The organism is Arthrobacter sp. PL16, assembly GCF_035985055.1.
Classification (GTDB): Bacteria; Actinomycetota; Actinomycetes; order Actinomycetales; family Micrococcaceae; genus Arthrobacter_D; species Arthrobacter_D cheniae.
This window is the reverse complement of record NZ_JAXCIC010000002.1, coordinates 395,896-508,215: the sequence shown is the minus strand read 5'-3', so window position 1 is coordinate 508,215 and position 112,320 is coordinate 395,896. Positions and strand designations below refer to the sequence as shown.

The following is a 112,320-nucleotide window of genomic DNA, read 5'->3' as shown; positions in this document are numbered from 1 at the left end:
GAGGACTCGATGTGCTCCAAGGTCTTCACCTCGGGAGCCATCACGGCCCTCGCGGACGCCTCCCAAGATCCGCGCTTCGCCGAGAATCCCTTCGTCAACGGTGGCATCGCCGAGGTCCGGTCCTATGCCTCGGTCCCCCTTGTGACGACGGCCGGCTACGCCCTGGGCGCCCTCTGCGTATTCTCCCTTCGGGTGCACCCGTTCACTCCGGACCAGCGTGAGGGCCTCGAGATCCTCGCCCGGCAGGTCGTGGAGGTGCTCGAACTGCAATTCAAGACCCGCCAGCTCGTGGAGGCGCTCGAGGTGGTGCGTCGCAGCAACGAGGACCTCGCCGGTTTCGCCGCCCGGGTCAGCCATGACCTCAAGAATCCGTTGACTGCGATCCTCGGCTATGCCGAATTGAGCGAACAGGACGACGAGGTCGAGCCTTCCGGGCCGGCAGCACGATACTTCAGCATCATCCGTGGCAGCGCCAGCCGCATGCTGACGACGGTGGAGGAAGTCCTCGCGTTCTCGCGTATCGGCGGCGCGATCACTCGCCGCCCCGTGCGCCTGAGCACGATGATGAACTCGGTCCTGCAGGACGTCCTCCCGCTGACCACTTCCTACGACGCCGTCGTCACCGTCCAGGATGCGCAGCTGGACGTGGACCAGGCGCAGGTGACCGCACTCCTCCAGAACCTCGTGTCCAACGCCATCAAGTACTCGACGCCCGACACTCCCCCGCGCATCGAGGTCATCGGACACGTCGGGGAGACGCAGGTCCTGCGGATCATCGACCACGGAAAGGGGATCGATCCCGAAGACCGCCAGCGGGTCCTCGAACCCCTCGTGCGGCTCCAGCGCGACGGCGACCCGGCAGGCAGCGGCATCGGGCTGGCCACGTGCGCCAGGATTGCGACGGCACATGACGGTCTGATCAGCATCACGGGCACTCCCGGCGGCGGCACCACGGTGACCGTGGACCTGGGTCCGGCAAGCTGACACGTTCGCCCGATCATGCGTCCGCGGTCACCGTGGTACCGCCGGGGCGCTAACTCTCCTGGGTCTGGAGATCCTGGTCGGCGTGCGCGAGCGGGAGCCGGAAGGTGAACGTGGAGCCCTGACCTTCCACGCTCCGGCAGGTGATCGTTCCACCATGGCGTTCGACGATGGCCTTGGAGATCGCCAGGCCTAGGCCGACGCCGGGAATCGCCGCGTTCCGCGCCGCGGACGTCCGGAAGAACTTCGAGAAGACCCCCCGGAGTTCCTCCGCCGACATGCCGCTGCCCTGGTCGGTCACGCTGCACTCCACCTCGCCGTCGACCTCTGCGGCGCTGACCGTCACGCGGCCTCCGCCGGGAGAGTACTTGATGGCGTTCGAGAGCAGGTTGTCCAGGACCTGGCCGATCCTGGGGGCATCACACAGCGCCACGAGGTCGGGCGCTGTGTGATTCTCGAAGTGCACCAGCGGATTGTTGTTCCGTTCCTCGGCCGTCGCGAAGCGCCGCCCGACGAGATCGGAGAAGTTGGTGGGGGCCGGGGTGATCTCCGGTGGTCCCTCCGCCGTGGCCAGCAGGTCCACCACGAGCTTGTGCAGGCGCTCGGAGTTGCGCGACACCACTTCCAGGCCGGAGGCGACCTCGGGCTCGAGGTCGGGCATGCTGGTGAGCAGTTCCAGGTAGCCCCGGATGGCGGTCAGGGGTGTCCGTAGCTCATGGGACACCGTCGCCACGAACTCGTCCTTCGCGTTCAGGGCCCGGACGAGTTCTGTCACATCGTTGAAGGTCACCACCGAGCCCTCACGGGTCCCGGCCTGGTTCGTCATCAGACGGGACGATGTCGAGAGCACGCGCTGGTTCGGCAGGTCGCCCCACCACAGCAGGTAGTCGGAGAACACCTGCCCGTCGGCCGCGCGCCGGGTCGGTCGCCTCGCCGCCGGCGTGACGGACGAGCCGTCCTGCTGGAAGATGCGCAGGTCGGCTTCGGAGGTGTCGGCGGACCCACCGGCGAGCGCCCGGAACTGCTCGAGCTTCCGGTTCGTCAGGACGGGGCGACCGGCTTCGTCCAGGGCGATCAGGCCGATATCGACGCTGTTGACCACCGTCTCCAGGAGCCGTTCCCGGCGGGCACTCTCCTCGAGGAGCTTCTGCAGGGTGCGGTCCTTCTCCTCGACGACCGCCTGCTGGGCCATCATGCTGGCCGTCATCACGCGGATCGTGATCCCGATGGCGAGCATGATGAAGGGCAGGAGGAAGGACTGCGTCAGGGACTGCGAGTTCACCGCGGCGTCCGCAACGAAGAGCGGCACCCAGACGATCCCGAGCGATGCGAGGAACCCCGTGGCAAGGGCGGCTCGGGGATACAGGCCCGATGCCGCCAACCAGATCACGGGGAAGACCGTGAGGAGGCCGACGCCCGTGATGACGGTTCCCGCGCCGTGGCGCATGAGCCCGATGGGGATGAAGTCGAGCAGCGGAATGATGAGGAAGCTGGCATACGGCAAGCGGTCCCACGGCACGATGAAGCACAGCGCCAGCAGGACGGCGTGCAGGCCGACGCCGATCATGAACGGCTGGCTCTCGAAGAGGTCAGGATGGAACCACCCGCCCACGAGGACGAGGACGACGGTCAGCGAGAGGGGCAGCTGACTGAGGACCACGCGGGCACGCATGGTCAGCTCGTGGAACTGCCGGGTGTTGAGCGTCAGGTGTGAGAGCACCTTGTCCACTGGCCGTTCCCCTCGTCCCTCGTCCGGCTATCTCCGTCGCTACAGCGGCACCGGCGGCCCGGGCACGCCGACCCCAAAAGACTAGCGCGGCTGTCCCTTGATTGCGGCCGTCGGACGGCTCCGCGGACCTCAAGATCACATCAAGTTCCGCGCATCAAAGCGGTGATCGGGGCGAAGGTCCGTGGCACGTCCCGGCGATCACGCGCCGTAGCGTTTAATGGGGATCATGACTGCCGCCCCCGAGACCCGCCGTGCACTGGTCGTTGAGGACGACGTCGACATCCGGGGTCTGCTCGTGCAGATCCTGAAGCGTGAGGGCTTCGAGGTGACCGAGGCCGCAACGGCCCGCGAGGGGTTGCAGAAGGCCCGGGCCGGGGCCGATCTCATTACCCTCGACCTCAACCTGCCCGACGGCGACGGCGTGGAGGTGTGCCGCGAGGTCCGCACCTTCTCCGACGCCTACATCCTGATGATCACGGCCCGCACCGATGAGATCGAACGCCTGACCGGCCTCGAGACCGGCGCCGACGATTACATCAGCAAACCCTTCAGCCCGCGTGAACTGGTTGCGCGCATCAACTCCCTCTTCCGGCGCCAGAACCGCCAGGCTGCTGCCGATGTCGCGAATGCAGACGAGCGCCAGCGCGCGGCCGAGGTACAGCAGAACCTCCTCCCCCGGGACCAGCTCGCCCTGCAGGACTACGAGCTGTGCGGCCGCTTCAGGCCCTCGCGGAGCGTTGGAGGCGACTTCTACGACTGGTACGGAACGGCCGACGGGCTGCATCTGACCGTCGCCGATGCCATGGGGAAAGGCATGGGCGCAGCCCTCATTGCGGCGACCGTGCGGGCGATCATGCGCTCCGTCGCCACACAGCCGAGCATCGAGACCGCCTTCGCCACGGCGGCGCGTGCCACCGAGGCGGACCTCGAACAGACCAGCTCCTTCGTCACCCTGTTCCACGGCCGCCTCGATGCCGCCACCGGCGTCGTCGGTTATGTGGATGCCGGACACGGCCTTGCCCTGCACGTCGCAGCGGACGGAAGTGTCGTGCGGCTTCCCTCGGCCGGTCCTCCCGTCGGTGCCTGGCCCGATCAGGCCTGGTCCGCGGGCACCGTCCACCTCGAGCCGGGTGATTCGCTCGCCGTCGTGAGCGATGGCCTGCTGGATATCTACGAGACGGTGGAGCAGTTCACCGAGGCCGTCGCCGGTGTCGTCACGGCGGCAGCGGGAGCCGAGGACGCGTGCAGCAGGCTGCTCGATATGGCTGACGTCCCCGAGGTGGCCGACGACGTCACCGTCGTCATCCTCCGGCGCTCGCCTGCCTGAGGCAGCTCGGGTACGAAGCGCGTCGACGGCACGACCTAGAATCACGGACAGGCATCGCCAGAAGGAAGTACTCATGGAATTCACCACGCAGGACAAGGGCCGCTACACCGAGGTGTCGGCAACCGGGCGCCTCAACATGGTCGCGGCGCCGAAGCTGCGCGAGGTCATCAACGGGGTCGTGAGCGCGGGCGGAAAGCGGATCGTCGTGAATCTCGCCGGCACCAGCTTCATGGATTCCTCCGGACTCGGCGCGCTCATCGGCTGCCTCAAGCTGGCACGGCAGTCCGGCGGCGACCTGCGGATCGCTGCCGTGCAGCCGCAGGTCAACATGGTGCTGGAACTCACCAGCATGCATCGCGTCCTCACCCCGCACGCGACGCCCGAGGAAGCCTTCCTCAATGACTGACATCCTCGCCCGGCGTGCCCTCGAACAACCCGCGACCGAGCAGGCGATCGAGGATCTGCACGGAGTGCTGGACCAGCTGTGGATCGATGCCGCCTTCGTACCGCAGCTCGACCAGATGGCCTTCACCACGGCCGTGATCGAATCGGCCAGCAACGTGGTTCAGCACGGTGTTCCGGCTGAAGGCGCGGAACTGCTCCTCGGCGTCGAGCTGACCGTCGCAACCGGGCGTCTCCGCGCCGTCATCAGTGAGATCGGGGCAGCAGCGCATGACCCGGTGCCGGATATCGACGGAGCCGCTGCATCAGCGCCGCTCGACGAGGACTCGCTGCTGGAGGACTATGACGAATCCGGGCGTGGTCTGTCGATGATCCGGGCCCTCGTCACGACGGTCACCGTCGAACGGCAGGGTGACACCAACGTGTGGGTCCTGTCCCGCGACTCGGGCCAGAACTGAGGCTTCTCCCAGACCGCGTCCCGGCGTGACACGTCGCCGTCCCGTACTCCATTCTTCGCCGTCAGCCGGAACGGGCCGCCCTCAGGGAAGCGGCGGCCGCCCGAGGAACGCGGCGACGTCCGCATAGACCTCCCTGGACTCGGGGAGACGTGGGAACGCCGGGAAGACGTGGAACCCGCCAGGATAGACCTTCATGGTGACGTCCGCCCCTGCAGCGACGGCCCGGTCGCGGAACACTGTCGCATCAGCCATGCAGACGTCGCGGGAACCCTGGTAGATGCGCGTGGGCGGGACCGTGGCCAGCATGTCGTCCGGAGCGCAGGCAGGACTGATCAGCGGTGTCCTCGGATCGTCGCCACCGGCCCACCAGAGACCGGCCTGCACGCCGCCGGCCACGGAGAGCATGGGGTCGACGGCGTCGTACTTCGGGATCTCGGGATTGGTTGCCGTGACATCGAGCCAGGGTGAGAAGGCGACGATGCGGCCCGGTCGCGGCAGGCCGGCGTCGGAGAATGCCCAGGGTTGCGCGATGGCGAGCCCGCCGCCGGCCGAGTCCCCCATGAGCGTCACGTCGTCGGGCGCGGCCGTGCGGAGGACGTCCCGGTACACCGAGACGAGGTAGGGATACGCCTCGTGATAGGTGCTCTCAGGCGCCAACCGGTATAGCGGCACGGTGACGGCGGCACCGGTTCGCTTCGTCAGTTCGGCAATGATCCACCAATGCGGGCGCCCCAGTTCGTTGATGTAGATTCCACCGTGCGTATAGATGATGTGGGATTTCGTGGCACCGAGCAGGGGCCGGACGGTGATGGTGCGCACGCCGTCGACCTTCTTCTCCTGGATGGTGTGCGTCTGCTTGAAGGTCCAGGGGATGGCGGCGATGGACGGGTAGGTGCGGCCGGGGTACTTGGCGTTGACCCAGTCGGTGCCGTTGAGGTTCCGCTTGGTCGGCAGGTAGCCGATCAGGCGGGACGCGATACGCATGGCCCTCGAGCCGTCCTTCGTGCTCGGTCCGACTGTTCCGGCGCCTGCTGCGTATCCGCTCGTCATGGGCCCAGCCTAGTGCGGCCCCCCTTGCCCGTGCCGCCTCTGTCATGCTGGTCAGGGCCCTCGTGCCGCCGGTTGACGAACGGCCGCACTCTAGCCCGGAGCCGCTTCTGCCCGCCGAAGGAAAAGATGGATACCGCCTCGCACGTTGCCCTCGCCGCCGATCTCCTCGGGGTCTTCTTCTTCGCCGTGTCCGGCTCCCTGCTCGCGGCGCGCAAGGGCTTCGACCTCGTCGGCTCGCTCCTCCTCGCGTCTCTCGCTTCCCTCGGCGGCGGCGTCGCCCGGGACCTCATCATCGACGTCCCGCCCGCGGCCTTCACCAACCCTGCGTACCTGCTTCCTCCGTTGCTGGCCACGATCGTGGTCTACTTCGTCTTCTCGGGCGTCGAACGCGTCAAGCGCGTACTGGTGATCTTCGACGCGGCCGGGCTTGCCCTGTTCTGCATCACGGGGACCGTCAAGGCACTGGACGTCGGCCTCAATCCCGTGTCCGCCGTCCTGCTGGGCGTGACCACCGCCGTGGGCGGAGGTCTGCTGCGTGACGTCGTCGCGAATGAGATCCCACAGCTGTTCGATCCGCGGGACATCTACGCCTTGCCCGCGATGCTGGGCGCCGTCATCGTCACCGTGCTCTACCTGACCGGTACCTTCACCCTCGTCACGGGCACCCTGGCTGCCTCGCTGGTCTTCTCCTTCCGCGTTCTGGCATGGCGCTACGGCTGGCACGCCCCCCTCGCAGCACGGACGTGGAGCGCGCGGAGGTGACCCGCGCACAGGACGCGGCGGCTAGGATGGGAGCATCCCCCACCACCACTCCTGGAGTACCTGTGACTGAGCTGTTTTCCGAGAAATTCCGAGCCCTGGTGCCGCAGTACTTCGAGGACGAGTGGGCCGAGGAAGATGGACTGACCGAGGACGAGCTGTCCGAGATGCTCGCGGACAAGGACTTCGAACTGCCCCTGGCCCTGCGGGAGTTCTACCGTGCGGTGGGAGCCACCGAGGACATCATGGAGGCGTTCCACTTCTTCTGGGATCCCGACGAGCTGGAGGTCGAGGACGGCTTCCTCTTGTTCCTCGAGGACGAGGACGAGGAGTACACGTGGGGCATGAAGGCTGACCAGCTTGACGTCCCCGACCCGATCGTCTGGCGGCGCAACAACGTCCGCGGCGAGTGGCAGAGCGAGGAGGGCACCTTCAGCGAGTACGTGCTCGACCTCTTCGAGTGGGTCTTCGAGGAGAACGCGGAGGACTGATGGAGTTCGCCCACCACGCACCCGAGGGCTACCAGTGCCCGTTCTGCGACCTGGCTCGAGCGGATTTCAGCAACCCGAGGAACCTCTGCCGCCCGGGTGACATCATCCACTCGGATGACCTGGTGCTTGCGTTCATCGCCTCGCACGGCTTCGAGCCGAACCCCGGCCATGTGCTGGTCACCCCGCGCGCCCACGTCGAGTTGCTGTACGAACTGCCTGATGACGCAGCCGCGCGCATCATGACGCTGACCCGCGACATCGCGATCGCCATCAAACTCGCCTGGGCGCCCGACGGCGTCTCGACGCGGCAGCACAACGAACCGGCGGGCAGCCAGCACGTCTGGCACTACCACCAGCACGTCCTGCCCCGCTGGCACGACGACGGCTTCTACTTCACCCCGAAGCGCCCCATCGTCGACCCCGTGATCAGGGCGCGGAAGGCGGACGAGCTGAGGGCACTCCTGCCGTCGAGGTAGCACACGCTCCGAGGTGTGCCCCTTCCGGGGGCGTCACGCAACGCGAGCACTCCTCGCCGTACACGCGTGATGCGCTCCCCCTCAACCCCTGTTGCGAGCAGCCCTACCCGTCACGCCGCCGTCGTTCCCTGCAGCAAGTAGCCCTACCCGTCACGCCGCCGTCGTTCCCCTGTTGCGAGCAGCCCTACCCGTCACGCCGCCGTCGTTCCCTGCAGCAAGTAGCCCTACCCGTCACGCCGCCGTCGTTCCCTGCAGCAAGTAGCCCTACCCGTCACGCCGCCGTCGTTCCCCTGTTGCGAGCAGCCCGACCCGTCACGCCGCCGTCGTTCGTGGTTTTCGGACCCGCAACTGCGTGTCGGCCACGACACGCCGCGTACCGGCAACGACGCGAGCAGGACGCAGGAACGATGGCGGCTCCTCACCTGACCGGCCGGCGTCCGAGAACCTGCAGCACCTGCGCCAGAAGTTCCTCCGGGTGGAATATGACGTCCTCGTACGTGAAGCGGAGGAGGGCGTAGCCCCCGATGATCGTCGTGTTGTTCCTTCGAAGATCCCGTTGGAGTGCCTGACGGTCGGAATGATATGCCGCGCCGTCCACCTCGACCACCAAGAAGTTCTCGACGAGGAAATCCACCCGTCCCACACCGGGTATCGGGACCTGGGACCGAACATCCAGACCAGCACCGGTGAGGATCAGGCGAGCCACCACTTCGATGGCGGAGTCCGCGGTGCAACCGACCTTGGCCAGGACGAAACGAGCTTTCCCATTGCGCCGCCCGGGTAGCCGCGTCTCGAGAAAGGAGGGCACGGTGTGGCCACGCCGGAGTGCGCACTCCACGATGGGAGCGGACTCCTCTTCAGGTTGGCACTGCAATACGTGCACCAGCACATCGGCGAGACCGACCAACGGCAGTCGGGGATGCACCGGAACCGACCGTGTGCGGTGATTCACGCACGCGCTATCAACGCCATCCGTCCGGCTGAGGTGGACCTCCTGCGGCTCACGGATCCGCCACAGATCGTAGTAGGAGGCGGCGGACACACAACTCAATCGCGCATGCTCACATACTGCCGTCACAAGCTCCGGCGCGGCGTCATGCAACGCGAGTACTCCTCGCCGTACACGCGTGATGCGCTCACCATCGACTCCCTGGTCGATCTCCCAACGACTGACGCCCCTTGATCGGAGAACATGGGTAGGGGCCACGCCACCGAGGGACCCCAGCACTTCCTCAAGACTCACGAACACCAGTAGACGCCGCTTGCGCGACCCTCGTGGCCGTGTAGACGGTATGTGCACAACCTCCTGCATTGTCGTGTCCTGGCCGAACGATTGCTGCCCGACGACTAAACCTGCTGTCGTTCCCGGTTTTCGGCTCCGAAGCGCGTGTCCCGACGGAACACGCCGGTCATCGAGGCAACCCCGCCACACAAGGCAGGAACGACGACGGCTAGCCTGCCGGCGACCGAACCTGCTGTCGTTCCCGGCTTTCGGCCCCGAAATGCGTGTCCCGACGGAACACGCCGGTCGTCGAGGCAGCCACTCACAGAAGGCAGGAACGACGGCGGCTAGCCTGCCCGGCGACTAAACCTGCTGTCGTTCCCGGCTTTCGGCTCCGAAGCGCGTGTCCCGACGGAACACGCCGGTCGTCGAGGTAACCAATCACAGAAGGCAGGGACGACGGCGGCCAGCGTGCCCGACGCAAGGTACGGAAGGGGCCGGCCGGAGCTAGACGTCCCTGCTGACCACTGCCTGCGCGAAGCTCGCCAGGGCATGCTTGACGACGCTCTCGGGCAGCGGATCGAGGGCGGCCACGGCGTCGTCCGCCCACTGCTGCGCCACGGCCCAGGCCTCCTGTGTCTGCGGGTGGGAGCGGACGGCTGCCACCGCTCGGGCGAGGGCCTCGTCGGAGGAGAGGTCACTGTCGACGAGTGCGACGACGTCGGCGGCGGATTGGTCCCCGGCGGCCGCGGCTCGGCGCAGGAGGATGACCGGAAGCGTGGGAACACCCTCGCGCAGATCCGTCCCCGGTGCCTTGCCGGACTTCACCTTGAGTCCGGTCACGTCGATGACGTCGTCGGCCAGCTGGAATGCGACACCGACCTTCTCGCCGTAGGAGACCATGATGTCGACGACCTCACGCGGAGTGTCCGCAAAGATCGCACCGAGCTGCCCGGAGGCCGCGACCAGCGAACCGGTCTTGTCGGCGATGACGGAGAGGTAGTGCTCGAGGTCGTCCTGGCCGTCCCGCGGTCCCACTGTCTCGTGCAGCTGTCCGAGGCAGAGGCGCTCGAAGGTGCGGGCCTGGATGCCGAGGGCTTCACCGCCGAGTTCCGAGACGAGGATGGATGCCCGGGCGAAGATGAGGTCGCCGGTGAGGATGGCCACGGAATTGCCCCACACCTCGTGCGCGGTGGGAGCACCGCGGCGGTAGGGCGCGGAGTCCATGACGTCGTCGTGGTAAAGGGTGGCGAGGTGCGTCAGCTCGACGACGACGGCCGCCTGGACGACCTTCGTACGCGCCGGATTGCCGAGGTGCGAGGCGAGGATCGTCAGGAGGGGACGGATGCGCTTGCCGCCGGCCTCGACGAGGTGGCGGCTCGTGGCGTCGGCGAGGGGATCGGAATTGGCGATGGCACCGCGAAGCTGCCTCTCGACCTCCGCCAGGCACGACGAGACGGACGGCCCCAGTTCCGGGTCCTCGGCGATGAGGGCGAAACCTGGAGGCAGGCGGAGGGAGTCAGCATCGTCCGGGATGTCTGCCGTGTCCAGCGCGCTGTTGAGACCCACGCTGGCCCATCCGGAGTTGAAGGATTGTGTCACGGTCTAAGACTAACCACGTGGGACGGCGCTGTGCGCACGCCGGTGACCCATGACGGTCGGCTGGTTGGTCGTGGGCGGAACGAGCGACTCGAGCAGGTGGATCACGCGGTCCTCGAAGCCGCGCCCTCCGGCGTCGGTCAGGTTGGCGAGCATCCGCACCACGAAACGCATGAGGAGCGGGATCGGCATGCCGGTGCGTAGCGCCAGCGACAGGATCGCGGGCTTGCCGATCAGCTGGGCGAAGATGCGGCCCAGCGTGAAGTGGCTACCCCACTGTGCACGCACGTACGGCGCGTACCCCGACATCACCTGGTCGCGTCCGAGCAGCGAGGACACCGACTGTGCCCGCTCGATGAACTCGGCTGCGTGCCGGGCGGACTCCATCGCGTAGGAGATTCCCTCACCGTTGAACGGAGAGACCATGCCGCCGGCATCGCCGAGCAGCAGCAGGCCGGGGCTGTAGTGCGGCGTGCGGTTGAAACCCATGGGCAGGGCCGCGCCGCGGATCTCGCCCACCTGGTTCTCCGGGGAGAAACCCCACTCGGACGGCATCCCGGCGGTCCAGTCGCGCAGCACCTGCTTGTAGTCCAGCTTGCCGAACTCGGCGGACGAGTTGAGGATGCCGAGGCCCACGTTCGAGGTGCCGTCACCGACGCCGAACACCCAGCCGTACCCGGGCAGCGGCTTCCCGCTGGCATCCGGCAGTTCGAGCCAGCCCTCCATCCAGTCGTCGTTGGTGCGTGGGCTCGTGAAATAGGTGCGGACGGCGACGCCGAGGGGCCGGTCGTCACGCTTCTGCATGCCGAGGCTGACGGCGGTGCGGGTCGAGTTGCCGTCAGCGGCAAGGACGACGTCGGCCGTGAAATCACGTCTCTCACCCGTCTTGCGGCCGTCGGCGTCGAGCAGGTTGACCGTCACTCCCGTGACACGGCCGCTGTCGTCGCGCAGGGCGGTCGACACCGAATGACCCTCGAGGATGGTGGCACCGGCGGAACGGGCGTGCTCGGCGAGGGCCTCGTCGAAACCGAGGCGCGTCCGGACCAGCCCGTAGTCGGGGAAGTCGCTGAGCTCCGGCCAGGGCACCTCGACGGTGCGCTTGCCCGCGATCAGGCGGAGACCTTTGTTGCGACGCCATCCCTCGCTCTCGTCGTGCGGGAGGCCGAGGAGTTGCAGCTCACGGGTGGCACGGGGCGTCAGGCCGTCCCCGCACACCTTCTCGCGCGGGAACCAGGTCTTCTCGAGCACCGTGACCTCGATGCCGGCGCTCGCCAGGTAATACGCCGCAGTGGAACCGGCGGGGCCGGCTCCGACGATCAGGACCGACACCTAGTCCGCCGCCGATGTGCGACGCCGTAGACGGACCTGCCCGGGCAGGAGCGGCTCCTCGCCGGGTGCCGCGGGCGCCTTCGAGGCGCGGTGCACGGCGACGATCCCGCCGTTGAGGTTCCGGTACTCGACATCGTTCCACCCGCTGTCGCTGATCCAGGCCGCCAGCTCATCCTGGTTGGGCCAGGCGCGGATGGACTCGGCGAGGTAGACGTAGGCGTCGGGATTGGAGCTGACCTTGCGCGCGATCGTCGGCAGCGCGCGCATCAGATACTCGGTGTAGGTGGTGCGCCAGAGGGCGACGGTGGGCTGCGAGAACTCCGCGATGACCAGCCGGCCGCCAGGTCGGGTGACCCGCAGCATCTCGGCGAGCGCCTTCCTCGGCTCGTTCACGTTGCGGAGCCCGAAGGAGATGGTCGACGCATCGAAGGAGTTGTCCGCGAAGGGGAGATTGGTGGCGTCACCGGCGACGAAGTCGATGTCCGGCCGCCGGCGCTTGCCGACCTTCAGCATGCCGAGCGAGAAGTCGCAGGCGACGACGTCGACCCCCGCGTCCGCGTAGGGCTCACTCGAGGTGCCGGTGCCGGCTGCGAGGTCCAGTACCCGCTGGCCCGGCTCCGCTCCGACGGCGTCCACGACGATGCGCCGCCAACGGCGCGTCTGTCCCAGGGACAGGACGTCGTTGACGACGTCGTACTTGGGCGCCACCTCGTCGAACATTGCTGCTACTTCGTCAGGGCGCTTCTCCAGCGATGCACGATTCACCTCCTTAGTGTCTCAAACAATGCCGCTCCGCCTAACCGCTGCAGGAGCGTTGCCGCACGGCCGTGAACCCGGACCGCGGCCGTGCGCGGAGGGCGATGCCACGACGTGCCGAACCTCACGGTAAGGCCCCCGTCGAGCACGGATCCGGCTGCAGGCCGCGGAGTACGCTTGAGGCATCATGAGCACTCCGTCCCTCACCGCGCTGACGCCTGCGCCCGGACAGTCCCGCGGGCTCCGCAGCATCACGGTGGCACGCGGCGACATGGATCCGCAGTCGGGCCTTCTCGGATACGTGGTGCGCAACGACGCCCGCACCTGGATACGCCGCGGCGAAGGGCTTGTCGCCTACGGTGAGACGGCGCGTTTCACGGTCACCGGGCCGGACCGCTTCACCCAGGCCCAGGAATGGTGGCGACGCGAGCTCGCCGGAGCCGCGGTGCAGGACGATCTCGGTGTTCCCGGATCCGGACTGATCGCCTTCGGTTCCTTCGCCTTCTCGAAGACGTCCCTGCACGAGTCCCGCCTGATCGTCCCCGAGGTGGTTCTCGGCTGCAGCGAGGGCAGGGCCTGGCTGACCTACATCACGGATGACGCCGAGGCGGAACTGAGCGCCGAAGCAGCGGAAGCCGCGCTGGCGGCCTACCTCGTGGAACCCGATCCCGACCGCTCCCCCAGGCCCGACGACAGGCTCGGCCCGGGCGTCCTCAGCGAGGACCAGTACAAGCTCGCCGTGGCACGTGGCGTCAAGCACGTGCAGGCCGGAGAGCTGAGCAAGCTCGTGCTGGCACGGGACGTCGTCGCGCACCTCGAGACGCCGGTCGCCACGGCGCAGGTGCTGCGCGAACTCGCCGTGCGCTACGAGGACTGCTGGACCTACGCCGTCGACGGACTGATCGGCTCGACGCCGGAGATGCTCATCAAGGTGGAGAACAACACCGCGCAGGCACGTGTCCTCGCCGGCACCCTGGACCGCGCCAATGCCCCGGCCGACGATCCGGACTATCCGAACCGCGTGCTCGCCGGTTCGGAGAAACAGCTGCATGAGCACCAGATCGCCATCGACTCGCTCACCGAGACGCTGCAGCCGTTCACCAGCTCCATGACCTCCCACAGCGAGCCCTTCGTCCTGCAGCTCCCGAATGTCTGGCACCTCGCATCGGACGTCACCGCCCAGCTGGCCGTGGACGACGACGGACAGGTGCCGACGTCGTTGGCTCTGGTCCAGGCGCTCCATCCCACCGCCGCTGTGTGCGGCACGCCCACCACCGTCGCCGGCGCCCTGATCCGCGAACTCGAGCATCTCCAGCGCGGCCCCTACGCCGGTCCCGTGGGCTGGATCGACGCCGGAGGCAACGGCGAGTGGGGCATCGCCCTGCGCGGCGCCGTCGTCGAGACGCCGACGCGCGTGCGGCTCTATGCGGGCTGCGGGATCGTCGAGGGTTCCCTGCCCGACGCCGAGCTCGCGGAGACCTGGAGCAAGTTCCGGCCCATGATCGAGGCCCTGGGACTGTCCGCCCCCTCCTGAATCTTGGTTACCAATAAGCAATGCCTGTAGCCTGTGACGCACATCTCGCTTTCGTAGCTAGAATCAGCAGGACCTTTTTCCGCTCCCCCTTCCCGCACACGTGAGGTACCCATGCTTTCCAAGAAATCCGCAATGCTGGCCGCCATGGCCGCCGGCGCCCTCGCCCTCAGCGCGTGTGGCGGAGGCTCCGACGACGCCGGCTCCGGCGAGGACAGTGGTTTGAACCTCGTGGCCGAGGGCTCGCTGACCGTCTGCTCGGACATCCCCTACCCGCCCTTCGAGTTCGAGGAGAACGGTGAATACACCGGCTTCGACATGGACCTCATGAGGGAGATCGCCACCGGGATGGACCTCGAGCTCGCCGTTCAGGACGTCGAGTTCAACGGCCTCCAGAGTGGCGCGGTCCTCGCGGCCCGCCAGTGCGATATCGGGGCCAGCGCCGTCACCATCACGGAGGAGCGCCAGGCGAACCTCGCGTTCTCGGACCCGTACTACGACTCGCTGCAGTCCCTCCTGGTCCCCACGGATTCGGACATCGCCTCGATCGACGACCTCGCCGGCAAGAAGGTCGGCGTCCAGCAGGGCACCACCGGTGAGACCTACGCATCGGAGAATGCTCCTGAGGCCGAGTTGATCCAGTTCCCCTCGGATGCCGAGATGTACGCCGCCGTCCAGGCCGGCAACGTCGACGCCCTCCTGCAGGACCTGCCCGTGAACATCGGCCACACCGAGGACGGCGCCTTCACCATCGCAGAGGAATACCAGACGGATGAGCAGTACGGCTTCATCATGGCCAAGGAGGGCAGCGAGGCACTGGTCACCGCAGTGAACGAGCAGCTGGCCGCGCTGCGGGACAACGGCACCTACCAGGACATCTACGACTCCTACTTCGCGGAGTAGCCCGACCCGACCCGCGCGGCACCGGCAGTCCGAGACTCCCGGTGCCGCGCGGGTGCCACTTCCGAAGGAAGGTAGTTCCCCCGCGTGAAACGATCGACACGCAGACGCCTCACCCAGGGCGTCCTCTACGCGGCCTTCGCCGCCGTCGTCCTGTTCGTCATCCTCGCCGCGGACTGGGGCAAGATCCAGTCCAACTTCTTCGACCTCGACGTCGCCGTGGCCACGTTCCCGGAGATCGTCTCGATCGCGGCGAAGAACACCGTGGTGTACACGGCGATCGCCTTCGTCGGCGGCCTGCTGATCGGGCTCCTCATGGCGCTCATGAAGCTCTCGCCGGTCCTGCCGTACCGCTGGCTGGCGACCGCCTACATCGAACTGTTCCGCGGGCTGCCCGCCCTGCTCGTGATCTTCGGCTTCGCCTACGCGGTTCCCATCGCGTTCCAGTGGCGTCCGCCGGGCGGCAACGCCGGTGCGGGCCTGATCGCCCTCATCATCGTCTCCTCGGCCTATATCGCAGAGACCATCCGCGCCGGCATCGAGGCGGTGCCGAAGGGCCAGGTCGAGGCGGCACGGTCCCTGGGCATGAACCCTGCCTGGACCATGATCACCGTCGTCCTCCCCCAGGCGTTCCGCATCATCACCCCTCCCCTGACCAACGAGCTCGTGATCCTCATCAAGGACACGTCCCTCCTGTTCATCGCGGGTATGGCCATCGGCGACCGAGAACTGACCACCTTCGCCCGTGATGCCCTCACCAGCCAGGCCAATGCGACGCCGCTCGTCGTGGCGGCACTGCTGTACCTGGTCATCACGCTGCCGCTGACCCAGCTGGTCGCGAAGCTCGAACGACACAACAAGAGAGGCCGGTGATTCCGGTGGCCCAGCCAGCATCGGGTACCGCGGCCGTGCCCGCCATCGAGGTACGCGCCCTGTGCAAGACCTTCGGCAGCAACGAGGTACTCAAGGGCATCGACTTCCACGTCGACCAGGGCGAGGTGGTGTGCGTGATCGGCCCGTCGGGTTCAGGCAAGTCGACACTGCTCCGTTGCGTCAACCGGCTCGAGGAGCCCACGAGCGGGACCGTCATGGTCGAGGGTGTCGACATCACCGACGAGGAGACCGACCTCGACGGCATCCGCACCCGGATCGGGATGGTCTTCCAGCAGTTCAACCTCTTCCCGCACCTCAGCGTCCTGAAGAACCTGACGCTCGCGCAGCAGCGTGCGAAGAAACGGGGCAAGGCCGAGGCCACACAGATCGCCCTGAGGAACCTCGAGAAGGTGGGCCTGTCGGAGAAGGCCGAGGCCTTCCCCGCGCAGCTCTCCGGTGGCCAGCAGCAGCGCGTGGCCATCGCCCGCGCGCTGTCGATGGATCCGGACATGATGCTGTTCGATGAGCCCACGAGTGCCTTGGACCCCGAACTGGTCGGTGACGTACTCGAGGTCATGAAACAGCTGGCCAGGGAGGGCATGACCATGATGGTGGTCACCCACGAGATGGGCTTCGCACGTGAGGTCGGCGACCGCGTGGTCTTCATGGACGGCGGCGTCGTCGTCGAGCAGGGAAAGCCCGAGGACGTCCTCGGGAACCCGCAGCACGAGCGGACGAAGCTGTTCCTGTCGAAGGTGCTCTGACGGAGAAGCCCTAGAGGACGATGACGTCCGCCACAGCCCGGCGGATGCGTGCGTGCAGGTCCCGGAGCGTACTGCGGTCCGCCCGGACCTCGAGGATGGAGCGGCCCACGATGGGCCGCTCCATCGCCGTATCCAGCTCGGTGAGGGTGATGGCACGCTCGTATCGGAGTCCGTAGGCCGCGGCGAGCGCCGCGATGTCCACGGTGTGCGGAGTCCCGAACAGACGCTCGACAGCGGCCCCGTAGCGGGCGGTCGTCGACTCCGCGCCGTGCTCGAGCAGACCGAAGATCCCGCCGCCACCGTCATTGAGGACCACGATGTGCAGGTCGGGCTGCGGTTCCCCGCTTCCCAGGAGAAGGCCGCCGACGTCGTGCAGGAACGTCAGGTCCCCCAGGAGCACGCGTGTCGGTATGCCTGCGGCGAGCGCCACGCCAGTGGCTGTCGAGATGGTGCCGTCGATCCCGGCGAGCCCGCGATTGGCGAAGACCTCCAGCGGATGCCAGTCGGTTGCGGCGACGAGGTCCACGTCGCGGATGGGATTGGAGGATCCAAGCACCAGGTTCCCGTCGGTGTGCTCCCATACGGCGTCGGCGACGTGCAGCCCCGTGATGCGGTCCTCGTCGGCGAGGAGCACCTGGATGGCCGCCTCCGCCGTAGCCCCGGCTTCCCGCCAGGATCGCAACCAGCCGTGCTCCCCGGGTCCGGCGAAATCGATCAGCTCAGGCAGGTTGTCGATGATGCGCTCGGGGCGTCGGCCCTCGTCGAACCAGGACACGGGCTCGGGAAGGTACAGCGCGTGCTCGACGTCGGATCTCGCCAGAAGTGCGGTGACCGGCCGGGAGAGCGTCGGCCTGCCGAACGTCACCACCCGGGTGATGGCCGGGCCGATGTGCTCGAGGAGCAGTCGGTACGGGGCGATGGCGCTGCTTCCGAAGCGCGCGTTCGACGACGGTTCGGCCAGCAATGGGAGGCCGAGATGGGCTGCGAACACCGCGGCGAGCTCACCGGCACCGTGGCCGGCGACCACGACGGTGGCGTTGCCGACGGACCGGGGCGCGTCCGCGGTCGAGCGCCGATCCACCGTCGGGCGGGCGTCGATGATAGAGGAGGCCACCGACCCGGCGGGGATCGAGGGCACCGAGCCGGCGGGGATCGAGGGCACCGACCCGTCCGCGGATGCGCCGTCGGGCACCAGCGGGTCACGGAAACCGAGGTTGAGGTGCACGGGCCCGGGTGGCTGTGTGGCCAGGCCGTCCACGGGACGTCCGAGTGCAGTACGGAGGGCCTCGCCGATCAGGCTGCCCGGTTCCTCCCCCGCTTCGAGGTCGAGGCCCGCGCGCACATGGACGCCGAAGAGGTTCGGCTGCACGGTGGTCTGGTTCGCGCCGGTCCCCCGCAGCTCGCCGGGCCGGTCTGCCGTCACCACGATAAGGGGCACAGCCGCGTGGTTGGCCTCCATCACGGCCGGCAGCAGTTCGCCCGCGGCCGTGCCCGACGTCGTCACGATCGCCGCTGCCCGCTGCCCGCCGAGGGCCAGACCGAGCGCCGTGAAGGCACCGGACCGTTCGTCGATGCGGACGTGCAGGCGGACCAGACCCGCCGCCTCCGCCTCCGCGAGGGCGTAGGCGAGCGGTGCGCTGCGGGACCCCGGAGCGATGACGACGTCGGTGACGCCTCCCGCCACGAGGGCCCGAACGGCACGTGCTGCCGACACGGCGGAGTCGAGGGGGGCCGGAGGGAACGCAGCAGTTTCGGTCACGCCTCCATCCTCACACCCCCGACACGGACGCACCCCCTCCCGAAGGAGGGGGTGCGTCGGTTGCAGCGCGTCCTATGCCCGGTACACCTGGACCACCGAGGGCCGCGGGAGTGCGGCTTCACCCGGCGCGGGTACGGCGCCCGTGAGCACATAGTCCGGGAAGTAGGAGAGCTGGGCCGCCCAGCTACCGTCCTCGCCCGGGTGCTGCACCGCGACGAAGACGGTTCCGTCCTGGTCGTGGATCACGGGACCGCAGGTCTCTGCGTCGCGGGGCACCGCGAGGAACTGCTGCACCCGTCCGCGCTCAGCGCCTTCGAGGCCCACCTTGAACAGCCCGTCGTTGAATCCCACCGTGCTCGGCTGGCCGTCCGTCGAGATCCAGAGGTTGCCCTGCGAATCGAAGGCCACGTTGTCCGGGCAGGAGATCGGCGAGACCTTGTCCTTGGGGTAGCCGGCGAAGTAGGTGGCCTGGTTGCGGGCGGGATCGCCGCAGACGAGGAGCAGATTCCACGTGAATCGTGTGCCGGTCGCGTCGCCGCCCGCCTCGGTCAGCTCCACGACGTGACCGTCCCGGTTCAGGGAGCGGGGGTTGGCCTCGTCGGCGGCGGCGTTCGAACCGACGCCACGGTTGGTGTTGTTGGTGCAGGCGACGTAGACCTTGCCCGTGGCAGGGTTCGGCTCGACGTCCTCGCAGCGGTCCATCTTGGTCGGCGCCACCGTGTCGGCAGCGAGGCGCGTGAAGACGGTGACCTCGGCGGCGGACATGCCCGCGACGACCGACCTGTTGTCGATCAGCAGGGGAAGCCACTCACCGACGCCGTCGAAGGCACCGTCCGAAGGCAGCGTGCCGGTACCGTCGATCTCGGCCACGGAGTTGCCCTGGAAGCGGGCGACGTACAGCGAGCCCTCGCTCAGCAGCGTCATGTTGGCCTTGCGCGCGGCAGGATCGGTGCCCGGTCGCACCTTGTTCGTCGACACGAACTTGTAGAGGTAGTCGAAGCGTTCGTCGTCGCCCATGTAGGCCACCACGCGGCCGTCAGCGGCGACGGTCACGTTCGCGCCCTCGTGCTTGAAACGGCCGAGGGCGGAATGCTTCTTCGGGGTGGAGGTCGGGTCGAGCGGATCGACCTCGACGATGTAGCCGAAGCGGTTCTTCTCGTTCTCGTAGCCGGCGTTCCGGGTGTCCCAGCGTGGCTCGTCGATCTCCCAGCCACGCGCCGTCGGGCGATTGGTGATGCCGTAGCGGCGATCACCGGCACTGGTGCCGGTCGCCACGAAGTAGCCGTTGAAGTTCTCCTCGCCGGAGAGGATGGTGCCCCACGGTGTCGTGCCGCCGGCGCAGTTGCCGAGCGTCCCCAGGATGGTGCGACCCGCGGGATCGTCCTTGGTCTTCAGCAGGTCGGACCCCGCGGCCGGGCCCGTCACCTCGTACGGGGTGGTGGTCAGGTAACGGCGGTTCAGGGGCGCTCCCTGGACGTAGGTCCACGGCTTGTTCTTGTTCTTCCGCTCGAGCTCGACGACGGACAGCCCGTGGGCGGCCTTGCCGATCCCGCGCACCTCGGCGGCGGCGAGGGTCGGCGGCACCATGATGGTCTCGTTCGTGTACTCGTGATTGGCGAAGAGCACCGCGCGGCGGCCCTTGCTGCCCTCGATCTCGATGACGTCGGTGTAGTCGCAGTTGTAGCCGAACTGCAGCGCCTGCGCGGCGGCCGTCTGGTTGTTCGCATCGAAGGCAGGCGAGGTGCGGAACAGCGGATCGCCCCAGCGGATCACCGGGTTCCAGTCGTAGCCCTCGGGGACGGTCATCGCGTCGACCATCGCATCGACGGGCGCGATGGGCTCGAAGGGGAGGTTGCTCTTGAGGTAGCCCTTGCCGGGAGGCGGCGCTGCCTGGGCAGAACCCGCACCCAGCTGGCTGCTGACCAGGAGCGTCAGTGCTCCGGCGGCGCCCGCGCCGAGGGCGCTGCGCCGGGAGAATTCGTTCGAGACGATGTCGCGGAAGTAGGTGTTCCTGGATGTATTGCAGACAGCGTCGGAGCACGCACTGTCGCACTTCAGCGCGCAGGTGACGGCACTGCGCTTGCCCTTGGTGTGGCCGAGCATGGGCAACAGGCGACGCGTGGTTTCAGTCATGGGGGATGGAACCTCTCAAAAAGATGAACGGCGTTCGACCCCACCCTGCCGAGGTTCCCTGACCGCCCCGGTCCCTGCCGGTGAACGCAGGGTGAACGGCGGTCGAACACGCTCCTCCGACGCCGGAGGCCGATCCTTCAGCTCGCCGGGAGGCTCACATCCCGGAGAGCAGCGTCGACCTGGATCGGAAGGGAACGGCCCAGTTGCCGTTCCCTGGCCGCCTGGACGAAGGCGTCGAACAGGGCCGTCTCGGTGGGGCTCTGCTCGGGGTGCCACTGGACGCCGATGCAGAAACGGTTCTGCCCGAGTTCGATCGCCTCGACGACGCCGTGGGCACTCCACGCCGACGCCTGCAGGCCGGACCCCAGCCGGTCGACGGCCTGGTGGTGGGAGACGGGCACGGCCTCGACGTGCGTGCACCCCAGCACCTGTGCGACGTGGGAGCCGGGGCGGAGGTCGACGGGGATGGGATTGAAGCGGTGGTCACCGGGCTGGTAGGTGCCCTCGCCCACGAGGTCGGGCAGGTGCTGGTGCAGCGATCCGCCGAGAACCACGTTGAGTATCTGCTCGCCGCGGCAGATGCCGAGGAGCGGCAGGTCGGTCCGGACGGCTTCCTGCACCACTGCGGAGTCCCAGGCGTCACGCAGCCGGTGCGGCCTGTCGGTCTCGGCATGCGGCTCGGCCCCGTAGCGGGCGGGATCGACGTCCCAGCCACCGACGACGATCACGCCGTCGAGCCTGGGCAGCAACTGCTCGAGTACTCCGCCGTCGGTCCCTTGCGGCGGCAGCAGAACCGGGATGGCTCCCGCGGCAAGCACGGGCGCGAGGTAGTTCTGGGGCAGGAATGCCGCCTCGATCGTTCCGCAGCCCTCTGTCACGGCGGGATCGAGGTAGGTTGTCAGGCCGACCACGGGACGCGGCAGCGAGTCCGAGATTGTCAAGGTTCTGTTCCTTTCACAAGACCATTGACGATCTAACCTAGCGCTCCCCTGTTGACCCCGTATTTCCGCTGTGTGATTTTCCCGTGTCGTTTTCCCGGCCGAACGAATCCCGCTCCACCCCGGCCAGGACGGCATGGGCCCGGCCCAGGCGGTCCAGCCACCGCTGCCTCCTTGCAGGAGCGGCGGCGAAGCGCTGCAGCTTCTCCTCCGACACCGCGACGTCGCGCACGGGAAGGTGCCCGTCCTGCGCCACGAGTGGGGCGTCCGCGACGTCACCGGCCATCAGGGAGACCGTGGCGAGCCCGCACGCGTAGGGCAGGTCCGGGAGGGCGGCCGCGAGCGCCACGCCCGCCCGGATACCGACGGAGGTATCGAGGGCCGAACTGACCACGGCGGGAAGCCCTGCGCGATCGATAATGTCGAGCGACCTCCGCACGCCTCCGAGTGGTGGCGCCTTGATGACGAGGAGATCTGCCGCATCCTCCCGGGCGACGAGCAGCGGATCCTCCTGCCTCCGGACACTCTCGTCGGCAGCCACCAGGACGCTCTCCCCCCGACGTCGAAGCTCCAGCCGCACGGCGCGCAGACCCGGGATGTCCGCCACCGGCTGCTCCACGTACTGCAGGTCGAAGCGGCTGAGTGCATCGAGTGCCACGAGCGCCTCCCCCACCTCCCAGCCGCCGTTCGCATCCACCTTGATGTCGGCGTCGGGCAGGAGGCGGCGCACCTCGCCGACCCGGGCGACGTCGTCCGCGAGCGACTGGCCTTTCTCCGCCACCTTGACCTTGACCGCGCCGACCGCGCCGAAACGGGACAGCACGCCCTCCACCGCATCCGGTCCGACGGCCGGGACCGTCGCGTTGACGGGCACCCTCGTCCGGACAGCCGACGGAAATCCGAACCAGGCCGCCTCGATCGCGGACGCGAGCCAGGGTGCGGACTCGGCGTCGTCGTACTCGAGGAAGGGGCAGAACTCGCCCCATCCCGCTGGACCGCGGACCAGGAGGGATTCGCGCTCGAGGACACCGCGGAATTTCACGCGCATGGGGATCGACACGACCCGCGCCGAGATTGCCAGCTCCTCGAGTGAAGGTATGGGCGGTGCGGGGTGGGGTGGCGTCACGCCCTCAGGCTACGTCAGCGACCGCGCCGCTCCGAGGTCCCTCGGCGGTGACGGAACTCCAAGGTTGGTGTGGAACGATTGATCCGATGGAATCGCAGCACAGCTCCACGACCACGGCACGGGCGGCACGGGCGCCGCTGGTGTTCGTGCTGGCCGCGGCGGTATGCGCTGCCGCACTCGGCTGGACCTACTGGGCCTTCGTTCGAACCACCACGGGCCAGTTCGCCGACGAGTCCGCCTGGCAGGAGGCCGGGGTCGCAGCACCGGACACGCAACTGCCCTTCCTTCGCTTCCTCGATACCCTGCCCACCATCTCGGTGGTCATCGCGGCGGCAGCCATACTGTTCGTCATCGTCCGGCGGCACCGGTACGGAGCCGCCGCCATCGCGGTCGCCGTCATCGTGGCGTCCAACCTGACCACGCAACTGCTGAAGAACGTGGTCTTCGACCGTCCCGATCGCGGCGTGGCGACGCTCGATTTCAATTCATTACCGTCAGGGCATACGACGCTCGCTGCTTCCGCGGCCGCCGCGGTCTTCATCATCATGACGCCGCGCTGGCGACCTTTCGCCGCCGCAGTGGGCGGCGCCTACTCCGTCCTGGCGGGCGTGGCGACCTACATCAACCTGTGGCACCGTCCGGCGGACGTGGTTGCCGCCCTCCTCGTCGTCGGCATCTGGACGCTCATCGGTGGGCTGATCATCATGCGGACCGGCAACCGCTGGAACGACTGGCAGGGGTTCGGCAGGGGCTGGGCGTCCTCCCGCGGCTGGCTGGGACTCTGCTGGGTGCTGGGCCCCGGGAGCCTGGTGCTGTCCGCTGTGCTCTATTTCTCCGTCCAGGCCATCGGCCCGGCGCCGGTACCGGGCACGGCCACCCTTCCGCTCTTTTTCTGGTGGGGACTGGCGTGGATCGTCGGCGTCGGTTTCACGCTCTCCGCCGCAGCGGGCTGGCTCTTCGCGGACCAGGCCCGCCGGACCTCTGCCCGGGCGGTCGTGCCGTAACACCCGCGGAACCGGTCCGCACGCCCTTTCCGTGCTCCATCCCGTCGTTGTAGGGCCGCCCGGGCAGTGCCACGCTGGCCCTACCAGCGACGAAAGAGGCGATTGATGAAAGCCATGGTCTACCGCGGGCCCTACAAGATCCGGGTCGAGGAAAAACCGATGCCGAGGATCGAGCACCCCAACGACGCCATCATCCGGGTGACCACGGCCGCCATCTGCGGCTCGGACCTGCACCTGTATCACGGCCTCATGCCGGACACCCGTGTGGGCACCACTTTCGGCCACGAGTTCATCGGGGTCGTCGAGGAGGTGGGCCCGTCCGTCCAGAACCTCAAGCGGGGCGACCGCGTCATGGTGCCCTTCAACGTCTACTGCGGGTCCTGCTACTTCTGCGCCCGCGGCCTGTACTCGAACTGCCACAACGTCAATCCCAACGCGACGGCGGTGGGCGGCATCTACGGCTACTCCCACACCACCGGCGGGTACGACGGCGGCCAGGCGGAGTTCGTGCGCGTGCCCTTCGCCGATGTAGGACCGACCATCATCCCCGACTGGATGGACAGCGAGGACGCGGTCCTGCTCACCGATGCGCTCGCCACGGGCTACTTCGGCGCGCAACTCGGTGGCATCGTCGAGGGTGACACCGTGGTGGTCTTCGGCGCCGGCCCAGTGGGGCTCTACGCGGCGAAATCGGCCTGGCTCATGGGAGCCGGACGCGTGCTCGTCATCGACCACCTCGAGTACCGGCTCGAGAAGGCCCGCACCTTCGCCCATGCGGAGACCTTCAACTTCGGGGAGTACGACGACATCGTCGTCGAGATGAAGAGGACGACCGACTTCCTCGGGGCCGACGTCGTCATAGACGCCGTCGGCGCGGAAGCGGACGGCAACTTCCTGCAGCACGTGACCGGCACCAAGCTGAAGCTCCAGGGCGGCTCACCCATCGCGCTCAACTGGGCCATCGATGCGGTGCGCAAGGGCGGGACGGTGTCCGTCGTCGGCGCCTATGGGCCCATCTTCAGCGCCGTGAAGTTCGGGGACGCACTCAACAAGGGCCTGACGCTGCGCATGAACCAGACCCCGGTGAAGCGGCAGTGGCCCCGCCTGTTCGACCACATCAGGAACGGATACCTCAAGCCGAACGACATCGTCACGCACCGGATCCCACTCGAGGACATCGCCGAGGGTTACCACATGTTCTCGGCGAAGCTCGACAACTGCATCAAGCCGCTCATCATCGCGAACCCGAGCTAGGAGACACCATGCCGTCGACGCCCTACGTCGCCAACAAGCCCAAGGACATCCCCACGGCCGAGGCACTCCGCGCCCGGATCCCCGGATGGGGCGTGGACCTCGATCCCAAGGACCGGCCCTCCTACCCCCAGGAGGTGTTCGACCCCGCAGGAACCGGCGCGCACTGGGACTACCCCGAGGAGCAGCAGGGCGGGGAGAACCGGGAGCGCTCAATCGAGCATGGGCAGCTGACGCCGGTGTTCGGCACGAGCGTGCCCCTCAAGGGAGTCTCGGGCAGCATCCGCCGTTACGCCTACCGGTACAGCGAGGCCCGCGCAGCCCACTGGCTCCTGCTGCTGGCCGGAGATCGGGTGGACGCCTGGAGTTCCCACCTCGTCTCGATCGCGAAGCTTCGGCCGGACAACCCGATCACCGAGACGGGCGTGTTGTCCGAGGGGCGCAGGCACGGTATCGCTTCGCGGTTCGGGCAGCGGCGCGTGGACGTGAACCACCAATGGCTGGATCCGATCGTCGTCGGCGGACCGTGGGTCGCGGCGACGGCCGGCGCTGTCCTGGTGGCCCGGGCGATCCGGCGTCGCGGGCGCGGCTGAGCCAGGAGGACACCCGCACCTGGCGGGGTCGCGTGGACTGCGGTGATCGGCCATGGGTGACCACGGCTGATCAGTTGTGAGTGACCACGGCGATCAGCCGCGCGCGACGGCGGGTTCCGCAGAACCGGGAGCGGCGCGCGGGATCCAGTACCAGAGGACAGCGGCTCCGAGGAAGCCGAGGACCGCCGTCGCCCAGATACCCGCAGAGAGTGTGGCCAGAGCTGTCACGAGGGCGAGCAGTGCCGGACCACCCATGGTGCCGAAGTCCGTGAGCAGGCGCCAGATCCCGAGGAACTGCGGGCGGCCGGGCGACGGCGACAGATCCGCGCCGAGCGTCATGACGATGCCCGAGCCGATCCCGTTGCCGAAGCCGATGAGCAGTGCGACCAGGAGCAGTCCCACCGCGTCGACTGTCAGGGGCAGCAGGGTCAGCGCCGTACCCATGATGAGCATGCACGGCACGGCGATCCAGCGGCGGCCCTTGACGTCCATGATCTTGCCGGAGGGGTAGAAGATCAGCATGTCGATGGCACCGGACAGCCCGTAGATCAGCGCTGTCGACGAGGCGTCCAGCCCGATGCTCTCCGCCCACAGCGGCAGCACTGCCTGCCGTGTGGCCCGCACGGCAGCGATCAGCAGCACGCCGATCCCGATCGTGACGAAGACGCGGGAGTGGCTGCGCATGACCGAGCGGACCGTGGGCGCCGGCGGGGGCGCCAGCGCGGCCCCGATCGGGGTCCGGGCCGCGAGCGCACCCCGCCCCGGCGCCTCGAGCTCGGGCACGCGCCAGCTCAGCGCGGCGGCTGCGAGGCTCGCACCACCTCCCACCCAGTAGGCGCCGTCGAGCCCCAGCGCGCTCATGGCGAGGGCGGCCGCGAACGGCCCTATGAACACACCGATGCGGGTGACGCCGCCGAGCGTGGACAGTGCCCGCGCCCGGAAATGCGGAGGGACGGCCTCGGTGAGGTAGCTCTGCCGCGCGAGGCCGAACACCGCACCCGCCATGCCGACCATGAATACTGCGGCGGCGAAGACAGGCAGGGTCGGTGCCGCGAGCGCGAGGAACATCGCGGCCGAGCACCAGAGCGCCGCACCCACGAGCGCCTTCCGCTCGCCGAAGCGCGTGGCGATCAGGGTGGCCGGCACATTTGTGACGAGGGATCCGATCCCGGACAGCGTGATGACGAGGGCGGCCGTGGCGACATCCGCGCCGAGGTTGCGTGCGGTCAGGGCGACGACGGGCAGGATGGCACCTGTCGCGACCCCGTACAGCAGCGACGGGCCGTACGCTCCCACGGCGATCGCTCGCAGATCGAAGGTTTCCTTGGGCACCGTTCCACCCTAGTCCGCGACCGGGATGACGCCCGCCAGGGTGTCGTCAGCGCCGACGATCCTGCCCGTCGTGTCGATGCACCAGAGGCCTACTCGCCGCCGTCGTACCCACCGGAGTCGCCGGGTCCGAAGGAATCGGGCACGTCCGCCTGCTGACCGGCGTCGCCCGTGCCGACGTAGGACTGGGCGGAATCACCGGCGCGAAGAATTCCGGCGTCCGCGTAGTCCGGAGCGTCGTCGTCCTGGATCACGGTGGAGACCTGCCCGGGATCGAGCGGCACTCCCGGCACGTGCGGTCCGGGGATGTGTGCCGCAGACATGCCGAATTCGTCCTTCCCCGCGATCGAGACCTGCAGGGCTATCTCGGGATACTCGCTCGGTGCCATGGGATCCTCCTTCGTGCGGACCGCCGGTTCGGCCCGAGGCCTTGATCGTCCCGCTTCCCCGCCCGGATGACTAGGCCACGTGGAGTCCGATCGACAGGCCCAGTGCGGCGGCGGCGAGCGTCACCACCGCCGTCCCGAAACCCGAGAGCAGCGCAGCCCCGGTGTGACCCGCCCGGATCAGGCGCACGGTCTCGTTGCTCGCCGTACTGAAGGTCGTGTACCCGCCGAGGAATCCCGTGCCGCCGATGATCGTCCACGCGGACGGCACCGCGGCAGCGAGCACGAACCCTGTCAACAGCCCGAGCAGCAAGGAACCGCTGATATTGACGGTCATGGTGCCGACCGGGACGGGACCACGGGTGCGGGAACGGATCACACCGTCAAGCAGGAAACGCGCGGCGGCACCGAGCCCGCCCGCGACACCCACCGCCAGCACGACGACGAAGCTCACGGAGCCGGTTCCGCTGCGGGCCCACGACGGACCCGGCTGCCGGCCGCAATGCCTGCCGCCGTCGCCGCGAGCCCCGCAAGGACGGACGACACGAGGTAAGCGAGGGCCTCGGGTGCGCGTCCGGCGTCGATCAGGAGAGCGGAGTCGACGGCGAGCGCACTGTAGGTGGTGAAGCCGCCCAGGAACCCCGTTCCGAGGAGAAGGCGGAGGGTGCGATACCGCCCCTCGTCGGGACCCCGCCGCGCCAGCGCTTCGAGGAGCAGACCGAGGGCGAACGCGCCGATGATGTTGACCAGGAAGATGCCGAGCGGAAGACCCTCGGGCGTCGGAAGTACCTCCGCGAGCCCGAAGCGGGCGAGCGTGCCACCGGTGCCGCCGATGAACACCAAGCCGAGGTCGGCGGCCCGGAGGTACGCCGGCCGGTCTCCGGCGGCTTGGAGGTGCACCGGCCGGTCCCCGGCGGAGCGTCGACCGGGCTGGCGATCAGGCAACATGCAGCGCGAGGAAGTCCAGCGTGCGGGTCCAGGCGTCCTCGGCGGATGCCTGCCGGTAGGCGAACCGGTTCGAATCGTTGAAGAAGGCATGGCCCGCGTCGGGATAGACGACGGCGGTGAACTCGACGCCGGCGTCCCCCATTGCAGCCTCGAGCGCAGGCAGCGCCGCCATGAGTCGTTCGTCGTCCTGGCCGTAGAAGGCGAGAACAGGAGCCTGGATGCGCCCGAGTTCCTCGTCGGAGAAGGCTGCGTGCCCGTAGAAAGGAACGCAGGCCAGAAGGCGCGGCTCGTGGACGGCCAGCGAGAAGCTGTAGGTGCCACCGAAGCAGAATCCCGTGACGCCCACACGGCCCGCCACGTCCTCGTCGTCGTGCAGGAAGGAGAAGCAGCCCTGCACCCGCCCTGCGGTGATGGCACCGAATTCAGGACTCTGCAGGGGCGCCAGGAGCTCCCGGAGCTTCGGCTGGGCGAGGTTCCGCGCCTCGTCATCGGGCCCGGCGATGGCTTCGCCCAGCCCCAGCGTCTTCTCCTCGGTAATTCCCTGGTCCGCGAGAAGGTCCGGTGCGACGACGACATAGCCCTCGCGCGCGAACCGGTCCGCGACGTCGCGCGTGTGCCCGACGAGCCCCCACACCTCGTGGATCAGCACGAGGCCGCCCCTGACGGCCCCGTCGGGGCGTGCCACGTAGGCGGAGACGGTGCCGGAAGGGGTCTCGATGCCCTGGACGGTGCTCATTCGCCTAGGCTTGCATGCTTCGTGATGCGGCGCCAACACCGGCACGATCGTCAGGAAACGACAGCACGGAGGAGCCCACGTGTACCGGCACCTCCTGTCCTGATGGGCCGGCCGCGACGCGCCCTGTGCTGTCCGAGTCGGACGAGAGGCTTGCCACGGGGAGTACGATCGGTGCCATCAACATCAGTCAACGACGACGGACGTGCGATGACCACCAGGTTCCTCTCTCCACTAGGTTTCCTCAGTGCCACACTCGGGATGCTCGCGCTCCTCGCGGGCGCCCGCGGCTACCCCTTCCTCCTGATCGCGGCGGGCGGCATCCTCCTCGCGCTGTTGTGCATCCGCCCCGGCGCCTGCTCGGCCGGCGTGCACACCTCCGATGACCACACCGCTTTCTCCATGCCCTCGGTGGGGACGTGCCCGCCCGAGCGCCTGCGGGAGGCTCGCGTCCTCGCTGCGCGCGTCGTCGAGGATTCCCGCGCCCGGGAGGACGCCCACCACCGCGAGCACTGAGGGATGTTCCGCGGTCGGCCCCGCTTGCGCCACTTCGCCTCCACCGGAGGTCCCGGAGGGCGCTTCCCCTGCGCGCCGCGCTCCTGTTCAGTGATCCCATGAGACGCATCCTGATCCTCGGTGGCACGGCGTGGCTCGGCCGGGAACTCGCGGCACAACTCGTGGCCGCGGGCGATGACGTCACGTGCCTCGCCCGCGGGACGGCCGGCGAACCTCCGCCAGGCGCTCGGCTGGTCGTCGCCGATCGCGACCTGGCAGGGGCGTACGACGACGTCGTGGGCGCGGACTGGGACGACGTCATCGAGATCTCGTGGAACGTCTCCCACGTCAGGGGCGCCCTCGAAGCCCTCGCCGATCGCGCGGCGCACTGGACCCTGGTGTCCTCATGTTCCGTCTATGCATCCGATACCGACCCAGGAGCGGACGAATCGGCTGCGCTGGTCGAACCCGGTGATGAGGGCGAGGAGGACTACGCGAAGGCAAAGGCGCGGTGCGAGCGGGATTCTGCTGCGGTACTCGGCAGCCGCCTGCTGATCGTTCGGGCCGGCCTGATCGCAGGTCCGGGAGACGGCAGTGACCGGTTCGGGTACTGGGTCTCGCGGTGCGCACTCGCGGGAAAAGAGGATGTCCTGGTGCCGACCCTCGCGGACAGGTTCGTGCAGGTCATCGACGTGAGGGACCTCGCGGCGTGGACCATCTCGGCGGGCCGCGCGGGCACTGTGGGAACCTTCAACGCGGTCGGCGACATCCACACCTTCGGTGACGTCCTTTCGCAGGCACGCTCCGTGGCCGGTCATACGGGCGACCTCGTGGAGGCCGCGCCGGAGTGGCTGGTCGACCAGGGTGTGGCCTACTGGGCCGGCCCGCGATCTCTGCCACTGTGGCTCCCCGAGGACTCCAGCGGCTTCTCGCAGCGCAGCAACACCACGTTCCGCGAGACGGGCGGCGCCCTACGGAGCCAGCGGGCCACGCTGCTGGACACGCTCGACGACGAACGGGAGCGGGGGCTCGAGCGTGAGCGACGCGCCGGGTTGACGAGGCAGGAGGAGCGCGGGCTCCTCGCACTCCTGCAGGAACGGCCTGTGGTGCTCGGCAGATGCTCGGCAGGTGATCGGCAGGTGATCGGGCGACGTGGTGCGGGAGCAGGGGAGCTCGGCTCACCGCCGGAAGGGCGTCCGCACCTGTGAGCTGCCCGGAAACGGGAACAGTCGCGGCTGGGCTCCCGTTGGAAGGGGTACACCCTCTTCCCGAAAGGCGCACCCCTGCGTATCCTGCTGACCGGCATCGACGGCTCCGGCAAAAGCACGGCAGCCCGCGACCTGACGAGTGCCGTCCTCGCGAGGGGAGGCAGCGCCGTCATGCTGAAGACCCCGGCCGGCCGCAGGACCATGAACGGTTGGTGGGACGCTCTCGGCTGGACTCCCGGCCCTCGGCTGCAGGACTTCGCCGAGACCATCGTGCGGGTGGCCAATGCCCTCCTGAACGAGGTGCGCCTGCGCGGGTTCGACGGCGTCGTGGTGCTCGACCGCGGTATCCCCTGCCAGCTGGCGCTGAGGGAAGCCCGCGGGATTCGGCGGGGCGTGTTCCTGCCGTGGCTCCAGCGCGTCCTTCCCGCTCCCGACGTCGTCGCGCACTTCGATGTGCCCATCGACGTCGCCCTCGCGCGGGTGGCGGCACGCGCCACTGATTCGGAGACGGCCTCGGGGCTCGCGGCCCTGGACGCGGGCTACCGGAGGTTGCCGGAGTTCGCGGACTTCACCCTCATCGATGCCGACCGGCCCACGGAGGTCATTGTGGCGGACCTGCTGGCACTGGCGGGGACGAGCCTGGTCCAGCGACCAGCCGGCGGACGCCCCACCGACGGCACCCGCGCGCAGTACTGAGCGCTGCTCGGCATCGACCCGCCCGAACGTCTCGCAGCCGAGGTCCCTACAGTGCGCTGATGGTCCAGCCGGTGCGGTGCGTCTGTCCGGGCTCGAGCACCACGAGGTCCTCCCCGCTGTTGAAGGCCTCCGGCGGGCAGGTCATGGGCTCGACGGCGAGTCCTAGCCGCGTGTTCTCGGGCTTCTTGGGGAGATCCGCGGTGTGGATCTGCACCCACGCGCAGGTCTCGTCCCAGGTCATCGCGGTTCCCGTCCCATGGTCGGGATCGGTGACGCGGACCGTCGCCCGGCCGGATTCGTCGCGCGTGAGGCCGGTGAAGGCGTGGTCGATCTGCACGTCGCCGAGCGCGTGGGCCGTCCGGAAGTCGAACGGCGTCCCGTCGACGGACTCCTTGGCCACGGGCAACAGGCGATCGGGAGTGACGGTCAGGACGGTGGCGGCGGGGAGTTCGAGCACCCACTCGTCGAGTGGTGAGGTACCGGCGACGAGGTACGGATGCGGGCAGACCCCGTAGGGCGCTCGACGCGACCCCGTGTTCAGGGCGGTCACGTCGGTCCGGAAGCCCTCCGTGCCGACACTGAAGCGTGCGTGCAGAGCAACCGTGAAGGGGTACGCCTCCGTCGGCTCGATGGTGCACCCCAGCGTCACGGCGGAGCCGGTGTGCTCCACGAGGGTCCAGGGAATGTCGAAGACGAGTCCGTGCAGGGCCGCACCGCGTTCGGGTTCGTTGACGGCCAGCTCGTACTCCTCGCCGTCGAACGAGTAGCGGCCGTCCGCTATCCGGTTGGGCCACGGGGCTACGAAGGCACCGCGGAAGTTGGGCATCTCCTCGTCGGCACCGAAGCCGACCACGAGCGGACGTCCCTCGAAGGTGAGTTCACGGACGGCGGCACCGAGACCGAGGACGACGGCCGTGTAGCCGCCGCCCTCGATCCTGTATTCCGGGTGGTTCATGCGAGGGATACGGCCGTCCAGGACACCGGGGGCAGCGTGACGGTGACGGCGCCGCCGTCGATCGACGCCGTGGTGTTGGGCTTCATGGTCACGCGCTCGGGCTCCTCAAGGGTGTTCTTCGCATACACGTCCGTATCGTACAGCGACTGGGCATCCACACTGCTGAACCCGTTGAGCGCCGCGATGTCGATGGTCACCGTGACCTCCTCGGTCTGGGACCGGTTGACGAGGAAGACGGCGGTGGAACCGGTGGCGTCGTCGTGGGTTGCCACGGCGTCCACGAGCGGCACGACGCCGTAGGTCCCGGTCTCGTAGGTCCCGGCGTCGAGCTTGAGCTCGAGGACGGAACCCTGCGCGAGCTTCGAGGTGATGGCGAACGGGAAGAACGTGGTCTGGCGCCAGGCCGGTCCGCCGGGCTCGGTCATGATCGGGGCGATCACGTTGACGAGCTGCGCCAGCGACGCCGAGGTGACGCGGTCCGCGTGCTTGAGCAGGGAGATCATCAGGTTGCCGAACACGACGGCGTCGGCCACGGAGTAGCAGTCCTCGAGCAGGCGGGGAGCCACGGGCCAGTTGTCGAGGCCCTCGATCTTGTCGACGTTCTCGAAGCGGCTGATGTACCAGACGTTCCACTCGTCGAAGGAGATGTTGATGGTCTTCGAGCTGCCGCGGACCGCCTTCACATGGTCGGCGGTGGCGACGACGGACTCGATGAAATGGTCCATGTCGACGGCTGAGGCGAGGAAGGACCCGAGGTCGCCGTTCTTCTCCTCGTAGTAGGCATGGCAGGAGATGTAGTCGACGACGTCGTAGGTGTGCGACAGGACGACGCGCTCCCATTCCCCGAAGGTCGGCATGTGGGCGCTCGAGGAGCCGCAGGCCACGAGTTCGATGGACGGGTCGAGCTGGCGCATCGCCCGAGCCGTGATGGCGGCCAGCTTGCCGTAGTCCTCGGCAGAGCGGTGGCCGAGCTGCCAGGGCCCGTCCATCTCGTTGCCGAGGCACCAGATCTTGACGTCGAACGGGTCGGGGCGCCCGTTGGCCATGCGCTGGTCGGCGAGGGCCGTGCCCTTGGGCAGGTTCGAGTACTCGAGGAGATCGAGTGCCTCCGAGGTGCCACGCGTTCCGAGGTTCACGGCCAGCATGAGGTCGCTATCGACCTTCTGTAGCCACGAGGCGAACTCGTGCATGCCCACCTGGTTCGTCTCGGTGGAGTGCCAGGCGAGGTCCAGCCGGGTGGGGCGCTCCTCGCGCGGTCCGACGCTGTCCTCCCAGCGGAACCCGGAGACGAAGTTGCCACCGGGGTAGCGGATCGTCGAGACGCCCATCTCCTTCACGAGGTCGATGACGTCCTGGCGGAAGCCCTCGTCGTCGGCGGTCGCATGGCCGGGCTCGTAGATGCCGTCGTAGACGTGGCGGCCGAGGTGTTCGACGAAGCCGCCGAAGATGTTGCGGTTGATGCGCCCGACCGTGAAGGAGGGGTCGAGGGTGAGGCGTGCGTGCTGCATCAAACTACTTTCTCTGCGTGGTGGCGTGATGGAGGAACGGAAGGCGGGCTATTTGAGCGAGCCCAGCGACAGTCCGCCCTGCCAGTACTTCTGGAGGGAGAGGAACGCGATGATCAGCGGGATGATCGAGATGAAGGCACCCGTGGTGATCAGGTTCCACAGGGCTTCACCGCCGCTGCCGGCGTTGGAGAGTGCCTGCCAGCCGTTGAGGCCCACCGTGACGGGGAGCAGCAGCGGGTCACTGAGGACGGCGAGCGGGAGGAAGAAGTTGTTCCAGGTCCCGACGACGGACAGCAGGAGCACTGTCACGATGGCCGGGCGCAGGAGCGGCAGGGCGATCTGGAAGAACGTGCGGATCTCTCCCGCGCCGTCGATCCGTGCGGCGTCGAGGAGTTCGTCGGGCACTGCCTCCTGGGCGAAGACCCTCATGAGGTAGACGCCGAACGGGCTCAGCAGTGAGGGCAGGATGACGGCCCAGATGGTGTTGACGAGCCCGACCGAGCTCAGGAGGACGAAGGTCGGGATGACGAGCGCCGTCAGGGGCACCATGACCGCCCCGAGCAGGATGCCGAAGAAGGCGGCCCGTCCGCGGAAGTTGTACTTCGCGAAGCCGTAGCCGGCGAGGACAGCCAGGATGGTGGCGCCGACGCCCCCGGAAATGGCGTAGAGGAACGAGTTGCCGAGCCAGCGCCAGTAGATGCCGTCCTGGCGCTCGAACAGGCCCTGGAGGTTGCTGAAGAAGTGGAATTCGTTGTCGAACCACAGGGGCCCGCCGGAGCCGCCGAAGAGTCCCGCGGTGTCCTTGGTGCTCGCGACCGTCAGCCACCAGAGAGGGGTGATGAAGTAGATGACGAGGATCAGCAGGAAGATGTGCGAGCCGATGCGGGGGCCGCCGTTGCGAGCCCGGTTCCGTGCTGCGGAGCCGCGGGCCTTCCGGCCGTCCTGCCGCTGTGGGGTGTCTGTGACGAGTGCCATGGCTTATTTCAGTCCGCTCTGCTTGCGGGTCAGGAAGAGGAAGATGAAGGAGAAGACGAACACGACGATGCCGAGCGCGAAGGAGATGGCGGAGGCGTAGTTGAACTGGCTGTAGGAGAAAGCCAGCGAGAAGGCGTACATGTTCGGTGTGTACGACGTAGAGATGGCTCCCTGCGCCACTCCCCTCAGGACCTGCGGTTCGGTGAAGAACTGGAGAGTGCCGATCAGGGCGAAGATCACCACCATGACCAGGGAGGACGAGATCATCGGGACCTTGATGCGCAGGGCGATCTGCCGGTCGGAGGCGCCGTCGAGCACGGCCGCCTCGTAGATCCCGGGGTCGATGCCCCTCAGGGCGGCGTAGATGATGATCATGTAGTAGCCGGCCCACTGCCAGGTGACGATGTTCACCAGGCTGCCGAAGATGTTGTCCTGTGCCAAGAATTCCGGTGCAGCCAGTCCGAAGATGCCGAAGATGGAACTGGCCGGACCGAACCGTGGGCTGTAGAGGAAGCCCCACATCAGGGCGCCGATGACGACGGGGATCGCGTAGGGGATGAAGATCATGAGACGCGAGAACTTGGACGCCCAGGTGGCCAGGTTGTCGAGGACGAGGGCCGCCACGAGAGCCACGAGCATCTGGGCCGGGATCATGATCAGGGCGAACTTCGCCACCGTGCCGAGGCCCTGAAGGAAGATCGGATCCGAGAACGCCTTGATGTAGTTGTCTCCGCCGACGAATTTGTTGCCGGTCGCGAGAGTGCTGGTGAACAGACTCATCCGGAAGGCGAAGACCAGCGGAAGAATGAGGAAGGTCAGGAAGATGAGGGCGAAGGGCGCCACGAACAGCCACCCCCAGCGCTGCTTGCGCCGGTAGTTCCTGTCCGGACGGTGCTTGACCTCGTTGGGTGCCTCGGCGGGGTGTGACGACGTCGGCGCGGTGGTCGTGGCCATGGTGGTCTTTCCTCGAGCTATGGGAAGGATGTGCGGTGGACGGACTCCATCGGGAGCGGAGGGAAGGTGCCCGCCACGCAAGCGGGCACCTTCCGACGGCGGTCTACTTCAGAGTGAAGCCCTGCTCGGTCGCGTACTGCTCCAGCGATACCTGGAGGTCGTCGAGCGCCTTGCCGGCGTCCTTCTCGCCCTGCACCATCGCGTAGAGCTGCTCGGTGAGCTGGTCGTAGGCGTAGTTCTGGAACGGGCTGAACGTCGCGCCCTCGTAGCCCGCAGCAGCGTCGAGGAACACATCCTTGTTGATCTGCTGTCCGCCGAAGAACTCGTACTCCTTGTCAGCGAACTCCGGGGAGTCGAGGACCGGGGCGTAGGACGGGAAGAGTGCTCCCTTGTCCACACCGAGGTTCATGCCCTCCTCGTTACCGAAGATGCCCATGGCGACCTTCGCGGCGAGTTCCTTGTCCTTCGCCTGCTCCGTGACGGCGAAGGTGGAGCCGCCCCAGTTCACCTGGACGGGGTTGGCTGCATCCCACTGCGGCAGCGGTGCCGCACGCCAGACGGCGGTCGGATCGGCGTCGGACAGGCCCTGCAGGTATCCGGGGCCCCAGGCCGCCGCAAGGTAGACGGCGTAGGAGCCGTCGACGAGCTTGGTGTTGTAGTCGGCCGTGAAGGCGTCATCGGTAGCGACGAGGCCGTCCTTCACGAGGCCGTCCCAGTACTCGAGGACCTGCTTGGCGCCCTCGTCGTTCACCTTGATGCCGATCTCCTGCGGGTTCGCGGAGTCGTACTCGAACGGAACGGAACCTGCCTGGGCGAAAAGAGCCTGGTTGAAGGCGCGTCCGTTGGTCGGGAAGTCGCCGATGACAGCGCCACCGCCGGACTCCTTCAGCTTCCGGGCCGCGGCCTCGAACTCTTCCCAGGTGGTCGGCACCTGGATGCCGGCCGCGTCGAAGAGGTCCTGGCGGTAGAGCATGCCCATAGGCCCGCCGTCGACCGGGATCGCGTAGACGGCGTCGCCGCTGCTCGCATCCTCCCAAGCGCCCTCGGCGTAGTCCGCCTTGACGTCATTGGCACCGAACTCCGTGAGGTCCACGAGGGCATCACGGATGGTGAAGCTGGAGAGGACCTCGGATTCGAGCTGGATGACGTCGGGGGCGCCGGAGCCGGACTCGATGGAGGTGGAGAACTTCGTGTACTCGTCGTTGCCCTGGCCCGCGTTGGTCCAGCAGATCTGGACGTCGTCGTTGGCGTTGTTGAACTGGTCGACGACCTCGTTGAACGCGGGATACCAGGCCCAGACCGTGACCTGGGGTGCTTCGGCGTTCACGATGGTGTTGGTGCAGGACGCCTCTTCCGAGCCGCCTCCCCCGCCGCTTCCGCTGCCTCCAGAGCAGCCGGTCAGTGCTACGGCAGTGGCGGCGACGATGCCGGCTGTTGCCAGGAACTTGGCTTTCATATCTCTTGCTTCCTCTCGCGGTGGGCTTCCACCGTGGTCCGCCGGGGCGGTCTGTCCAGGTGCTGCAGGGAGGAGGATCGCCAGGGCACAAGGTATTGTGTCCGCTCGAATCTTCCTTGATCCGGGGCCGTCCTCCTGCAGGTCCGCCTTGCCAGGCAAGGCTCTCCACAAGTGCCGGTTCCGTCGTTTACATCGTTGTAGGTAAACGATGTAGAAGAAGCATGCAGAGTGAGGCGGGTCACTGTCAAGCAGCCCCGGCAGAATCCGGCGCGCAAGACGGTCCGTTACCCGGTCAGGCGGAGGACTCCCGTTCGATGACCTGGAAATGTGCCTCGAACTCCCGCGGCGGCACATCGCTGTCCGGTCCGGAGATCCGCTCCTGAAGGACGCGGACAGCGGTGTCGGCGATCTCGTCCCTGCCCGGGGCGATCGTGGACAGTGTGGGTAGGGAGTACCGCCCTTCGTCGAGGTCGTCGAAGCCGATGACGGCGACGTCGTCCGGGATGCGGCGCCCGGCTTCCTGCAGCACGCGCATGGCGCCGAGGGCCAACGTGTCGTTCATCCCGAACATGGCGTCGAACTCCACACCGGACTCGAGCAGCGCCTTCATGGTCGTGGCCCCGTTGGCCCGGTGCCAGAAGGTCGTATACCCCACGAGCGAGGGGTCGAACGGAATGCCGGCCTCCTCGAGCGCCTGCTGGTAGCCGCGCAGACGGAGCCCGGCGGAACCGATCACTTCGCCCTCGTGCCCTCCGACGACGGCGATGCGGCGCCGCCCCTTTGAGATCAGGTGCGCCGTAGCAGCCCTGGCGGACTCCACGTTGCTCATGGTCACGTGGTCCGTGGGGCCGCCGAAGATCCTCTCCCCGAGCAGGACCAGCGGGAAGTTGACGTTCAGGTGGTGCGCGTCCTCGTTGGACATCCCGAGCGGACTGAACAGCAGTCCGTCGGTCATCTGGAGCCGCGGACTGGACAGGATCTCCAGCTCATGGGCGCGGTCGCCCCCGGTCTGCTCGATGAGCACCTTGAGCCCGCGCCGCTCGGCTGCCTTGATGATCGAGTCCGCCAGTTCGGCGAAGTAGCTCAGGGAGAGTTCCGGGACAGCGAGACCGATCACGCCGGTCTTGCCCGAGCGCAGGCTGCGTGCAGAGAGGTTGGGGCTGTACCCGAGTTCCGAGATGGCTTCCATGACCCGCTGCTTGGTTTCCGCGCGGATGTGCTGGTAGTCGTTGATGACGTTGGAAACTGTCTTGATCGAGACGCCGGCTGCCAGCGCAACGTCCTTCAGTGTGGCCGCCATACCGCTCCCTCGATCCAAACGGTGATGCCCTGTACGTCACGCGTGAAGCGAGTCTACAACGTTGTAGGATGAGCGGGACTTCATCGCACGGGTACCGCAGCTTTCATTCTCGCCGTCGCGATACCAGCCAGACAAGGACTGCCATGATCGAGGAACAGGTACGGGACAGGCTCAACTGGGCAGGCAACTACGAGTACTCCGCCCGGACGATCGAGCACCCCACCACGCTCGCCGAACTCCAGCGCGCGGTCGCCGGGGCCACCCGCGTCAGTGCGCTCGGCTCCCGCCATTCGTTCAACGACATCGCGGACACGCCGGGGACCCTCGTGTCCCTGGATGTACTCGACCCCGCAGTGGAGATCGACGAGGCCGCACTCACCGTGACGGTGAGTGCCGGCGTCCGTTACGGTGTCCTCGCCGAACACCTGCAGCGCCGCGGTTTCGCCCTGCACAACCTCGCATCCCTCCCCCACATCTCGATCGGCGGAGCCGTCGCCACGGCGACGCACGGCTCGGGTGACGGGAACGGCAACCTCGCTACCGCCGTCGTCGCGCTCGAGCTCGTCACGGCGTCCGGTGATGTCCTGACCGTCTCGAAGGGCGACGAGGATTTCGACGGCATGGTGGTCGGTCTCGGCGCGCTCGGCATCGTCCACCGCGCGACCCTCCGCATCGAGCCGTCCTTCGACGTCCGCCAGGACGTCTTCACCGACGTCCCGTGGGATGCGGTGCTGGCGGACTACGACGCCGCCACCTCCTCCGCCTACAGCGTCAGCCTCTTCACGGACTGGTCCGGGGACACCATCGGCCAGGCCTGGCTCAAGAGCAGGATGGACAGCGGCTCGGCCGCCCCGGATCAGTTCTACGGCGGATCGGCGGCGGACCGCGCGTACCACCCCGTGCCCGGAGTGGCAGCGGACCACTGCACGCAACAGTTCGGCGTCCCCGGACCGTGGTCGGACCGTCTGGCGCACTTCCGTCTCGCCTTCACCCCCAGTAACGGGGAGGAACTGCAGACCGAGTACCTCGTGGGACGCGAGCACGCCGTCGGGGCCATCGCTGCGATGCGAGCCCTGGCGCCACGGATCACGCCGCTCCTGCAGGTCTCCGAGGTGCGCTCGATGGCCGCCGACGAACTGTGGCTCAGCAACAACTACCAGCGCGCCGGAATCGGCCTCCACTTCACCTGGAAGCCTGCGCAGCCGCAGGTCGAGGAGTTGCTGCCGGAGATCGAGGCAGCCCTCGCACCGTTCGCCATGCGACCGCACTGGGGCAAGCTCTTCACGATGGATGCTGCCCAGCTGGCGCCGCTCTACCCCCGCTTCGGAGACTTCCAGGCCCTTGCGCGCAGGACGGACCCCGAGGGTAAGTTCCGCAACGCCTTCCTCGACCGCACGATGTTCGGGGAGCCGGCCTAGTCCGTCGGCCCACCGCTCCTGGCCGCCCGGCTCCGAGGAGCTCCAGCAGCTCGGCTCAGGACGGGATAAGCCCGACGACGCAGGCTAGTGCTTGCGCGTCAGCCAGTTCCAGTGAGCGAGGGTGCGGAGCCTGATCAGCAGGGCACGCGATTGCTCAGGGCCGTACGGCAGGATCGGGATCGCCTTCGTCACGTCGAGCGAGGCCTCGTCCATGGCGAGACGCGTCACCCGGACGGCGCTGCGCATCTTGTTCATCTGGGTGATGACCTCGGCCACGGACACGGGCTCGCCGTGACCGGGCACGAAGACGTCGTAGAGGTCCTCGAGCGCCACCATCTTGCCGAGCGTGCGGATCCAGTCCGCGGGGAACGAGTCATCGAACGCCGGGTCGGCACCCTCCTCCACGAGGTCACCCGTGAAGAGGACGCTGCCCGCTCCTACCAGCAGGTCGTGGTCGGTATGGCCGCGGCCGAGGTGGAACAGCGTCACGGACATGTCGCCGAGGTCGATGTCCACGGGTGTGCCCTCCACGAGGCGGTTCGCCGGGACGACGTCGGTATGCCTGCCGCCGCCCGCGCCCATGGCGGGTTCGACGGCGGCGACCAGCGTGCGCTGCTCCTCACCCGTCTCACCCTGCACCGTGCCGCAGCGCGACGTGGCCCAGAACTCCTCGACGCCCTGGGCTGCGAAGTACCCGTTCCCGAAGAAGTGATGGGCATGGGCGTGCGTGTTCACGACGAGCAGGGGCAGACCGGTGACGTCCCGGACGTGCGAATAGATCTCCGCCGCTCCGATGGGCCCGGCTCCGGTATCGACGACCAGCGCTCGCTCCGTCCCGACGACGAGCCCGACGTTCATCCGGAAGCCGGCTGTGCGCAGCAGGTAGATGCCCGGCGCGAGCTCACGCCAGGGGTTGCGGGTCGCGGCGCTGGGGGCGTCGTCGGTCATGGGGTCCTTTCGGTAACGGCAGGACTCCCAGTGTAGGTGGGCACGCGGTCGGGCAGGATGTGCTGCCTAGCCCCCGGACGCCACCTAGGCGGGCTGGTTCTGGGGCGGGAGGACCGCGATGATCGGGTGGTCGAAGCCCGTGTTGCCGACCTTCGCCGCTCCGCCGGGTGATCCGAGGGCCGGGCCGGTGGGGGCGGGCACGTCGAAGAACTCCACGTTGGCCTTGTAGTACTCGGCCCACTGCTCGGGGGTGTCGTCCTCGTAGTAGATCGCCTCGACGGGGCACACGGGCTCGCACGCCCCGCAGTCCACGCACTCATCGGGGTGGATGTAGAGCGACCGTTCGCCCTCGTAGATGCAGTCGACAGGGCACTCCTCGATACAGGCCTTGTCCTTGACATCCACGCACGGCTGCGCAATCACGTAGGTCACTTCCGATGCCCTTCCTCGAGCGTTGCGGGCCGGGCATCGACGTTCGCCAGCCGGTACTGAACACCAGCGTACGCATGACCGGTGAGGGTTCATCGAGGGAGGCTTCCCGTGGCGTCCCATGACGTGGTGCGTCGGCGTGTTACGTCGTGCGGCCCCCGGTGAAGGGCCGGGACACCCAACTCCTGACCAGGGTCAGCGTCCCCGTACTGTCCCTGTATGACGAGTTCAACAGCAGCCGCTACGAACACACAGGGCCGGTCCGGTGCAACCAGACCGGGCAGACCCCACGGTCAGTGGAGGGTCGACGGAACCGCCCCCCTGAACGCGAATGAGGCGTGGAAACAGGAGGACGGCGGCCTGAATGTGCGGGAACGCATCGAGCAGGTGTACTCGAAACGGGGCTTCGACTCGATCGAGAAGACCGACCTCCACGGGCGCTTCCGCTGGTGGGGGCTCTACACCCAGCGGAGACCGGGCATCGACGGCGGAAAGACCGCAACCCTTGAACCTCACGAGCTCGAGGACAAGTACTTCATGTTGCGGGTGCGTATCGACGGCGGCTCCCTCACGACTCATCAGTTACGCGTCATCGGCGAGATCTCCACGGACTTCGGACGGGGAACAGCTGACCTGACCGATCGCCAGAACATCCAGCTGCACTGGATCCGCGTCGAGGATGTGCCGGAGATCTGGCGCCGCCTGGAGGACGCCGGTCTCTCGACCACCGAGGCCTGCGGTGACGTACCCCGGGTCATCCTCGGTTCGCCCGTCGCCGGTATCGCCGCCGATGAGATCATCGATCCCACCCCCGCTATCGAAGAACTGGCGAAGCGCTTCATCGGGGACCCGGAACTGGCCAACCTCCCCCGGAAGTTCAAGACGGCGATCACGGGCCATCCCAGCCAGGACGTGGTGCACGAGATCAACGACGTCGCCTTCGTGGGGATGGTCCATCCAGAACTCGGACCGGGCTACGACCTCTGGGTCGGAGGCGCCCTCTCCGTCACGCCCCGGCTGGCGGAGCGCCTCGGCGCGTTCGTCCAGCCCCATCAGGTTGCCGACGTCTGGGTAGGCATCACCAAGATCTTCCGTGACTACGGCTACCGCAGGCTGAGGACCAAGGCGAGACTCAAGTTCCTGCTAGCTGACTGGGGTACGGACAGGTTCCGCGACGTCCTCGAGGAGGAGTACCTCGGGTATCGGCTGACCGACGGACCACCGGCCGCGAAGCCCTCGACGCCCGGTGACCACGTCGGAATTCATCGGCAGAAGGACGGACGGTACTTCATCGGGGTATCGCCGGTCGTCGGACGGGTCTCCGGCGCCACCCTCACCTCACTCGCGGCGTTGCTCGAGGACCATGGGTCGGGGCGGCTCCGCACCACCCCCCACCAGAAGCTGGTCCTCCTCGATGTCCCCGAGCATCAACTCGACTCCCTGGTTGATGGCCTGGAAGCCCTGGGCCTCACCCCGAAGCCGTCGGTGTTCCGGCGTTCCTCCATCGCCTGCACGGGGATCGAGTTCTGCAAGCTGGCCATCGTGGAAACCAAGATCACAGCAGCGACAGCGGTGGCCGAGCTCGAGACGCGGCTCGCGGATCTCGCCGAATCCGGGGTGCTGCCGGAGCGGCTCTCCCTCCACGTGAACGGGTGCCCCAATTCCTGTGCCCGCATCCAGACGGCGGACATCGGGCTGAAGGGTCAACTACTACCCGACGGCGACGGCGGCCAGTCTCCTGGTTTCCAGGTCCACCTCGGCGGCGGTCTGGCCTCCCTGGATCGTGAGGAAGCCGGTCTGGGACGCACTGTCCGCGGCCTCAAAGTCACCGCCGATGATCTTCCCGAGTACGTGGAACGGCTGGTACGCCGTTTCGTCGCCGACCGGCACCTGTCCGAGACATTTGCGGAGTGGACGCACCGCGCCGACGAAGGAGCACTGCTATGACAGGGAGACTGCGCACCAGCGAGGCGCTGCAGGCGCTCGCCGGACGGGGCAATGAGGAGCTCGGCTGGGACTCATCGTCCGCCGACGTCGTGGCCTGGGTGGCGCGGGAATTTCCCGTGCGGACCGTGGCAGTGGCCAGTTCCATGGCCGACGCCGTACTGCCCCATCTCGTCTCCCAGCAGCTTCCCGGCGTCGACGTCCTGTTTCTCGAGACGGGCTACCACTTCCCCGAAACCATTGCCACGCGCAACGAAGTGGCGGCAACCTTCGACATCAACCTCGTGGATGTCCTGCCGGCACTGACCGTGGAGGAGCAGGACCGTACGTCAGGCAAAGATCTGTTCGCGACCGATCCGGCGCAGTGCTGTGCACTGCGGAAAATGGGTCCCCTGAAGAGCGCGCTGGCGGGCTACGAGGTCTGGTTCACCGGGGTACGCCGCGATGAGGCTCCCACGCGCACCAATACTCCCCTGGTGACGTGGGATCCGCTCCATGACCTCGTGAAGGTGAACCCGTTGGCTGCCTGGACCTTCGATGCGCTCCTCGACTACGCCCAGCTGCATCGGGTCCCCGTCAACCTGCTGCTGTCCAACGGCTACCCCTCGATCGGCTGCCATCCCTGCACGCGACCCGTCGCCCCGGGAGAAGACCCGCGAGCCGGCCGCTGGGCCGGCCTCGCCAAGACAGAATGCGGGATACACCAGTGAGCACCTATACCGGGAACCGCGTCCTTTCCAGCCTCGATACCCTCGAATCCGAAGCGATCCACATCCTGCGCGAGGTATTCGCCGAATTCGAGCGACCCGCGCTGCTGTTCAGCGGGGGGAAGGATTCGGTGGTGATGCTGCACCTCGCGGCGAAGGCATTCTGGCCCGGGCGGGTCCCCTTCCCCGTGCTCCACATCGACACCGGGCACAACTTCCCCGAGGTCCTCGACTTCCGCGACGACACCGTGGAGCGGTTGGGGCTCCGCCTCGTCGTGGGATCGGTGCAGGACTATATCGACGACGGGCGGCTCGCCGAGCGGGCGGACGGCACGCGGAATCCGCTGCAGACCCAGCCGCTGCTCGATGCCATCAGGACCAACCGCTTTGACGCGGTCTTCGGTGGAGGCCGCCGCGACGAGGACAAGGCAAGGGCCAAGGAGCGCATCCTCTCGCTGCGTGACGAGTTCGGCCAATGGGATCCCCGGAACCAGCGCCCGGAACTCTGGAAGCTCTACAACGGGCGGCACACCGTCGGCCAGCATGTGAGGGCCTTTCCCATCTCCAACTGGACCGAGCTCGACATCTGGCGGTATATCGAACGCGAGGACATCATCCTGCCTCCCCTGTACTACGCGCATCCCCGCGAAGTCTTCCAGCGCGACGGGATGTGGCGCGCCGTGGGAGAAGTATCCCAGCCTGCGCCTGGCGAGCAGGTGCAGGTCCGGACCGTCCGTTACCGCACCGTCGGCGACATGTCCTGCACCGGTGCCGTCGAATCCGAGGCGGCCTCCGCTGCCGCAGTGGTCCGTGAAGTGGCGCTCAGCACCATCACCGAACGCGGCGCCACCCGTGCCGACGACCGCATCTCCGAAGCCGCCATGGAGGACCGAAAGAAAGACGGGTACTTCTGATGACCACCCTGACCGACAACGGCACGGCACTTTCCACCGCATCCCTTTTCCGCTTCGCTACGGCAGGCTCGGTCGACGACGGGAAGTCGACGCTGGTCGGACGGCTGCTGCATGACAGCAAATCGGTCCTGGCCGACCAGCTCGACGCCATCGAGCGTACTTCCGCCGAACGTGGTTTCGGTGGCGCCCCGGTCGGCGGGGTGCAGCAGCTCGACCTCGCCCTGCTCACGGACGGACTGCGCGCCGAGCGCGAGCAGGGCATCACTATCGATGTCGCCTACAGGTACTTCGCGACGGCGAACCGCTCCTTCATCCTCGCGGACTGCCCCGGGCACGTGCAGTACACCAGGAACACGGTGACCGGTGCCTCCACCGCGGACGCCGTCGTCGTGCTCATCGATGTACGCAAGGGCGTCCTCGAACAAACCCGCCGGCATCTCGCCGTGGCGCGGCTCCTGCGCGTGCCCAACCTCATCGCCGCCGTCAACAAGATCGACCTCGTGGACTACAGCGAGGCCCGGTTCCGCAGCGTGGAGGCGGAGTTGCAGCTCGCGGCCGCCGACCTGGGAGAGACGAATCTGACGGTGGTGCCCGTCTCTGCCCTGGTGGGGGACAACATCGTCGGTCGCTCGGAGCGCACACCCTGGTACGGCGGCCCGTCCCTCCTCGAGATCCTGGAGGAGCTGCCCGCACTGGCCGACCTCGAGACGGGCAGCGAGTCCTTCCGCTTCCCCGTGCAGACCGTCCTCCGCCCCCAGGGCGCCCTCGCACCGGGACTCGACCCCGCGACGTACCGCGATTACCGCGGCTATGCCGGACAGATCGTCGCAGGCACCGTCCGCGTGGGCGACACCCTTACAGTGCTTCCGGGACAGCGGAGCACCGTGGTGTCAGGGATCGACATGGCCGGTGAGCACCTCGACGAAGCCTTCGCACCCCAGTCCGTGGTCCTCCGGCTCAGGGAGGATCTCGACATCTCGCGCGGGGATCTGCTGGCCGCTCCCGGTACGAGCGGGAAGAGCAGCCAGGACATCCAGGGTTCGCTGTGCTGGCTCTCGCCCGGAACCCTCCACCCCGGCGCCGGGGTGCTCATCAAACACGGCAGCTCGACGGTGCGGGGAATCGTGCAGGACATCCTCGGGCGGCTGGATCTCACCACATTCACCGAGCAACCGGCCTCCCGACTCGACCTCAACGACATCGGTACCGTGCGCCTTCGGGTCGCCTCACCGCTGCCGGTCGACTCCTACGCCGAATCGCGTCATACCGGCTCATTCCTCGTGATCGACCCGGCGAACGGAAACACCCTGGCCGCAGGACTGGTCACCGGGCCAGGGTCCGCGACCACGGGCGATACCGGTTCCTCGAAGGAACCCGATGCCTCCTGAGATTCCCGTACCGGTCAATGAGAACCTGCCCCCACGACCGTCAGGGCGGGGCCGCGTCCTGCGGAACCGGGTCGTGGAGACGGTGCTTTCGGCATGCCTCGTCATCACGGTGGCCGCCGGTGCAGCCGTCGCCGCCTACGCCTCCTCCCAGCGGGCGGCCTCCAGCGTTCCCGCAGCCCAGCCGGTCTCGGAGGCGGAGGAGCTCCGGCTCGGTTACTTCGGCAACCTCACCCATGCCCCGGCCCTCGTGGGGCTCGAGGCGGGCATCTTCGACGATGAGCTGGGCAGCACGAGCCTGAGCACCCATGCCTTCAACGCGGGCCCGGCGGCTATCGAGGCACTGAACGCGGGGGCCATCGACGCGACCTTCATCGGCCCGAACCCGGCCATCAACTCCTTCATCCAGAGCGAGGGCGAATCCCTACGGGTCGTGGCAGGAGCCACGTCCGGGGGTGCGCAACTCGTGGTGCGCGCCGGTATCGACGAGCCGGAGGACCTGCGCGGTGCAACCCTCGCGACACCCCAGCTCGGTAATACGCAGGACGTGGCGCTGCGTACCTGGCTGTCGGACAACGGTCTGACAACCGGTACCGGCGACCCCGGTGACGTTCTCATCACCCCCACCGAGAATGCCCTGTCCCTGCAGCTCTTCTCGAGCGGCGACCTCGACGGAGCATGGGTTCCTGAACCATGGGCAGCCCGTCTCGTCCTGGAGGCGGGTGGCACGGTCCTCGTGGACGAAAAGGACCTCTGGCCGGGTGGACGGTTTCCCACCACCCTGCTGGTCGTGGCCGCGGACTATCTGACCAGGCACCCCGAGCAGGTCAAAGCCCTCCTCCGGGGTGAGTTGCGCGCCGTGGAATGGCTGGCCGCGAAGACCGGGGAAGCCGGGAACGCCGCAGAGGCCGCGCAGGTGCTGAACCGGGGCCTCGAGTTGGCGCAGGCCAAACCACTACCCGACGCCGTGATGGGCAGGGCTCTCAGCCACCTCGAATTCACGCAGGACCCCCTGAGCAACTCACTGGAACAGCTTCTCGCTGACGGCATTGCTGCAGGTACCGCCACGGAGTACGACATCGATGGCCTCGTGGACCTGACACTCCTCAACGAGGTACGCGCGGAATCGGCACTCGATCCGATTCCGGCGACCGCGCAGCGGGAGGGTGACGGATCCTCATGAGTGAAGCGCCCTGCATCGCCATCAAAGAACTGTCCAAACGCTTCTCGCCGCTGGGTCCCTTGGTCCTCGACTCCGTGGATCTCGACGTGGCACCGGGTGAATTCGTCACACTCCTCGGCGCATCGGGCTGTGGGAAGTCGACGATGCTCAACCTCATCGCCGGTCTCGAGCGGCCGACTTCGGGCTCCATCTCCGCACCCAAGGTCGCGTTCATGTTCCAGGACGCGTCCCTGTTCCCCTGGCTCTCCGCCCAGGGCAACGTGGAATTGGCGCTCGAACTGCGGGGGGTTCCACGGCTCCGACGAAGCATCGAGGCGGCACGCCTCCTCGACGTGGTGCACCTCACCGACGCCGCCCACAAGAAACCCCACGAGCTGTCCGGCGGCATGCGCCAGCGGGTCGCGCTGGCCCGGTCACTCGCACAGGACCGGGAAGCCCTGCTCATGGACGAACCCTTCGCGGCGCTCGACGCGATTACGCGCGACCTGCTGCACGAGGAGTTGCTGCGCGTGTGGCGGGAGACGGGCCGCACCATCATCTTCATCACCCACAACGTCCGCGAGGCCGTTCTCCTTGGTCAGCGGGTGCTGCTGATGTCGTCACGGCCGGGCAGGGTGGTCGGCGAATGGTCCACCACCGGCCAGGACGCGGCAGCCCTGACGACGCACATCACCGCCGAACTTCGGAAGGAGATCCGCCGCCATGCAAGCTGAGACGCGCACTACCGTGTCCTCCGCCTCCGGAGCCCCCGTCGCGGACCTGCGGGCGCAACCCCCCACCCCGATTCCGGATCCTGATCCGGAAGCACATGCGGGCCGGGAACTCGACGCCGGCCTCGATGCCCTCCAGCAGCAGACTGTTCCTCCCATCGGGTGGTCCTCCCGGGTGGCCAGGACCCTGTTGCCCCTCGCCGCGGTCGGAGCGGTGATCTACGTCTGGCAGATGTACGTCTGGCTGGTGAGGCCGCGACCCGACGTGCTCCCCGGTCCCGCCGAAGTCCTCGGAACGCTCCGCGACCTTCTCGCTGACGGGCAGGCGCAAGCGGTCATCCTGACCAGCCTGGAGCGCGGGTTCGCGGGCTTCGCCATCGCTGTCCTGATCGCCACTCCGATCGGCCTGCTGCTCGTCCAGAGCAGGTTCCTACGGGGCGCCTTCGGCCCCATCATTTCCGGCCTGCAGGTCTTGCCCTCGGTGGCCTGGGTGCCGGCCGCCATCATCTGGTTCGGCCTGAGTGATGCCACCGTGTACTTCGTGGTCCTGATGGGTGCCGTGCCCTCCATCGTCAACGGACTGATTTCCGGCGTCGACCAGGTGCCCGACCAGTACCGCCGGGTAGGCCACGTCCTGGGAGCCGGACGGTGGGTCCTCGTGCTGAAGATCGTCCTGCCGGCGGCGCTTCCCGGGTATGTTGCCGGGCTGAAGCAGGGTTGGGCCTTCTCCTGGCGCTCGCTGATGGCCGCGGAGATCATCGCCACCGGCGGAGCCCTCGGCTTCGGTCTCGGTGGCCTGCTGGAGCAGGGCCGCGTGCTGTCCGACATGGCGGTGGTGATGGCGGCTGTCCTGATCATCCTGTCGATCGGGGTGGTGGTGGAACTGCTCCTTTTCGGGCCGCTGGAACGCCGCCTGCTCAGGCGTCGCGGGCTCCTCGTGGCAGGTACCTCATGACCTATCCCCTCGGTCTCCAGCTGAAGGGCAGGAAGGTCCTCGTGGTGGGCGGCGGACCGGTGGCCGCACGCCGCATACCCGCGCTGGTCGCGGACGGAGCCCTCATCACGGTCATCGCGCCTGACGCGTGCGAGGACGTCCGGGAACTCGCAGCGGCGGGGGCCCTGGAATGGGAAGCCCGGAGCTATTCACCCGGCGACCTCGACGGCGCATGGCTGGTGCTGGCCCATTGCGGCAGCAGCCATGTCCAGGACGCCATTGCCGCGGATGCCGACGCCGCGCGCATCTGGTGCGTCAAGGGTGGGGATTCCGCGAACTCCACTGCGTGGGTCCCCGCCGTGGCATCGCTCGACGGCGTCACGGTAGCGGTCAACACCGACGGGGATCCCCAGCGGGCCATGGCCCTGCGCGACGGCGTGGCCGCGGCTCTCGAGACCGGTGTCCTGCCGCTGCGGCGTCGTCGGAAGAACCTCGGCGAAGCCGGGAGGGTCGCACTCGTAGGCGGCGGACCGGGGGTTGCAGGCCTGATCACGTCCCGCGGCCGGCAGTTGCTGGCGCAGGCGGACGTGGTCGTCGCCGACCGGCTCGGGCCCCGCTCCGTGCTCGCCGACCTCGCACCGGAGGTCCAGCTCATCGACGTGGGCAAGATGCCCGGGCACCACCCCGTACCGCAATCGGAGATCAACGCCATCCTGGTGGAACAGGCGCTCCTCGGCCACCTCGTGGTCCGGCTGAAGGGCGGTGACCCCTATGTGCTGGGCCGGGGCGGAGAAGAGGAACAGTACTGCCGGGAGCACGGAGTATCCGTGGAAGTAGTGCCCGGTGTCACGTCGGCGATCTCGGTTCCTGCCGCCGCCGGAATTCCCGTCACCCACCGCGGCGTCGCGAAGGGGTTCAGTGTCCTGACCGGCCACGAGGGCCTGACCCAGCAGATCGGGCTCATCCCGCGGGGCAGCGACCACACGCTGATCCTCCTCATGGGGGTCTCCCTCCTCCGACGATCCGCCCGGACCCTGATCGACGGCGGACGCGCTGCTGGAACCCCCGTGGCTGTCATCGAGGACGGTTGGCTGCCCACCCAGCGCGTCACCACCGGAACGCTCGACACCATCGCGGACCGCGCCGAAGCCATCGGCGTCCGTGCTCCTGCCGTCATCGTGGTGGGCGACGTCGTCGCACTCTCCCCACACTTTCTGCCCTGACCCATTCCGCGCCCTGCCCGGCACTCCATCGACGATCGAAGGAACCCTCCCATGTCCACCAGCGCGCCCATTCCCACGCCTTCCGGAAGCCCCGCCCGCCTGCTGCGGGTCGCGATCATCGGGGCCGGACCGGCAGGCGTCTACGCCGCCGATCTCCTGACCAAGTCGAAGCCCGTCGAGACCGGCCTGCTCGAGGTCAGGATCGACCTGTTCGACCGCTACCCGGCACCCTACGGGCTCATCCGGTACGGCGTTGCTCCGGACCATCCGCGGATCAAGGGGATCGTCGACGCACTCCACAAAGTGCTCGACCGCGGCGGTATCCGGTTCTTCGGGAACGTGGACTACGGCACCGATATCACCCTCAAGGACCTCCGGGCACACTACGACGCGGTCATCTTCGCCACCGGGGCAATACTGGACGCGGACCTGAACATCCCCGGCATCGAACTCGAAGGATCATTCGGCGGAGCCGACTTCGTCTCCTGGTACGACGGCCACCCTGACGTCGATCGAACCTGGCCACTGGAGGCCAGGGAGGTCGCCGTCATCGGTAACGGCAACGTCGCCCTAGACATAGCCCGGATGCTGACCAAGCAGGCCGACGACCTCCTCACCACCGAGATCCCGGACAACGTGTACGAGGGACTCAGGGCTTCGCCCGTCACGGACGTCCATGTCTTCGGGCGGCGCGGACCTGCCCAGGTGAAGTTCACACCGCTCGAACTCCGCGAACTGTCGCACTCCCGCGACGTGGACATCGTGCTCTACCCCGAGGACTTCGAATTCGACGCCGCCTCCGAGCAGCAGATCGCCGACAACAACCAGACCAGAACGATGGTCAAGACCTTCACGAACTGGCTCGTGGAGGACGAACCCACCGGTGCCACCCGTCGGCTCCACCTCCACTTCCTCCACACCCCCGTCGAGGTCCTGGGACAGGACGGCCGGGTTACCGGAATCCGTTTCGAGCGCAACGAACTCGACGGCTCGGGTCATGCGAAGGGCACCGAAGAGTTCGCCGATTACCCGGTGCAGGCCGTCTACCGGGCAGTGGGGTACTTCGGATCACCGCTGCAGGGCCTCGCCTTCGATCATTCACGGGGGGTGCTCCCGAACGAGGGAGGCCGCGTGCTGGGCGCGGACGGGCAACGGGTACCAGGGCTCTACACGACGGGCTGGATCAAGCGCGGACCCGTCGGTCTGATAGGCCATACGAAGAGTGACGCATCGGAAACGATCGAATGCCTCCTCGCCGACTCCTCGTCCCTCCTCCACGATTCACCGTCGCGCGGGGAGGATATGGAACGTCTACTGAAGGCCCGCTCGCTGGAGTACACCACGTGGGAGGGGTGGCTGAGACTGGATGCCCACGAAAAACTCCTTGGCGAGAACAACGTATCGACTGTGGACGGGCGCCCCGTGCTACGTGAGCGGATCAAAGTAGGTTCTCGCGAAGAGATGGTTTACGTCAGCGGACGGCTGGGTCTCCCCCACGCCATGTGATGCCGCTGTCTTATGCGTGAAACTCGCCACGGACCCGTGAGGGGCCCGTGGTTCGGGCCCCTCGTAGAGCCAGGAGGTGATTACGGAGCAAGCGCCGCCGCATCGCTGTCGCTATTGCCTATCCATGGGTTGATGGCCGGCACCGCCAAGGCCCGGTACAACTCGGCATTCCCGGATACGATGGCAAGGCTTTTCTGCAGGGCAGTAGCGGCAATGAGCGAATCGATCGCCGGGACACCGGCATTGCCGGACATCGGGCCCCAAAGAGCAGCAACCTCGGCATCAACGGGCAATATATGCGCACCGTACCGCTCCGTGAACTCGTGAAGCCAATTCCCCACTCCACGAAAGTGCTCATCCCGGATCAGCGAATGCAGCTCTCCGATAGTCAGGACCGACACGAATATCCGCAGGTGTCGCCGTCTTTCGAGGAATTCGATGACGGCCGGGTCGGGGTCCGAGCTCCGCAGATGCACGATGACGTCGGTGTCCAGGAGGAGTCCGCTGGTGCGCTTCACGCCTCGGACGTCGACGGGGCCGAACCGGCGACACCCGTGCGGCCAACGGCTGGATGAGGGCCGAGAAGAAAATCCACGAATGCCTCCCGCGGCGCGATCAGTACCTCGTAGTCGTGGATGCTGACTGCGGAAGGTTGGGCCTGGTGAGGCGAAGGGTCATCAGTGGGAGTAGCCATGGGCGGGCGACGCTGGGCCGCATCCTTTCGCGAGCTCTTGCCCGCACCAGATACTCCTGGGAGTGAATGCGGGCCGCTTCCTCATCCGAACCACCCAACGAGCGCAGGGTTGGTATGTGGCCAAGTCGGAGCTTGACGGCCACAATTCATGAAGCTGCTGCGAGTATAACCACGTATCGCTCGGCAAAGAAAATACCGGAGGTCATGGCGAGCAACAGACGGCTGTTCCGAGGAGAGAGGCGATAACAGCACGATCCCCTATTCCGAGGACGAATTGCTGGGGAACATTACGCAATTGATTTTTCATGCGCCCTGATCGTCGTCCATGATGGTGGGCAGCCCCTCCGATTGGTGCTCGGCCTCTGGCCGTGGAGGGGGCGTGCCTTACGTCACCGGTGGATTTAGAGCCCTAAGCCACACCATCCAGAGCAGCTGAGAGACCTGCCTCCATGACGCTGCAGCTTCCCCCGGACCCCCTGTCCGAAAGGGTGCTAATGGCAGGACCGATGGAAGGGAACAGCATCATGACACTCGATCGCATCCACACCAGCCACGCGGGTTCCTTGCCCCGTACGCCGGAACTCATTGCAGCGAACGCCGCCAGGACATTCTCCGAGGACGGCTTCACCCTGGAACGCGGACCCGAATTCGAAGGGTTGCTCACCGCAGCGGTGGTGGACCTCGTTCAGCGCCAGAAGGACCTGGGAATCACCATCCCGGGTGACGGTGAGTACGGCAAGGCGATGTCGAACGCCGTGGATTACGGGGCGTGGTGGACCTACAGTTTCCAGCGCACGGCGGGTCTGGAATTGACGGACTTCAACCCGATCCTCGCCGAACCCGTCCGGAGTGAACCCGGCGCTATCAGATTGACCTCGTTCGCCGACCGGCGTGACTGGACCCGCTTCGCCTCCGCCTACCAGGATCCCGAGAGCGGAATCCAGATCGGCAGGAACGCCACGGCGTTCCCCTCTGCGACGGGTCCGATCTCCTATACCGGGCAGGCCGCGCTGGCCAGTGACATCGCGAACCTCAAAGCGGGTCTGGAGACTGCGGACATACCGACCGGGTTCATCACGGCCCTCTCGCCCGGGTCCGCAAGCAGGATCGGCAATGATTACTACGCCGGCGAGGAGGAATTCATCTACGCGTGGGCCGACGTGTTGCGGGAGGAATACCGTGCCATCGTCGACGCAGGACTGATCGTCCAGATCGACGACCCGTCCATCGCCGAGAACTGGGACCAGATCAATCCGGAACCCAGCATCGAGGACTACCAGCGATTCACGCAGATCCGGGTCGACGCCCTGAACTACGCCCTCGAAGGGCTGCCCGAGGACCAGATTCGGTTCCATGTCTGCTGGGGGTCCTGGCATGGTCCCCACACCACGGACATCGAGTTCCGCCACATCGTGGACCTCGTGCTGGGTATCAACGCCGGTTCGTATTCCTTCGAGGCCGCGAACGCCCGCCATGAACACGAATGGGCACTGTGGCAGGACATCAGCCTTCCCGCCGGGAAGGTACTGGTTCCCGGTGTCGTCTCACACGCGACCAACGTCGTCGAGCATCCGGAACTGGTGTCCCAGCGCATCGAGCGCTTCGCACGCCTGGTGGGCCGTGAGAACGTCGTCGCGGGCACGGACTGCGGGTTGGGCGGAAGAATCCACCCGCAAATCGCTGCCGCGAAGCTCGAGACCTTGGGCCGCGGCGCGAGGATCGCGTCGGACCGGCTCTTCGCCCGCTCCGCCACGGTGGTCTGACCGGCAGGGTCCAAGACCGGCGGGTTCAGGGCTCGGTGATGAACCCGTTGTCGATCATGAACTCGAAGGCGACGTCTGCTGGTTCTTCGCCGTCGACGTCGACGCGCAGGTTCATACTCCTCAGGGCCTCGTCGGTCAGTGTGGGCGCGATCCGGGCGAAGACGTCCTCGAGTTCCGGGTACCGCTCCAGCGTCTCCTCGTAGAACACCGGGGCGGCATTGTAGGCGGGGAAGAAGTTCAGGTCGTCCTCGAGGAGGGTCAGATCGAGCGCGTCGATACGTCCGTCGGTGGCGAAGACCTCCCCGAAGTTGCAGGCACCGTTGTCGGTCGCGGTATACACGGCGCCGGTGTCGTAGATGCCGATGTTCTCGTCCGGGACACCGGTAGCCACGCCGCGCTCAAGCCCGTAGTGCTCGAGCATCGGTGTCACTCCGTCGGCCCGCGAATTGAACTCCGCTTCGACGCAGAACGTGCGCTCCTCCGGAGGCAGCTCCGCGAGCCCGGACATGGTGGTGATACCACCGAGCTCCTCGATCGCCTCGGTGCGCACAGCCATGGCATAGGTGTTGTTCAGTGGTGCAGGCGCACCCCAGACGAGTCCGTTCGCGAGGTCGGCATCCCGGACGCCAGTCCATTGCTCCTCCTGGTCCGCGATGCCGGCTTCCTCACCCAGGAACGCCAACCAGGCCGTACCAGTGTACTCCCAGGTGAAATCCGCCTCACCGGTGAGTACGAGGTCGCGTACGGGCTGCGAACCGGGAGCATTGGTCAGGTCCGTCACGTCGAAGCCTGCGGCCTGTGCGGCCAGCACCGAAATCTTGCCGAGAATCAGCTGCTCCGTGAAGTTCTTCGAGGTCACGGTCAGCGGTGCACCATCGACACCCTCGATCGGCTCGATGCTCCCCGCGCCTGCGTCAGGCACGTAGGACGTGGCGGGTTGGAGCCCGCAGCCGGTGAGGACCACACCACCGACCACGACTCCGAGCGTCGCCGCGGCATATCGGACCCGACCGCGCCTGGCGGCCGAGGACAATCGGGAGTACCTGGTCTTCGTCGTGCTCATGAGAGTCCTTTCGGGCGCGCGAGGTGTTCGACGACACGTCCCACCCAGTCGATCAGCAGGGCCAGCAGCGCGACGATCACTGCACCGGCCACGAGCACGCGGGGCAGGTTGAGGTTGACGCCGGTGGTGATGAGGATGCCGAGGCCACCTCCGTTGATGAAGGTGGCAAGCGCTGCTGTGCCGACCAGCAGGACGAGTGCCGTGCGGATTCCTGCGAGCATGATCGGGACGGCGAGCGGCAACTCGACCCGGAACAGGACGGACAACGCACTCATCCCCATCCCACGGCCGGCCTCGACCAGCCTGGAGTCGACCTGATTGATGCCCACCATCGTGTTCCTGAGTACGGGGAGCAGCGCATAGAGCACGAGCGCCGTCACTGCGGCCCGGAAGCCGAAACCGAGCCAGGCCGCCAGCAGCACCACGAGACCGATCGCCGGCGCGGCCTGCCCGATATTCACCACGGCCAGCACCGGTCCGGTGAGTCTTCGGAACGGTCCGCGAGTGAGGATGATGCCGAGCGGGACGGCGATCACCAGCACGATCAGTGCTGACAGCAATGTCAGAGCGAGATGTTCCCGGGTATAGACGACAAGGGAGGCGGGACTCAGTGTCGTTCGTTCCGTCGGGGTCAGATCCGCGGCGACCAGCCACACAGCGAGGAGGATACCCGCGAGGAGAATTCCACCCAGCTGAAGGAGCAACGGCCGCCAGGACAGCCCGGCCGCGTCAGCTGCAAGAGCCACTGTCTGCGCGCCCATCGCCGGACCCTGGGGCGCCCCAGCCGGGGGCGGCGCCCCGGTTCCGGTACGGGACCCTGGTGGTGTCTGTTCACTCACCGTCGCGGCTCCCGTCTTCAGGAGGAAGGGGCTCCGGTCCAGCGGGTCGAGGAGCAGTGATGGCGTCCATGGAGTTGGTGTTGATGCCTACCGGCTTGCCGTGCGCGTGCGAAGTCCGCGCACGCTCGTGGGCCTTGCTGATTGCGTCCATGATGGTTTCGACGTCGATCACACCGCGGAAGCTGTCCCTGCCACCAGTGACGAGGGCTGCGCCCACGCTGGAGACCAGCATGATGTCCAGGGCGTCATTGAGAGATGCGCGCTCCCCGACGAGGGGAAGCCGAGCGTCCCGATCCGCACCGATGCGCTCCAGGCGACTGAGCTGACGCCGTGAGAGCCACTGGAGCGGCCGGTTCCTGCTATCGAGAATGACGGCGTGATCATGACCGCGCTCATCGAGGCGCGACAGCACATCACTCGCGAGCGTCCCGGGTTCAGCGGTTACCGCTGACTGGAGGTCCACCTCGTTTACGCGGGTGAGGGTCAGCTGCTTCAGGCCGGCACCCGATCCGATGAAGTTCTCCACGAATTCATTGGCGGGTTCGGCCAGAATGCGCTCCGGGGTGTCGTACTGCACGAGTTGTGCGCCCTCCGTGAAGATCGCGATCCAGTCGCCGAGCTTCACGGCTTCGTCGAAATCGTGCGTCACGCACACGATGGTCTTCTGGAGCTCGTGTTGGATGCTGATCAGCTCATCCTGCAGGCGGACCCGTGTGATGGGATCCACAGCGCCGAAGGGCTCGTCCATGAGGAGCACCGGCGGATCAGCTGCGAGGGCACGGGCCACACCGACCCTCTGCTGCTGGCCCCCGGAGAGTTCCCTCGGGTACCGGTCCCGGTACTGCACCGGATCGAGGGAAACCAGTTCGAGGAGCTCATCGACACGTGCCGCTATCCGGTCCCTGCTCCAGCCCAGCATCTTCGGGACGATCGCGATGTTCGCCGCGACACTCATGTGGGGGAAGAGGCCACCGGCCTGGATGACGTATCCGATTCGACGACGCAGCGAATCACCGTTGATCCCTGTGACATCGTCCCCGTCAAGGACGATCCTGCCCTCGGTGGGTTCGATGAGGCGGTTGATCATCTTCAGTGTGGTGGTTTTCCCACACCCGGACGGCCCGACCAGCATGACGATCTTCCCTGCAGGAATTTCCATCGTCAGACCGTCGACGGCCGCTCTGCTCTGGCCCGGGTAGCGCTTGGTGACCTTGTCCAGCAGGATGCTCGCCCCGGTGATGGACCTGCCGCCGTCGGCTGAACTGCCGGAACCGGCATCGGGAAGCTGTGTAGAAGGTGCTTTGTCAGACACGGATACCTCGCGAGATTGTGAGTCGGCCCAGACCGACCAGGAGAAAATCAAGGATGAGGGCCAGGATGATGACCGCAACGATGCCGGTCACCACGGATTCCAGGGAGTTCGCTCCCCCAAGTCGGGACAGACCGGTGAAGATGAACCCGCCAAGACCCGGGCCCAGGACATAAGCGGTGATTGCTGCAATTCCCATCACCATCTGCGCGGACACACGGATACCCGCGAGGATCACCGGCCACGCCATAGGGAGCTCGATACGTCTCAATACCTGGAAGCGGGTCATTCCAATGCCTCGTGCCGACTCGATGACGGAACGGTCGATACTCGTCAGTCCCACCACGGCGTTGCGCAGGATCGGTAGGACGGCGAAGAACACGACCACGATGACCGCGGGAACGACGCCGAACCCGAACGGTGCGATCAATAACCCCACCAGGGCGAAGGCAGGAATGGTCAGACCGATGGCGGATACGCTGTTCGCTGCCGACCGCAACGCCGGGCTCCGGTACACCAGCCCTGCGGTGACTACCGCCAGCACCGTCGCAATTATCAGACACTGCGCCACCAGCGAGAAGTGCTGCCAGCTCGCGAACAGGATCTGGTCGAACCGGCTCTCCACGAACTCGAACACCTCGGTACCCCTTCGTCGTTCCTTGCTTGTCCTACCACCGTGCCTCTTGAGCACTCTAGAGGAGAGATGACGGAGTTGCTGGTTGCGAAGGTAGTTGCAGCACGTCGACGACAGGAATTCCTCGCAGCCATTCCTGTGCGCTACCGACAGTTGTGAAGTGCCTGGTGGGGTAGGGAGGGTGATGCCGTTGTTTGTAGTAGGCCGTGATGAGCGGGTCTCCTGGTTCGGCTCCCACTATCGCCAGAGCTGCGATATCGAGCCCGGTCGCCAGCGTGTGCTGCGCTTCCTCCGTCAGCGATATCAGGTGATTGAGGCGGATGAGCATCGGCGGACGGACGGACGGGCTGAGGTGGTTCACCCGGCTGACCACGGCTGCTGCGACAGTGTTGTCGACATCCGTGTCAGCTTCGCATTCAAGCCACAGCACCTCTCCCCGCATCTCCGCAGTGAAAGGGTCCGCTGTGGCGGAAACGCTCCCTGCATCTCTTTCCTCTTTGAGCCAGGCGACGGCGTCGGCTTCCTTCGTGAAGTACCGGCTGGGAGTGACAGACCTGTAATTGAATGCAGTGAGTACCCTGCCTACGTCGTCCACCCCCACGACGGCGGTGCGGGTGGAACAGGTGTCATTCATGAGGAGCTGCTTGGCTTCGAGCGAGATCCGCTCCACCAGACCGATGTGCACCAACAAGGGCCGCTTACCTCGGGGAGATGCAGCAGTGACAGCAGCAATTGTCGAGCGGATGTCTTCAGCCTGCATGGTGACGCCGGGAGCCCACCGCAAGCGCAGGAAATCTCCGTCATCACTCAAGGTGAAGCGCTGCACAGAATGTGGTCCCGAACCCATCAACGTCTCCCCCAGTTCATGCCGGTCCCCGGCACTAGTGCCATGGTCGTCCCGCATGCCCCGACATTCAACCGGCGACGAAGGTAGAAATTCCAGGAATTCACGTGCTGGGGACAGGAGTCCATGGACGGAATGGAAGGTTGACGTCGTCGTCCTGCCCAGCGGAGGTTTCGACCGTTCGGTGACGTCCTACCGGGACCGGATCGGTTCGTCCTCGCTCACGCAGCACTCGTCCACCGGGCGAGTACGATGATGTTTGCTGGCGTGGTCAGCTGTGGTTCAACACAAGGGCCTAGGTTTCATCGTGTTCTTTTCCCGTCGATAGGCGTCCCCATGAGTACCAGGCTTACTCCGTCGGATTCGTTCCCCGAGGATCTGACGTCGCTCGACCTCCCGCAGGTCGAAGCCGTCAACAGCAAGATCCAGCGCGAGCTGACCTACGAGTATGTGCACGACGGTGCAGCCGATCCGGAAACAGAATTCCGCAACGAAGAGGTGACGGAGGAACTCGACCGGCGCGACCTCATCGACACTCCGGAACCATCGAGCGCGCCCTCGCAATCCTCCGATCATGGTCAGGAAATGGTTCGCCCCATAGAAGCTGTCTAGGAGTTCTGCAGGAGCTCCGGTCAGTACTTTTCCACCTGTCGCTTGTCGACCCTCCCTCGAATTCTCCTGATTCCGGTCTCAATATCGGGTACCCGTGTTGTGACGACTCCCAGTTTCGACTTCGCCACCGAGTCCAGGTTCCCGCGGTAGCGCGAGGCTATTGCCGGCCACGGCATCCGCGCTGCCCTTGGAATCCCCATCCGCCTGGAATCCGGGGCGAGCGCAGGCCTGAACTTCTATTCCACGGAAGCGAATTCGTTCATGGACACGGGCATCTCCGTTGCAGAAGGCATCGCTCGGGATGCCTCGAAATCCCTGCGGCTAGCCGTGCGGATCGCGACCCTCAGTGACAGTTCCGAGCACCTGAGAACAGCCATGGAATCCCGGACGGCGATCGATCTCGCGGTCGGGGCCATCATGGGCCAGAACCGCTGCAGCCAGGCTGAAGCAGTTGCGATCCTGCGCACCGCCGGCCAGGGCCGCAACACCAGACTGCGGGACCTCGCCGACGAACTCCTGGCATCCCTCGGTCAGACAGGACCGGTCCGGACGCACTTCGACAGGTGATCCGAGGCCCGGCTACTGCGGTTCCGCAGCCGCCCCCTGAGTCGGCTTGTGGTCGGAGTCCGGGAGTATCCGCGGTCCGTTGATCTCGTCCTCGACCCTGCGGGCGAGATTCCGCAGTTTCCGCCCGTCCCGCATGGAATACTCGCGTGGTTGCTGGTCGATCACGCAGAGGGTGCCGATGGTCCACCCGCCCGGTCCGCGCAGCGGGTACCCGGCGTAGAAGCGGATGTGGGGCTCTCCCCGCACCAACGGATTGTTCCTGAACCGTTCATCCTCCAGCGCGTCCCGCACGATCAGCGGACCGGCATTGCGGATCGTGGCATTGCAGAACGAGATCTCCCGCGGCATGTTCTGTTGAACCGGCCCGATCACGGATTTGAGGAACTGACGGCGGTCATCGATCAGCGTGACGATCGCGGAGCTGACCTCGAAGTAGTCCTTCGCTTCCTGTGTGATCCGGTCGAATCGCTCCTCCTGACCCGTATCCAGCAGCTGGGTGCGGGTCACTGCGTCCAGGCGTTCCTGTTCCTGCTCCTCGGCACTCAGCAGGAACGCGCCCGCGACGCCGAGCGCACGGCGGGAACTAGCTGGAGATTGCGCCGCCCTGTCGTCCGAGCAGCGCGAGATCCGGCCTCTGGCACCGACCTGGGACAGGAGATCGTTGATGGCGTCTGCCAGCACATCGCACTGTTCCTCCTCGAGCACCAGGAGCCCGCCCAGGTACGCCTCGAGCTCGAAACGCGACACCGCGCCGCCCATACCGTAATAATTGATCCAGACGTCCTCGAGGTTCAATGCCGTTGCTGACAGGACCTCTTTTATCTGCTGAATCTGTGCTTGCGCGTTCATATCCGGAACCTCCGTGCCGACAGCTCCGCCCAAGCCGTTGATCGTCGTCGTTGTTCCCATCCTAGTAGGCCGCACACGCTCATCAGTCGGCTTACTACTTCCACAGTAGTAAGCCGATGGGAATGCGCACCACTTCCATATCCACGAATCCTTCGATGGGATCTGACGGTGCCCCTTGGTAGCGTCGAGTAGATGGGCAGCCCGCGTCGTCGCACATCATCCCTGAGGCGAGCCACACTGCTCATCGCCGTCGTGTTATTGAGCGGCGGCTGCACCTCGTCCGATCCGGACGACGAACCTGCCCCGAGTTCCGGCCCGACTCCGTCGACCGCGACCAGTGCGCACTCTCCGCAGCGCTGCGCCGATTGCCTGAGCGTCGTCGTCACCGGAGACCTTCTGGTACACCCGCAGCTCTGGGACCAAGCCGCAGCCGATGCTGCCGTGACAGGCAGGGATCCCCTTGACTTCGAACCCCTTCTCGCCTCCCAACGGCCATATCTCGCGACCGCTGACCTCGGCATCTGCCATCTCGAAACGCCCGTCGCCGAGCCCGAAGGACCCTTCAGCGGCTACCCCCGGTTCAACGTCCCTCCGCAGATCCTGGCCGCGGCGGTTGAGGTCGGGTACGACACCTGCACCTCAGCAAGCAACCACAGCATCGATGCGGGAACGGCAGGGCTGCTGCGGACGCTTGCCGCATTGGATGCCGCGGGACTGGAACACACCGGGTCCTACGCCACCGAGGATGACGCCGACGAAGTCCTGGTCATCAATCAGCCCGAGGCTCGTGTGGCCCTGATCGAGGGGACGTATGGATTGAACGGTCTCGTTCCCGACCAGCCGTGGCGGGTCGACATGATCGACGTACCCGCGATGATTGCAAAGGCCAGGGCCGCACGGGCCGAGGGAGCCGACATAGTCCTTGCCGCACTTCACGCCGGCGATGAATACGCCATCGCACCGAACTCGCTGCAGGTGGAGTCCGCACACGCATTGGCCGATAGCGGTGACTTCGACTTCATCTATGGACACCACGCCCACGCCGTGCAACCGATCGAGAAGTACAACGGCACATGGATCGTCTACGGATTGGGGAACGCGGTCACGGAACTCTCTCCCCTCTACGACGTCAACAATGAAGGGTTGATGGTCCGCGCCAGTTTCAGCCGCAATGACGAAGGTACGTGGTCGGTGTCCGAGTTGCTCTGGCTGCCCTCCCTCATCGTCGCCGCCCCCTACCGGTGGTGTGCTCTGTCCCCTGATCAGCCGGGTAGTGGCTGCTCGTCGCCGGAGCGTGACGCAGCAGCGGCCGAGCGGACCCGCAGCGTCGTGGAGTCGCTCGGGGCCAGGGAGGCCGGGGCCAGGCGATGGACCATTCCGAGCGCAGTTGCCGGCTACTGACCTCGCGACACCGCAGCCACAACGTCCATACCATTCGCGCGGATGGACCGGAGGGGACGAAGTACGACATTTATGCCGAGGTCGAAAAAGGATGAAAAAAACGGTGCAGTCCGATCAGCCCCCGCTGCTCCTCGCGGGAACATTCACCGGTGTAGGGCGTAGTCTGGGCACAGTTATCGAGTAGAAAGCGGAACAGGTTTCAAGACCGCCGCGTTTCGGGTTTTCCGAGCGTTGTCACGCCAGGGAAATCGATCTCCGCTTAAGGAGAGTCATGAATGACAATACTCAGGCTCCGTTGCAGCCCGGACACGTGATCCTCGACCCGATGCACGTGGTGGCTGATGGCTACTCCGCTGAACTGCTGGGTAATACAGCCCTGTACCTGCAGGACCTGGTCCTCGAAAGCATCGATGTCGAGCACTTCCTCGACAACCTGGCGCGGGTGGCCGCGAAGCAGTTGTCCGGGCCGGGCCACGAGGTGTTCTGCGGCATAACCCTGCTGCGGCCGCGCCACGCTGAAACTCTCGCGAGCAGTAGCCGGGCAGCCCTGGAACTCGATGAGATCCAGTACGCATTCGGTGACGGGCCCTGCCTCACAGCCGCCCGCACCCAGGCGCTCGTCCATGTCCGTGACACGCGGACCGACGGGCGTTGGCCTGAATACTTCGCAGCCGTCACTGCACATGGAATGCTCTCCATCCTCGGCATTCCCATTCCGTTGGAAGGGGAAGCGGACTGTGGGCTGAACTTCTACTCCGACCGGACGGACGGATTCACGCCGGACGCCACCGAAGCCGCCAGGATCTTCGCTCGTGAGGCTTCCAGATCGCTGCGCCTGGCGGTCCGTATCGCTTACCTGTCCGACAAGGAAGCCCACCTCAGCGCAGCACTGGAGTCGAGGACCACCATCGACCTCGCCGCGGGCATCATCATGGGCCAGAACATGTGCAGCCAGTCAGCAGCCGTGACGATCCTCAAAGCCGCTGCCAGTCACAGGAACATGAAACTGCGCGATCTTGCGCGGGAACTCCTCTCCACCGTCAGCGACGAACCGCCGGTCACGCACTTCGACTAGATCCTGAGCGGGTCCCTGGCTTCCCTTTCGCCTCGGTCCCGGCCGGGCTGATGACGTGGCGTGCAGAGCTCGATTCACGATCGTCGTCGCTGGAGACACGTCTCGGCGGTCCTGTCCATGCCGGGCTGCACCTGTCAAGGCTGAAGGAGCTGTGCGGCAGGACGCATAGTGTGGGAGGCGTACGCTTACCCGGCTTCCGTGCTGGGTGAAGGACAACGGGAAGCGAACAGAATGCTGAATGATTATCTGCAGCAGTGGAGCGCGATACAGACCGTGCGCGCCGCGGAGCTGAATTCCCGCGACGTCGTGCTGGAGTATGTCACCGCCGGCGGGGACTCGAGCGAACTCGACGTGCACTGCTACCTCGCCGGCCTTGTCATGATCCCGGCATTGCAGCGGGACGTCGTCGCGCACGCGATCAACGAACTGCTGGACGCGACCGGTTCCCTGGTGGACGGTGCTCACTACAGCACCTACGATGTCGCCTCCGACCTCGGATACGCCGACTACCTTCGCACCCTCGTCCTTACTCCCGACGGGTATGACTTCGGCGCCCCATCCCTAGGCGACAGGAGCACCAGCGCTGCTTCGTCCGGGATCGCCGGTGGCGGTCCTGTGGGCCATGCCGTGCGTGAGGAAGAGTATCGGACACTGCACGAGGCACAGGAGGACGCAGAGTTCCGCCGTTGCCAAGCGCTGTACGAGTCCGGTCTGCTCGACACGGGGTCAGAGGATCGGTTCGACCGCATCATCGCTCAGGCCCGGAACCACTTCGGGGTCAGTTCGGCCTCCATGGCGCTGATCACCGAGAGTTCCCAGATCATCAAATCGGTGGTCGGGCCGATCGGTCAGGACCTGCCTCGAAGCCTGGCACTCTGTGCGAAGACCATCGAGAGGGACCGCACCCTGGTCATCACCGATGCGAGCACGCATCCCGACTGGCGCAATCATCCCCTTGTCACGGGTGGGCCGGAAGTACGCTTCTACGCCGGTCACCCGCTTTCCACCGCGGATGGATGGCGGATCGGCACCCTGTGCCTCATCGATGACCAGCCACGGAGCTTCACCGAGGACGATGAACGGGAACTCCGGATTCTCGCGCACAAGGCTCAAGCCGAATTCTGGGTCGGACCCCTGGGCTGATCGTCGCGATGCCGTGGTCCGTCCCGACGCCGGTACCCCGGACCGGACCGGCTGGGGTGCAACGCGCTTGTGCTGGGCAGGTGTATCAGTCGGTCGACGCAGTGTTTACGCATTAAGACGCAATGTCTCCTCGTCGACTAACGCGATGACGATTCCTGGTGGCATTGTTCTCCAGCAGTGGCTGGGTTCAAGGACGAAGTGGAGAATTCCCGATGAAGTCGTTTGCCTGCGGTGATGTCGTACCTGGGTGCGATGCGCAATTCATGAGCACCACGGAGGACGAAATACTCGCCGAGGTCCGCACGCACGCCGCGACCGCCCACGGACTGAACGAACTCTCCGCCGATGTGGAACAGGCAGTCCGCAGCAGTATCACGGTCAGGTGATCGACGACGCTGCAGCAACGAACCACGCTGCATCTCCGGATACCGGAGCTTCATCGACCGGCTGGATCCGAGCCTTGGAAGCGGCCTGCGAAGGTCACGGCATCACGTCGGTCTACCAGCCGATAGTCGACACCGCCCGCCGCACCATCGCTGGATATGAAGCGCTGATCCGGTTCCCCGCATTCGAGGAGAAGAATCCGGAGGTGTGGTTCCGTGCGGCGAGACGGCACGGAGTAGCAGCCGAGCTCGAAGCTGCAGCCCTGCGCAGCGCTCTCTCCCACCGTTCGACGGTGCCGACGAACTGTTTCCTCACCGTCAATGTCTCGCCGGACGTGCTGGCCACTGAATGCGTCCGCACGGTCTGGGCCGAGCAGGGGAATCTCGCCGGACTCATCGTCGAGCTGACCGAGCAGGCGCCTGTCGACTCCTACATCGCCCTGGAACCGGACCTCAACAGGCTCAAGGCCGCCGGTGCCCTGATTGCCGTCGATGACGCCGGTTCCGGCTACGCCGGGCTGCAGCACCTGCTGAGCATCCGACCCGCGATGATCAAGATCGACCGGAAACTCATCGAGGGCGTCGATGACGATGAGGCGAAGCGAGCCCTGATCGAAATGCTCGGCATGTTCGCCGGACGCATCGACGCATGGATCCTTGCGGAAGGCGTCGAGCACATCGCAGAACTCGACGTGCTCTGCTCACTCAGGGTCCCCTTGGTGCAGGGGTACCTCCTCGGGAGACCCGCTCCACCCTGGGCCAGCCTCGACGTCGGCATCGCACACCGCCTCGTCAGTGGACCAGCGCCCACCAGGAACGGGACCTTGCGGGACATCGTGGAACCCGTGCCGTCGTTCACGGACCTCGCAGACGCAACGGAAGCGCTGGCGGCCGACGACCAGGTGCGGGAGATCGTCCTCCTCGGTGCAGACCACCGGCCGGTCGCCGTGCTCACCGAGGAGGACACCCGGCTCGGCATCGTCAGCCAGGGAATCCGCGCGAACCTCGACACGCCGGTCGCGGAGGCCCTGAGCAGATCGATCACCAGGGAGCGCCCCTACCGGTTCGATCCGCTGCTCGTCACCGACAACGCCGGACGCCTGGCCGGGATCGCCCGTCTCGAACGGATGATCAGCGCTGTCACCACCGGATCTCACGAGGTGGAAGCGGGATAGCCGCACCCCGTCCCGGCCGGTTGCTGTCAGGCGACGACGGCGTCGGGTACTCCGCGTGAACGTTCGGGAACGCGGAACAGCGGAAGGGTGAGGTTGATCAGGGGACCGATGAGGAGCGCGAAAGCGACAGTGCCGAGACCCACCGAACCTCCCAGCACCCAGCCGAGGACCAGTACCGTGCCCTCGATGCCCGTGCGCACCAACCAGATCGGCAGGCCGGAGCGGGCGTGGATACCGGTCATGAGGCCGTCCCGGGGGCCCGGTCCCAGGCGCGCTCCGATGTAGAGGCCGCTCGCGATGGCCAGCAGCACGAGACCGCCGGTGAACAGCAGGATCCGGGACCAGAGCTGGGACGGCTCGCCGAGGAGTGCGAGACCGATCTCCGCACTCGGCCCCACGAGGAGGACGTTGAGGATGGTGCCGACGCCCGGTCGCTGCCGCAGCGGTATCCACAGGAGTAGAACGACCAGGCCAATGATGTTCGTCATGAAACCGAACGGGATGCCGGTCTGCAGTGACCCGCCCTGACCGAGAACATCCCACGGCGACACCCCGAGGGTGGCGCGGATCATCATCGCGAGCGAGAGGCCGTACAGGAAGAGACCGATCAGGAGCTGCAGTCCGCGCCGGACACCGAGGAACGTCATGCTTCCAGTAGAACCGCTGATTGGACTGACATCAAGATGCCAATTGTGGGATGGTGGCTTCATGATGGTTCTCCCCGCCCGTCGGCTGGCAACTGAACTCGGCACCTGGCGCACTACCGGGCCCGCCTATGTGGCTCTCGCCGACCGACTCCGGCTGCTCACCCTCGACGGCCGGATACCGCTCGGCACCCGGCTCCCCGCCGAGCGGGAGCTCGCCGCACAGCTCGCCGTCAGCCGTACCATGGTCGCCGCTGCCTACGCGCGCCTGAGGGCGGCCGGCTATGTCCAGAGCACGCGCGGCTCGGGCAGCGTCGTCGCCATGCCGGGACGCGGCGCGCCGACGCACGACGACGGCGGGACAGGCATCGTCCTCGATCTCAGCAAAGCGGCACTTCCGGCCGCACCCCAGGTCGGTGAGGCTGCGGCGAGGGCTGCCCGTGAACTTCCCGCCTACCTCAACGGGGACGGGTACGACCTGCTCGGCCTTCCACGGTTGCGCCAGGCCCTCGCGGACCGGTACGCCGCGCGCGGCCTGCCCACGAACCCTGGCCAAATCATCGTGACGCTCGGCGCGCAGCACGCCATCTCGCTTCTCGCGCGGACGCTCCTGACGCGCAGCGACACCGTGCTCGTCGAGGCACCGAGCTACCCGCACGCCTACGAGGCGCTCAGGTCCGCGGGACGGCGGCTCGTACCCGTGGCGGTGGACGCGCGCCGGGGCTGGGACGACGACGGCCTGGAGCAGGCGTTCGTCCGTACCCGGCCCGCCGTCGCCTACGTCATGCCGGACTTCCACAACCCCACGGGCGCCGTGATGCCGCCCGGGCAGCGCGAACGGCTGATGGCGGCGGCAGCACGACAGGGCACGATCGTCATCGCGGACGAGACCATGGCCGAGCTGCGCATCGAGGGTGACGGCGAACTGCCGCTCGCCGCCTTCGGACCCGCCGTGCTCATCGGTTCCATGGGCAAGACGGTCTGGGGCGGATTGCGCATCGGCTGGATCAGGGCGGACGGGGACATGATCCAGCGGCTCGTGCAGTCCCGGTACGCCCAGGACCTCGGGACACCCATCCTCGAGCAGCTGATCGCCCTCGAGATGCTCGGGAACTACGACGAGCTGCTGCGCTTCCGGGCGCATCAGCTCTCGGAGGGTTGCCGCGGCCTGGAGGTGCTCCTCGCGGACAGACTGCCGGGGTGGGACGTCCCGCACGTCTCGGGAGGCCTCTGCACCTGGGTCAACCTCGGCGCTCCCGTCAGCTCGCAGTTGGCGTTGGCCGCCCGGGACCGCGGCCTGCTGCTCGGCGCCGGTCCGCGATTCGGGATCGACGGGGTGTTCGAGCGGTTCCTTCGCGTTCCCTTCAGCTATCCCCGCGAGGACACGCACCGCGCGGTGGACATTCTCTCCTCCGCCTGGGACTCCCTGGACGAGCGGGCCCCCGTTCCGGATCACTTCACGCCCGCACTGGTATAGGAACGGTCCACGCCGTCATACGGTCAGGCGGCGCCCCTCGAGGTGAGCTGCGAGATACGGCGCGGTGATGCTCGTCGCCGCGTCGAGCCCCGCGATGTCCCGCGGGGTACCGGTAGCGACGATCGTCCCGCCGGCCGAGCCACCGCCCGGCCCGAGGTCGATCACCCAGTCGGCCGCCGCGACGACCGCCATGGTGTGCTCGACGACCACCACGGTGTTGCCGGCATCGACGAGCTTCCGCAGCTGCGCGAGAAGCAGCACGACGTCCGCGGGATGCAGCCCCGTGGTCGGTTCATCGAGCAGGTAGAGCGTATGTCCGCGGCGGGCGCGCTGCAGTTCGGTGGCCAGCTTGATGCGCTGCGCCTCGCCTCCGGACAGCTCTGTGGCCGGCTGCCCGAGCCGTAGGTACCCCAGGCCGACCTCGCGGAGCGTCGCGAGGGACCGTTCCGCCGCCGGGATGCCGGAGAGGAAGACCGCGGCGTCGTCGACCGTCATTCCCAGCACGTCGGCGATACTGCGGCCGTCGAGTGGAACCGCCAGGGTCTCCTCGTTGTAGCGGGCACCGTTGCAGGTGGGACACGGCCCGTAGCTTCCGGGCAGGAAGAGGAGCTCGACGGACACGAACCCCTCGCCCTGGCAGGTCTCGCAGCGTCCGCCCTGCACGTTGAAGGAGAATCGCCCCGCGCCGAAGCCCCTGGACTTCGCCTCCGGCGTCGCGGCGAAGGCCTTCCGGACTGCATCGAACAACCCCGTGTAGGTGGCGAGGTTGGATCGCGGAGTCCGGCCGATCGGCTTCTGGTTCACGCTCACGAGGCGGTCGATGAACTCGAGCCCCTGGATGTCGGCCACCACTGAGGCGGCGGTTCCGGAGTCCTCCGGTGCGACGTCGTCGCCCGCCTCCCCCTCCGTCGGCGTGTCATTGCGGACGTGCGCTCCGACAGCGTCGGCGAGGACCGCGCTGACGAGCGTCGACTTGCCCGAGCCGGACACTCCGGTGACGGCCGTCAGCACGCCCACCGGGATGTCGGCGTCGAGCCCTGCGAGGTTGTGGCGGTGGATGCCTGTGAGGCGCAGCCAGGCCGACGGCGTACGCGGCTCGGCCTGCTCCGCGCTGGAGGGCCCGCTCCGGGTCAGGAAGGGCGCCGTCAGGGAACCCGGGACACCCGCGAGGCCTGCTGCGGGCCCACTGTAGATGATGGTGCCGCCACCCTCGCCGGCGAGCGGGCCGACGTCGACGATCCAGTCTGACCGCTGCACCACATCCATGTTGTGCTCGACGACGAAGACGGTGTTCCCTGCGTCCTTCAGCGCTTCCAGCACCGCGAGGAGGGGCTCGACGTCGGCGGGATGCAGGCCGGCGGAGGGCTCGTCGAGGACGTAGACGACGCCGAAGAGCCCGGAACGAAGCTGCGTGGCGATCCGCAGCCGCTGCATCTCGCCGGGCGAGAGCGTGGGCGTGGCACGACTGAGGCTGAGGTACCCCAGCCCGAGCTCGACGAGGATACCGAGCCGCTGGACGAGGTCCCTGCTGATCGTGACGGACACCTCCGTCCCCTCCCCCGAGGTGGCGGACCGATGCGCCGCCGCAGGATGCTCGAACGTCGCAGCCGGCTCCAGGTGGGCTGCGAGGTCCGCCAGCGGCAAAGCATTCGCTTCGGCGATGGAGAGACCCGCGAACGTCACTGCCAGCGCTTCCGGGCGCAGCCCGGCACCGCCGCACAGACCGCAGGGACCGGACTCCATGAAGGGCAGCACGCGGTCGCGCATCTGCTGGCTCTTGGAATCGTGGAGGGTGTGCAGGACGTAGCTCTTCGCGCTCCAGAAGCGTCCCTTGTAGGGCTTGGCCACGCGGTCCCGCTGCGGGATCACCTCGACGACGGGCTGCTCCTCGGTGAACAGCAGCCACCTCCGGGACTCCTCCGGCAGGTCCCGCCAGGGCACGTCGATGTCGTGGCCGAGCTCGCTGACGACGTCGCGGAGGTTCTTGCCCTGCCAGGCGCCGGGCCAAGCCGCGATGGCGCCCTCGCGGATGCTCAGCGAAGGATCCGGGACGAGTGACTGCTCCGTGACGTCACGGGCGATGCCGAGCCCGTGGCAGCGGGGGCAGGCTCCTGCGGCGGTGTTCGGCGAAAAGGCATCCGATTCGAGCCTGCCCGCAGCGTCCGCCGGATACGTTCCGGCCCGTGAGTAGAGCATGCGGACGGAGTTCGAGAGCGTAGTCAGGGTGCCGACGGTGGAACGCACGCTCGGGGTGCCGCGGCGCTGCTGGAGGGCGACGGCGGGAGGCAGCCCCGTGATCGATTCGACGTGCGGCGTGTGCCCCTGCTGGATGAGCCTGCGTGCGTAGGGCGCGACGGATTCGAGGTACCGCCGCTGGGCCTCCGCATAAATGGTGCCGAAGGCCAGGGATGACTTGCCGGAGCCCGATACTCCGGTGAAGGCGACGACGGCGTCCCTCGGGCAGTCGACGTCGATGCCGCGCAGGTTGTTCTCACTGGCACCACGGACACGGACGAACCCGTCGTGGGTGCTCGTCGAAGGGGCAAGGACACTTTCGGGCGACTCGATCACCCACCCACCCTACGGTTTCCCGCACCACGCATCGCGGAGGCGCCGTCGTCGCCACGGCGGGCGCACGAGGACGACGGGCCCCGGTTCGACCTGCCGGCCCGCGGCGAGCTCGGACGAGCGCTGATAACAGGTCGCCTGCCGTGCGAGCGGAAGCCTCGGGAGGCAACGAACGCCCATGGCCGTCGCTGCCGGCTCTTCCTAGAGTTGAGGCATGGCTGACATCAATGACGAGTTCCCGACCCTGGACGACCTCAATCCCGACAACGACGCCCTGCCGCGACCGTCCCGTCAGACGCACGGGAAGTCGGACGACCACGTGGACGACGACGCCCTCGCGCTCGCCACGGAGCGCGAGAGGGTGGCGCTCGGGTTGAAGGACTACGTGCCGGACGACGTCCCGCCCGCCACGGATCCCCTGCCAGAGGAGTCCTCACCCGTGGCCGACCTGGCACAGCGCGGACTGCTGCGCGACGACGACTCCTGACGGGACCCGCCGGCGCTACAGATCGGCGAGCATCCCGCCGGGGTTTTCCATCGCGTCCGCGACGAACCGGAGGAAGCCGCCCGCCGTACCGCCGTCGCAGACCCGATGGTCGAACGCGAGCGTCAGCTCGGTGACCTTCCGCACCGCGAGCTGCCCGTCGACCACCCAGGGGCGGTCGATGATGCGGCCCAGGCCGAGGATCGCCGATTCCGGGTAGTTGATGATCGCCGCACTCCCGTCGACGCCGAACACGCCGTAGTTGTTCAGGGTGAAGGTGCCGGAGGAGAGGTCCGACGGCGTCGCCTTCCCCTCGCGCGCCAGGGCGGCCAGGCGTCGGATCTCCCTGTCGAGCTCACGCGCCGACATCGTGTCTGCGCGACGGACGCTGGGAACCACCAGCCCTCGCTCCGTCTGGGCGGCGATGCCCAGGTTCACGCCTTCGACGCGCACGAACTCCTGGGCGCCGTCGTCGCCCGTGGCGATCCTGCTGTTCAGTTCGGGGAAGCGGGCAAGGCCTGCGACCACGAAGCGGGCCACGAACGCGAGGATCCCGGGGACGGTATCCGGCGTGCTGCGCTTCATGCCCTCGCGCAGCTCGACGAGGGCCGTCACGTCGACGTCCACCCACACGGTCGCTTCCGGGATCTCGCGTCGGCTGCGCGTCATGGCGTCGGCGATCGTCCGGCGGACTCCGCGCAGGGGTGTCCGCTCGAGGACGGTGAGGCCGGAGCGGGAGTCGGTCGCGGGCACCGGGTCGGCCGCTCGCGTGGCATTCTCCGCCACAGGCTCGTCGGTCACCGACGACGATACGGACGGGCCGGCGCCGGCCGCGATGGCCTGTTCGATGTCACGCCTCAGGATGAGCCCCTTCTCCCCTGAACCACGCACGTCCTCGAGCCTTACGCCGTGGTCGCGGGCGAGTCTCCGAACGAGCGGCGAGACGCACAGAGGAGCCCGACCACTCGCTGGAACAGCCGGGGGCGACACCGCAGCGGCGTCGGCCGTCAGCACGGGAGTTTCGACACTTCTCGCCGAAGCACCCTTCCGCGGACGCGTCCGCCCGCCGGTCAGTCCGCCGGGCGTGCCGTAGCCGATCAGCACATTGCCGGAACCCTCGCTCGCCACGGGCGGCTGGTCGTTCGACCGGGTGGCCTGCGTCGGAACGCCGGCGTCCTCGCGGAGCATTGCCGAGGCCTGCCCGACAGCCGTCGGAGCAGACGATGGTGCGGCGGTGCCCTCGGGCCGGACGGACAAGAACGGCGCTCCGACGTCGAGCACCTCACCGGGTTGCCCGTGCAGGGTGGCGACGGTTCCCGCGAAGGGGGACGGTACCTCGACCACGGACTTGGCGGTCTCGACCTCGGCCACGGGCTGGTCGACGACGATGGTGTCGCCCTCGGCGACCAGCCAGGACACCAGCTCGGCCTCGGTCAGGCCCTCCCCCAGATCGGGCAGCAGGAATACGAGCAGGTGCTCGGAGACGGTCGGTGCGCCCACGGTCAGTCCTCCCACTGCAGGTTGTCGACGGCGTCGAGGATGCGATCCACGCTCGGCAGGTAGAAGCGCTCCAGCTTGGGCGAGGGGTACGGGATGTCGAACCCGGTCACGCGGAGAACGGGCGCCGCGAGCGAGTGGAAGCAGCGCTCCTGCACCCGGGCCACGATCTCGGATGCCACCGATGCGAAGCCGGGAGCCTCTGCGACGACGACGGCGCGGCCCGTACGGCGGACGCTCTCGCACACCGTCTCGTCGTCGAACGGGACGATGGAGCGGAGATCGATGACCTCGATCGACCGCCCTTCCTCGGCAGCCGCCGCCGCTGCGGCGAGCGCCGTCGGAACGGAGGGGCCGTAGCTGATCAGGGTCGCATCGGTCCCCGCCCGGGCAACCACGGCCCGGCCGATGCGCCGGGGCGCCTGTCCGTCGTCGTACGTCCTCCGAAGTTCCGCGAGGTCGACCTCCTCCTTGGACCAGTACAGCTTCTTCGGTTCGAGGAAGACGACGGGATCCGGGGACGCGATGGCCTCGCGCAGCATGAAGTAGGCGTCACGAACCGTGGAGGGGGCCAGGACCGTGAGTCCGGGGGTGTGTGCGTAGTAGGCCTCGGACGAATCGCAGTGGTGCTCCACGCCGCCGATACCACCCGCGTAGGGGATGCGGATCACGATGGGGAGGCGCACCTTGCCGCGGGTCCGGTTCGGCATCTTCGCGACGTGGCTGACCACCTGTTCGAAGGCCGGATAGGCGAAGGCGTCGAACTGCATCTCGACCACGGGCTTCATGCCGTTCATCGCCATGCCCACGGCCATTCCCATGATGCCGGCCTCGGCGAGCGGGGTGTCGAAGCAGCGCTGCTCACCGAAGCGTGCGGTGAGGCCGTCGGTGATGCGGAAGACACCGCCCAGCCTGCCCACGTCCTCGCCGAACATCAGGACTGCCGGATCGCTCTCCATGGCGTCGGCGAGTGCTGCGTTGAGCGCCTTCGCGAATGTGGAGGTCGATCTCGGTGCGGGTGACGCAACGGCGTCGGTCTGGTCCCCGATCCCGCGTGAGGGCGCCTCCGTGGTCTGCGTCATGGCCGGTCCGCCTTCGTCTGGTTCGTTGCGCCGTCGATCGGGGCACCGTGCTCGGCGTCGGTGCCGCGCGCCAGTTCCTCCCGCAGCTGCTCGGCCTGCTCGCGCAGCTGCGATGTCTTCTCGCTGAACACGTACTCGAAGAGCTCTCCCGGATTCACGTCGACCTCGGTGTTCAGTCCGTTGCGTATGGCGGACGCGATCGCGTCCGCCTCGACGGCGAGCGCCCGCTCCCCGTCGTCGGTTAGCAGGTTCAGCCCCCGAAGGTAGGTTCGCATCCGCAGGATGGGATCCTTCGGCACCCAGCGCTCGACGTCGTCCGCCGAGCGGTAGCGGGTGGCGTCGTCGGCATTGGTGTGGGCCTGCATGCGGTAGGTATGGGCCTCGATGAGGGAGGGGCCTCCGCCGTCGCGTGCACGGTCGACGGCCGATCCGAGGACCGAGAGGAGTGCTGCGAGGTCGTTGCCGTCCACGCGCTCCCCCGGCATCCCGTAGCCGATCGCCTTGTGCGCGAGGGACGGAGCCACGGTCTGGCTCTTCAGCGGCACGGAGATGGCGAACTCGTTGTTCTGGATGAGGAACACCACCGGCACGTGGAAGACGGCGGCGAAGTTCAGGGCCTCGTGGAAGTCGCCCTCGCTGGTCGCTCCGTCACCGCACATGGCCAGGACGACCGTCGGCTCCCCGCGGAGCTTAGCCGCGTGAGCGACTCCGACGGCGTGCAGCAGCTGCGTGGCGAGAGGCGTGGCCTGCGTCGCGACACGGTGCTCATACGGGTCGTAGCCGCCATGCCAGTCGCCGCGCAGCAGCGTCAGGACCTCGAGCGGATCGACGCCGCGCGTGATGACGGCGACCGTGTCGCGATAGGTGGGGAAGAGCCAGTCCTGGTCATCGAGCACGACGGCGGCAGCGACCTGGCATGCCTCCTGGCCGTGCGACGACGGGTACACGGCCATGCGCCCCTGGCGCACCAGTGCGTTCGCCTGATCGTTGATGCGGCGGCCGGCGACGAGGCGGCTGTAGACGCTGAGCAGCTTCTGCCCGTCAGGGAGGGGATAGCGGTCGTCGTGGGTGTGGTGGCCCTCCGGGTCGATCAGCTGCACGGGCTGCGCCGAGGGGAGCAGCGCGTGGTCCGCCGTCGGCTGTGCCGCATTCCCTGCCGCTCCGCCGATCATGCTTCCCCTGCCCTCGTTCGTTGCCGTACTCATTCCGCCTCCATCGCCGGCCGCTGCAGCGGCGCCTCTCCTTCGTGCCGGACAGGAACTCCGGGCACTGGATGCTGTGTAGCTCCAGTATGGTCAGGAGCAGCTTTTGTATCGACGAAGTGCGAGAAGTCTGGATATTTCGTTCATCCGCGGAGTATTCTTTGGACGAATTGCAAGTGTGAGCTGCATTACGCGAAGGAGCGTGGACACGTGGTGGACGGGAAGCTCGACGACGTCGATCGGAAGATCCTCGCAGAACTGACGCAGGACGGCCGGCAGTCGGTCACCTCCGTTGCCGAGCGTGTGCACATCTCCCGCGCCCACGCGTACTCACGCATCGCCAAGCTCACCGAGGACGGCGTCCTCACGCGATTCACTGCCATCATCGACCCCGCCAAGGCAGGCCTCCGATCCTCCGCCTACGTCACCCTCAAGGTGCGCCAGCACTCCTGGCGTGAATTGCGCGAGGCGTTGCGCGGCATCCCGGAGGTGCACCACATCGCGCTGGTCGGCGGTGACTTCGACGTCATCCTCCTCGTCCGCGCCGAGGACAACGTCGGGTTACGGAGGGTGATCTTCGACCAACTGCAGTCGATGCCCGGCGTACTCGACACCCAGACCTTCCTCGTGTTCGAGGACCTCGACACCCGCTGAGCCCTGCCCCTGGCCGACGGTCGCACCCGGCGTCGGAACCGGGTACGGGCGGTCTTCAGGAACAGCCGTCCGGCGAGTCGTATCTCGTCGGCGGGCCATCCGTCGAGTGTCACCCGGCCCGTGTCCTCGCGCTCCTCACCCATCAACTTCTGTTGACAGAAGCTCTGACATCAACATAAGTTGATGGCCATGGACCTCACCACGCCACCGCCTCCGGACAGGCCCGCAGATGCCTTCGCCGCCGTCGTGGCCATGCGACGGCTCGCAGCATCGGTCGAGCGCGCCGCAGTCGACGAGGCTCTCGCCCAGGGTTGGACCTGGGCCCAGATCGGCGCCGCACTCGACCTCTCCGCGCAGGCCGCGCATAAACGACTTGCGCCCGCTCGTCGCCGACTCTTCAACGACTGAACAGGATCATCATGAGCTTCAGAACGGCACTGTCCGACGTCTCATTCATGAACTCGCTCTTCACCGCCGCCGAACGTGTCGCCCACGACCTCGGCGACCCCGTGATGGGTGCGGAACATCTCGTCATCGCCGCATTGGATCGTGACGACCTCGACCGTGCCGCACTCACGCCACTCCGGCTCGACGCCCCACGTTTCCGTGACGCCGTTGTCGCTGTCCACGCAGATGCACTGGGTTCCGTCGGCCTCGGCGGGGCAGGCCGGCCGATCGTCGGTACACCGCGGGGAGCACTCGGCAGCACAGCGACAGCGCGGGCGGTGTTCCAGGATGCGCGCAAAAGGGCCAGGGACAGGCGCGCACCACTACGCGCGATCGATATCGTGGCGGCGGCAGCGCGACTCGAACAGGGAACGACAGCTCGGGCGATTGCCCGCCTCGGGATCGAGCGCGCGGATCTCGAAGCCCTCGCGCTCTGAGGGTCCCTGCTGCCGGTCATCACGGTCGTGCGGGCGCTGTGACGGGTTGCTGGCGCGCCACGCGGTAGCGGAGGAAGACGACCTTCGAGGTGAAGGTGCGGGTTTCCAGGAGCTCGAGATCCACCTGCTGCTCCCCTCGAGCGAAGAAGGGGATGCCACCGCCGACGAGCACTGGGTAGACCCGGACCCGGTACTCATCGACCAGCCCCAACGAGGCCACCTCGGCGGCGAGAGTGGCCCCGCCGATAGCGATGTCACCCGTCCCCGGATCCGCCTTCAACCGCCCGATCTCCTCCGCCGGGCTGCCGGAGGCCAGGCGCGTGTTTCCCTGCACAGCTGACAGCGTGCGGGAGAACACCAGCTTCGGCAGCCTCTTCCAGATGTCGGCGAATTCGAGCTCCTTGTCGTCGACCGTCGGGTCCTGGTCGGCTGTCTCCCAATACACCATCGTCTCGTAGAGCTTCCGTCCGAGCAGGTGGACACCGACTCCCCGTACCTCATCAAGGGCGAACTGGAACACCTCCGCATCGGGAACCGACCAGCCGAAGCCGCCGTCCGGCCCGACGATGTAGCCGTCGAGGGAGACGCTCATCGAATAAACCACCTTGCCGGCCAACCGGTCCTCCTCGATAGAAGCGTCGGCGGTAGTCCCACAGGGGAGTACACGTTGCCCGCAGACTACTCGGGGAGGACCCACAGGACCAGATCAGCCGGCTTCGATCACTTCTTCCTTCTGCCTCCCGACGACTTCGCGCAGGTAGTGGCTCGTCACCGCCCCTGCGCCCACACGGTCGGTGTACGCGTCGTGACCGACGAATGAACCGCAGTTGAACGGATTGCGCAACGGCATTACGCTTCTATAGGCCCGAGAACGGGTTGGATGTCAAGGGTGTTCGGCGAACACGCGGGCATCCGGAACGCGAGGTATTGCCATGTCTGGCCAGATTCTCCACGTGACCCGCCGGGTCGGCGTCGCCGTGGGACGGATCGCGGTCTACGTCCTGATCTGGGCGGGGCTCGCGCTGCTCATCGCCGCCGTCGGCATCCGCTTCTACTGGGGCAAGATCTCAGTAGGTCAAATGCTCCTGAACCTCGTCTCCGTGGAGACCGACGGCGGGGGCGGAGTCATTGTCTGGATCGGCATCCTGGGGGTCGGCGTCGTTCCCCTGCTCATCACCGTCGGGATCGCCCTGTGGCAGCACTCCCGGCACCGCAAGGGCCGCCGCGATCGCCACGCCGTGCGTCCTCGTCGTTCGCCCTGGATCATGCGCACCGTATCCACCGCCCTGGTGGCCGCAGTGGTCGTCGGCGGCACCACGGCCTTCGCCACCACGGTGGGCATGAAGGATTACATCGATGCGGCGAACTCCGAGTACGACCTCGGCGACTACTACGTGGAGCCGACCGTCACCAGCGATCAGCACAAGCGCAATCTGGTGCTGATCTACCTCGAATCCGGCGAGGCCACCCTCGCCGACGATCAGCTCTTCGAGAAGAACGCGTTCGCTCCTCTCGAGGAGGCCACGAAGGCCTCCGACGGCTGGCAGAGCGTAGCCGATCTGCAGCAGTACAAGGGCGGAGGCTGGACCATGGCCGGTCTCACCTCGACCCAGTGCGGCGTCCCACTGAAGGGCGCAGGTTCCACCACGGGCAGTAGCGCCCTCAACAAGCCCGACGACGACGTCGACACGTACCTGGGAGGAACCACCTGCCTGGGTGATGTCCTGGACGAGCACGGATACAGGAACGTCTTCATGGGCGGTGCCAACGCCTCCTTCGCAGCGAAGGATACCTTCCTGGGCAGCCATGGGTACTCCGAGGTGAAGGGGCTCTCCGACTGGCGCGCCGCCGGCGAACCGGAGACGAACTTCCGCAGCGACTGGGGCCTGAGCGACGAGCGCCTCCTGGCTCGTGCCAAGGACAGGATCGACGAGCTGCACGCCGAGGCGGAAAAGACCGGTCAGCCGTTCAACCTCTCCATGCTGACGCTGGACACCCACGAGCCGGTGCACATCTTCGACTACTGCACCGTGGACACGCAGGACGAGGTCACCTCCGTGTTCTCCTGTTCCATGACCCTGGTAGCCGAGTTCGTGGAGTACATGGAGGCGAAGGGCTACCTCGACGACACCGCCGTGGTGATCATGGGCGACCATCTCAAGCACATGAGCGCGGGCGACGCCTTCCACGAGCAGCTGGACAACAACAACAACCGCACCATCTTCAATCGGATCTGGATTCCGGGCGGGGACAAGAACACCACGCTGCGCCCCCGCGTGGACCAGCTGAACATGTACCCCACCATCCTTGAAGCCGCCGGCCTGACCCTGAAGGACCACGAGGCGGGGCTGGGCGTGTCCGCCTTCGCCCAGCAGGTCCCGGATAGTTCAGCACAGGCAATGGAGCCCGAAACCTATGCGGAACTGCTGAACTCGCTGTCCCCGGAGTTCTACGCGGAGGCCTGGGCCGGCGAGGACGCCAGCCAGTAGCGCAGTCCGCTCCCTGCCGATGCCCCAGCTCGGCACACGCACGGTCGCGGCCGCGGCCGCAGGAAGGTTCTCGCGGATCAGTACCCGAAGCGCGGCGCCCGCTTCTCGCGGAAGGCTTCCAGGCCCTCGCGGTAGTCGTCGGAGGCCCCCAGCACGCCCTGCACGTCGTTCTCGCCGCTGATGGCGTCCCACAGACCGAGGCGCTCGTCGCGGATCCGCCCGACAAGCTGCTTCGAGGCGACGAGGGACTGCAGCGGACCTCTTGCAGCGCGTGCGGCCTTCGCCCGGGTGAGAGCGAGCAGGTCCGCGGCGGGAACGGCGCGGCTGAACAGTCCGCTCGTCACGGCCTCCGCGCCCGTCATGAGATCGCCGGTATACATCAGGTCGAGGGCGCGATGCGGCCCCAATCGCTCCGTGAAGAGCCAATGCCCGCCCGAGTCGAGAACCAGACCGAGATTGGCGAACGGTGAGCCGATCTTCGCGTCCTCGGCGACATACACCACGTCCGTCGCAATGAGCAGGCCGAGCCCGACGCCGAGGCAGGCGCCCTGCGCCGCGGCAAAGGTCGGGGCGGGAAAATCCGCCATCGTGCGGAGCAAGGGCGTCAGCGTGGAGTCGAGGAACGCGAAGGCGTCGTCGGCCCCTGGCTCGATGGCGCCGAGATTACGGCCGGCGCAGAAGGCGCGTCCCTCTCCGCGCAGGACCAGGGCGCGCACCGTTCCTTCGCGGACACCGGCAGCGGCTGCGCCGTACGCCGCAGCCAGATCATCCAGTGCCTGGGCGTCGACCGCGTTGAGCCTGTATGGAGCATCCAGCACGACGTCGGCGATGCCGTCCGCGATCGTCAGGCGGACCATACCTGTTTCGGATGTCGGCCCCGCCGGCGTGGTTCCTGCATTCATGATGCTCCTAGGCGTCGTAGTCGACGGAGACGGCGTCGCTGGTCGGATGGGCCTGGCACGTCAGGACGTAGCCCTTCGCGACCTCGTCGGGCTCGAGCGCATAGTTCTCGACCATCTCCACCGTCCCCTCGACCACCTTCGCACGGCAGGTGCCGCACACTCCGCCCGCGCAGGCGAAGGGAACATCGGAGCGCACCCTCAGAGCGGCGTTGAGGATGGATTCGCGCGCATGGGTAGGGCTCTGCACTGATCCCTGCAGTCCGTCGAGGTTGAAGGAGATCGTGTAGTTGTCACCGGTGCCGATCGGCGCCACCGGCCGTCCCATGCTTCCCTCGGGCCGGGCCGGCTCACCGGTGGTGAACAATTCGAAACGGATTTTCTCCGCCGGCACCCCCCGCTCGGCGAGGGAGTCCCGGCACAGCTGCACCAGTTCGAAGGGCCCGCAGAGGAACCATTCGTCCACCCGCTCGACGTCCAGGACGGTACCGAGCAGTTTCTCCAGTTTCTCGGCGTCGATCCTGCCGGAGAGCAGCGGTGAAATGCGCTGTTCGCGGGACAGGACATGGTGCAGCGCGAACCGCGAGGGGTAACGGTCCTTCAGATCCGCCAGCTCCTCGAGGAACATGACGTCCATGGCGGCCCGGTTCGCGTAGACGAGGTCGAAGCGGACGTTCGGACCACTCGCGAGCATCGACCGGGCGATGGAGATCACCGGGGTGATGCCCGATCCCGCAGCCACCGCGACGAGCGAGACGGCCTGCTGCCCCGGCGTCGTCCGTGGGGTGAACTGTCCGAGTGGGCTCATGACGTCGAGGACGTCCCCCGCCTTGAGCGACTCGTTCGCCCAGCTCGAGAAGACCCCGCCGAGGTCCCGCTTCACAGCGACGCGCAGCTCACCGGGCCGGGGATCGGCGCAGATGGAGTAGCTGCGGCGGATTTCCTTGGGCTCGCCGTCGACGTCGAGCGTTGCGCGCAGGGCGACGTACTGCCCGGGCAGGTAGTCGTACTTGTCCTGGAGCTCGGCCGGGACGTCGAGCGTGACCTCGACGGCGTCCTCCGTGAGCCGGCGGACGGCGCGGACGGAGAGGCTGTTGAAGGCGCTCCTCCGCTTGGTGGAGGGGGCGAGGACAACGGCCATCAATGCACCTTGAAGTAGTCGAAGGGTTCCCTGCAGTCGTTGCAGACGTACAGCGCCTTGCAGGATGTCGAACCGAAGCGGGTCATTTCGCGCGTGTTCAGCGAGGAGCACTGCGGGCACTTGACGCTGAGGCCGAGGCGAACGGGCCCGACGGCGGCCTTACCCGTCGGAGGCGCGATGCCGTACTCCGCGAGCTTCGCCTTCCCGTCGTCGCTCATCCAGTCGGTGGTCCAGGCCGGTGCGAGCACCAGGCGTACTGCGACGTCGTCGTATCCTGCTCCGTTGAGAGCCGTGACGACGTCGTCACGGATGGCGTCCATCGCCGGGCAGCCCGAGTAGGTGGGCGTGATGGTGACGAGGACCTGGCCGGTGTCGGAGACGTGGGCGTCGCGCAGGATACCGAGGTCCTCGATGGTGAGGACGGGGATCTCCGGATCGCATACGGTCGCTGCGAGGTCCCAGGCGGCCGCATCGGCAGGAGCGGCTGGCCGCAGGTCCGTCATGGTCACCATGACGCCCCTGGATATTCGCGCGCGAGGACCTGCAGCTCGGCGATGATGTAGCCGAGGTGCTCACTGTGGCGCCCCAGCCTCCCGCCGCCGACCGAACCGGGTACCTCGGGCGGCTCGAGTTCAGCTTCGGCGAGGATCGCCCTGACCGCTGCGTCGAACGGCTCGCGGAGGGTGCTCGGCCGCACCCCGGCATCGCCGAGTTCGTCGACGAGCGGGTAGTCGGTGAAGAGTTCCTCCACATACGGCCAGGTGAGCTTGAGCCCGGCGATCATCCGGCGGCGGGATTCGTCGGTCCCCTGGGCGAGGCGGAGGATCCACTGGATGCTGTGGTCCCGGTGGTAGTCGACCTCCTTGACAGCCTTGGCGGCGATCGCGGCCAAGGTCGGGTCGCTGGACCCCACCAGGCGGGAGTAGAGCTCCCACTGGTACAGCGCGACGACGAACTGCCGAGCTATCGTGCGGGCGAAGTCCCCGTTGGGCTGCTCCACGAGGTGCACGGACCGGAACTCCGGTTCCCGCCGGAAGTAGGCGAGGTCGTCCTCGGTCTTGTCCCAGGCGCGGCCCGCGTAGGTCAGGAAGGACCGCGCGTGCCCGATCTGGTCGAGCGCGATATTGGCGAGCGCCACGTCCTCCTCGAGTTCCGGTGCCCGGGAGATCCACCAACCGAGCCGCTGCGCCAGGATCAGGGCGTCGTCACCGAGCCACAGGGCGTACTGCGCGACGGCGTCCGAAGGCTTCGTGTCGAGGAGGGCGATGTCTTCGGGACGTAGCGCGTTACCCGGGGTGATGCGGGTTGCGCTGGCGTTGGCCTCACTCACAGGTGCTTCACTCCCTCGCTCTTCGTGTAATACGTCGCGTGGCGGTAGTCCTTGCCCTGGGGGGACTCGAAGAACTGGTCCTTGGCGTCGGGATCACTCGTGATGATCGACGTCGCCGGGACCACCCAGAGACTCACTCCCTCGTTGCGCCGCGTGTACAGGTCCCGGGCATTGCGCAACGCCATCTGGGCGTCGGGTGCGTGCAGCGAACCGGCGTGGACGTGCGAGAGTCCGCGTGACGACCTCACGAAGACTTCCCACAGCGGCCAGGCCGCCCGCGGTTCCTGGGGGCCTGACGACGGTGCCTTCGCGCCGTCGTCGCCCGTGGTCGATCCGCCGGTCACCCTATGCCGCCTGCGCGTGCTTCAGGGCCTGCTTCTCGGCGTAGGCCGCTGCGGCCTCGCGGACCCAGGCGCCCTCCTCGTGGGCCTCGCGGCGTCGCTCCATGCGCTGCGCGTTGCAGGGGCCGCGACCGGAGAGGACTTCCTTGAACTCGTTCCAGTCGAGGGGTCCGTGCTCCCAGCGGCCGGTCTCCTCGTTGAAGCGGACCTCCTTGTCCGGGAGCTCGAGCCCGAGGGCCCTCACCTGCTCGACCATCATTCCCACGAAACGTGAGCGGAGCTCGTCGTTGGAGAACCGCTTGATGTTCCACAGCATCGACTGCTGGGAGTTGGGTGAGTCCTCGTCCGGAGGGCCGAACATCATGAGGGACGGCGCGTACCAGCGGTTGACGGCGTCCTGCGCCATGGCGCGCTGCTCGGGGGTGCCGTTGGCCAGTTCGAGCAGGATCTCGAAGCCCTGGCGCTGGTGGAAGGACTCCTCCTTGCAGATGCGGACCATCGCGCGCCCGTAGGGGCCGTAGGAGGCACGGCAGAGGGGAACCTGGTTGCAGATGGCAGCGCCGTCGACGAGCCAGCCGATGGCACCGATGTCGGCCCAGGTCAGGACGGGATAGTTGAAGATGCTCGAGTACCGGGCCTTGCCTGCGATGAGGTCCTCGGTCATCCTGTCCCGTGGCGTGCCGAGGGTCTCCGCGGCGGAGTAGAGGTACAGACCGTGCCCCGCCTCGTCCTGCACCTTGGCCATCAGGACGGCCTTGCGCTTCAGGGACGGTGCACGGGTGATCCAGTTGGCCTCGGGTTGCATGCCGATGATCTCGGAGTGCGCGTGCTGGGAGATCTGGCGCGTGAGGGACTTGCGGTAGTCCGCCGGCATCCAGTCACGGGGTTCGATGCGGGAGTCCTGCGCGATGAGCTCGTTGAACTGCTGCTCTCCGGCGTCGTCGTGGTTCGCACGGCTTCCCGCGTCAATCGCTGTAGTCGTCATCGTGCTACCTCGCTCGTCTGGACACCCGGCTCAATTACCGACCGTTCGTTCAGTATAGGGAGCGTGTGGAGTGGCAGTCAACGCTCGACGCGTTCCCGGGTCGTGCTCGGCGGCGCCGGCGGCAACCCGACCGAACGGTCGTGCGAAAATGACTTCATGACTGCCACCGGAGCCCTGCCGACCCCCACCGCCCGCCGAGGACGGCCGGGGTACGACCAGCAGTCGGTCCTCGCAGTCGCAGTCACCGCGTTCAACCGGTACGGGTACGAAGCCACGTCCATGGGGATGCTGGCCGAGGAACTGGGCATCAGCAAGTCGGCCATCTACCACCATGTCCCCTCCAAGGGCGACCTCCTGCGACTCGCGCTGGACCACGCACTCGGGGGCCTCGAAGCCATCCTCGAGGACAGCCGAGCCGGTAGCGGCGCCGCCGACGCCCGCCTGGAGTTCGTCCTCCGCGGCACCATCGCCGTCCTCACCGAGCGGCTGCCCTTCGTCACCCTGCTGCTGCGGCTGCGGGGCAACACGGAGGTGGAACGTGAGGCCCTGCAACGACGGCGGACCTTCGACCGCCAGATCGCGGCGCTCGTCGACGCCGCCCGCCACGAAGGCTCCATCCGCGATGACATCGATCCCAGGACCACCACGCGGCTCATCTTCGGGACCATCAACTCGATCGTCGAGTGGTACCGGCCGGGGGGGCCGCTCACCGCGGACAAACTGGCCGACGACGTCATCCTGATGGTGTTCGACGGCCTGCACCTCCGCTAGCCTTTTCCTGCGTCAGCCTCCGCCGCCTTCTTGGCCGCTTCTGCCCACTGAGTCCGTTGCCCGAGTGGGCATCCGTGATGATGCCCACTGACAATGCCGACTCACTGGGCACGACAGCGGGCAACTTGTCCACATATGTCAACCATCCGACCTGCGGAGCAGGTCAACCGCAAGTGTTACTGCATGGACCCGATCAGTGCCCTGAGGGCATTCGGCGGTGTGGCGCGTAGCAACGCTCTGATCCGCGCGGGCGTCAGCCCTGATCAGCTCAAGCAAGCGCTGGATCAGCAGGAGGTGAGTCGTCCGATGCGTGGCGTTTATTGCCTGACCGAGTACGACAGCGACCTGTACGCGGCGACGTGCGCACATGCTGAACTTGCCTGCATCAGCGCGGCGCGACGTCTTGGTCTGTGGGTCTTCCGCAACCCTTCGCTGATCCACGCGAGCGTCAATCACGGTCGAGGCCTGGACGCCAGGTTCCGTGTACACCGCTCGGAAGAACCCCTTACGCCGCTGCTGATCTGCCTTCAATCCGCACGCTGCCTCCCCGAACTCGACGCACTGTGCATCGTAGAGTCCGCAGTCGTCCTCAAGCATGTTGCTCTCGACCCGTTGCGGAGAGCGGTGAAAGGACAAAGGGACGCCCGCCTCCGGACGATAGTCGGTCTCGTCGATCCGCATTCGCAATCCATCATCGAGACCATCGCGAGGTATCACTTACGAACGGCCGGCTTCAGCACACAGTCGCAGGTCCACGTACCGGGCGTAGGCCGTCTTGACCTGTACATCGACGGCATACTCGGTATCGAAGCGGACGGGCGGAAGTACCACAGTGACCGGCGCGAGTTCGAGGAGGACCGCCGACGCTGGAACCTGCTCACGATGCGCGGCGTCCCCGTCCTCCGCGTAACCCATGCTCTGCTCACCAGGGAACCGGAGCACTTCCTGGCACTCGTCCGGGCGGCAGTAGCTTCGCACCAACCCACCAAAGGGCAGACGTAACTTCCAAGAGGCTCCCGCTACTTCTGCACGAGGGTCAGGACGTCGTAGGTCGCGACGATCTCGTCGTCCTGGTTATGCAGGACGGCGTCCCATGCCACCTCGCCGTACTCGTCCGTCTCCCGCGGCGTGATGCGCTTGGCCGTCAGCGTGACGCGGATGGAGTCACCTGCCGCGACAGGCGTGATGAAGCGAAGATTTTCGAGTCCGTAGTTGGCGAGCACCGGCCCGGGCTCGGGATCCACGAAAAGACCGGCGCCCCACGAGAGCAGCAGGTAGCCGTGCGCCACGATGCCAGGGAAGAACGGGTTGGCTGCGGCAGCGTCCTCGTTGGTGTGCGCGTAGAACGTGTCGCCGGTCGTCTCGGCGAACGCGCTGATGTCCGCCAGCGTCACCTGCCGCAGCTCGGACCGGACGCTGTCGCCGATGAGCAGCGCGGAGAGGTCCTTACGGAAGGGGTGAATGTCGCCGAACCGGCGATCCGCACCCGTGTGCCACTCCCCCGTGATGCTCGTGAGCATGTTCGGCGAACCCTGCACGGCTGTGCGCTGCATGTGGTGCAGGACCGAGCGCATGCCGCCCAGTTCCTCGCCACCGCCGGCACGCCCGGGTCCTCCGTGCACGAGGTGCGGGACGGGCGATCCGTGTCCGGTCGACGACCTCGCGTCCTCCCGGTTGAGGATGAGCACGCGCCCGTGGTGCGCGGCGATGCCGAGGACCAGTTCCTGCGCCACTACCGGGTCATTGGTGCAGACCGTGGCCACCAGGGAACCGGAGCCGAGGGCTGCGAGGCGGATGGCGTGCTGGATGTCGTCGTACCCGATAACGGAGGCCACCGGCCCGAAGGCCTCGACCGAGTGCAGGGCGCCGGCCTCGACGTCCTGCCAGGTCAGCAGCACGGGCTCCATGAACGCCCCGTCCGGCGCCTTGCCGGAGGTGTTGTCGGCGAGGACGACGTCGGGCGCATCGAGCGACCCGAAGGCGAGGGATGCACCGCCTGCGAGGAGTTCACGCACAGCGTCGTGGACCCCTTCGAGCTGCGCGAGCGAAGCGAGAGCGCCCATCGTCACACTCTCGGCGCGGGGGTCCCCCAGCGTGACGCGCTCGCGGATACGGTCACCGGCGGCGCGGACGACGTCGTCGACCAGCGCGCTCGGCACGATGGAGCGGCGGATGCTCGTGCACTTCTGGCCCGCCTTCACCGTGATCTCCGTGACCAGGGACTTCACGAAGGCGTCGAATTCGGGGGTGCCGGGCACCGCATCGGGACCGAGGATCGCCGCGTTCAGCGAATCCGTCTCGCACGTGAAGCGCACGCCGCCCCGGGAGATGGACGGGTGCGACTTCAGGTGGTTCGCTGTCGACGCCGAGCCCGTGAAGGACAGGAGGTCCCGGTAGTCCAGATGGTCGAGGATGTCGCGGGCCGGACCGGAGATGAGTTGCAGCGACCCGGCGGGCAGGATCGCGGAGCCGATGATCAGCTTCACCACGGCGGCCGTCAGGAAACCGGTGGGTGTTGCCGGCTTGACGATCGTGGGGACGCCCGCGAGGAATGCGGGGGCAAGCTTCTCGAGCATGCCCCATACGGGGAAGTTGAAGGCGTTGATCTGCACGGCGACGCCGGGGATGCGCGTATGGATGTGGGTGCCGAGGAAGGAGCCGTCCTTGGAGAGCACCTCGGGCGGACCGTCGACGATCACGTGCGAGTTCGGCAGCTCGCGCCGCCCCTTCGAGCCGAAGGTGAAGAGCACGCCGATGCCGCCGTCGATGTCCACCATCGAGTCGATCTTCGTGGCGCCGGTCTTCGCCGACAGTTCGTAGAGCGGTTCGCGGTGCGCAGTGAGGTACTGCGCGAGCTCCTTGAGCTTCAGGGCGCGTTCGTGGAAGGTGAAGCGGCCCAGCTCCGCCTGCCCCGTGACCCGTGCGAAGCCGATGGCGGAGGCGGTGTCGATGCCCGCCGTGCTGACGATGGCGAGTTCCTCGCCGGTGCTGGCGTCGCGGACCACCGTGCCGTCACCGTCCGCTGCTGTCCGGTCGGGGGTCCACCAGGCGTCCTCGATGAAGCTGGGGACGACGTCGATCTGTACTCGTTCCGGGGCGGTTGTCATGTCCGCTCGCCTTTCACTGGTTCTGCCGGGGATGCGTGTGGAGCTCTGGAGGGGACGGGCGACGGCGGTGCGTCCTCCCAGTCGAAGAAGCCGCGGCCGCTCTTGCGTCCGAGATGGCCCTGCGCCACCTTCTCGCGCAGGATGGCGGGCGGCGTGAAACGCGGACCGAGCGTCGATGCGAGGTACTCGGCGATCCCGAGCCGCACGTCGAGCCCCACCAGGTCCGTGGTGCGCAGCGGCCCGACGGGGTGCCTGTAACCGAGGACCATCGCGGCGTCGATGTCCTCCGCCGTCGCCACTCCTTCCTCGAGCATCCGCATGGCCTCGAGCGCGATGGCCACGCCGAGCCGGGAACTTGCGAAGCCGGGGGTGTCCCGCACGACGACGGGCGTCTTGCCGAGCGCCTCCACCCATGTGCGCGTGGCTGCTTCGAGGTCGGGGGACGTCTGCGCTCCGAGGACCACCTCGATCAGGGTGGATGCCGGGACCGGGTTGAAGAAGTGGAGTCCGCAGAACCGCCCGGGCCGCTGGAGGGCGTCGGCGAGCGCGTCGACGGAGAGGGACGAGGTGTTCGTCGCCAGCCAGGCGTCGGCGGCCAGCACGTCCTCCACCGCCCGCAGCGCCTGCCTCTTCAGTGCGAGGTCCTCCGGCACCGCCTCGATGACGAGCGCGCAGGGGGCGAAGGCTGCGTAATCCGTCGACACGGAGACGCGCGCGGTCAGGGCTGCGATGTCCTCCGCCGTCGTGCCTCGCTCCACGCTGCGGGCCAAGGCCTGCGTCACGCGGACCATCCCGGCATCGGCGGCGGTTTCATCGCGTTCGACGACGACGACGTCGGATCCGGCGAGGCAGAAGGCGTGGGCGATGCCGGCTCCCATGCGGCCGCCGCCGAGCACGCCGACCCGGGCGGGAACGCTGCTCATGACTCCTTCTTCCTGTCCAGGAACCGCTGCATGCGGTCGAACTTTGCCTCGGACTCGAACAGGATGGCCTGGGCCAGCTGGTCGATCATGGGGTGCGCCTCCCGGGGTGCGTGGAACACGCTCTTGGTGATGCGGACGGCCAGCGGGTCCTGCCTCCCGATGCGGTCGGCGAGGGCGTGTGCCGCCTGGAGGAGGTCCTCCGGTGCGTGGATCGCGGTGATCAGCTTCGCCTCGAGCGCTTCCTCCGCGTTCAGGATGCGTCCGGCGAGGAGGATCTCCTTCGCGAGCGGCTCTCCCACCAGTTCCTTCAACCGCCAGGTGGCTCCGGCCGCCGGCATGATGCCGAGGCCCGTCTCGGGGTTGCCGATCGTCAGGCGCGGCGTGCCGATGCGGAAGTCCGCCGCGAAGGCGAGCTCCGCACCGCCGCCGAGGGCGTACCCGTCGAGCGCCGCGATGACGGGCATGGGAAGGGCCGCTATGCGCGCGAAGAGCGTCGAGTTGATGCCCGCGAGGGCGTCGTCGCGCCGGCGCTGACGCAACTCGGCGATGTCGGCTCCCGAGGCGAAGACGCCGCCGGATCCGATGAGGATCAGCGTCTGCGGTTTCTCCTCGAGATCGCCGCACACGAGATGCAGCTCCTCGACCATCTGGCGGTCGATTGCATTGCGCACCTCCGGCCTGTGCAGTTCGACGACGACTCGGTCCTCACCGCCCGTGATGTTCAGGGCGCCGGGCATCAGACGGCCTCGACCAGCATGGCCGTACCCTGGCCCACGCCGACGCACATCGTTGCGAGTCCGATCCGACGGGATGATCCGGAGAGCTCCCTCTCGAGCCGACCCAGCAGGGTGACGGCGATGCGGGATCCGGAGGAGCCGAGCGGGTGTCCGAAGGCGATCGCACCACCGTCGCGGTTCACGATCTCCTCGTCGAGTCCCAGCCGCCGGATGCACGCGAGGGACTGCGTGGCGAAGGCCTCATTGAGCTCGACCGCGCCGAGGTCGGCGATGGAGAGGCCCGTCCGTCCGAGGACCTTCTGCGTGGCCGGAACCGGGCCGATTCCCATGATCTCGGGAGGCACTCCAGCGGAGGCACCGTCAAGGATCCGGGCCCGCGGGGTCAGGCCGTAACGCCTGATCGCCGCCTCCGACGCCACGATCACCGCGGAGGCACCGTCGTTCAGCGAGCTCGAGTTGCCCGCGGTGACGATCCCGTCCGTCCGGACGACGGAACGGAGCTTCCCGAGCACATCGAGGGTGGTGTCGGCACGCGGTCCCTCGTCCGTGTCCACGGAGAAGGACATCCGCCCCTTGTTCACCTGGACGGGGACGATCTCGTCGTCGAACCGTCCCGCCTCCATGGCTGCCACCGCGCGCTGATGCGAGCGGAGCGCGAAGGCATCGGCGTCGTCGCGCGTGATGCCGTCGAGGGCTGCGAGTTCCTCCGCCGTCTCCGGCATCGAGTAGGTGGTCTTGTCGCGGGCGGCGAGCAGGGGGTTGGTGAAGCGCCAGCCGATGGAGGTGTCGAACACCGCACCCGGCTTCGCGAAGGCCTTGTCCGGCTTCTCCATGACCCAGGGCGCACGGCTCATGGATTCGACACCACCGGCGATGACGATGTCCGCGGCTCCCGCCTTGACCATGTGGGACGCCATGATGATGGCGGAGAGTCCGGACGCGCAGAGGCGGTTGACCGTGATGCCGGGGACGGTATCGGGGAAGCCGGCGAGCAGGGCAGCGAGCCGCGCGACGTTCCGGTTCTCCTCACCGGCACCGTTCGCGTTGCCCAGGATCACCTCGTCGACGGTGGCCGGGTCCACACCTGCACGCTGCACGACGGCGGAGAGCACGAGGGCCGCCAGATCGTCGGGGCGGACGCTGGAGAGCGCTCCACCGTAGCGGCCGACAGGGGTGCGGACGCCTCCCACCAGGAAAGCCTCGGACATCGTCGTCTCCCTTGTCGTCGTGGACCTGCGTCGTCGTGGACCTGCCGGCGAATTACTGAACGTTCGTTCTGTAAAGGCCTTCTCCACAATTGCACGCCCGTCCGGCACGGTCAACCGGAGGCCGCCGCGAGGACACAGTCGGGGTGGGCCGGCCGGTCGGGCCCGGACCCGCAGTGGCAAGATGGAAGCCATGACTGTTGACGCTCCCGCACTCGTTACCCCCGTTCCGCCCCCGGCCAGGAAGGTGCCCTTCGAGCGCACCCACCACGGCGACACCTTCGTCGATCACTACGAGTGGATGCGCGACAAGGAGAGCCCCGAGCTGGTCGAGTACCTCCAGCGCGAGAACGCGTACACGGAGAGCGTCACGCAGCACCAGGAACCGCTGCGCGACGCGATCTTCACGGAGATCAAGGACCGCACGCAGGAAACCGACCTGTCCGTGCCCGCCCGCAAGAGGGGCTGGTGGTACTACTCCCGCACCGAAGAGGGAAAGCAGTACGGTATCCAATGCCGTGTGGCAGCACATGACACGGGCGATCTCAGCCGTGACTGGACGCCGCCCGACGTCGTTCCCGGGCAGCCCGTCGCCGGCGAACAGATCCTGCTCGACGGCAACGACCTCGCCGAGGGCAAGCCCTTCTTCTCCCTGGGCGGCATGTCCGTCACCGAGGACGGAACGCTGCTGGCGTACTGCGAGGACAACGCCGGTGACGAGCGCTTCACACTGCGCATCAAGGACCTCGGGACGAATGAGCTCCTGCCGGACGAGGTCCCCAACATCTTCTACGGCCTGTCCTTCTCCCCCGACGGCTCGCGCGTGTACTACACCGTGGTGGACGACTCGTGGCGTCCCTACCAGGTGCGTGCGCACACGCTCGGCACCCCCGTCGCCGACGACGTCGTCGTGTACCAGGAGGACGACGTTGCCATGTGGACGGGTTTCGAGGTGTCGGCGGACCGCACCCAGCTGCTCATCAGCATCGGCTGCTCCGAGTACAGCGAGTACCGCGTCCTCGACCTCGCGCGCCCGGCGGACGGCCTCACCACGCTGATCTCCCGCGACGAGCGCATCCTGTACGACGCCGAGCCCGTCACCATCGACGACGCACGGTACTACCTGCTCACCCATGATCGGAACGCGAAGAATTCCATGGTCAGCCTCGTGGCAGCGGACCAGTTCACCAGGCCGTTGGCCGAGCAGGACTGGACCACGGTCGTCCCGCACGACGACGCCGTCCGGGTGAACGGCGTCACGGTCACGCAGACGCACCTGGTGCTTTCGGTGCGCAAGGACACGATCGAGCGCGTACAGGTCCTGCCCCTGGCCGGTCTCGGGACGCCCGAGCAGGGCCTGCCGGCCGAGCCCGACTTCGACGAGGAACTCTTCACGAGCAACCTCGCGAATGCCGAGTTCGACTCCCCGATCATCCGGTTGGTCTACGCCTCCTACCTCACGCCCCCGCGCGTGTACGACTACGTGCTGGAGGACGGGACGCTGGAGTTGCGCAAGGAGACAGAGGTGCGTGGCGGCTACGATCCCGCCCAGTACGTCGCCGAGCGCCAGTGGGCCCCCGCAGCCGACGGGACGCTGATTCCGCTCTCGGTGGTCCGCCGCGCCGAGCTCGCGCAGGACGGGACCAACCCCGCCGTCATCTACGCCTACGGCAGCTACGAGGCCAGCATGGATCCCTCGTTCTCCATCGCCCGGCTCTCCCTCCTGGACCGCGGCATCATCTACGTCACTGCGCATATCCGCGGCGGTGGTGAGATGGGTCGCAGCTGGTACGAGCAGGGCAAGAAGCTCACCAAGAAGAACACCTTCACGGACTTCGTCGACGCGACGACCCACCTCAGCACGTCGGGCTGGGCGGACCCGAACCGGGTCGCCGCGATCGGCGGCTCGGCGGGCGGGCTGCTCATGGGCGCTATCGCGAACCTGGCGCCGGAGAAGTACCGGGCGATCGTGGCGCAGGTACCGTTCGTCGACGCGCTGACGACCATCCTGGACCCGGAGCTGCCGCTCTCGGCACTCGAGTGGGAGGAGTGGGGCAACCCCATCACGGACCAGGAGGTGTACCGGTACATGAAGGAGTACACGCCCTACGAGAACGTCCGTCCTGTGGCCTACCCGCGCATCGCGGCCGTCACCAGCTTCAACGACACCCGGGTGCTCTACGTCGAGCCTGCCAAGTGGGTGGCGCAGCTGCGCGAGACGACCACGGGGTCGGAGCCGATCGTGCTCAAGACCGAGATGGACGGCGGCCACGGCGGGGCCAGCGGACGCTACTCGCGTTGGCGCGACGTCGCCTGGGACTACGCGTTCGCCGCTGATGCCATCGGCGCCACCGAGGTACTCTCGCGTTCCACCAGCCTGGTCGAGTAGATGACGGGCTCCGGGTGCGAGCCCGGAGCCTCGATCTCCTCCAGGAGCATCGAGCCCGCCTTCACCGCCATCTCGACCATGGGTTGCGTGATGGTGGTGAGCGGGGTGGACGCTGTCTCTGCGACGGCGTGATTGTCATAGCCCATGAGCGCTATGTCTCCGGGCACTGTCTTGCCCGCTGCCTGGATGGCCTCCATGACGCCGAGCGCCATGAGGTCCGAGGCCGCGAAGATCCCGTCGATGTCGGGGTGCTCGGCAAGCAGCAGACGCGCCGCAGCAGCAGCGCCGTCGGTCGTGAAGTCGGCGTGGACCACGGGACCCGCGGGGAGGCCGGCCTCGGCGAGACCGGCCTTCCACCCACGGAGGCGGTCGACGGCCGCAGTCATGTCCGCGGGCCCGGCGACCGTCGCGAGGCGTCGCCGACCGATGCCTGAGAGGTGCTGCGCGGCAAGTTTCCCGCCCCCCACGTTGTCGGTGTCCACATAGGTCACGTCGAAGGTCATGTCCCAGGGGCGCCCGATGAAGATGGTCGGGAGACCGGTCTCGGCGAGGGACCTCGCCCAGGAATCGGCCTTGTGGTGCGAGACCACGATCGCCCCGTCCACGTGGCCGCCGCGGAGGTAGCGCAGGGTGCGGGCCGAATCGTCGTCGGTCCTCGACATCAGCAGCACCAACTGCACGTCGGTCTCCCGGAGAGCCTCCGTGATGCCGGTGATGACGACGGCGAAGAAGGGATCCATCATGACGCGGACGTCAGGCTCGGGAATGACGAGGGCGATCGAGGACGTCCGGCGCGTCACCAGGCTGCGGGCCGCCCTGTTCGGGATGTACCCGAGCGCGACGACCGCCCGGTCCACCGCAGCCTGGGCCGCGGGACTGACACGGTCCCCTCCGTTGATGGCGCGCGAAGCGGTGGAACGCGACACCCCGGCCGCCAGGGCCAGGTCCTCGAGCGTAGGGCTCGGGCGACCTGCCGCATGGCGCAGCGACCGGGGCGGGGACGTGTTCATCACCTCGACAATACGACACCCGCCTTCCCGGCGTCCTGCGACGGGACGCCGGCCGTCACGGTGTTCGTGGCCGCCAGGCGCGAATACCAGAGGGCACTTGCCTTCGGCACGCGCTCCTGCGTCTCGTAGTCGACGCGCACCAGGCCGAAGCGCTGATGGTAGCCCCACGCCCATTCGAAGTTGTCCATCAGCGACCATGCGAGGTACCCACGCAGGTCCACGCCGTCGTCGATCGCATCCTTCATCGCGCGGACGTGGACGTCGAAGAAGCCGAGCCGGTCCTGATCGTCCACGAAACCGGACTCGTCCGGTGAGTCGTTGTAGGCGGCACCGTTCTCCGTGACGTAGAGGGGAATCCCGGCGGGCCCGGTGTACTCGTTCTGGAGTCGGTTGAGCAGACGGCGGAGTCCCTCGGGCTGCACCTCCCAGTCCATCGCCGTGACAGGCAGGCCTCGGGGAACCGAGCGGACACCGTGCGCGGCGACATAGGGCGAGGAGACCGGACGCTCGAGCGGAGCGTGGCCTTCCTGCGGTGCGGCCTCGTCCGACGGCGTCCGGGTCACTGCTTCACCGTGGTAGTAGTTGACGCCCAGCACGTCGATCGGCGTGCCGATGATGTCGAGGTCACCCTCACGGATATGGTCCCTCATCCCCAGGTGCTCGACGTCCCGGAGGACATCCTCCGGGTAGGCGCCGCGGATCACGGGATCGAGGAAGATGCGGTTGAACTGCCCGTCGATCCGGCGAGCCGCGTCCCTGTCGGCCTCGCTGTCCGGGTCCAGCGGATCGGGCACCGTGAGGTTGAGGGTGATGCCGAGCGTGGCCTCCGCGTCGCGGCGGCGCAGCTCCTGCGTTGCGAGACCGTGCCCGAGGAGGAGGTGGTGCGCGGCAGCGAGCGCCGCCGTCGGCTCCTGCCGCCCCGGCGCATGCACTCCAGCGGCGTAGCCGAGGAACGCGGCGCACCAGGGCTCGTTGAGCGTGGTCCAGATGCGGACCCGGTCACCGAGGGCCTCGTGCATCACCGCGGCGTACTCGGCGAAGCGGTAGGCGGTGTCGCGGTTGGTCCAGCCACCCTCGTCCTCGAGGGCCTGCGGAAGGTCCCAGTGGTACAGGGTCAGCCAGGGCTTGATGCCGGCCTCGAGGAGCTGGTCCACGAGGGTCGAGTAGAAGCGGATGCCCTCGATGTTCGGCGTCACGCCGTCGGGCATGCAGCGGGACCACGAGGTCGAGAAGCGGTACGCCTGCAGGTTGAGGCTCTTCATCATCGCCACGTCCTCGCCGGACCGGTGGTAATGGTCGCACGCCACGTCGCCGTTGTGTCCGTCAGCCACCGCTCCCGGAACCCGCGAGAACGTATCCCAGATCGATGGTCCCCTGCCGCCCTCCTGGGCGGCCCCCTCGATCTGGTAGGCGGCTGTCGCCGCACCCCAGAGGAAGCCCTCGGGGAAGGTGATGTCGGTGCTGCTCATCCTTTGACTGCTCCTTGCATGATTCCTGATACGAGTTGGCGTCCCGCGACTGCGAAGAGGATCAGCAGCGGGATGGTGGACAGCACGGCTCCGGCGAGCACGATCGAGTAGTCGACGAAGTGCGCCGCCTGAAGGAGCTGAAGCGCCACCGGGAGGGTTGGGTTCGAGGGATCCAGCACGATGAACGGCCAGAAGAAGTTGGTCCATGTTGCCACGAAAGTGAACAGAGCGAGCATAGCCGCGGCCGGTCGGGCAGCCGGCAGGCCCACGTACCAGAAGGCCTGGATCATCGAGGCGCCGTCGATGCGGACCGCCTCGATGAGCTCGTCCGGCAGGGCGTCCCGCAGATACTGCGTCATCCAGAACACCCCGAAGGCGGTGACCACGCCCGGGATGATGACCGCCCAGAGCGAACCGGTCCAGCCGAGCTTCGCCATGACGATGAAGAGGGGCACCACTCCCAGTTGGGTGGGAACCGCCATCGTTGCAATCACGAAGACGAGCAGGCCCTTGCTGCCGCGGAAGCGGAGCTTGGCGAAGGCGAATCCGGCGAGGGTCGAGAAGAGCACCACGGACGCCGCCGTGACGGTGGAGACGATGATGCTGTTACCGAGAGCTTTCCAGAACGGGATGCTGTCCAGCACGGTGGACGCGTTGGCGAGGAAGTTGCCGCCCGGGATCAGCGGGACACCCTTGCTGATGACCGAACTGTCGTGGCTGCCGACCAGGAAGGACCACCAGAGCGGGAACACCGAGCCGAGGAGAACCGCTCCGAGGAATCCGTAGGTCAGGAAGCCTGGCCGACGCTGGGTGCCGCCGGGGGCGCCACGGCGCCTGGTGCCGAGACCCCGTTGGGCTGCACGGGCAGCGCCCTTGCCGGCGGTCTGCTCGATCATGGGGATGGAGCTCATCGTCGGCCTCCCTGCGTTGCGATGCGGCGGGTAATGAGGAAGTTTGCCATCGCGATGAGCACGATGATCAGGAACAGGAGCCAAGCTACCGCCGAGGCCCTGCCGAAGTTGCGCTGGCCCCAGCCGAGTTCCCAGATGTACATCGTGAGGGTCTGCCATTGCCGGTCCGCACCGCCGAGGCCGGCCTGGTCGAACACCCGGGCCTCGTCGAAGATCTGCAGGCCGCCGATGGTGGCGGTGATGACCACGAAGATGATGGTGGGGCGCAGCATCGGCACGGTGACCGAGAAGAACTGCCGGAGGCGTCCTGCGCCGTCGATCGTCGCGGCCTCGTAGACGTCCCTCGGGATCGCCTGCATCGCGGCAAGGAAGATCAGCGCGTTGTAGCCGGTCCAGCGGAAGTTGACCATTGTTGCGATGGCCGCGTGACTCGCGAGCGAGTCCGAGTGCCAGCGGACCGGGTCCAGCCCTATCCCCGTCAACATCTCGTTGAACAGGCCTGCCTGGTCAGCGAAGAGATTGTTGAAGATCAGCCCAACGGCCACGGGGGCCACCACGAAGGGAACGAGGACGCCCATCCGCCAGAACGTCCTGGCCCGGAGGTTGGCATCGAGTACCGCCGCTATCGCGATGGCAAGGACGACCTGCGGGACGGACGAGAGGAGGAAGATGCTGAACGTATTGCCTACGGCGTTCCAGAAGAACGGCTGTGCGAGCACGAACTCGTAGTTCTCCAGCCCGGTGAATGCTCCCTTGCCTCCGATGAGGTTCCAGGAGTGCAACGAGACCCACGCCGTATAGGCCAGGGGAAACAGCCCCGTGACGGCGAAGAGGAGGAAGAACGGCGAGATGTAGAGATACGGGGACAGCTTGACGTCCCACTTCGATACCTTGTGGGAGAAGGCCAGCCGCTTCACGCTCTTGTCGCGCGAAGGCTGCTGCTTCGTGGTGGGTGGTGGGGGTTGGACCCGGTCCGTGACGGCCATCGGCTACAGAGCGCCTACAGCGGTGACGAACTTCTCCCAGGAGGAAGCGGGGTCATCGGTCTTGTCGACATCGACACGGGTCAGTGCCTGCTGCATCGCATCGTTGATGGCAAAGTACTTGGGGCCCTTGAACGGCGTGACCTCGACGGCGGTAGCACGGTTGGCGAGGATCTCGCCGGTCGGCGCATCGTTGAAGAAGGCGTTGGTCTGGCTTGTGAGTTCTTCGCTCTCGAGCGCTTCGACCTGGCTCGGGAAGGTCCCCTTGGACTCGAAGGCCTTGATCTGCTGCTCAGGGGCGGTCAGCCACTCGGCAAGCTTCTTGGCCTCGGCCTGGTTCGCACCCTGGGTAGGAACGGTCAGGTAGGACCCGCCCCAGTTACCGCCGCCGCCGGGGAAGACATCAGCGATGTCCCAGCCCTCGACGCCTTCGGCGTTGCCCTCGATGACACCGAGCATCCAGCCCGGGCACAGTTTGGTGGCGAAGGCGTCCGACTGGAAGCTTGCTACCCAATCGTCTTCCCACTGCGTGAGGTGCGCGGAAAGACCGTCGGTCACGGATGCCTGCAGGATCTGCTCGTAGATGTCCTTGACGTCGGCATTCTCGGTGGCGATGACGTTGCCGTCATTGTCCTCGTAGGCATTCTGGACCTGGTTGATCATGCCCTGGTAGGTAGCTCCGGCGGAGTCGAACCAGGCGACGCCGTCGCTCGCCGCGACGAACTCCTTGCCTGCGTCGAAGTAGTCCTGCCAGGACCCGTCGAGCATCGCGGCGACGGACTCGCGGTCGCTGGGCAGTCCGGCCTTCTCGAAGAGGTCGGCGCGGTAGCAGACGCCCTGGGGTCCGGCGTCGGTGCCGTAGCCGATGAGTTGGCCGTCCTCGGTCGTGGCGGCGGCGGTCTTCCAGTCCAGCCACCGGCCCTCGACGGCGGGGTCGCTCAGGTCAGCGAACTGGTCGGGGAATTCCAGCAGTTCCGGGAGCCAGTCGACCTCGATGGCCTCGATATCGGACAGACCGGATCCGGCTGCGAGGCGGGTCGTGAGGTTGTCGCGGGCCTCGTTGGAGGTAGCGGCCTTCTTGTGCTCGATGGTGACGTTCGGGTTGAGCTCCTCGTACTCCGTGAAGAGCTCCTCGTAGCCGAACTCGTTGAAGGTTCCGACGGAGACGGTGACGTCGTCGGTGCCGGTTTCGCCTTCGACGCCGGCATTCTCGGTACCGGACCCCGACCCGCAGGCCGTCATGGTCAGGGCCAGAAGGGCGGCGGCGGCGGATAGTGCTGTGAATCGTGCTTTGACGCGCACGGTTGACTCCTTTGTCAGCTCGATCCCGCTGCCGGTTGCAGCGGATTCTGGGTGGGACTTCCTGGCGGCACTCTGTGCGGGCGGTACGCCGGCGGAAAGCGCTGGTTGGTGCGGGTTCGTTCCAGGACGGGGGTTGCGGCGGTGCGTTGCGGGAGCACCTGCGAAGCACCGCCGGGTGCGGGTAGCGGTGGCAGTGGGAGGAGCCACCCACCGGCGGATCAGTTCCGGTGGGAGCGCTCTCACGCTGTCCCTTCATCCTGACTATGACGCACACCACTGTCAAGTGGGAGCGCTTCCATCGGGCCTCGGGACGCAGTCGGGACAGGTATCGCCGCACGTCAGAAGGTGCCCAGCCACAACCCTGTGACCCGATCGTTACGCACCGGCTCGTCACGTTGCCTGGCAACGCGACGCTAGAGTGGCGATTTAGCCGATCACCGAACCAGGAGCTGTACCCGATGACGCCGGAGCCTGTTGTCCCATGGAAGATCGAGTTGGGTGAGCTCGACCTGAAGATGGGCGTGGTGATCCTGGAGCAGTCTGTCGAACGGGTCGTGGCGACCATGCCCGTCGAAGGCAACCGCCAGTCCTTCGGCCTCCTGCACGGCGGAGCGTCCCTCGCGGTCGGGGAGGCGGTCGGCTCGTGGGCCGCGGTCATCCACGCCTCGACGCTCGGGAAGACGGCGGTGGGTGTGGACGTCTCAGCCACCCACCACAAGAGTGCGCGGGAGGGCAGCATCACGGTCACGGCGACTCCGATCCATCTCGGCCGCACCCTGACGACTCACGAGGTGCTGATCACCAACGAGACCGGCCAACGCCTGTGCACGCTCCGCATCACCAATCTGCTGCTGGAGGAGCGGATTCCCGGGAGTACCGTTAGCGCATGACTGCAACGGCGCATGCCACCCGGATTCGCACCATCACACTCGTCGCCCTTTCCGGTGCGGTCGCAGCGCTCATCGGCGGCCCGGTCGGTCCTGCTGCTGCTGCGCCGAAAGCACCGCTGTCCTACGTGGCCCTCGGCGACTCCTATGCGTCGGGATTCGGTGCTGGTTCGTACGTCAATAGCTGTGGACAGACTCCACTGGGGCTGCCCGCCTTGCTCGACAAGAAGAAGCGGATCGACCTGGTCGCCGACGCGACCTGCGCCGGTGCGAAGGTCGTCGACGTAGAGGGTGACGACGCCGATCTGTTCGACCAGGTGGCCTCTGCCGGTACCGAGTTGAAGACCGCCGACCTCGTCACGATCTCGGCCGGCGGGAACGACGTCGGCTTCGGCGAGGTGGCGGGAGTCTGCGCAGTCGGATCCCCTGCGGACTGCGCCAATCTCATTGCGTTCAAGACCGCGACGGCATTTCCCGTCCTGGGCAAATCCCTCGACACCCTGTACGACTCGATCGAGTCAGCTGCGCCCGATGCAGAAGTGGTTGTGACGGGTTATCCGCACCTGTTCTCGCCCGAGTTCGGCGTCCCGGTCATCCCGATCGAGTCGCAGACGGCCTTCAATGCGGGTACCGATGCGCTCAATGCGCTCATCAGGAGCCAGGCCGAGGCCCACGGCTTCACGTTCGTCGATGTGGTGCCGAGGTTCGAGGGTCGCGGCCTCGGTTCCCCGTCCCCTTGGATCACCTTCCGGTCCGGCGCCGTCGACAATCTGCACCCCACGGCGAAGGGGTACAAGTCCGCGTACTTCCCCGCAGTCCGAAGCGCTGTCACTCTGGCCCAGCTGCAGCGATGAGTTCCCTGCGGGACCCGGTCCGTCGCCGGTCGGACTGGGCCTCCCGCAGTGCTGGATCCCTGCCGTCACGACCTACGACTGCACGTCCCAGCCGGGGTCGGTCAACCTCCTCCTGAGGTGATCGAGCTCCACCCGGCTGAGCCCGGCGTCGAGGAGATACTGCGCGGAGTCGAGCGAAGAGAGCAGCCCTGCGAGGTGTCCCTGCGCGTGCTCGAGCCACAGCGTGAGCTCCTCGTCCGAGCGCGGCGCCTCGTGCGGCTTCTCCTGTCCGCGGTACCGGGTGTTGATGGCGGTGACGGCCGTCGCGTAGTCTCCGGCGATGGCCTCGGGGGCGATTCCTGCGGCGTCGAGCAGCAGCGCCGTCACCATGCCGGTGCGGTCCCTGCCCGCAGCGCAGTGGATGACCACTCCCCCGCGGGGCGCGGCGATGAAGGCCCTGGCGATCGCAGCGAATCGCTCCGGCCAGCGCCCCAGATTGTCGCGGTAGTGCTCCGGCGTGTTCAGGTACGGACCCGCCAGTGCCATGAACTCGGCATCCGACTGGTCCTCCGTGGGCAGGTTCACCAGCGTGAACCGGTCGAGAACCTCACGTCCCACGGCTGGGTCCGAGGGGCGGCGTCCCCGTTCGAAGGGATTTCGCAGGTCGATGACCCTCCGAACACCGTGCTCCCAGGCCGACTCCCAGCCTGCCTCCGTCAGCCACTCGTGGCGACCCATCCGGTACAGGCGTCCCGGCTGGACCAGGCCTCCTGTCCCGCCGAGGTCCCGAGCATTGACGGCTCCGTCCCAGAGCGGGGTCTCGAGTTCGGGTCGGAGCGGCGGCCTGCTGCTGGTCACGGGTGCGGCAGTAGATCGCGGGGTGGGCACAGGTCCGGCGTCCATGCCCGAAGCCTAACAAGCAGTCCTGCGCCGGCAACGCCAGGCCACTCCTACCGGTGGATCCCCGCCACTCCTGCCGGAGGGCCCCGGCATCATGGGGCCGGAGTCGAGAAACGGCGACGGCGGCGTACCGCGCCTGCATCCCACCCTTCCTAAAGCTCCGGCGTTGGCCCTACCCTGTGGCCATGGCCTTCTCCATCCAGATCTCGATCGACTGCACGGACCCGCACGCCCAGGCCGATTGGTGGGCCGCGACCCTCGACTGGGCCGTCGAGCCCACGGACGGGGCGTTCCTCGACAGGATGATCGCCGAGGGCCACGCCCGCGAATCCGACGTGATCGAACGCAACGGGAAGCGCGTCTGGAAAGACGGGGCCGCCATCTGCCGGTCCGGCGACGTGGGCCGCTCGGGCCGCGAGCGCATTCTCTTCCAGCCCGTACCCGAGCCGAAGACTACGAAGAACCGCGTGCACCTTGACGTCAACCTCGGCGGCGAGGATCGCGATGGGCACCGGGCACGGCTCGAGGCACGCGGTGCCCGCTACATCGAACAGCACTCGCAGGGCCCGCACTCCTGGTACGTGATGCTCGACCCCGAGGGCAACGAGTTCTGCATCTCCTGACCGGTGTGCAAGGGAAGCCCTCCTGCCGCGCGGCTAGACTCGTCGGGTGACTTCAGAGCTCCCGGCCAAGGTATCCGACATCTTCGACCCCACCTGCTGGCGGGTGGTGACGGGCTTCGAGGACCTCACGGACATGACATACCACCGCCAGGTGGAGCGCGACGACGACGGCGCCGTCGTGCGGGACCTTCCGGCCGTGCGCATCGCCTTCGACCGCCCCGAGGTGCGCAACGCCTTCCGCCCTCGCACCGTCGACGAGCTGTACCGGACCCTCGATCATGCCCGCATGACGCCCGACGTCGCCACCGTCCTGCTGACCGGCAACGGTCCCAGCCCGCGCGACGGCGGCCACTCGTTCTGCTCGGGCGGCGACCAGCGGATCCGCGGGCGCGACGGCTACCGCTACGCAGAGGGCGAGACGAGGGAGACCATCGACCCCGCCCGAGCAGGCCGCCTCCACATCCTCGAGGTGCAGAGACTGATCCGTACGATGCCGAAGGTGGTCATCGCCGTCGTCAACGGTTGGGCGGCCGGCGGCGGCCACAGCCTGCACGTCGTCGCCGATCTCACCATCGCCTCCGCCCAGCACGGGAAGTTCAAGCAGACCGACGCCACCGTGGGCAGCTTCGACGCCGGCTACGGATCTGCGCTCCTCGCGCGGCAGATCGGCCAGAAGAAGGCTCGGGAGATCTTCTTCCTCGCGCGGGAGTACTCCGCACAGGACATGGTGGACATGGGTGCCGTCAACGAAGCGGTCGACCACGACGAGCTCGAGACGGTGGCGCTCCGTTACGCCGCCGGCATCGCCCGGCAGAGCCCGCAGGCCATCCGCATGCTCAAGTTCGCCTTCAATCTCGCCGACGACGGTCTCGCGGGCCAGCAGGTCTTCGCGGGCGAGGCCACGCGCCTCGCCTACATGACCGACGAGGCGGTGGAGGGCAAGGAGGCGTTCCTGGAGAAACGCGCTCCGGACTGGTCCTCGTTCCCCTACTACTTCTAGGAGCAACGTGGAACTTCTTCCCATCCACACGCCCGAGGGCTTCGATCCCCTCGACCTGCTGAAACCCCTCGCCGCCGCGCTCGCGGGCGAGGGTCCCGCCGTCGCACCCCATGCCCTGCCGGACCAGGTCTTCGAGGGAACGCTGCCGAACGACGAGATCGCCGCCGTGATCAGCACATCGGGCTCCACAGGCACCCCGAAGCAGACGATGCTCAGCGTCGACGCCCTCGCAGCATCCGCCAGCGGCACCGCCTTCGCCCTCAGGGCGGAGGGCCAATGGCTCCTCACACTTCCCGTCCACTACGTCGCCGGGTTCCAGGTACTCGTCCGCTCCCTTTTCGCCGGCACGCAGCCCTGGGTCATGGACAGGTCGGACGGCTTCACGACGAAGGCCTTCACCGACGCCGCGGCGGAGCTGACCGACCGCGTCCGGTTCACCTCGCTCGTCCCCACACAGCTGCACAGGCTGCTGGCAGACCCTTCAATCGAGACGCTCCGGCTGCTGCGCCGTTTCGACCGCATCCTCCTCGGCGGGGCACCCGCCGGCGCCGCCCTGCGTGCGTTGGCACGCAGCCACGACTTGAAGGTCGTCGAGACCTACGGCATGAGCGAGACCTGCGGAGGGTGCGTCTACGACGGCACCCCGCTCGACGGCGTCGAGCTCCGCTCGGTGGACGGGCGGCTGCGCATCGGCGGCGCCGTCCTCGCCGAGGGGTACCTCGGAGCCCCCGCCCTGACCGAGGAGCGGTTCGCCTTCAACTCGGGGCAGCGGTGGTTCGTCACCGACGACGCCGGTGACGTGGCGCTCGACGGTTCGGTCACGGTGCATGGAAGGCTCGACGACGTCATCATCACGGGTGCCCTCAAGGTGTCCGCGACGAGGGTCGCCGACGTCATCGAGGCGCTTCCCGGCGTCGGACAGGCCATGGTCCTCGGTGTCCGCAGCGAGGAATGGGGAACCGCCGTTGCCGCCGCCATCGTGGGCGATGTCGATGCCGACGTCATCCGGCAGGCCGTCCATGTCGAACTGGGAGCACACGCGGTCCCGAAGGTGATCGTCACTCTCGACGCCTTCCCGCTGCTTCCAGGCGGGAAACCCGACCGCCGCACCATCCACTCATTGCTCGAACACGCCTAGCACGTCCAGCACCGACCGACGCTCGAACCGACCAGAAGGATCAATCCGTGGCGACTGCCGCTCAGTGGCTTGAAGGAGCCCGCCCCCGCACCCTCCCGATGGCGTTCGCTCCGGTGATCATCGGCAGTGCGGCCGCCTTCGGACTGGGTTCGTTCAAACCCCTCAACGCAGTGCTCGCGGCGATCGTCTCGGTGCTGCTGCAGGTCGGTGTGAACTACGCGAACGACTACTCCGACGGAATCCGCGGGACCGACGACGAGCGCGTCGGCCCCCTGCGCCTCACCGGCTCCGGCGCAGCGAAGCCACATCACGTGAAGGCCGCGGCGTTCGCTGCCCTCGGACTCGCGATGCTCGCGGGTCTGGCGCTGATCATCCTGTCGCAGACCTGGTTCCTGCTGCTCGTCGGCATCGGCTGCATCGCCGCAGCCTGGGGATACACGGGCGGCAAGAATCCCTATGGCTACCTGGGACTGGGCGATGTCTTCGTCTTCGTGTTCTTCGGACTCGTCGCCACCCTCGGTACCACCTTCACGCAGGCGAACCAGCTCAGCGCCGCCGCCTGGATCGGTGCGGTGTGCACCGGCCTGATCGCCACGGCGCTCCTGATGGCCAACAACGTCCGCGACATCCCGACGGACAGTGTGGTGGGCAAGAAGACGCTCGCGGTCCGGCTCGGGGACACGGCCGCACGTATCACCTACGTCATGATGCTCGCCGCAGCCATCCTGCTGCCGTTGTTCCTCAGCTACGACTACCCGTGGGTCCTGCTTGTCCTGCTGCTCATCCCGGCCTGCCTCATGCCGAGCTGGCTCATGCTGAAGGGGAAGAAGCGGAAGAGCCTGATCCCCGTGCTCAAGCAGACCGGGCTGATCAACCTCGCGTTCAGCGTCCTGTTCGCGGCGGGCATCGGAATCACGACGGTTCTCGCCTAGCTCATACGCGGTGCTCGACCGCTGTTCCCTGCAGCCTCGCTGCCCGTCCTACGACACTGCCCGTCCTACGACCAGGAACGACGTCCGGGCACCGTCCCTGCAGGGCGCCGTCAGCGCGGTTTGCGGTCCGAGTTGATCGGGGTGTTGGGGTCCAGCGCGTCCTCTGCGGCGGCGTCGTCGAGTTCGACGGCGGTGCGGACGGGCGGCGCTCCAGGCGTGAAGCGGCGCTGGAGGGTAGCTGCGGCGGCATCCCGGAGATTACGTGCGAAGAGGTACGTGACGCACCAGGCAAGGATCGCGGCCACCGCGGCGGACATGAAGATTCCAAGACCCAGCAGCATGCAGGCCACATAGAAAACGACGATCAGCAGGAGGCGCAGGGCGCTGAATTTGAGGAAGGCCACACTCCAAGTTTACTCGCCTACAATTGGCGCATGCCCCGCCTCCTGCTCTTCGCCGCGATCCTCGGAGTCGCCGTCGTCATCTATGCACTGATCGATTGCGTCATGAGTCGAAAACACGAAGTGCGGAGCATCTCGAAGACTGCCTGGTTCGTCACCATCCTGATTCTGCCGCTCATCGGTGCTGGTATGTGGTTCCTCCTCGGCCGCCCACGGCACGAAGGCCCCTCCGGGCCGCGCCGTCCTGCCCCACGCAAGCCGACCGCCCCGGACGACGACCCTGCCTTCCTCCAGAACCTCGAGGCCCAGCGCAGGAAGCAGGCGCTTGAGCAGGAAAGGCGCCGCCGCGAGCGGGAGCAGAAGGATCTCGACGCCAAGGCCGGCGACGCAGGCAAGGACCGTCCAGTGAAGGACGACAAGCGCGACGGCGAAGGTAACGACGACGCCGGATCCGGTCCGGCGGGCGCCCACCGCCCGTAGGACGCACGCCCTCGGGTCCATACACGCCGCCGTTCCGACAACCCTTCCTGGCGATTCCGCGTCGGAGTCTCCCACTGTTCGGCGCTCCGGAGTGGGCATGTTCGAACATTCCCACTTCCGGCTGCCGGAGGGTGGGAGGAGCGTAGCCGCACCATGACGCAGGGGTCCGACCGAGGAGCGGCACGACCGCTGCACCCGGGAGCACCCGGCACCGCGGAGGGCACGCAGCGCACGAAGAAGCCCCGCGGCTGTGTGCCGCGGGGCTTCCGACGTCGAGGGCGGCTGTCAGGGCTGCCGGTGCTGTCCCTAGACTCCGGAGTAGCTGTGCAGTCCCGAGAAGTAGATGTTGACGATCGTGAAGTTGAAGACGATGCAGAGGTACCCGACGATCGAGAGCCACGCGGCGCGCGTGCCTGTCCAGCCGCGCGTCGCACGAGCGTGCAGGTAGCCGGCGTAGACGGTCCAGATCACGAAGGTCCAGACCTCCTTGGTGTCCCAGCCCCAGTAGCGGCCCCACGCCTGCTCGGCCCAGATGGCACCGGCCATCAGGGTGAAGGTCCATCCCACGAAGGCAATGGCGTTCAGGCGGTAGGAGAGGTTCTCGAGGCTCAGGGCGGACGGCACGAGGCGCAGGAACTTCGCCGTGTCGGTCTTGCCCGCGAGCAGTTTCGCCTCGCGGGAGGTCTGGAGCAGCTGGAGCACCGACATGGCGAACGTGATGGTGAACAGCGCCGAGGAGGCGACGGCGATCGACACGTGCACGATCAGCCAGTAGCTCTGCAGGGCCGGAATCAGCCGGGCGACGGGCGTGGGGAAGCCCACGGTGGCCGCGCAGAGCATGATGACGACGAGACCCACCACGAACGAACCGACGAAGCGCAGGTCCTTGCGGGTGAGCGTGATGAGGAAGATGGCAGCCACGAGGAACGCTCCCGTGGTGCAGAACTCGTACATGTTGCCCCAGGGCACACGGTGGGCAGCGACGCCGCGGGTGACGACCGCGGCGCCGTGGATGACGGCCGCGAGGATCGTCAGGGACACCGCGACGCGGGCAGTCCCGCGTCGCGGACCGGAGCCGTAGTCCATCGAATCGTCGGCCGTGGCGGGCGACGACGTAGCGCCCGACGTCGTCGAACCCGCCGCCCGTGCCCCGATACCCGCAAGGGCGCGTTCGGGAGCGGCGTTTTCGCCGGCGAGTCGGGACTCGAGGGCGGTGATGGTCGAACTCGATTTCACGAGGTCCAGCACGAAGAAGATGAGGGCCACCACGTACGCGATGGAGGCCAGCAGCATGAAGAGCTCGCTGATCTCCCCGAGGCCGGCGTTGACTGGTTGTGGCATCAGTTGTCCTTTGGGTTGTGGTGCGACTGCCCTGTGCCTGCTGCCGATGGGACGGCACCCTGCACCCTATTTTCCTGCTCGGCGCCGTCCGGCACCAACCAGAGGTCCGCCAGTAGTTTCTCGACGGCCTTGCCCTCCGCGGGGAGGCGATGGTCCTCGCCGCGGGCCAGCAATCCGTACTCCACCATGATCCGGCCGTCCGGGTGTTCCCCGGTCCTGACCCAGAGCCTGCGCCTGCCGATGAACAGCGAGGCGGTGAGCCCGAGCAGGGCCAGCGTCGAGAACACCAACGCCCCGACCTCGCCCGGATCGTGGTGGATGTCGAGGGCCACGTATCGCTTGAGGCCGTCGAAGGTGACCGATCCCTTGCCCTCCGGCAGGTCGTAGGTCTGGCCGACGCCGAGCACGATCCCGCCGTCCTCGTTGTTCCGGCTGTTGAGCTCGGTCAGGTTCTCGGTGTCGAGCACGTAGACGTTCTCAGGCGTCCCGTCGTCGAGGCCGAGGTCGCCGTAGTAGGAGTTCAGGTTCAGCTGGGGATTGAAGGGGTCGGGGTCCCGCGAGAAGGAGACACCCTTCTCGTCGACGAAGGCGGTCGGGAGGAAGAAGCCCACGAAGCCGAGCTGGTCCGGCTTCGCGTCGGGAGCCTTGATCACGATCAGCGAGGTGTACAGGCCGTCCGATGGAACCGAAACGACCGGCCCCTGCGACGCGATGTTGCCCTCGCCGTCGCGCACCGTGACGACGGGCGCATAGCCGTTGCCGACGAGGTAGACGTTGGTTCCGCCGATCGTCAGAGGCGCGTTGACCTTGAGGACCTGCGACTCCTCTCCCTCACCCGGGCCGTCCTGCGTGGTCACGTTGGCCGTGAAGTCCAGCGGCTGTCCGTAGTGGCTCGTCTGCTCACGATCGAAGCGGACATCGAACGCGTCGAGCCGGATCGAGTAGGGCTGGAGCTGGTCATCGGAGAAGTTGGAGCCCGGATTGAAGCTGTCGTAGCCGATCAGGGTATTGACGAAGCTGTCCCCCTCGACAATGACCTTCTGGCCGTTGTAGCCGAAGAGCCCGCCGACGGCGACCGAGACGAGCACGCCGATGAGCGAGGTGTGGAAGATGAGGTTGCCGAGTTCCTTCGCGAGGCCCCTCTCTGCTCCAACCGAGGGACGGTCCGTTCCGGCATCGCGGACATCCACGCGGTAACCGCGTTTCTTGAGGAGGGCGGCAGCCTGCTCTGCCGCGGCTGACGGCGTCAGGCCGGCAGCACGCGCCTGGTGTGCGGGAACCTCGACCGTGCCGTAGACGGGAAGGCGCGAGAGCCGCCTGGGCGTGCGGGGCGGTGTCGACCGCACGGCCCTGAAGTGGGCGAGGGCACGGGGCACCACGCAGCCGATGAGCGATATGAAGAGCAGGAGGTAGATCGAGGAGAACCAGACCGACGAGTACACGTCGAAGAGCTGGAACCAGTCGAGCACGGGACCGGTGTCCGGATTGTTCTGGATGTACTGCGTGACGATGGCGGGGTTCGCGGGCCGCTGGGGGAACAACGATCCGGGGACCGCCGCGACGGCGAGCAGGAGGAGCAGGAACAGCGCGGAGCGCATGCTCGTCAGCTGCGTCCAGGCCCACCGCACGGTTCCGAGGAACCCGAGTGAGGGCAGGACGACGTCGGTACCGCTGCTGCCGGCGCCGGCCCTGCCCTTCGTATCCTGCGAGACGTCCTGCTTCACTGTTCCCTTTCCATCAGCTGTCGTTTCCTCGTGCGTGAACTCTTGCGTGAAGTCCTGTGTGAGCCGGTCATGCCCCTCAGATCGGCAACACCACGTTGCCGATCAGAACATCCTGCAGCTGCGTGATCCAGAAGTTCCAGAGACCCGTCACCATGAGCACGCCGACGAGGACCAGCATGCCTCCCCCGGCCCGCTGCAGCAGGAGCCGGTGTTTCCGGAAGAATGCGAGTGCCCCCATCCCCCGCCGGACGCCGAGCGCGATCAGCAGGAACGGGAGGCCGAGCCCCAGGCAGTAGACGAAGGTCAGTAGGGCCCCCTTCAGCGCGGTCGCGTCATTTCCGGAGATGGCCAGGAGCTGGACGGCACCGAGGGTCGGGCCGATGCACGGCGCCCAGCCGAGTCCGAAGGTGAGTCCGAGCAGCGGAGCTCCCAGCAAACCGGCGGGCACCTTCGTATGGAGACGGCTCTCGCGCTGGAACCAGGAGAATCCGCCCATGAAGACAATGCCCAGGAGGATCACGACGACGCCGAATACCTGGATCAGCCATCCCTGCGAGACGCGGAGGAAGGCCCCGAGTTGGCCGAAGAGCGTGCCGTACGCCATGAACACCACCGAGAAACCGAGCACGAACAGCCCGATCCCGGCGACCATCCGGCCCTTCGTCTGTTTTTCGAGGTCCACGCCTGTCAGCCCCGTGACGTACCCGAGGTAACCGGGGACCAGCGGCAGGACGCAGGGTGAGGCGAACGAGACGAGACCCGCCAGCAGGGCGACGGGCAGGGCGAGGAGCATGGACCCGTTGAGCACGGCGTCGGCAAAGGCGTTCCCCGCGACGGAGGGAACGGAGGCGGCCGGTAGGCCCATCATCGGCAGGGTCATCGGCAGGACGCGCGCCGAGCGCTACTCGGCAAGGGCATCGGAGATCAGGGCGTTCAGCGTGCTGCGATCAGCGAGGCCGAGGATTCGGGCGGACACCCGGCCCTCCTTGTCGAGCACGATGGTGGTGGGAACGGCCTGCGGCGGGACGTACTGCGTCATGTCGAGCAGGACATCGCCGTCCTTGTCGTCGAAACTCTCGTAAGGGATGCCGAAGCTCCGCTCGAAGGCCTCCGCGGTAGCCTGCTCGTCACGGATGTTCACGCCGTAGAAGGCGGCACCCTGCGGTACGTACTCGTCGTGGAGCGCGACCAGGTCCGGTGCCTCCTCCCTGCATGGCGCGCACGAGGCGTACCAGAAGTTGAGCACGGTGACCTGTCCGATCCACTCCGAGCTGGACACCGACGTGCCGTCGAACAGGGCTCCGGTCAGCTCGACGGGTTCGCCGCGATCCGTTGCCGTGTATTCGGTGACGGAGCCATCACCGGCGATGTAGTTCTTGCCGTCGCCGGCGTCGGCCTGCTGGGCCAGGGGATCATCGGCGGCGCAGGACGTCACCACGAGGGACACCGGCACGCTGAGTGCCAGCGCCATGCCCAGCTTGAGCAGGACTCGGCGCTTCGTGGAGCGAACGGTTGGTGTCACGACTTCCCTCATGAATTTCTACGACGTGTAGTAATTCTATTACGCCCCGGGGACATTCGCCGCACCGGGCAGCAGGTCCGCGCACGGCTCCGCGTAGCGCACGCGCCGGATGGTGTCTCCGTCGAAGTCGATCGACGTGACGGAGGTGAGCGTGCACTCACGCTGGCGTGGGTCGTGCCACAGGCGACGGCGCTCCGCAGCAAGCCTCGTCACCCAGATCGGGAGCTGGTGACTCACGAGGATGGCTTCGGCGGGAGCGTCGGACGTGCTGCTCCCGGCCAGCTCGAGGGCACGACGCCGCGCTGCGTGCACGCCCTCCATGACGCGCTCCGCCTGCTGGCTGTAAGGCTCCCCCCATGAGGGCCGAAAGGGATTGACGAGCAGTGGCCAATACCGTGGCTGGCGGAGTCGGCTCTTGATCTTCGACATGCCCTCAAAGCGGTTCTCCGCCTCGATGATGCGCTCGTCCGTGGTGATCTGGAGGCCCAGCGCGTCCGCGACGGGCTGCGCGGTCTCCTGCGCCCGTGCCAGGGGGGAGGCAACGAGCAGCACGAGGTTGGCCCCCTCATTCCGCCGCTGCTCGAAATGCCCGGCCATCTGCGCGGCCATCTCCCGGCCCAGGTCCGAGAGGTGGAACTCGGGGAGCCTCCCGTAGAGGACCCCCTCCGGGTTGTGGACCTCACCGTGGCGCACCAGGTGGACGGTTGATCTCTGCATTCCTCCAGTTTCCCGCATGCTCCGTGCCACGGCCAATCGGCGGGGCAGGGCGTGAGGGACCTCCTTGTCGGAGGATTGGTTGAATGTTTGACCTAGTTGTGGAATAAAACATGCATACGCATGCTTTTCTAATGTGTAAGCAATTGCCTCCCACCCACTTCAGGAGTTCATCATGACTGTCCCCTCAGGCCTCACCTCCGGCACCTGGTCCTTCGATCCCACACACAGCGAGGTCGGCTTCAGCGTCCGCCACGCAGGCATCAGCAAGGTTCGCGGCTCCTTCAAGGACGTCGATGCAGCACTCACGGTCGGCTCCTCCCTCGAGGACTCCGCCATCGTCGTGACGATCAAGACGGCTTCCTTCACCTCGGGTGACGAGAACCGCGACGGCCACGTCAAGGGCGCCGACTTCTTCGACGTCGAGCAGTTTCCCGAGATGACCTTCGTCTCCACCTCGCATGCGGGCTCGGGCGAGAGCTACACCATCACCGGCGACCTCACCATCCGCGGCATCACCAAGTCCGTCGTCCTCGACACCGACTTCAACGGTGTGGCTGTCGATCCCTTCGGCATCACCCGCGCCGGCGTCTCGGCATCCACCAGCATCTCCCGCAAGGACTTCGGCCTCACCTGGAACGCGGCCCTCGAAGCCGGCGGCGTCCTCGTCGGCGACAAGGTGACCATCAGCATCGAGGCACAGTTCGTGGCGCCCGCCGTCGTAACGGTCTGATCCGGAGCGCACACCGCTCCCGTCCGAACGCCTTCCGGCCGACGTCGTCCCCTTGACGACGTCGGCCGTCGGCGTTAAGCGGTGTCATGGCACGGAAGCGGGGAACTAGGCTGGCGGTGAAGGCAACCGCGCCGGGTACGTCCATGGGGGCACCGATGCGGTGATGAAGGTCCGGAACAACCTGACGAATGCACGACGGAGGACGCCGTAATGAGCACGCCACAGGACACCCCAGGCAACAGGAACGACGACGGACAAGCATGGAACCCGCCCGGCGGGAACGGCTCCGGACACAGTCCCGATGGGCAGCAGGGCAAGGGGCAGCAGGCACAGCCGACCCCCTACGGCCGGCAGGACGTCGGCAGCCCGTACGGCTACCAGGCGGCACAGCCCTCGGGTTACGCCTACCCGAGCTCGGGCGGCGACGCTGGCCGGACCGAGAAGGGGCCGGCACCCAAGGAAGTCATGAGGGCCTACTACCTGATCCTGGCTGCCGGTGCCGCCTACCTGGTGTCCTCGATCATCTCCTCCCTCACCGCCGAGATCCCGGACATGGCGGGGG

At 67.2% G+C, this 112,320-nt stretch carries 113 protein-coding genes and 1 riboswitch (2 of these 114 cut by a window edge); of the genes, 53 read left to right on the top strand and 60 right to left on the bottom strand.

Translation table 11 applies throughout. From position 1 onward, the window contains the following. On the top strand, positions 1 to 984 hold the 3' portion of the coding sequence (locus RCH21_RS06045) for a sensor histidine kinase (protein ID WP_326963601.1). The gene continues 261 nt to the left of window position 1, outside the view; only the last 984 of its 1,245 coding nucleotides appear in the window; the start codon falls outside the window, past its left edge; its stop codon occupies positions 982 to 984. A gap of 49 nt (positions 985 to 1,033) precedes the next feature. Here RCH21_RS06045 and RCH21_RS06040 read toward each other — a convergent pair whose 3' ends face one another. Further along, positions 1,034 to 2,710, bottom strand: coding sequence for a sensor histidine kinase (locus RCH21_RS06040; RefSeq protein ID WP_326963600.1), 1,677 nt, complete (start codon positions 2,708 to 2,710; stop codon positions 1,034 to 1,036). 226 nt (positions 2,711 to 2,936) lie between these two features. Here RCH21_RS06040 and RCH21_RS06035 point away from each other — a divergent pair, with 226 nt between their 5' ends. The 3 genes from RCH21_RS06035 to RCH21_RS06025 all read left to right on the top strand — a co-directional run bounded on the left by RCH21_RS06035 (position 2,937) and on the right by RCH21_RS06025 (position 4,897). Beyond that, positions 2,937 to 4,037, top strand: a complete 1,101-nt coding sequence (locus RCH21_RS06035; protein ID WP_326963599.1) for a SpoIIE family protein phosphatase — start codon at positions 2,937 to 2,939, stop codon at positions 4,035 to 4,037. 73 nt (positions 4,038 to 4,110) lie between these two features. Next, entirely contained in the window at positions 4,111 to 4,443 is a 333-nt protein-coding gene (locus RCH21_RS06030; protein WP_120147188.1) for an STAS domain-containing protein, read from the top strand. Further along, positions 4,436 to 4,897 (top strand): ATP-binding protein, encoded by a 462-nt coding sequence (locus RCH21_RS06025; RefSeq protein WP_326963598.1) that lies wholly within the window; start codon positions 4,436 to 4,438, stop codon positions 4,895 to 4,897. Before RCH21_RS06030 ends, RCH21_RS06025 begins: the two co-directional genes overlap by 8 nt. A gap of 81 nt (positions 4,898 to 4,978) precedes the next feature. Here the strand turns inward: RCH21_RS06025 and RCH21_RS06020 are convergent, their stop codons facing one another. Then, entirely contained in the window at positions 4,979 to 5,947 is a 969-nt protein-coding gene (locus RCH21_RS06020; RefSeq protein ID WP_120147190.1) for an alpha/beta hydrolase, read from the bottom strand. A gap of 126 nt (positions 5,948 to 6,073) precedes the next feature. Here RCH21_RS06020 and RCH21_RS06015 point away from each other — a divergent pair, with 126 nt between their 5' ends. From RCH21_RS06015 to RCH21_RS06005, 3 genes are all read left to right on the top strand, one after another. Continuing rightward, the gene (locus RCH21_RS06015; protein ID WP_326963597.1) at positions 6,074 to 6,709 is read left to right on the top strand and encodes a trimeric intracellular cation channel family protein; all 636 of its coding nucleotides are present in this window, start codon (positions 6,074 to 6,076) and stop codon (positions 6,707 to 6,709) included. Between the two features lie 62 nt (positions 6,710 to 6,771). Further along, positions 6,772 to 7,197, top strand: a complete 426-nt coding sequence (locus tag RCH21_RS06010) for a hypothetical protein (RefSeq protein WP_120147192.1) — start codon at positions 6,772 to 6,774, stop codon at positions 7,195 to 7,197. After that, on the top strand, positions 7,197 to 7,673 hold the full coding sequence (locus tag RCH21_RS06005) for an HIT family protein (protein ID WP_326963596.1): 477 nt from the start codon (positions 7,197 to 7,199) through the stop codon (positions 7,671 to 7,673). Before RCH21_RS06010 ends, RCH21_RS06005 begins: the two co-directional genes overlap by 1 nt. Positions 7,674 to 8,091: 418 nt before the next feature. Here the strand turns inward: RCH21_RS06005 and RCH21_RS06000 are convergent, their stop codons facing one another. The 4 genes from RCH21_RS06000 to RCH21_RS05985 all read right to left on the bottom strand — a co-directional run bounded on the left by RCH21_RS06000 (position 8,092) and on the right by RCH21_RS05985 (position 12,588). Continuing rightward, the gene (locus tag RCH21_RS06000; protein WP_326963595.1) at positions 8,092 to 8,598 is read right to left on the bottom strand and encodes an endonuclease domain-containing protein; all 507 of its coding nucleotides are present in this window, start codon (positions 8,596 to 8,598) and stop codon (positions 8,092 to 8,094) included. Positions 8,599 to 9,402: 804 nt separating this feature from the next. Then, positions 9,403 to 10,497: a polyprenyl synthetase family protein gene (locus RCH21_RS05995; RefSeq protein ID WP_442784674.1), complete on the bottom strand. Its 1,095-nt coding sequence runs from the start codon at positions 10,495 to 10,497 to the stop codon at positions 9,403 to 9,405. Between the two features lie 9 nt (positions 10,498 to 10,506). After that, complete coding sequence (locus tag RCH21_RS05990) at positions 10,507 to 11,823, bottom strand: geranylgeranyl reductase family protein (protein ID WP_326963594.1); 1,317 nt, start codon at positions 11,821 to 11,823, stop codon at positions 10,507 to 10,509. Continuing rightward, positions 11,824 to 12,588 carry a demethylmenaquinone methyltransferase gene (locus RCH21_RS05985; RefSeq protein WP_326963593.1) on the bottom strand — a complete coding sequence of 255 codons (765 nt, stop codon included), beginning with the start codon at positions 12,586 to 12,588 and terminating at the stop codon, positions 11,824 to 11,826. Positions 12,589 to 12,766: 178 nt separating this feature from the next. On the opposite strand from RCH21_RS05985, the gene RCH21_RS05980 reads away from it, so the two are divergent. The 4 genes from RCH21_RS05980 to RCH21_RS05965 all read left to right on the top strand — a co-directional run bounded on the left by RCH21_RS05980 (position 12,767) and on the right by RCH21_RS05965 (position 16,647). Then, on the top strand, positions 12,767 to 14,113 hold the full coding sequence (locus tag RCH21_RS05980; RefSeq protein WP_442784673.1) for an isochorismate synthase: 1,347 nt from the start codon (positions 12,767 to 12,769) through the stop codon (positions 14,111 to 14,113). A gap of 111 nt (positions 14,114 to 14,224) precedes the next feature. Next, complete coding sequence (locus RCH21_RS05975) at positions 14,225 to 15,013, top strand: transporter substrate-binding domain-containing protein (RefSeq protein WP_120147199.1); 789 nt, start codon at positions 14,225 to 14,227, stop codon at positions 15,011 to 15,013. Positions 15,014 to 15,097: 84 nt separating this feature from the next. Next, on the top strand, positions 15,098 to 15,883 hold the full coding sequence (locus RCH21_RS05970) for an amino acid ABC transporter permease (protein ID WP_120147200.1): 786 nt from the start codon (positions 15,098 to 15,100) through the stop codon (positions 15,881 to 15,883). A 5-nt stretch (positions 15,884 to 15,888) separates the two neighbouring features. Next, positions 15,889 to 16,647, top strand: a complete 759-nt coding sequence (locus tag RCH21_RS05965; protein WP_326963592.1) for an amino acid ABC transporter ATP-binding protein — start codon at positions 15,889 to 15,891, stop codon at positions 16,645 to 16,647. A 10-nt stretch (positions 16,648 to 16,657) separates the two neighbouring features. Here the strand turns inward: RCH21_RS05965 and menD are convergent, their stop codons facing one another. The 4 genes from menD to RCH21_RS05945 form a co-directional block, all read right to left on the bottom strand. Next, a complete protein-coding gene (gene menD / locus RCH21_RS05960; RefSeq protein WP_326963591.1) occupies positions 16,658 to 18,406 on the bottom strand; it encodes a 2-succinyl-5-enolpyruvyl-6-hydroxy-3-cyclohexene-1-carboxylic-acid synthase in 1,749 nt (582 codons plus the stop codon). 72 nt (positions 18,407 to 18,478) lie between these two features. Beyond that, complete coding sequence (locus RCH21_RS05955; protein ID WP_326963590.1) at positions 18,479 to 20,539, bottom strand: PhoX family protein; 2,061 nt, start codon at positions 20,537 to 20,539, stop codon at positions 18,479 to 18,481. A gap of 137 nt (positions 20,540 to 20,676) precedes the next feature. Next, positions 20,677 to 21,480, bottom strand: a complete 804-nt coding sequence (locus RCH21_RS05950) for a gamma-glutamyl-gamma-aminobutyrate hydrolase family protein (RefSeq protein WP_326963589.1) — start codon at positions 21,478 to 21,480, stop codon at positions 20,677 to 20,679. A gap of 37 nt (positions 21,481 to 21,517) precedes the next feature. Then, positions 21,518 to 22,603: an o-succinylbenzoate synthase gene (locus RCH21_RS05945; protein ID WP_326963588.1), complete on the bottom strand. Its 1,086-nt coding sequence runs from the start codon at positions 22,601 to 22,603 to the stop codon at positions 21,518 to 21,520. 86 nt (positions 22,604 to 22,689) lie between these two features. Here RCH21_RS05945 and RCH21_RS05940 point away from each other — a divergent pair, with 86 nt between their 5' ends. The 3 genes from RCH21_RS05940 (at position 22,690) to RCH21_RS05930 (ending at position 25,451) form a co-directional block, all read left to right on the top strand. Beyond that, positions 22,690 to 23,607 carry a phosphatase PAP2 family protein gene (locus tag RCH21_RS05940; RefSeq protein WP_326963587.1) on the top strand — a complete coding sequence of 306 codons (918 nt, stop codon included), beginning with the start codon at positions 22,690 to 22,692 and terminating at the stop codon, positions 23,605 to 23,607. 105 nt (positions 23,608 to 23,712) lie between these two features. After that, entirely contained in the window at positions 23,713 to 24,861 is a 1,149-nt protein-coding gene (locus tag RCH21_RS05935) for a zinc-dependent alcohol dehydrogenase (protein WP_120147206.1), read from the top strand. An 8-nt stretch (positions 24,862 to 24,869) separates the two neighbouring features. Next, the gene (locus RCH21_RS05930; RefSeq protein ID WP_326963586.1) at positions 24,870 to 25,451 is read left to right on the top strand and encodes a hypothetical protein; all 582 of its coding nucleotides are present in this window, start codon (positions 24,870 to 24,872) and stop codon (positions 25,449 to 25,451) included. Between the two features lie 93 nt (positions 25,452 to 25,544). Here RCH21_RS05930 and RCH21_RS05925 read toward each other — a convergent pair whose 3' ends face one another. From RCH21_RS05925 to RCH21_RS05905, 5 genes are all read right to left on the bottom strand, one after another. Then, positions 25,545 to 26,783 (bottom strand): MFS transporter, encoded by a 1,239-nt coding sequence (locus tag RCH21_RS05925; protein ID WP_326963585.1) that lies wholly within the window; start codon positions 26,781 to 26,783, stop codon positions 25,545 to 25,547. A gap of 89 nt (positions 26,784 to 26,872) precedes the next feature. Continuing rightward, positions 26,873 to 27,169, bottom strand: a complete 297-nt coding sequence (locus tag RCH21_RS05920; protein WP_326963584.1) for a hypothetical protein — start codon at positions 27,167 to 27,169, stop codon at positions 26,873 to 26,875. Positions 27,170 to 27,239: 70 nt separating this feature from the next. Continuing rightward, the gene (gene crcB, locus RCH21_RS05915; RefSeq protein ID WP_326963583.1) at positions 27,240 to 27,620 is read right to left on the bottom strand and encodes a fluoride efflux transporter CrcB; all 381 of its coding nucleotides are present in this window, start codon (positions 27,618 to 27,620) and stop codon (positions 27,240 to 27,242) included. Then, positions 27,617 to 28,066: a fluoride efflux transporter CrcB gene (gene crcB / locus RCH21_RS05910; RefSeq protein ID WP_326963582.1), complete on the bottom strand. Its 450-nt coding sequence runs from the start codon at positions 28,064 to 28,066 to the stop codon at positions 27,617 to 27,619. Before crcB (RCH21_RS05910) ends, crcB (RCH21_RS05915) begins: the two co-directional genes overlap by 4 nt. Before the next feature lie 37 nt (positions 28,067 to 28,103). Next, positions 28,104 to 28,850, bottom strand: coding sequence for a dienelactone hydrolase family protein (locus tag RCH21_RS05905; protein ID WP_326963581.1), 747 nt, complete (start codon positions 28,848 to 28,850; stop codon positions 28,104 to 28,106). A 207-nt stretch (positions 28,851 to 29,057) separates the two neighbouring features. Between RCH21_RS05905 and RCH21_RS05900 the strand changes: the two genes are divergently transcribed. The 3 genes from RCH21_RS05900 (at position 29,058) to RCH21_RS05890 (ending at position 31,246) form a co-directional block, all read left to right on the top strand. Beyond that, positions 29,058 to 29,363 (top strand): hypothetical protein, encoded by a 306-nt coding sequence (locus RCH21_RS05900; protein WP_326963580.1) that lies wholly within the window; start codon positions 29,058 to 29,060, stop codon positions 29,361 to 29,363. 98 nt (positions 29,364 to 29,461) lie between these two features. After that, positions 29,462 to 30,550, top strand: coding sequence for an NAD-dependent epimerase/dehydratase family protein (locus RCH21_RS05895; RefSeq protein WP_326963579.1), 1,089 nt, complete (start codon positions 29,462 to 29,464; stop codon positions 30,548 to 30,550). A gap of 27 nt (positions 30,551 to 30,577) precedes the next feature. Next, positions 30,578 to 31,246, top strand: coding sequence for an AAA family ATPase (locus tag RCH21_RS05890; protein WP_326963793.1), 669 nt, complete (start codon positions 30,578 to 30,580; stop codon positions 31,244 to 31,246). Positions 31,247 to 31,292: 46 nt separating this feature from the next. On the opposite strand, the gene RCH21_RS05885 is transcribed toward RCH21_RS05890, so the two are convergent. The 6 genes from RCH21_RS05885 to RCH21_RS05860 all read right to left on the bottom strand — a co-directional run bounded on the left by RCH21_RS05885 (position 31,293) and on the right by RCH21_RS05860 (position 38,394). Then, positions 31,293 to 32,201: an aldose 1-epimerase family protein gene (locus RCH21_RS05885; RefSeq protein ID WP_120147215.1), complete on the bottom strand. Its 909-nt coding sequence runs from the start codon at positions 32,199 to 32,201 to the stop codon at positions 31,293 to 31,295. After that, a complete protein-coding gene (arfA, locus tag RCH21_RS05880; protein ID WP_326963578.1) occupies positions 32,198 to 33,709 on the bottom strand; it encodes an arabinosylfuranosidase ArfA in 1,512 nt (503 codons plus the stop codon). The genes RCH21_RS05885 and arfA overlap by 4 nt, the downstream gene beginning before the upstream one ends. Before the next feature lie 48 nt (positions 33,710 to 33,757). Then, a complete protein-coding gene (locus tag RCH21_RS05875) occupies positions 33,758 to 34,684 on the bottom strand; it encodes a carbohydrate ABC transporter permease (protein WP_120147217.1) in 927 nt (308 codons plus the stop codon). A gap of 3 nt (positions 34,685 to 34,687) precedes the next feature. Continuing rightward, positions 34,688 to 35,638, bottom strand: coding sequence for a carbohydrate ABC transporter permease (locus RCH21_RS05870; RefSeq protein WP_326963577.1), 951 nt, complete (start codon positions 35,636 to 35,638; stop codon positions 34,688 to 34,690). A gap of 103 nt (positions 35,639 to 35,741) precedes the next feature. Continuing rightward, a complete protein-coding gene (locus RCH21_RS05865) occupies positions 35,742 to 37,094 on the bottom strand; it encodes an ABC transporter substrate-binding protein (protein WP_120147219.1) in 1,353 nt (450 codons plus the stop codon). Between the two features lie 292 nt (positions 37,095 to 37,386). Further along, a complete protein-coding gene (locus tag RCH21_RS05860) occupies positions 37,387 to 38,394 on the bottom strand; it encodes a LacI family DNA-binding transcriptional regulator (protein WP_326963576.1) in 1,008 nt (335 codons plus the stop codon). Positions 38,395 to 38,537: 143 nt separating this feature from the next. Between RCH21_RS05860 and RCH21_RS05855 the strand changes: the two genes are divergently transcribed. Beyond that, positions 38,538 to 39,812: an FAD-binding protein gene (locus RCH21_RS05855; RefSeq protein WP_326963575.1), complete on the top strand. Its 1,275-nt coding sequence runs from the start codon at positions 38,538 to 38,540 to the stop codon at positions 39,810 to 39,812. Positions 39,813 to 39,896: 84 nt separating this feature from the next. Here the strand turns inward: RCH21_RS05855 and RCH21_RS05850 are convergent, their stop codons facing one another. Further along, positions 39,897 to 40,760, bottom strand: a complete 864-nt coding sequence (locus tag RCH21_RS05850) for an MBL fold metallo-hydrolase (RefSeq protein ID WP_326963574.1) — start codon at positions 40,758 to 40,760, stop codon at positions 39,897 to 39,899. An 84-nt stretch (positions 40,761 to 40,844) separates the two neighbouring features. Continuing rightward, positions 40,845 to 41,192, bottom strand: a complete 348-nt coding sequence (gene fdxA, locus RCH21_RS05845) for a ferredoxin (RefSeq protein ID WP_120147223.1) — start codon at positions 41,190 to 41,192, stop codon at positions 40,845 to 40,847. Between the two features lie 216 nt (positions 41,193 to 41,408). Here fdxA and RCH21_RS05840 point away from each other — a divergent pair, with 216 nt between their 5' ends. Genes RCH21_RS05840 through RCH21_RS05800 form a run of 9 tightly spaced genes read left to right on the top strand, consistent with a single transcriptional unit; the run spans position 41,409 to position 51,695 of the window. Next, on the top strand, positions 41,409 to 43,136 hold the full coding sequence (locus tag RCH21_RS05840; RefSeq protein WP_120147224.1) for a nitrite/sulfite reductase: 1,728 nt from the start codon (positions 41,409 to 41,411) through the stop codon (positions 43,134 to 43,136). Further along, positions 43,133 to 43,843, top strand: coding sequence for a phosphoadenylyl-sulfate reductase (locus RCH21_RS05835; protein WP_326963573.1), 711 nt, complete (start codon positions 43,133 to 43,135; stop codon positions 43,841 to 43,843). Before RCH21_RS05840 ends, RCH21_RS05835 begins: the two co-directional genes overlap by 4 nt. Then, positions 43,825 to 44,754, top strand: coding sequence for a sulfate adenylyltransferase subunit CysD (cysD, locus tag RCH21_RS05830; RefSeq protein WP_442784672.1), 930 nt, complete (start codon positions 43,825 to 43,827; stop codon positions 44,752 to 44,754). Before RCH21_RS05835 ends, cysD begins: the two co-directional genes overlap by 19 nt. After that, entirely contained in the window at positions 44,754 to 46,142 is a 1,389-nt protein-coding gene (locus RCH21_RS05825; protein WP_326963571.1) for a sulfate adenylyltransferase subunit 1, read from the top strand. Before cysD ends, RCH21_RS05825 begins: the two co-directional genes overlap by 1 nt. Beyond that, positions 46,132 to 47,322, top strand: coding sequence for an ABC transporter substrate-binding protein (locus RCH21_RS05820; RefSeq protein WP_326963570.1), 1,191 nt, complete (start codon positions 46,132 to 46,134; stop codon positions 47,320 to 47,322). The genes RCH21_RS05825 and RCH21_RS05820 overlap by 11 nt, the downstream gene beginning before the upstream one ends. Beyond that, the gene (locus RCH21_RS05815; RefSeq protein ID WP_326963569.1) at positions 47,319 to 48,035 is read left to right on the top strand and encodes an ABC transporter ATP-binding protein; all 717 of its coding nucleotides are present in this window, start codon (positions 47,319 to 47,321) and stop codon (positions 48,033 to 48,035) included. The genes RCH21_RS05820 and RCH21_RS05815 overlap by 4 nt, the downstream gene beginning before the upstream one ends. Then, positions 48,025 to 48,987: an ABC transporter permease gene (locus tag RCH21_RS05810; protein WP_326963568.1), complete on the top strand. Its 963-nt coding sequence runs from the start codon at positions 48,025 to 48,027 to the stop codon at positions 48,985 to 48,987. Before RCH21_RS05815 ends, RCH21_RS05810 begins: the two co-directional genes overlap by 11 nt. Next, entirely contained in the window at positions 48,984 to 50,189 is a 1,206-nt protein-coding gene (gene cobA / locus RCH21_RS05805; RefSeq protein ID WP_326963567.1) for a uroporphyrinogen-III C-methyltransferase, read from the top strand. Before RCH21_RS05810 ends, cobA begins: the two co-directional genes overlap by 4 nt. A 51-nt stretch (positions 50,190 to 50,240) precedes the next feature. Then, positions 50,241 to 51,695: an FAD-dependent oxidoreductase gene (locus RCH21_RS05800; protein WP_326963566.1), complete on the top strand. Its 1,455-nt coding sequence runs from the start codon at positions 50,241 to 50,243 to the stop codon at positions 51,693 to 51,695. An 80-nt stretch (positions 51,696 to 51,775) separates the two neighbouring features. On the opposite strand, the gene RCH21_RS05795 is transcribed toward RCH21_RS05800, so the two are convergent. Together RCH21_RS05795 and RCH21_RS05790 are read right to left on the bottom strand one after the other, a co-directional pair. After that, a complete protein-coding gene (locus tag RCH21_RS05795; RefSeq protein ID WP_182976831.1) occupies positions 51,776 to 52,213 on the bottom strand; it encodes a PIN domain-containing protein in 438 nt (145 codons plus the stop codon). After that, positions 52,210 to 52,389, bottom strand: a complete 180-nt coding sequence (locus tag RCH21_RS05790; RefSeq protein ID WP_326963565.1) for a hypothetical protein — start codon at positions 52,387 to 52,389, stop codon at positions 52,210 to 52,212. The genes RCH21_RS05795 and RCH21_RS05790 overlap by 4 nt, the downstream gene beginning before the upstream one ends. A gap of 28 nt (positions 52,390 to 52,417) precedes the next feature. Further along, a riboswitch (SAM riboswitch) is annotated at positions 52,418 to 52,543 on the bottom strand. A gap of 370 nt (positions 52,544 to 52,913) precedes the next feature. Between RCH21_RS05790 and RCH21_RS05785 the strand changes: the two genes are divergently transcribed. Beyond that, complete coding sequence (locus RCH21_RS05785; RefSeq protein ID WP_326963564.1) at positions 52,914 to 54,152, top strand: cobalamin-independent methionine synthase II family protein; 1,239 nt, start codon at positions 52,914 to 52,916, stop codon at positions 54,150 to 54,152. 25 nt (positions 54,153 to 54,177) lie between these two features. On the opposite strand, the gene RCH21_RS05780 is transcribed toward RCH21_RS05785, so the two are convergent. From RCH21_RS05780 to RCH21_RS05760, 5 genes are all read right to left on the bottom strand, one after another. After that, complete coding sequence (locus tag RCH21_RS05780) at positions 54,178 to 55,215, bottom strand: glycine betaine ABC transporter substrate-binding protein (RefSeq protein WP_326963563.1); 1,038 nt, start codon at positions 55,213 to 55,215, stop codon at positions 54,178 to 54,180. Next, positions 55,212 to 55,976: an ABC transporter permease gene (locus RCH21_RS05775; protein ID WP_326963562.1), complete on the bottom strand. Its 765-nt coding sequence runs from the start codon at positions 55,974 to 55,976 to the stop codon at positions 55,212 to 55,214. The genes RCH21_RS05780 and RCH21_RS05775 overlap by 4 nt, the downstream gene beginning before the upstream one ends. 70 nt (positions 55,977 to 56,046) lie before the next feature. After that, a complete protein-coding gene (locus tag RCH21_RS05770) occupies positions 56,047 to 57,294 on the bottom strand; it encodes an ATP-binding cassette domain-containing protein (protein WP_326963792.1) in 1,248 nt (415 codons plus the stop codon). A gap of 64 nt (positions 57,295 to 57,358) precedes the next feature. Next, positions 57,359 to 58,000 carry an ABC transporter permease gene (locus RCH21_RS05765; RefSeq protein ID WP_326963561.1) on the bottom strand — a complete coding sequence of 214 codons (642 nt, stop codon included), beginning with the start codon at positions 57,998 to 58,000 and terminating at the stop codon, positions 57,359 to 57,361. Positions 58,001 to 58,055: 55 nt separating this feature from the next. Further along, the gene (locus tag RCH21_RS05760; RefSeq protein WP_326963560.1) at positions 58,056 to 58,808 is read right to left on the bottom strand and encodes a DUF7793 family protein; all 753 of its coding nucleotides are present in this window, start codon (positions 58,806 to 58,808) and stop codon (positions 58,056 to 58,058) included. A 369-nt stretch (positions 58,809 to 59,177) separates the two neighbouring features. Here RCH21_RS05760 and RCH21_RS05755 point away from each other — a divergent pair, with 369 nt between their 5' ends. Beyond that, the gene (locus RCH21_RS05755) at positions 59,178 to 59,453 is read left to right on the top strand and encodes a hypothetical protein (protein ID WP_326963559.1); all 276 of its coding nucleotides are present in this window, start codon (positions 59,178 to 59,180) and stop codon (positions 59,451 to 59,453) included. A gap of 261 nt (positions 59,454 to 59,714) precedes the next feature. Further along, complete coding sequence (locus RCH21_RS05750; RefSeq protein ID WP_326963558.1) at positions 59,715 to 60,020, top strand: ANTAR domain-containing protein; 306 nt, start codon at positions 59,715 to 59,717, stop codon at positions 60,018 to 60,020. A 12-nt stretch (positions 60,021 to 60,032) separates the two neighbouring features. Here RCH21_RS05750 and RCH21_RS05745 read toward each other — a convergent pair whose 3' ends face one another. Then, positions 60,033 to 60,869, bottom strand: coding sequence for a GAF domain-containing protein (locus RCH21_RS05745; protein WP_326963557.1), 837 nt, complete (start codon positions 60,867 to 60,869; stop codon positions 60,033 to 60,035). A gap of 192 nt (positions 60,870 to 61,061) precedes the next feature. On the opposite strand from RCH21_RS05745, the gene RCH21_RS05740 reads away from it, so the two are divergent. The 5 genes from RCH21_RS05740 to RCH21_RS05720 all read left to right on the top strand — a co-directional run bounded on the left by RCH21_RS05740 (position 61,062) and on the right by RCH21_RS05720 (position 66,046). After that, positions 61,062 to 62,270: a CapA family protein gene (locus tag RCH21_RS05740; RefSeq protein ID WP_326963556.1), complete on the top strand. Its 1,209-nt coding sequence runs from the start codon at positions 61,062 to 61,064 to the stop codon at positions 62,268 to 62,270. Between the two features lie 271 nt (positions 62,271 to 62,541). Beyond that, positions 62,542 to 63,345 carry a GAF and ANTAR domain-containing protein gene (locus RCH21_RS05735; protein WP_326963555.1) on the top strand — a complete coding sequence of 268 codons (804 nt, stop codon included), beginning with the start codon at positions 62,542 to 62,544 and terminating at the stop codon, positions 63,343 to 63,345. A 231-nt stretch (positions 63,346 to 63,576) separates the two neighbouring features. Further along, positions 63,577 to 64,488, top strand: a complete 912-nt coding sequence (locus RCH21_RS05730) for a GAF domain-containing protein (RefSeq protein ID WP_326963554.1) — start codon at positions 63,577 to 63,579, stop codon at positions 64,486 to 64,488. 212 nt (positions 64,489 to 64,700) lie between these two features. Beyond that, positions 64,701 to 64,874 (top strand): DUF1059 domain-containing protein, encoded by a 174-nt coding sequence (locus tag RCH21_RS05725; RefSeq protein WP_326963553.1) that lies wholly within the window; start codon positions 64,701 to 64,703, stop codon positions 64,872 to 64,874. Further along, positions 64,871 to 66,046, top strand: a complete 1,176-nt coding sequence (locus RCH21_RS05720; RefSeq protein WP_326963552.1) for an EAL domain-containing protein — start codon at positions 64,871 to 64,873, stop codon at positions 66,044 to 66,046. The genes RCH21_RS05725 and RCH21_RS05720 overlap by 4 nt, the downstream gene beginning before the upstream one ends. Positions 66,047 to 66,072: 26 nt before the next feature. Here RCH21_RS05720 and yczE read toward each other — a convergent pair whose 3' ends face one another. Further along, positions 66,073 to 66,693 (bottom strand): membrane protein YczE, encoded by a 621-nt coding sequence (gene yczE / locus RCH21_RS05715; RefSeq protein ID WP_326963551.1) that lies wholly within the window; start codon positions 66,691 to 66,693, stop codon positions 66,073 to 66,075. A 61-nt stretch (positions 66,694 to 66,754) separates the two neighbouring features. Between yczE and yczR the strand changes: the two genes are divergently transcribed. After that, positions 66,755 to 68,167: a MocR-like transcription factor YczR gene (gene yczR / locus RCH21_RS05710; protein WP_326963550.1), complete on the top strand. Its 1,413-nt coding sequence runs from the start codon at positions 66,755 to 66,757 to the stop codon at positions 68,165 to 68,167. Positions 68,168 to 68,182: 15 nt separating this feature from the next. Here yczR and RCH21_RS05705 read toward each other — a convergent pair whose 3' ends face one another. Beyond that, on the bottom strand, positions 68,183 to 70,738 hold the full coding sequence (locus tag RCH21_RS05705) for an excinuclease ABC subunit UvrA (RefSeq protein WP_326963549.1): 2,556 nt from the start codon (positions 70,736 to 70,738) through the stop codon (positions 68,183 to 68,185). 211 nt (positions 70,739 to 70,949) lie between these two features. Between RCH21_RS05705 and RCH21_RS05700 the strand changes: the two genes are divergently transcribed. Continuing rightward, positions 70,950 to 71,222, top strand: a complete 273-nt coding sequence (locus tag RCH21_RS05700) for a hypothetical protein (RefSeq protein ID WP_326963548.1) — start codon at positions 70,950 to 70,952, stop codon at positions 71,220 to 71,222. Positions 71,223 to 71,237: 15 nt separating this feature from the next. Here the strand turns inward: RCH21_RS05700 and RCH21_RS05695 are convergent, their stop codons facing one another. The 3 genes from RCH21_RS05695 to pdhA are packed head-to-tail and all read right to left on the bottom strand — an operon-like array spanning position 71,238 to position 74,970. Beyond that, positions 71,238 to 72,719 carry a dihydrolipoamide acetyltransferase family protein gene (locus tag RCH21_RS05695; RefSeq protein WP_326963547.1) on the bottom strand — a complete coding sequence of 494 codons (1,482 nt, stop codon included), beginning with the start codon at positions 72,717 to 72,719 and terminating at the stop codon, positions 71,238 to 71,240. Between the two features lie 2 nt (positions 72,720 to 72,721). Next, positions 72,722 to 73,798, bottom strand: coding sequence for an alpha-ketoacid dehydrogenase subunit beta (locus RCH21_RS05690; RefSeq protein WP_326963546.1), 1,077 nt, complete (start codon positions 73,796 to 73,798; stop codon positions 72,722 to 72,724). Then, complete coding sequence (gene pdhA, locus RCH21_RS05685; protein WP_326963791.1) at positions 73,795 to 74,970, bottom strand: pyruvate dehydrogenase (acetyl-transferring) E1 component subunit alpha; 1,176 nt, start codon at positions 74,968 to 74,970, stop codon at positions 73,795 to 73,797. The genes RCH21_RS05690 and pdhA overlap by 4 nt, the downstream gene beginning before the upstream one ends. Positions 74,971 to 75,210: 240 nt before the next feature. Between pdhA and RCH21_RS05680 the strand changes: the two genes are divergently transcribed. From RCH21_RS05680 to RCH21_RS05670, 3 genes are all read left to right on the top strand, one after another. Further along, positions 75,211 to 75,654, top strand: coding sequence for an Lrp/AsnC family transcriptional regulator (locus RCH21_RS05680; protein ID WP_120147248.1), 444 nt, complete (start codon positions 75,211 to 75,213; stop codon positions 75,652 to 75,654). A gap of 183 nt (positions 75,655 to 75,837) precedes the next feature. Then, positions 75,838 to 76,062 carry a hypothetical protein gene (locus RCH21_RS05675; protein ID WP_326963545.1) on the top strand — a complete coding sequence of 75 codons (225 nt, stop codon included), beginning with the start codon at positions 75,838 to 75,840 and terminating at the stop codon, positions 76,060 to 76,062. Positions 76,063 to 76,073: 11 nt separating this feature from the next. Further along, positions 76,074 to 76,538 carry a Clp protease N-terminal domain-containing protein gene (locus tag RCH21_RS05670; protein WP_326963544.1) on the top strand — a complete coding sequence of 155 codons (465 nt, stop codon included), beginning with the start codon at positions 76,074 to 76,076 and terminating at the stop codon, positions 76,536 to 76,538. Positions 76,539 to 76,557: 19 nt separating this feature from the next. Here the strand turns inward: RCH21_RS05670 and RCH21_RS05665 are convergent, their stop codons facing one another. Next, entirely contained in the window at positions 76,558 to 77,142 is a 585-nt protein-coding gene (locus RCH21_RS05665) for a dihydrofolate reductase family protein (RefSeq protein WP_326963789.1), read from the bottom strand. A 102-nt stretch (positions 77,143 to 77,244) separates the two neighbouring features. Further along, on the bottom strand, positions 77,245 to 77,388 hold the full coding sequence (locus RCH21_RS05660; protein ID WP_326963543.1) for a hypothetical protein: 144 nt from the start codon (positions 77,386 to 77,388) through the stop codon (positions 77,245 to 77,247). A gap of 82 nt (positions 77,389 to 77,470) precedes the next feature. Here RCH21_RS05660 and RCH21_RS05655 point away from each other — a divergent pair, with 82 nt between their 5' ends. Then, the gene (locus tag RCH21_RS05655; RefSeq protein ID WP_326963542.1) at positions 77,471 to 79,027 is read left to right on the top strand and encodes an LTA synthase family protein; all 1,557 of its coding nucleotides are present in this window, start codon (positions 77,471 to 77,473) and stop codon (positions 79,025 to 79,027) included. 77 nt (positions 79,028 to 79,104) lie between these two features. Here RCH21_RS05655 and RCH21_RS05650 read toward each other — a convergent pair whose 3' ends face one another. Genes RCH21_RS05650 through paaA form a run of 6 tightly spaced genes read right to left on the bottom strand, consistent with a single transcriptional unit; the run spans position 79,105 to position 83,723 of the window. Beyond that, complete coding sequence (locus RCH21_RS05650; RefSeq protein ID WP_120147253.1) at positions 79,105 to 79,884, bottom strand: enoyl-CoA hydratase/isomerase family protein; 780 nt, start codon at positions 79,882 to 79,884, stop codon at positions 79,105 to 79,107. Between the two features lie 52 nt (positions 79,885 to 79,936). Continuing rightward, entirely contained in the window at positions 79,937 to 81,067 is a 1,131-nt protein-coding gene (paaE, locus tag RCH21_RS05645) for a 1,2-phenylacetyl-CoA epoxidase subunit PaaE (RefSeq protein WP_326963541.1), read from the bottom strand. Then, positions 81,067 to 81,579, bottom strand: a complete 513-nt coding sequence (gene paaD, locus RCH21_RS05640; protein WP_326963540.1) for a 1,2-phenylacetyl-CoA epoxidase subunit PaaD — start codon at positions 81,577 to 81,579, stop codon at positions 81,067 to 81,069. The genes paaE and paaD overlap by 1 nt, the downstream gene beginning before the upstream one ends. Then, the gene (gene paaC / locus RCH21_RS05635) at positions 81,573 to 82,397 is read right to left on the bottom strand and encodes a 1,2-phenylacetyl-CoA epoxidase subunit PaaC (protein ID WP_326963539.1); all 825 of its coding nucleotides are present in this window, start codon (positions 82,395 to 82,397) and stop codon (positions 81,573 to 81,575) included. The genes paaD and paaC overlap by 7 nt, the downstream gene beginning before the upstream one ends. After that, positions 82,394 to 82,741, bottom strand: a complete 348-nt coding sequence (gene paaB / locus RCH21_RS05630; protein ID WP_120147257.1) for a 1,2-phenylacetyl-CoA epoxidase subunit PaaB — start codon at positions 82,739 to 82,741, stop codon at positions 82,394 to 82,396. The genes paaC and paaB overlap by 4 nt, the downstream gene beginning before the upstream one ends. Before the next feature lies 1 nt (position 82,742). Then, on the bottom strand, positions 82,743 to 83,723 hold the full coding sequence (gene paaA / locus RCH21_RS05625; protein WP_326963538.1) for a 1,2-phenylacetyl-CoA epoxidase subunit PaaA: 981 nt from the start codon (positions 83,721 to 83,723) through the stop codon (positions 82,743 to 82,745). A gap of 156 nt (positions 83,724 to 83,879) precedes the next feature. On the opposite strand from paaA, the gene RCH21_RS05620 reads away from it, so the two are divergent. Next, positions 83,880 to 84,494 carry a TetR/AcrR family transcriptional regulator gene (locus RCH21_RS05620; RefSeq protein WP_182976836.1) on the top strand — a complete coding sequence of 205 codons (615 nt, stop codon included), beginning with the start codon at positions 83,880 to 83,882 and terminating at the stop codon, positions 84,492 to 84,494. Between the two features lie 183 nt (positions 84,495 to 84,677). After that, positions 84,678 to 85,496: a hypothetical protein gene (locus RCH21_RS05615; protein WP_326963537.1), complete on the top strand. Its 819-nt coding sequence runs from the start codon at positions 84,678 to 84,680 to the stop codon at positions 85,494 to 85,496. Between the two features lie 17 nt (positions 85,497 to 85,513). Here the strand turns inward: RCH21_RS05615 and paaZ are convergent, their stop codons facing one another. Genes paaZ through RCH21_RS05595 form a run of 4 tightly spaced genes read right to left on the bottom strand, consistent with a single transcriptional unit; the run spans position 85,514 to position 90,469 of the window. Further along, positions 85,514 to 87,601 carry a phenylacetic acid degradation bifunctional protein PaaZ gene (gene paaZ / locus RCH21_RS05610; protein ID WP_326963536.1) on the bottom strand — a complete coding sequence of 696 codons (2,088 nt, stop codon included), beginning with the start codon at positions 87,599 to 87,601 and terminating at the stop codon, positions 85,514 to 85,516. Continuing rightward, complete coding sequence (locus RCH21_RS05605; RefSeq protein ID WP_326963535.1) at positions 87,598 to 88,524, bottom strand: 3-hydroxyacyl-CoA dehydrogenase family protein; 927 nt, start codon at positions 88,522 to 88,524, stop codon at positions 87,598 to 87,600. Before RCH21_RS05605 ends, paaZ begins: the two co-directional genes overlap by 4 nt. Then, positions 88,521 to 89,261, bottom strand: coding sequence for an enoyl-CoA hydratase/isomerase family protein (locus tag RCH21_RS05600; RefSeq protein WP_326963534.1), 741 nt, complete (start codon positions 89,259 to 89,261; stop codon positions 88,521 to 88,523). The genes RCH21_RS05605 and RCH21_RS05600 overlap by 4 nt, the downstream gene beginning before the upstream one ends. Further along, on the bottom strand, positions 89,261 to 90,469 hold the full coding sequence (locus tag RCH21_RS05595) for a thiolase family protein (RefSeq protein ID WP_326963533.1): 1,209 nt from the start codon (positions 90,467 to 90,469) through the stop codon (positions 89,261 to 89,263). The genes RCH21_RS05600 and RCH21_RS05595 overlap by 1 nt, the downstream gene beginning before the upstream one ends. Before the next feature lie 190 nt (positions 90,470 to 90,659). Between RCH21_RS05595 and RCH21_RS05590 the strand changes: the two genes are divergently transcribed. Beyond that, positions 90,660 to 92,855, top strand: a complete 2,196-nt coding sequence (locus tag RCH21_RS05590; protein WP_326963532.1) for a S9 family peptidase — start codon at positions 90,660 to 90,662, stop codon at positions 92,853 to 92,855. On the opposite strand, the gene RCH21_RS05585 is transcribed toward RCH21_RS05590, so the two are convergent. The 5 genes from RCH21_RS05585 to RCH21_RS05565 are packed head-to-tail and all read right to left on the bottom strand — an operon-like array spanning position 92,786 to position 98,470. Next, positions 92,786 to 93,865, bottom strand: a complete 1,080-nt coding sequence (locus tag RCH21_RS05585; RefSeq protein ID WP_326963531.1) for a LacI family DNA-binding transcriptional regulator — start codon at positions 93,863 to 93,865, stop codon at positions 92,786 to 92,788. The genes RCH21_RS05590 and RCH21_RS05585 overlap by 70 nt on opposite strands. Continuing rightward, positions 93,865 to 95,334: a GH1 family beta-glucosidase gene (locus RCH21_RS05580; protein WP_326963530.1), complete on the bottom strand. Its 1,470-nt coding sequence runs from the start codon at positions 95,332 to 95,334 to the stop codon at positions 93,865 to 93,867. Before RCH21_RS05580 ends, RCH21_RS05585 begins: the two co-directional genes overlap by 1 nt. After that, positions 95,331 to 96,245 carry a carbohydrate ABC transporter permease gene (locus RCH21_RS05575; protein ID WP_120147267.1) on the bottom strand — a complete coding sequence of 305 codons (915 nt, stop codon included), beginning with the start codon at positions 96,243 to 96,245 and terminating at the stop codon, positions 95,331 to 95,333. The genes RCH21_RS05580 and RCH21_RS05575 overlap by 4 nt, the downstream gene beginning before the upstream one ends. Further along, positions 96,242 to 97,231, bottom strand: coding sequence for a carbohydrate ABC transporter permease (locus RCH21_RS05570; protein ID WP_326963529.1), 990 nt, complete (start codon positions 97,229 to 97,231; stop codon positions 96,242 to 96,244). Before RCH21_RS05570 ends, RCH21_RS05575 begins: the two co-directional genes overlap by 4 nt. A 3-nt stretch (positions 97,232 to 97,234) precedes the next feature. Beyond that, the gene (locus tag RCH21_RS05565) at positions 97,235 to 98,470 is read right to left on the bottom strand and encodes an ABC transporter substrate-binding protein (protein WP_407923694.1); all 1,236 of its coding nucleotides are present in this window, start codon (positions 98,468 to 98,470) and stop codon (positions 97,235 to 97,237) included. Positions 98,471 to 98,988: 518 nt separating this feature from the next. Between RCH21_RS05565 and RCH21_RS05560 the strand changes: the two genes are divergently transcribed. Both RCH21_RS05560 and RCH21_RS05555 read left to right on the top strand, forming a co-directional pair. Further along, entirely contained in the window at positions 98,989 to 99,420 is a 432-nt protein-coding gene (locus tag RCH21_RS05560; protein ID WP_326963528.1) for a PaaI family thioesterase, read from the top strand. After that, positions 99,417 to 100,271 (top strand): SGNH/GDSL hydrolase family protein, encoded by an 855-nt coding sequence (locus RCH21_RS05555; RefSeq protein ID WP_326963527.1) that lies wholly within the window; start codon positions 99,417 to 99,419, stop codon positions 100,269 to 100,271. The genes RCH21_RS05560 and RCH21_RS05555 overlap by 4 nt, the downstream gene beginning before the upstream one ends. A gap of 72 nt (positions 100,272 to 100,343) precedes the next feature. Here RCH21_RS05555 and RCH21_RS05550 read toward each other — a convergent pair whose 3' ends face one another. Further along, the gene (locus RCH21_RS05550; RefSeq protein ID WP_326963526.1) at positions 100,344 to 101,153 is read right to left on the bottom strand and encodes a tyrosine-protein phosphatase; all 810 of its coding nucleotides are present in this window, start codon (positions 101,151 to 101,153) and stop codon (positions 100,344 to 100,346) included. Positions 101,154 to 101,335: 182 nt separating this feature from the next. On the opposite strand from RCH21_RS05550, the gene RCH21_RS05545 reads away from it, so the two are divergent. From RCH21_RS05545 to RCH21_RS05530, 4 genes are read left to right on the top strand one after another with little or no spacing between them, the layout of a single operon-like run. Next, entirely contained in the window at positions 101,336 to 101,773 is a 438-nt protein-coding gene (locus RCH21_RS05545) for a VOC family protein (protein ID WP_120147273.1), read from the top strand. A 46-nt stretch (positions 101,774 to 101,819) separates the two neighbouring features. Then, positions 101,820 to 102,773 carry a 1,4-dihydroxy-2-naphthoyl-CoA synthase gene (locus tag RCH21_RS05540; protein ID WP_326963525.1) on the top strand — a complete coding sequence of 318 codons (954 nt, stop codon included), beginning with the start codon at positions 101,820 to 101,822 and terminating at the stop codon, positions 102,771 to 102,773. A 7-nt stretch (positions 102,774 to 102,780) separates the two neighbouring features. Then, a complete protein-coding gene (locus tag RCH21_RS05535; RefSeq protein ID WP_326963524.1) occupies positions 102,781 to 103,911 on the top strand; it encodes an AMP-binding protein in 1,131 nt (376 codons plus the stop codon). Positions 103,912 to 103,958: 47 nt separating this feature from the next. Continuing rightward, on the top strand, positions 103,959 to 104,843 hold the full coding sequence (locus RCH21_RS05530) for a 1,4-dihydroxy-2-naphthoate polyprenyltransferase (protein WP_326963523.1): 885 nt from the start codon (positions 103,959 to 103,961) through the stop codon (positions 104,841 to 104,843). A gap of 110 nt (positions 104,844 to 104,953) precedes the next feature. Here RCH21_RS05530 and RCH21_RS05525 read toward each other — a convergent pair whose 3' ends face one another. Then, positions 104,954 to 105,247 carry a DUF4229 domain-containing protein gene (locus RCH21_RS05525; protein WP_326963522.1) on the bottom strand — a complete coding sequence of 98 codons (294 nt, stop codon included), beginning with the start codon at positions 105,245 to 105,247 and terminating at the stop codon, positions 104,954 to 104,956. Positions 105,248 to 105,277: 30 nt separating this feature from the next. Between RCH21_RS05525 and RCH21_RS05520 the strand changes: the two genes are divergently transcribed. Beyond that, positions 105,278 to 105,724 (top strand): PLD nuclease N-terminal domain-containing protein, encoded by a 447-nt coding sequence (locus RCH21_RS05520; protein ID WP_326963521.1) that lies wholly within the window; start codon positions 105,278 to 105,280, stop codon positions 105,722 to 105,724. Positions 105,725 to 106,030: 306 nt separating this feature from the next. Here the strand turns inward: RCH21_RS05520 and ccsB are convergent, their stop codons facing one another. From ccsB to RCH21_RS05495, 5 genes are all read right to left on the bottom strand, one after another. After that, positions 106,031 to 107,065, bottom strand: a complete 1,035-nt coding sequence (gene ccsB, locus RCH21_RS05515; protein WP_120147279.1) for a c-type cytochrome biogenesis protein CcsB — start codon at positions 107,063 to 107,065, stop codon at positions 106,031 to 106,033. Then, on the bottom strand, positions 107,065 to 108,789 hold the full coding sequence (gene resB, locus RCH21_RS05510) for a cytochrome c biogenesis protein ResB (protein WP_442784671.1): 1,725 nt from the start codon (positions 108,787 to 108,789) through the stop codon (positions 107,065 to 107,067). Before resB ends, ccsB begins: the two co-directional genes overlap by 1 nt. Before the next feature lie 76 nt (positions 108,790 to 108,865). Next, positions 108,866 to 109,669: a cytochrome c biogenesis CcdA family protein gene (locus RCH21_RS05505; protein WP_326963520.1), complete on the bottom strand. Its 804-nt coding sequence runs from the start codon at positions 109,667 to 109,669 to the stop codon at positions 108,866 to 108,868. A gap of 21 nt (positions 109,670 to 109,690) precedes the next feature. Then, positions 109,691 to 110,323 carry a TlpA family protein disulfide reductase gene (locus RCH21_RS05500; RefSeq protein ID WP_442784670.1) on the bottom strand — a complete coding sequence of 211 codons (633 nt, stop codon included), beginning with the start codon at positions 110,321 to 110,323 and terminating at the stop codon, positions 109,691 to 109,693. A 27-nt stretch (positions 110,324 to 110,350) separates the two neighbouring features. After that, positions 110,351 to 111,028, bottom strand: coding sequence for a histidine phosphatase family protein (locus tag RCH21_RS05495; protein ID WP_120147281.1), 678 nt, complete (start codon positions 111,026 to 111,028; stop codon positions 110,351 to 110,353). Positions 111,029 to 111,200: 172 nt separating this feature from the next. Here RCH21_RS05495 and RCH21_RS05490 point away from each other — a divergent pair, with 172 nt between their 5' ends. Further along, on the top strand, positions 111,201 to 111,758 hold the full coding sequence (locus tag RCH21_RS05490) for a YceI family protein (RefSeq protein WP_120147282.1): 558 nt from the start codon (positions 111,201 to 111,203) through the stop codon (positions 111,756 to 111,758). A 210-nt stretch (positions 111,759 to 111,968) separates the two neighbouring features. Beyond that, positions 111,969 to 112,320, top strand: the 5' portion of a protein-coding gene (locus tag RCH21_RS05485) for a hypothetical protein (RefSeq protein WP_326963519.1). 332 nt of this gene lie beyond the right edge of the window; only the first 352 of its 684 coding nucleotides appear in the window; its start codon is at positions 111,969 to 111,971; its stop codon lies beyond the right edge, outside the window.

Coding starts and splice junctions, on each gene's coding strand:
- RCH21_RS06035 (WP_326963599.1), top strand. CDS start 2,937: ATGACTGCCGCCCCCGAGACCCGCCGTGCACTGGTCGTTGAGGACGAC.
- RCH21_RS06030 (WP_120147188.1), top strand. CDS start 4,111: ATGGAATTCACCACGCAGGACAAGGGCCGCTACACCGAGGTGTCGGCA.
- RCH21_RS06025 (WP_326963598.1), top strand. CDS start 4,436: ATGACTGACATCCTCGCCCGGCGTGCCCTCGAACAACCCGCGACCGAG.
- RCH21_RS06020 (WP_120147190.1), bottom strand. CDS start 5,947: ATGACGAGCGGATACGCAGCAGGCGCCGGAACAGTCGGACCGAGCACG.
- RCH21_RS06015 (WP_326963597.1), top strand. CDS start 6,074: ATGGATACCGCCTCGCACGTTGCCCTCGCCGCCGATCTCCTCGGGGTC.
- RCH21_RS06005 (WP_326963596.1), top strand. CDS start 7,197: ATGGAGTTCGCCCACCACGCACCCGAGGGCTACCAGTGCCCGTTCTGC.
- RCH21_RS05980 (WP_442784673.1), top strand. CDS start 12,767: ATGAGCACTCCGTCCCTCACCGCGCTGACGCCTGCGCCCGGACAGTCC.
- RCH21_RS05975 (WP_120147199.1), top strand. CDS start 14,225: ATGCTTTCCAAGAAATCCGCAATGCTGGCCGCCATGGCCGCCGGCGCC.
- RCH21_RS05955 (WP_326963590.1), bottom strand. CDS start 20,539: ATGACTGAAACCACGCGTCGCCTGTTGCCCATGCTCGGCCACACCAAG.
- RCH21_RS05940 (WP_326963587.1), top strand. CDS start 22,690: ATGGAATCGCAGCACAGCTCCACGACCACGGCACGGGCGGCACGGGCG.
- RCH21_RS05935 (WP_120147206.1), top strand. CDS start 23,713: ATGAAAGCCATGGTCTACCGCGGGCCCTACAAGATCCGGGTCGAGGAA.
- RCH21_RS05930 (WP_326963586.1), top strand. CDS start 24,870: ATGCCGTCGACGCCCTACGTCGCCAACAAGCCCAAGGACATCCCCACG.
- RCH21_RS05920 (WP_326963584.1), bottom strand. CDS start 27,169: ATGGCACCGAGCGAGTATCCCGAGATAGCCCTGCAGGTCTCGATCGCG.
- RCH21_RS05905 (WP_326963581.1), bottom strand. CDS start 28,850: ATGAGCACCGTCCAGGGCATCGAGACCCCTTCCGGCACCGTCTCCGCC.
- RCH21_RS05900 (WP_326963580.1), top strand. CDS start 29,058: ATGACCACCAGGTTCCTCTCTCCACTAGGTTTCCTCAGTGCCACACTC.
- RCH21_RS05895 (WP_326963579.1), top strand. CDS start 29,462: ATGAGACGCATCCTGATCCTCGGTGGCACGGCGTGGCTCGGCCGGGAA.
- RCH21_RS05885 (WP_120147215.1), bottom strand. CDS start 32,201: ATGAACCACCCGGAATACAGGATCGAGGGCGGCGGCTACACGGCCGTC.
- arfA (WP_326963578.1), bottom strand. CDS start 33,709: ATGCAGCACGCACGCCTCACCCTCGACCCCTCCTTCACGGTCGGGCGC.
- RCH21_RS05875 (WP_120147217.1), bottom strand. CDS start 34,684: ATGGCACTCGTCACAGACACCCCACAGCGGCAGGACGGCCGGAAGGCC.
- RCH21_RS05870 (WP_326963577.1), bottom strand. CDS start 35,638: ATGGCCACGACCACCGCGCCGACGTCGTCACACCCCGCCGAGGCACCC.
- RCH21_RS05865 (WP_120147219.1), bottom strand. CDS start 37,094: ATGAAAGCCAAGTTCCTGGCAACAGCCGGCATCGTCGCCGCCACTGCC.
- RCH21_RS05860 (WP_326963576.1), bottom strand. CDS start 38,394: ATGGCGGCCACACTGAAGGACGTTGCGCTGGCAGCCGGCGTCTCGATC.
- RCH21_RS05855 (WP_326963575.1), top strand. CDS start 38,538: ATGATCGAGGAACAGGTACGGGACAGGCTCAACTGGGCAGGCAACTAC.
- RCH21_RS05850 (WP_326963574.1), bottom strand. CDS start 40,760: ATGACCGACGACGCCCCCAGCGCCGCGACCCGCAACCCCTGGCGTGAG.
- RCH21_RS05840 (WP_120147224.1), top strand. CDS start 41,409: ATGACGAGTTCAACAGCAGCCGCTACGAACACACAGGGCCGGTCCGGT.
- RCH21_RS05835 (WP_326963573.1), top strand. CDS start 43,133: ATGACAGGGAGACTGCGCACCAGCGAGGCGCTGCAGGCGCTCGCCGGA.
- cysD (WP_442784672.1), top strand. CDS start 43,825: ATGCGGGATACACCAGTGAGCACCTATACCGGGAACCGCGTCCTTTCC.
- RCH21_RS05825 (WP_326963571.1), top strand. CDS start 44,754: ATGACCACCCTGACCGACAACGGCACGGCACTTTCCACCGCATCCCTT.
- RCH21_RS05820 (WP_326963570.1), top strand. CDS start 46,132: ATGCCTCCTGAGATTCCCGTACCGGTCAATGAGAACCTGCCCCCACGA.
- RCH21_RS05815 (WP_326963569.1), top strand. CDS start 47,319: ATGAGTGAAGCGCCCTGCATCGCCATCAAAGAACTGTCCAAACGCTTC.
- RCH21_RS05810 (WP_326963568.1), top strand. CDS start 48,025: ATGCAAGCTGAGACGCGCACTACCGTGTCCTCCGCCTCCGGAGCCCCC.
- cobA (WP_326963567.1), top strand. CDS start 48,984: ATGACCTATCCCCTCGGTCTCCAGCTGAAGGGCAGGAAGGTCCTCGTG.
- RCH21_RS05800 (WP_326963566.1), top strand. CDS start 50,241: ATGTCCACCAGCGCGCCCATTCCCACGCCTTCCGGAAGCCCCGCCCGC.
- RCH21_RS05790 (WP_326963565.1), bottom strand. CDS start 52,389: ATGGCTACTCCCACTGATGACCCTTCGCCTCACCAGGCCCAACCTTCC.
- RCH21_RS05785 (WP_326963564.1), top strand. CDS start 52,914: ATGACACTCGATCGCATCCACACCAGCCACGCGGGTTCCTTGCCCCGT.
- RCH21_RS05780 (WP_326963563.1), bottom strand. CDS start 55,215: ATGAGCACGACGAAGACCAGGTACTCCCGATTGTCCTCGGCCGCCAGG.
- RCH21_RS05775 (WP_326963562.1), bottom strand. CDS start 55,976: ATGGGCGCGCAGACAGTGGCTCTTGCAGCTGACGCGGCCGGGCTGTCC.
- RCH21_RS05755 (WP_326963559.1), top strand. CDS start 59,178: ATGAGTACCAGGCTTACTCCGTCGGATTCGTTCCCCGAGGATCTGACG.
- RCH21_RS05750 (WP_326963558.1), top strand. CDS start 59,715: ATGGACACGGGCATCTCCGTTGCAGAAGGCATCGCTCGGGATGCCTCG.
- RCH21_RS05745 (WP_326963557.1), bottom strand. CDS start 60,869: ATGAACGCGCAAGCACAGATTCAGCAGATAAAAGAGGTCCTGTCAGCA.
- RCH21_RS05740 (WP_326963556.1), top strand. CDS start 61,062: ATGGGCAGCCCGCGTCGTCGCACATCATCCCTGAGGCGAGCCACACTG.
- RCH21_RS05735 (WP_326963555.1), top strand. CDS start 62,542: ATGAATGACAATACTCAGGCTCCGTTGCAGCCCGGACACGTGATCCTC.
- RCH21_RS05730 (WP_326963554.1), top strand. CDS start 63,577: ATGCTGAATGATTATCTGCAGCAGTGGAGCGCGATACAGACCGTGCGC.
- RCH21_RS05725 (WP_326963553.1), top strand. CDS start 64,701: ATGAAGTCGTTTGCCTGCGGTGATGTCGTACCTGGGTGCGATGCGCAA.
- yczE (WP_326963551.1), bottom strand. CDS start 66,693: ATGACGTTCCTCGGTGTCCGGCGCGGACTGCAGCTCCTGATCGGTCTC.
- yczR (WP_326963550.1), top strand. CDS start 66,755: ATGATGGTTCTCCCCGCCCGTCGGCTGGCAACTGAACTCGGCACCTGG.
- RCH21_RS05700 (WP_326963548.1), top strand. CDS start 70,950: ATGGCTGACATCAATGACGAGTTCCCGACCCTGGACGACCTCAATCCC.
- RCH21_RS05690 (WP_326963546.1), bottom strand. CDS start 73,798: ATGACGCAGACCACGGAGGCGCCCTCACGCGGGATCGGGGACCAGACC.
- pdhA (WP_326963791.1), bottom strand. CDS start 74,970: ATGATCGGCGGAGCGGCAGGGAATGCGGCACAGCCGACGGCGGACCAC.
- RCH21_RS05675 (WP_326963545.1), top strand. CDS start 75,838: ATGGCCATGGACCTCACCACGCCACCGCCTCCGGACAGGCCCGCAGAT.
- RCH21_RS05670 (WP_326963544.1), top strand. CDS start 76,074: ATGAGCTTCAGAACGGCACTGTCCGACGTCTCATTCATGAACTCGCTC.
- RCH21_RS05660 (WP_326963543.1), bottom strand. CDS start 77,388: ATGCCGTTGCGCAATCCGTTCAACTGCGGTTCATTCGTCGGTCACGAC.
- RCH21_RS05655 (WP_326963542.1), top strand. CDS start 77,471: ATGTCTGGCCAGATTCTCCACGTGACCCGCCGGGTCGGCGTCGCCGTG.
- RCH21_RS05650 (WP_120147253.1), bottom strand. CDS start 79,884: ATGGTCCGCCTGACGATCGCGGACGGCATCGCCGACGTCGTGCTGGAT.
- paaE (WP_326963541.1), bottom strand. CDS start 81,067: ATGGCCGTTGTCCTCGCCCCCTCCACCAAGCGGAGGAGCGCCTTCAAC.
- paaD (WP_326963540.1), bottom strand. CDS start 81,579: ATGGTGACCATGACGGACCTGCGGCCAGCCGCTCCTGCCGATGCGGCC.
- paaA (WP_326963538.1), bottom strand. CDS start 83,723: ATGACGACTACAGCGATTGACGCGGGAAGCCGTGCGAACCACGACGAC.
- RCH21_RS05620 (WP_182976836.1), top strand. CDS start 83,880: ATGACTGCCACCGGAGCCCTGCCGACCCCCACCGCCCGCCGAGGACGG.
- RCH21_RS05615 (WP_326963537.1), top strand. CDS start 84,678: ATGGACCCGATCAGTGCCCTGAGGGCATTCGGCGGTGTGGCGCGTAGC.
- paaZ (WP_326963536.1), bottom strand. CDS start 87,601: ATGACAACCGCCCCGGAACGAGTACAGATCGACGTCGTCCCCAGCTTC.
- RCH21_RS05605 (WP_326963535.1), bottom strand. CDS start 88,524: ATGAGCAGCGTTCCCGCCCGGGTCGGCGTGCTCGGCGGCGGCCGCATG.
- RCH21_RS05600 (WP_326963534.1), bottom strand. CDS start 89,261: ATGCCCGGCGCCCTGAACATCACGGGCGGTGAGGACCGAGTCGTCGTC.
- RCH21_RS05595 (WP_326963533.1), bottom strand. CDS start 90,469: ATGTCCGAGGCTTTCCTGGTGGGAGGCGTCCGCACCCCTGTCGGCCGC.
- RCH21_RS05590 (WP_326963532.1), top strand. CDS start 90,660: ATGACTGTTGACGCTCCCGCACTCGTTACCCCCGTTCCGCCCCCGGCC.
- RCH21_RS05585 (WP_326963531.1), bottom strand. CDS start 93,865: ATGAACACGTCCCCGCCCCGGTCGCTGCGCCATGCGGCAGGTCGCCCG.
- RCH21_RS05580 (WP_326963530.1), bottom strand. CDS start 95,334: ATGAGCAGCACCGACATCACCTTCCCCGAGGGCTTCCTCTGGGGTGCG.
- RCH21_RS05575 (WP_120147267.1), bottom strand. CDS start 96,245: ATGAGCTCCATCCCCATGATCGAGCAGACCGCCGGCAAGGGCGCTGCC.
- RCH21_RS05570 (WP_326963529.1), bottom strand. CDS start 97,231: ATGGCCGTCACGGACCGGGTCCAACCCCCACCACCCACCACGAAGCAG.
- RCH21_RS05565 (WP_407923694.1), bottom strand. CDS start 98,470: ATGACGGCCTGCGGGTCGGGGTCCGGTACCGAGAATGCCGGCGTCGAA.
- RCH21_RS05560 (WP_326963528.1), top strand. CDS start 98,989: ATGACGCCGGAGCCTGTTGTCCCATGGAAGATCGAGTTGGGTGAGCTC.
- RCH21_RS05555 (WP_326963527.1), top strand. CDS start 99,417: ATGACTGCAACGGCGCATGCCACCCGGATTCGCACCATCACACTCGTC.
- RCH21_RS05550 (WP_326963526.1), bottom strand. CDS start 101,153: ATGGACGCCGGACCTGTGCCCACCCCGCGATCTACTGCCGCACCCGTG.
- RCH21_RS05545 (WP_120147273.1), top strand. CDS start 101,336: ATGGCCTTCTCCATCCAGATCTCGATCGACTGCACGGACCCGCACGCC.
- RCH21_RS05520 (WP_326963521.1), top strand. CDS start 105,278: ATGCCCCGCCTCCTGCTCTTCGCCGCGATCCTCGGAGTCGCCGTCGTC.
- ccsB (WP_120147279.1), bottom strand. CDS start 107,065: ATGCCACAACCAGTCAACGCCGGCCTCGGGGAGATCAGCGAGCTCTTC.
- RCH21_RS05505 (WP_326963520.1), bottom strand. CDS start 109,669: ATGACCCTGCCGATGATGGGCCTACCGGCCGCCTCCGTTCCCTCCGTC.
- RCH21_RS05500 (WP_442784670.1), bottom strand. CDS start 110,323: ATGAGGGAAGTCGTGACACCAACCGTTCGCTCCACGAAGCGCCGAGTC.
- RCH21_RS05495 (WP_120147281.1), bottom strand. CDS start 111,028: ATGCAGAGATCAACCGTCCACCTGGTGCGCCACGGTGAGGTCCACAAC.
- RCH21_RS05490 (WP_120147282.1), top strand. CDS start 111,201: ATGACTGTCCCCTCAGGCCTCACCTCCGGCACCTGGTCCTTCGATCCC.